The 110,108-nt window shown below is 64.2% G+C and carries 118 protein-coding genes, 3 tRNA genes and 3 pseudogenes (1 of these 124 cut by a window edge); 61 read left to right on the top strand and 63 right to left on the bottom strand.

All coding sequences use genetic code 11. The features are described from left to right. Positions 1-160 precede the first annotated feature (160 nt). The 5 genes from AAFG16_RS03775 to AAFG16_RS03795 form a co-directional block, all read right to left on the bottom strand. The gene (locus AAFG16_RS03775; RefSeq protein WP_342737426.1) at positions 161-967 is read right to left on the bottom strand and encodes a transglutaminase family protein; all 807 of its coding nucleotides are present in this window, start codon (positions 965-967) and stop codon (positions 161-163) included. Positions 968-1,251: 284 nt separating this feature from the next. Continuing rightward, positions 1,252-1,467, bottom strand: coding sequence for a hypothetical protein (locus AAFG16_RS03780; RefSeq protein ID WP_342737428.1), 216 nt, complete (start codon positions 1,465-1,467; stop codon positions 1,252-1,254). Positions 1,468-1,880: 413 nt separating this feature from the next. Next, complete coding sequence (locus AAFG16_RS03785; RefSeq protein WP_342737430.1) at positions 1,881-2,246, bottom strand: nuclear transport factor 2 family protein; 366 nt, start codon at positions 2,244-2,246, stop codon at positions 1,881-1,883. Positions 2,247-2,277: 31 nt separating this feature from the next. After that, the gene (locus tag AAFG16_RS03790) at positions 2,278-2,409 is read right to left on the bottom strand and encodes a hypothetical protein (protein ID WP_342737432.1); all 132 of its coding nucleotides are present in this window, start codon (positions 2,407-2,409) and stop codon (positions 2,278-2,280) included. Between the two features lie 27 nt (positions 2,410-2,436). Next, complete coding sequence (locus tag AAFG16_RS03795) at positions 2,437-3,174, bottom strand: SDR family oxidoreductase (RefSeq protein ID WP_342737434.1); 738 nt, start codon at positions 3,172-3,174, stop codon at positions 2,437-2,439. Between the two features lie 100 nt (positions 3,175-3,274). Here AAFG16_RS03795 and AAFG16_RS03800 point away from each other — a divergent pair, with 100 nt between their 5' ends. Beyond that, complete coding sequence (locus tag AAFG16_RS03800; protein ID WP_342737436.1) at positions 3,275-4,180, top strand: LysR substrate-binding domain-containing protein; 906 nt, start codon at positions 3,275-3,277, stop codon at positions 4,178-4,180. A 330-nt stretch (positions 4,181-4,510) separates the two neighbouring features. Beyond that, positions 4,511-4,702, top strand: coding sequence for a CsbD family protein (locus AAFG16_RS03805; RefSeq protein ID WP_342737437.1), 192 nt, complete (start codon positions 4,511-4,513; stop codon positions 4,700-4,702). A gap of 82 nt (positions 4,703-4,784) precedes the next feature. Here the strand turns inward: AAFG16_RS03805 and AAFG16_RS03810 are convergent, their stop codons facing one another. The 4 genes from AAFG16_RS03810 to AAFG16_RS03825 form a co-directional block, all read right to left on the bottom strand. Next, positions 4,785-5,387: an RNA ligase family protein gene (locus tag AAFG16_RS03810; RefSeq protein WP_342737439.1), complete on the bottom strand. Its 603-nt coding sequence runs from the start codon at positions 5,385-5,387 to the stop codon at positions 4,785-4,787. A 197-nt stretch (positions 5,388-5,584) separates the two neighbouring features. Next, complete coding sequence (locus AAFG16_RS03815; RefSeq protein WP_342737441.1) at positions 5,585-5,758, bottom strand: hypothetical protein; 174 nt, start codon at positions 5,756-5,758, stop codon at positions 5,585-5,587. Continuing rightward, positions 5,755-5,967, bottom strand: a complete 213-nt coding sequence (locus AAFG16_RS03820; RefSeq protein ID WP_342737443.1) for a hypothetical protein — start codon at positions 5,965-5,967, stop codon at positions 5,755-5,757. Before AAFG16_RS03820 ends, AAFG16_RS03815 begins: the two co-directional genes overlap by 4 nt. Before the next feature lie 701 nt (positions 5,968-6,668). Further along, positions 6,669-7,025 (bottom strand): hypothetical protein, encoded by a 357-nt coding sequence (locus tag AAFG16_RS03825; protein WP_342737445.1) that lies wholly within the window; start codon positions 7,023-7,025, stop codon positions 6,669-6,671. A 1,118-nt stretch (positions 7,026-8,143) separates the two neighbouring features. Here AAFG16_RS03825 and AAFG16_RS03830 point away from each other — a divergent pair. Then, complete coding sequence (locus AAFG16_RS03830; RefSeq protein WP_342737447.1) at positions 8,144-8,305, top strand: hypothetical protein; 162 nt, start codon at positions 8,144-8,146, stop codon at positions 8,303-8,305. 83 nt (positions 8,306-8,388) lie between these two features. Here AAFG16_RS03830 and AAFG16_RS03835 read toward each other — a convergent pair whose 3' ends face one another. The 8 genes and pseudogenes from AAFG16_RS03835 to AAFG16_RS03870 form a co-directional block, all read right to left on the bottom strand. Next, positions 8,389-8,661, bottom strand: a complete 273-nt coding sequence (locus AAFG16_RS03835; protein ID WP_342737449.1) for a hypothetical protein — start codon at positions 8,659-8,661, stop codon at positions 8,389-8,391. 202 nt (positions 8,662-8,863) lie between these two features. Then, positions 8,864-9,121, bottom strand: coding sequence for a hypothetical protein (locus AAFG16_RS03840; protein ID WP_342737451.1), 258 nt, complete (start codon positions 9,119-9,121; stop codon positions 8,864-8,866). A 417-nt stretch (positions 9,122-9,538) separates the two neighbouring features. Next, the gene (locus tag AAFG16_RS03845) at positions 9,539-10,714 is read right to left on the bottom strand and encodes a PHB depolymerase family esterase (protein ID WP_342737453.1); all 1,176 of its coding nucleotides are present in this window, start codon (positions 10,712-10,714) and stop codon (positions 9,539-9,541) included. 4 nt (positions 10,715-10,718) lie between these two features. Further along, a complete protein-coding gene (locus AAFG16_RS03850; protein WP_342737455.1) occupies positions 10,719-11,138 on the bottom strand; it encodes a CopG family transcriptional regulator in 420 nt (139 codons plus the stop codon). A gap of 188 nt (positions 11,139-11,326) precedes the next feature. Continuing rightward, positions 11,327-11,596, bottom strand: coding sequence for a hypothetical protein (locus AAFG16_RS03855; RefSeq protein ID WP_342737457.1), 270 nt, complete (start codon positions 11,594-11,596; stop codon positions 11,327-11,329). A 127-nt stretch (positions 11,597-11,723) separates the two neighbouring features. Next, positions 11,724-11,813, bottom strand: a pseudogene (locus tag AAFG16_RS03860) (SOS response-associated peptidase); the annotation flags it as partial. 96 nt (positions 11,814-11,909) lie between these two features. After that, positions 11,910-13,772 (bottom strand): acyltransferase family protein, encoded by a 1,863-nt coding sequence (locus tag AAFG16_RS03865; RefSeq protein ID WP_342740847.1) that lies wholly within the window; start codon positions 13,770-13,772, stop codon positions 11,910-11,912. 138 nt (positions 13,773-13,910) lie between these two features. Next, positions 13,911-14,900 (bottom strand): acyltransferase, encoded by a 990-nt coding sequence (locus AAFG16_RS03870; RefSeq protein ID WP_342737459.1) that lies wholly within the window; start codon positions 14,898-14,900, stop codon positions 13,911-13,913. 466 nt (positions 14,901-15,366) lie between these two features. On the opposite strand from AAFG16_RS03870, the gene AAFG16_RS03875 reads away from it, so the two are divergent. Beyond that, positions 15,367-15,936, top strand: a complete 570-nt coding sequence (locus tag AAFG16_RS03875; protein ID WP_342737461.1) for a hypothetical protein — start codon at positions 15,367-15,369, stop codon at positions 15,934-15,936. A gap of 46 nt (positions 15,937-15,982) precedes the next feature. Here AAFG16_RS03875 and AAFG16_RS03880 read toward each other — a convergent pair whose 3' ends face one another. The 6 genes from AAFG16_RS03880 to AAFG16_RS03905 all read right to left on the bottom strand — a co-directional run bounded on the left by AAFG16_RS03880 (position 15,983) and on the right by AAFG16_RS03905 (position 21,841). Continuing rightward, on the bottom strand, positions 15,983-16,891 hold the full coding sequence (locus AAFG16_RS03880) for an RES family NAD+ phosphorylase (RefSeq protein ID WP_342737463.1): 909 nt from the start codon (positions 16,889-16,891) through the stop codon (positions 15,983-15,985). A 121-nt stretch (positions 16,892-17,012) separates the two neighbouring features. Further along, positions 17,013-17,957: a sce7725 family protein gene (locus AAFG16_RS03885; RefSeq protein ID WP_342737465.1), complete on the bottom strand. Its 945-nt coding sequence runs from the start codon at positions 17,955-17,957 to the stop codon at positions 17,013-17,015. 6 nt (positions 17,958-17,963) lie between these two features. After that, positions 17,964-18,863 carry a sce7726 family protein gene (locus AAFG16_RS03890; RefSeq protein WP_342737467.1) on the bottom strand — a complete coding sequence of 300 codons (900 nt, stop codon included), beginning with the start codon at positions 18,861-18,863 and terminating at the stop codon, positions 17,964-17,966. Positions 18,864-19,169: 306 nt separating this feature from the next. Continuing rightward, positions 19,170-19,655, bottom strand: coding sequence for a hypothetical protein (locus AAFG16_RS03895; RefSeq protein WP_342737469.1), 486 nt, complete (start codon positions 19,653-19,655; stop codon positions 19,170-19,172). Between the two features lie 24 nt (positions 19,656-19,679). Further along, a complete protein-coding gene (locus tag AAFG16_RS03900) occupies positions 19,680-20,729 on the bottom strand; it encodes a hypothetical protein (protein ID WP_342737471.1) in 1,050 nt (349 codons plus the stop codon). A 2-nt stretch (positions 20,730-20,731) separates the two neighbouring features. After that, the gene (locus AAFG16_RS03905) at positions 20,732-21,841 is read right to left on the bottom strand and encodes a tail fiber protein (protein WP_342737473.1); all 1,110 of its coding nucleotides are present in this window, start codon (positions 21,839-21,841) and stop codon (positions 20,732-20,734) included. Between the two features lie 1,496 nt (positions 21,842-23,337). On the opposite strand from AAFG16_RS03905, the gene AAFG16_RS03910 reads away from it, so the two are divergent. Then, positions 23,338-23,640 (top strand): hypothetical protein, encoded by a 303-nt coding sequence (locus tag AAFG16_RS03910; RefSeq protein WP_342737475.1) that lies wholly within the window; start codon positions 23,338-23,340, stop codon positions 23,638-23,640. A gap of 111 nt (positions 23,641-23,751) precedes the next feature. On the opposite strand, the gene AAFG16_RS03915 is transcribed toward AAFG16_RS03910, so the two are convergent. Continuing rightward, positions 23,752-23,826, bottom strand: a tRNA-Thr gene (locus AAFG16_RS03915). A 315-nt stretch (positions 23,827-24,141) separates the two neighbouring features. On the opposite strand from AAFG16_RS03915, the gene AAFG16_RS03920 reads away from it, so the two are divergent. The 5 genes from AAFG16_RS03920 to AAFG16_RS03940 all read left to right on the top strand — a co-directional run bounded on the left by AAFG16_RS03920 (position 24,142) and on the right by AAFG16_RS03940 (position 28,348). Further along, a complete protein-coding gene (locus tag AAFG16_RS03920; protein ID WP_342737477.1) occupies positions 24,142-24,330 on the top strand; it encodes a hypothetical protein in 189 nt (62 codons plus the stop codon). Positions 24,331-24,354: 24 nt separating this feature from the next. Next, entirely contained in the window at positions 24,355-26,061 is a 1,707-nt protein-coding gene (locus AAFG16_RS03925; protein WP_342737479.1) for an FAD-dependent oxidoreductase, read from the top strand. A 327-nt stretch (positions 26,062-26,388) separates the two neighbouring features. Continuing rightward, entirely contained in the window at positions 26,389-26,697 is a 309-nt protein-coding gene (locus tag AAFG16_RS03930; protein WP_283083549.1) for an EthD family reductase, read from the top strand. Positions 26,698-26,886: 189 nt separating this feature from the next. Next, positions 26,887-27,396, top strand: a complete 510-nt coding sequence (locus AAFG16_RS03935) for a hypothetical protein (protein ID WP_283083550.1) — start codon at positions 26,887-26,889, stop codon at positions 27,394-27,396. A gap of 127 nt (positions 27,397-27,523) precedes the next feature. After that, the gene (locus tag AAFG16_RS03940) at positions 27,524-28,348 is read left to right on the top strand and encodes an alpha/beta hydrolase (RefSeq protein WP_283083551.1); all 825 of its coding nucleotides are present in this window, start codon (positions 27,524-27,526) and stop codon (positions 28,346-28,348) included. A 168-nt stretch (positions 28,349-28,516) separates the two neighbouring features. On the opposite strand, the gene AAFG16_RS03945 is transcribed toward AAFG16_RS03940, so the two are convergent. Then, the gene (locus AAFG16_RS03945) at positions 28,517-29,158 is read right to left on the bottom strand and encodes a helix-turn-helix domain-containing protein (protein WP_342737482.1); all 642 of its coding nucleotides are present in this window, start codon (positions 29,156-29,158) and stop codon (positions 28,517-28,519) included. Positions 29,159-29,243: 85 nt separating this feature from the next. On the opposite strand from AAFG16_RS03945, the pseudogene AAFG16_RS03950 reads away from it, so the two are divergent. The 9 genes and pseudogenes from AAFG16_RS03950 (at position 29,244) to AAFG16_RS03990 (ending at position 35,180) form a co-directional block, all read left to right on the top strand. After that, positions 29,244-30,181: pseudogene (locus AAFG16_RS03950) on the top strand (SDR family oxidoreductase). A gap of 26 nt (positions 30,182-30,207) precedes the next feature. Beyond that, positions 30,208-30,867 carry an epimerase gene (locus AAFG16_RS03955; protein WP_283086799.1) on the top strand — a complete coding sequence of 220 codons (660 nt, stop codon included), beginning with the start codon at positions 30,208-30,210 and terminating at the stop codon, positions 30,865-30,867. Between the two features lie 81 nt (positions 30,868-30,948). Next, positions 30,949-31,398 (top strand): DUF2948 family protein, encoded by a 450-nt coding sequence (locus AAFG16_RS03960; RefSeq protein WP_283083554.1) that lies wholly within the window; start codon positions 30,949-30,951, stop codon positions 31,396-31,398. Positions 31,399-31,543: 145 nt separating this feature from the next. Continuing rightward, positions 31,544-32,839: a histidinol dehydrogenase gene (gene hisD / locus AAFG16_RS03965; RefSeq protein WP_342737484.1), complete on the top strand. Its 1,296-nt coding sequence runs from the start codon at positions 31,544-31,546 to the stop codon at positions 32,837-32,839. Beyond that, the gene (locus AAFG16_RS03970; RefSeq protein ID WP_283083556.1) at positions 32,836-33,333 is read left to right on the top strand and encodes a UPF0262 family protein; all 498 of its coding nucleotides are present in this window, start codon (positions 32,836-32,838) and stop codon (positions 33,331-33,333) included. The genes hisD and AAFG16_RS03970 overlap by 4 nt, the downstream gene beginning before the upstream one ends. Positions 33,334-33,339: 6 nt before the next feature. Then, on the top strand, positions 33,340-33,807 hold the full coding sequence (locus AAFG16_RS03975) for a low molecular weight phosphatase family protein (RefSeq protein WP_342737486.1): 468 nt from the start codon (positions 33,340-33,342) through the stop codon (positions 33,805-33,807). Between the two features lie 153 nt (positions 33,808-33,960). Next, the gene (locus AAFG16_RS03980; RefSeq protein WP_283083558.1) at positions 33,961-34,590 is read left to right on the top strand and encodes a Maf-like protein; all 630 of its coding nucleotides are present in this window, start codon (positions 33,961-33,963) and stop codon (positions 34,588-34,590) included. 146 nt (positions 34,591-34,736) lie between these two features. Continuing rightward, entirely contained in the window at positions 34,737-34,919 is a 183-nt protein-coding gene (gene yacG, locus AAFG16_RS03985; protein WP_027561446.1) for a DNA gyrase inhibitor YacG, read from the top strand. A gap of 185 nt (positions 34,920-35,104) precedes the next feature. Then, positions 35,105-35,180: transfer RNA gene (locus tag AAFG16_RS03990), tRNA-Phe, on the top strand. A gap of 63 nt (positions 35,181-35,243) precedes the next feature. On the opposite strand, the pseudogene AAFG16_RS03995 reads toward AAFG16_RS03990, so the two are convergent. Continuing rightward, a pseudogene (locus tag AAFG16_RS03995) lies at positions 35,244-35,324 on the bottom strand (spermidine/putrescine ABC transporter ATP-binding protein); the annotation flags it as partial. Positions 35,325-35,368: 44 nt separating this feature from the next. Beyond that, positions 35,369-36,427: a tripartite tricarboxylate transporter substrate binding protein gene (locus AAFG16_RS04000; protein ID WP_342737489.1), complete on the bottom strand. Its 1,059-nt coding sequence runs from the start codon at positions 36,425-36,427 to the stop codon at positions 35,369-35,371. 124 nt (positions 36,428-36,551) lie between these two features. On the opposite strand from AAFG16_RS04000, the gene AAFG16_RS04005 reads away from it, so the two are divergent. The 8 genes from AAFG16_RS04005 (at position 36,552) to AAFG16_RS04040 (ending at position 43,739) form a co-directional block, all read left to right on the top strand. Continuing rightward, entirely contained in the window at positions 36,552-36,710 is a 159-nt protein-coding gene (locus AAFG16_RS04005; protein ID WP_283083560.1) for a hypothetical protein, read from the top strand. A 276-nt stretch (positions 36,711-36,986) separates the two neighbouring features. Continuing rightward, positions 36,987-38,222 (top strand): ABC transporter substrate-binding protein, encoded by a 1,236-nt coding sequence (locus AAFG16_RS04010; protein ID WP_283083561.1) that lies wholly within the window; start codon positions 36,987-36,989, stop codon positions 38,220-38,222. 284 nt (positions 38,223-38,506) lie between these two features. Next, complete coding sequence (locus AAFG16_RS04015) at positions 38,507-38,755, top strand: hypothetical protein (protein ID WP_283083562.1); 249 nt, start codon at positions 38,507-38,509, stop codon at positions 38,753-38,755. Positions 38,756-38,866: 111 nt separating this feature from the next. Beyond that, positions 38,867-40,186 (top strand): aminotransferase class V-fold PLP-dependent enzyme, encoded by a 1,320-nt coding sequence (locus tag AAFG16_RS04020; protein WP_283083563.1) that lies wholly within the window; start codon positions 38,867-38,869, stop codon positions 40,184-40,186. A gap of 147 nt (positions 40,187-40,333) precedes the next feature. Then, positions 40,334-40,837: a hypothetical protein gene (locus AAFG16_RS04025; RefSeq protein WP_283083564.1), complete on the top strand. Its 504-nt coding sequence runs from the start codon at positions 40,334-40,336 to the stop codon at positions 40,835-40,837. Between the two features lie 219 nt (positions 40,838-41,056). Beyond that, on the top strand, positions 41,057-41,716 hold the full coding sequence (locus tag AAFG16_RS04030) for a heme-binding beta-barrel domain-containing protein (protein WP_342737493.1): 660 nt from the start codon (positions 41,057-41,059) through the stop codon (positions 41,714-41,716). 16 nt (positions 41,717-41,732) lie between these two features. Next, a complete protein-coding gene (locus AAFG16_RS04035; RefSeq protein WP_342737495.1) occupies positions 41,733-42,458 on the top strand; it encodes a dihydrofolate reductase family protein in 726 nt (241 codons plus the stop codon). Between the two features lie 9 nt (positions 42,459-42,467). Beyond that, positions 42,468-43,739 carry an NAD(P)/FAD-dependent oxidoreductase gene (locus tag AAFG16_RS04040; RefSeq protein WP_342737497.1) on the top strand — a complete coding sequence of 424 codons (1,272 nt, stop codon included), beginning with the start codon at positions 42,468-42,470 and terminating at the stop codon, positions 43,737-43,739. Between the two features lie 140 nt (positions 43,740-43,879). Here AAFG16_RS04040 and AAFG16_RS04045 read toward each other — a convergent pair whose 3' ends face one another. The 10 genes from AAFG16_RS04045 to AAFG16_RS04090 form a co-directional block, all read right to left on the bottom strand. Beyond that, a complete protein-coding gene (locus AAFG16_RS04045; protein ID WP_342737499.1) occupies positions 43,880-44,197 on the bottom strand; it encodes a hypothetical protein in 318 nt (105 codons plus the stop codon). Between the two features lie 164 nt (positions 44,198-44,361). Beyond that, complete coding sequence (locus AAFG16_RS04050) at positions 44,362-44,931, bottom strand: cysteine hydrolase family protein (RefSeq protein WP_342737501.1); 570 nt, start codon at positions 44,929-44,931, stop codon at positions 44,362-44,364. A gap of 106 nt (positions 44,932-45,037) precedes the next feature. Further along, positions 45,038-45,385 (bottom strand): DUF3088 domain-containing protein, encoded by a 348-nt coding sequence (locus tag AAFG16_RS04055; protein ID WP_342737503.1) that lies wholly within the window; start codon positions 45,383-45,385, stop codon positions 45,038-45,040. A 124-nt stretch (positions 45,386-45,509) separates the two neighbouring features. Continuing rightward, positions 45,510-47,366, bottom strand: coding sequence for a sensor histidine kinase (locus AAFG16_RS04060; protein ID WP_342737505.1), 1,857 nt, complete (start codon positions 47,364-47,366; stop codon positions 45,510-45,512). A 121-nt stretch (positions 47,367-47,487) separates the two neighbouring features. Continuing rightward, the gene (locus tag AAFG16_RS04065; RefSeq protein ID WP_283083572.1) at positions 47,488-48,102 is read right to left on the bottom strand and encodes a hypothetical protein; all 615 of its coding nucleotides are present in this window, start codon (positions 48,100-48,102) and stop codon (positions 47,488-47,490) included. A 199-nt stretch (positions 48,103-48,301) separates the two neighbouring features. Continuing rightward, positions 48,302-49,045 (bottom strand): CoA transferase, encoded by a 744-nt coding sequence (locus AAFG16_RS04070; protein ID WP_283083573.1) that lies wholly within the window; start codon positions 49,043-49,045, stop codon positions 48,302-48,304. Further along, entirely contained in the window at positions 49,045-49,863 is an 819-nt protein-coding gene (locus AAFG16_RS04075) for a CoA transferase (RefSeq protein WP_342737507.1), read from the bottom strand. The genes AAFG16_RS04070 and AAFG16_RS04075 overlap by 1 nt, the downstream gene beginning before the upstream one ends. Positions 49,864-49,896: 33 nt before the next feature. Beyond that, complete coding sequence (locus tag AAFG16_RS04080; protein WP_342737509.1) at positions 49,897-51,210, bottom strand: tetratricopeptide repeat protein; 1,314 nt, start codon at positions 51,208-51,210, stop codon at positions 49,897-49,899. Positions 51,211-51,226: 16 nt separating this feature from the next. Beyond that, positions 51,227-52,249: an aldo/keto reductase gene (locus AAFG16_RS04085; RefSeq protein WP_342737511.1), complete on the bottom strand. Its 1,023-nt coding sequence runs from the start codon at positions 52,247-52,249 to the stop codon at positions 51,227-51,229. 355 nt (positions 52,250-52,604) lie between these two features. Further along, the gene (locus AAFG16_RS04090; RefSeq protein ID WP_283083577.1) at positions 52,605-53,030 is read right to left on the bottom strand and encodes a PaaI family thioesterase; all 426 of its coding nucleotides are present in this window, start codon (positions 53,028-53,030) and stop codon (positions 52,605-52,607) included. Positions 53,031-53,100: 70 nt separating this feature from the next. Here AAFG16_RS04090 and AAFG16_RS04095 point away from each other — a divergent pair, with 70 nt between their 5' ends. Then, positions 53,101-53,727: a CoA pyrophosphatase gene (locus tag AAFG16_RS04095; RefSeq protein WP_342737514.1), complete on the top strand. Its 627-nt coding sequence runs from the start codon at positions 53,101-53,103 to the stop codon at positions 53,725-53,727. Positions 53,728-53,782: 55 nt separating this feature from the next. Then, on the top strand, positions 53,783-54,997 hold the full coding sequence (locus AAFG16_RS04100; RefSeq protein ID WP_342737516.1) for a hypothetical protein: 1,215 nt from the start codon (positions 53,783-53,785) through the stop codon (positions 54,995-54,997). Between the two features lie 177 nt (positions 54,998-55,174). Here the strand turns inward: AAFG16_RS04100 and AAFG16_RS04105 are convergent, their stop codons facing one another. Beyond that, complete coding sequence (locus AAFG16_RS04105; RefSeq protein ID WP_283086800.1) at positions 55,175-55,477, bottom strand: hypothetical protein; 303 nt, start codon at positions 55,475-55,477, stop codon at positions 55,175-55,177. A gap of 193 nt (positions 55,478-55,670) precedes the next feature. Here AAFG16_RS04105 and AAFG16_RS04110 point away from each other — a divergent pair, with 193 nt between their 5' ends. The 5 genes from AAFG16_RS04110 (at position 55,671) to AAFG16_RS04130 (ending at position 60,921) form a co-directional block, all read left to right on the top strand. Next, entirely contained in the window at positions 55,671-56,150 is a 480-nt protein-coding gene (locus tag AAFG16_RS04110; protein WP_283083580.1) for a hypothetical protein, read from the top strand. 320 nt (positions 56,151-56,470) lie between these two features. Further along, positions 56,471-57,418 (top strand): TAXI family TRAP transporter solute-binding subunit, encoded by a 948-nt coding sequence (locus AAFG16_RS04115; protein WP_342737518.1) that lies wholly within the window; start codon positions 56,471-56,473, stop codon positions 57,416-57,418. 162 nt (positions 57,419-57,580) lie between these two features. After that, positions 57,581-59,695 carry a TRAP transporter permease gene (locus AAFG16_RS04120; protein ID WP_342737520.1) on the top strand — a complete coding sequence of 705 codons (2,115 nt, stop codon included), beginning with the start codon at positions 57,581-57,583 and terminating at the stop codon, positions 59,693-59,695. Further along, on the top strand, positions 59,692-60,069 hold the full coding sequence (locus AAFG16_RS04125) for a DUF1850 domain-containing protein (protein ID WP_342737522.1): 378 nt from the start codon (positions 59,692-59,694) through the stop codon (positions 60,067-60,069). Before AAFG16_RS04120 ends, AAFG16_RS04125 begins: the two co-directional genes overlap by 4 nt. A 45-nt stretch (positions 60,070-60,114) precedes the next feature. Beyond that, the gene (locus AAFG16_RS04130; protein WP_342737524.1) at positions 60,115-60,921 is read left to right on the top strand and encodes a glucose 1-dehydrogenase; all 807 of its coding nucleotides are present in this window, start codon (positions 60,115-60,117) and stop codon (positions 60,919-60,921) included. 190 nt (positions 60,922-61,111) lie between these two features. Here the strand turns inward: AAFG16_RS04130 and AAFG16_RS04135 are convergent, their stop codons facing one another. Together AAFG16_RS04135 and AAFG16_RS04140 are read right to left on the bottom strand one after the other, a co-directional pair. Beyond that, positions 61,112-61,882, bottom strand: coding sequence for a hypothetical protein (locus AAFG16_RS04135; protein WP_283083585.1), 771 nt, complete (start codon positions 61,880-61,882; stop codon positions 61,112-61,114). A 93-nt stretch (positions 61,883-61,975) separates the two neighbouring features. Further along, positions 61,976-63,553: a sodium:proton antiporter gene (locus AAFG16_RS04140; RefSeq protein WP_342737527.1), complete on the bottom strand. Its 1,578-nt coding sequence runs from the start codon at positions 63,551-63,553 to the stop codon at positions 61,976-61,978. Positions 63,554-63,633: 80 nt separating this feature from the next. On the opposite strand from AAFG16_RS04140, the gene AAFG16_RS04145 reads away from it, so the two are divergent. From AAFG16_RS04145 to AAFG16_RS04165, 5 genes are all read left to right on the top strand, one after another. Continuing rightward, complete coding sequence (locus AAFG16_RS04145; RefSeq protein ID WP_342737529.1) at positions 63,634-64,398, top strand: tetratricopeptide repeat protein; 765 nt, start codon at positions 63,634-63,636, stop codon at positions 64,396-64,398. A 182-nt stretch (positions 64,399-64,580) separates the two neighbouring features. Beyond that, entirely contained in the window at positions 64,581-65,966 is a 1,386-nt protein-coding gene (locus AAFG16_RS04150) for a tetratricopeptide repeat protein (protein WP_342737531.1), read from the top strand. Positions 65,967-66,298: 332 nt separating this feature from the next. Then, entirely contained in the window at positions 66,299-68,209 is a 1,911-nt protein-coding gene (locus tag AAFG16_RS04155) for a propionyl-CoA synthetase (RefSeq protein WP_342737533.1), read from the top strand. 116 nt (positions 68,210-68,325) lie between these two features. Further along, positions 68,326-68,595, top strand: a complete 270-nt coding sequence (locus AAFG16_RS04160) for a hypothetical protein (RefSeq protein WP_027561414.1) — start codon at positions 68,326-68,328, stop codon at positions 68,593-68,595. Between the two features lie 167 nt (positions 68,596-68,762). Next, positions 68,763-69,509 (top strand): OmpW family outer membrane protein, encoded by a 747-nt coding sequence (locus tag AAFG16_RS04165; protein WP_342737536.1) that lies wholly within the window; start codon positions 68,763-68,765, stop codon positions 69,507-69,509. A 292-nt stretch (positions 69,510-69,801) separates the two neighbouring features. On the opposite strand, the gene AAFG16_RS04170 is transcribed toward AAFG16_RS04165, so the two are convergent. Next, positions 69,802-70,497: a cell cycle transcriptional regulator TrcR gene (locus AAFG16_RS04170; RefSeq protein ID WP_342737538.1), complete on the bottom strand. Its 696-nt coding sequence runs from the start codon at positions 70,495-70,497 to the stop codon at positions 69,802-69,804. Positions 70,498-70,761: 264 nt separating this feature from the next. Between AAFG16_RS04170 and ispH the strand changes: the two genes are divergently transcribed. Genes ispH through rnhA form a run of 3 tightly spaced genes read left to right on the top strand, consistent with a single transcriptional unit; the run spans position 70,762 to position 73,181 of the window. Next, positions 70,762-71,730, top strand: coding sequence for a 4-hydroxy-3-methylbut-2-enyl diphosphate reductase (gene ispH, locus AAFG16_RS04175; RefSeq protein WP_283083592.1), 969 nt, complete (start codon positions 70,762-70,764; stop codon positions 71,728-71,730). Positions 71,731-71,736: 6 nt separating this feature from the next. Continuing rightward, a complete protein-coding gene (locus AAFG16_RS04180; RefSeq protein WP_342737541.1) occupies positions 71,737-72,720 on the top strand; it encodes a homoserine kinase in 984 nt (327 codons plus the stop codon). Continuing rightward, positions 72,717-73,181 (top strand): ribonuclease HI, encoded by a 465-nt coding sequence (gene rnhA, locus AAFG16_RS04185; RefSeq protein ID WP_342737543.1) that lies wholly within the window; start codon positions 72,717-72,719, stop codon positions 73,179-73,181. The genes AAFG16_RS04180 and rnhA overlap by 4 nt, the downstream gene beginning before the upstream one ends. A 213-nt stretch (positions 73,182-73,394) precedes the next feature. On the opposite strand, the gene AAFG16_RS04190 is transcribed toward rnhA, so the two are convergent. The 6 genes from AAFG16_RS04190 to AAFG16_RS04215 all read right to left on the bottom strand — a co-directional run bounded on the left by AAFG16_RS04190 (position 73,395) and on the right by AAFG16_RS04215 (position 81,041). Then, positions 73,395-73,880 carry a peroxiredoxin gene (locus AAFG16_RS04190; protein WP_212087554.1) on the bottom strand — a complete coding sequence of 162 codons (486 nt, stop codon included), beginning with the start codon at positions 73,878-73,880 and terminating at the stop codon, positions 73,395-73,397. A gap of 120 nt (positions 73,881-74,000) precedes the next feature. Continuing rightward, positions 74,001-74,555, bottom strand: coding sequence for a DUF924 family protein (locus tag AAFG16_RS04195; protein ID WP_342737547.1), 555 nt, complete (start codon positions 74,553-74,555; stop codon positions 74,001-74,003). A 16-nt stretch (positions 74,556-74,571) separates the two neighbouring features. Further along, a complete protein-coding gene (locus tag AAFG16_RS04200) occupies positions 74,572-76,257 on the bottom strand; it encodes a long-chain fatty acid--CoA ligase (RefSeq protein ID WP_342737549.1) in 1,686 nt (561 codons plus the stop codon). 192 nt (positions 76,258-76,449) lie between these two features. After that, positions 76,450-77,922: a D-alanyl-D-alanine carboxypeptidase family protein gene (locus AAFG16_RS04205; RefSeq protein ID WP_342737551.1), complete on the bottom strand. Its 1,473-nt coding sequence runs from the start codon at positions 77,920-77,922 to the stop codon at positions 76,450-76,452. Between the two features lie 176 nt (positions 77,923-78,098). Continuing rightward, on the bottom strand, positions 78,099-79,895 hold the full coding sequence (locus AAFG16_RS04210) for a glucan ABC transporter ATP-binding protein/ permease (protein ID WP_342737553.1): 1,797 nt from the start codon (positions 79,893-79,895) through the stop codon (positions 78,099-78,101). Between the two features lie 84 nt (positions 79,896-79,979). Beyond that, positions 79,980-81,041, bottom strand: a complete 1,062-nt coding sequence (locus tag AAFG16_RS04215) for an ABC transporter substrate-binding protein (RefSeq protein ID WP_342737555.1) — start codon at positions 81,039-81,041, stop codon at positions 79,980-79,982. Between the two features lie 227 nt (positions 81,042-81,268). Between AAFG16_RS04215 and AAFG16_RS04220 the strand changes: the two genes are divergently transcribed. The 7 genes from AAFG16_RS04220 (at position 81,269) to AAFG16_RS04250 (ending at position 86,976) form a co-directional block, all read left to right on the top strand. Beyond that, a complete protein-coding gene (locus tag AAFG16_RS04220) occupies positions 81,269-81,640 on the top strand; it encodes a hypothetical protein (RefSeq protein ID WP_342737557.1) in 372 nt (123 codons plus the stop codon). Positions 81,641-81,756: 116 nt separating this feature from the next. Then, entirely contained in the window at positions 81,757-82,161 is a 405-nt protein-coding gene (hisE, locus tag AAFG16_RS04225) for a phosphoribosyl-ATP diphosphatase (protein ID WP_283083601.1), read from the top strand. 45 nt (positions 82,162-82,206) lie between these two features. Beyond that, the gene (locus AAFG16_RS04230) at positions 82,207-82,809 is read left to right on the top strand and encodes a YqaA family protein (protein WP_283083602.1); all 603 of its coding nucleotides are present in this window, start codon (positions 82,207-82,209) and stop codon (positions 82,807-82,809) included. Between the two features lie 46 nt (positions 82,810-82,855). Next, entirely contained in the window at positions 82,856-83,386 is a 531-nt protein-coding gene (locus AAFG16_RS04235; RefSeq protein ID WP_283083603.1) for a hypothetical protein, read from the top strand. 33 nt (positions 83,387-83,419) lie between these two features. Next, the gene (locus tag AAFG16_RS04240; protein ID WP_283083604.1) at positions 83,420-84,820 is read left to right on the top strand and encodes an aspartate ammonia-lyase; all 1,401 of its coding nucleotides are present in this window, start codon (positions 83,420-83,422) and stop codon (positions 84,818-84,820) included. A gap of 264 nt (positions 84,821-85,084) precedes the next feature. Then, the gene (locus AAFG16_RS04245; protein ID WP_342737560.1) at positions 85,085-86,053 is read left to right on the top strand and encodes a nitronate monooxygenase family protein; all 969 of its coding nucleotides are present in this window, start codon (positions 85,085-85,087) and stop codon (positions 86,051-86,053) included. Positions 86,054-86,202: 149 nt separating this feature from the next. Continuing rightward, the gene (locus tag AAFG16_RS04250; protein ID WP_342737562.1) at positions 86,203-86,976 is read left to right on the top strand and encodes a thioesterase family protein; all 774 of its coding nucleotides are present in this window, start codon (positions 86,203-86,205) and stop codon (positions 86,974-86,976) included. Between the two features lie 541 nt (positions 86,977-87,517). On the opposite strand, the gene AAFG16_RS04255 is transcribed toward AAFG16_RS04250, so the two are convergent. Further along, on the bottom strand, positions 87,518-89,080 hold the full coding sequence (locus AAFG16_RS04255; protein WP_342737564.1) for an AMP-binding protein: 1,563 nt from the start codon (positions 89,078-89,080) through the stop codon (positions 87,518-87,520). Positions 89,081-89,246: 166 nt separating this feature from the next. Here AAFG16_RS04255 and AAFG16_RS04260 point away from each other — a divergent pair, with 166 nt between their 5' ends. From AAFG16_RS04260 to AAFG16_RS04275, 4 genes are all read left to right on the top strand, one after another. Then, positions 89,247-90,158, top strand: coding sequence for a nitronate monooxygenase (locus AAFG16_RS04260; RefSeq protein WP_342740848.1), 912 nt, complete (start codon positions 89,247-89,249; stop codon positions 90,156-90,158). Positions 90,159-90,297: 139 nt separating this feature from the next. Continuing rightward, positions 90,298-90,546, top strand: coding sequence for a hypothetical protein (locus AAFG16_RS04265; RefSeq protein ID WP_283083609.1), 249 nt, complete (start codon positions 90,298-90,300; stop codon positions 90,544-90,546). 135 nt (positions 90,547-90,681) lie between these two features. Then, positions 90,682-91,392, top strand: coding sequence for a hypothetical protein (locus tag AAFG16_RS04270; RefSeq protein ID WP_342737566.1), 711 nt, complete (start codon positions 90,682-90,684; stop codon positions 91,390-91,392). Positions 91,393-91,466: 74 nt separating this feature from the next. Next, the gene (locus AAFG16_RS04275) at positions 91,467-92,189 is read left to right on the top strand and encodes a hypothetical protein (RefSeq protein WP_342737568.1); all 723 of its coding nucleotides are present in this window, start codon (positions 91,467-91,469) and stop codon (positions 92,187-92,189) included. Positions 92,190-92,410: 221 nt separating this feature from the next. Here AAFG16_RS04275 and AAFG16_RS04280 read toward each other — a convergent pair whose 3' ends face one another. Then, a complete protein-coding gene (locus AAFG16_RS04280) occupies positions 92,411-93,823 on the bottom strand; it encodes a hypothetical protein (RefSeq protein ID WP_342737570.1) in 1,413 nt (470 codons plus the stop codon). Between the two features lie 439 nt (positions 93,824-94,262). Continuing rightward, on the bottom strand, positions 94,263-94,487 hold the full coding sequence (locus AAFG16_RS04285) for a cysteine rich repeat-containing protein (RefSeq protein ID WP_027561392.1): 225 nt from the start codon (positions 94,485-94,487) through the stop codon (positions 94,263-94,265). Positions 94,488-94,724: 237 nt separating this feature from the next. On the opposite strand from AAFG16_RS04285, the gene AAFG16_RS04290 reads away from it, so the two are divergent. Next, entirely contained in the window at positions 94,725-95,015 is a 291-nt protein-coding gene (locus AAFG16_RS04290; protein WP_342737573.1) for a hypothetical protein, read from the top strand. 137 nt (positions 95,016-95,152) lie between these two features. Here the strand turns inward: AAFG16_RS04290 and AAFG16_RS04295 are convergent, their stop codons facing one another. The 5 genes from AAFG16_RS04295 to AAFG16_RS04315 form a co-directional block, all read right to left on the bottom strand. Continuing rightward, on the bottom strand, positions 95,153-97,087 hold the full coding sequence (locus AAFG16_RS04295) for an ATP-binding protein (protein ID WP_342737575.1): 1,935 nt from the start codon (positions 97,085-97,087) through the stop codon (positions 95,153-95,155). Then, the gene (locus tag AAFG16_RS04300) at positions 97,084-97,767 is read right to left on the bottom strand and encodes a response regulator transcription factor (protein WP_342737577.1); all 684 of its coding nucleotides are present in this window, start codon (positions 97,765-97,767) and stop codon (positions 97,084-97,086) included. Before AAFG16_RS04300 ends, AAFG16_RS04295 begins: the two co-directional genes overlap by 4 nt. A gap of 105 nt (positions 97,768-97,872) precedes the next feature. Further along, entirely contained in the window at positions 97,873-100,728 is a 2,856-nt protein-coding gene (locus tag AAFG16_RS04305) for a DUF2235 domain-containing protein (RefSeq protein WP_342737579.1), read from the bottom strand. Positions 100,729-100,965: 237 nt separating this feature from the next. Next, entirely contained in the window at positions 100,966-101,211 is a 246-nt protein-coding gene (locus tag AAFG16_RS04310; RefSeq protein ID WP_342740849.1) for a hypothetical protein, read from the bottom strand. 29 nt (positions 101,212-101,240) lie between these two features. Further along, positions 101,241-101,483, bottom strand: coding sequence for a hypothetical protein (locus AAFG16_RS04315; RefSeq protein ID WP_027561386.1), 243 nt, complete (start codon positions 101,481-101,483; stop codon positions 101,241-101,243). 293 nt (positions 101,484-101,776) lie between these two features. Between AAFG16_RS04315 and AAFG16_RS04320 the strand changes: the two genes are divergently transcribed. Beyond that, on the top strand, positions 101,777-102,736 hold the full coding sequence (locus AAFG16_RS04320) for an AraC family transcriptional regulator (RefSeq protein ID WP_342737582.1): 960 nt from the start codon (positions 101,777-101,779) through the stop codon (positions 102,734-102,736). A gap of 20 nt (positions 102,737-102,756) precedes the next feature. Here AAFG16_RS04320 and AAFG16_RS04325 read toward each other — a convergent pair whose 3' ends face one another. Then, positions 102,757-102,990, bottom strand: a complete 234-nt coding sequence (locus AAFG16_RS04325) for a hypothetical protein (RefSeq protein WP_283083619.1) — start codon at positions 102,988-102,990, stop codon at positions 102,757-102,759. Positions 102,991-103,112: 122 nt separating this feature from the next. On the opposite strand from AAFG16_RS04325, the gene AAFG16_RS04330 reads away from it, so the two are divergent. After that, on the top strand, positions 103,113-103,586 hold the full coding sequence (locus AAFG16_RS04330; RefSeq protein ID WP_342737584.1) for an SRPBCC domain-containing protein: 474 nt from the start codon (positions 103,113-103,115) through the stop codon (positions 103,584-103,586). A 16-nt stretch (positions 103,587-103,602) separates the two neighbouring features. On the opposite strand, the gene AAFG16_RS04335 is transcribed toward AAFG16_RS04330, so the two are convergent. Further along, positions 103,603-103,905 (bottom strand): hypothetical protein, encoded by a 303-nt coding sequence (locus AAFG16_RS04335; RefSeq protein WP_342737586.1) that lies wholly within the window; start codon positions 103,903-103,905, stop codon positions 103,603-103,605. Positions 103,906-104,075: 170 nt separating this feature from the next. After that, positions 104,076-104,160: transfer RNA gene (locus AAFG16_RS04340), tRNA-Leu, on the bottom strand. A 158-nt stretch (positions 104,161-104,318) separates the two neighbouring features. Here AAFG16_RS04340 and AAFG16_RS04345 point away from each other — a divergent pair. After that, the gene (locus AAFG16_RS04345) at positions 104,319-104,861 is read left to right on the top strand and encodes a disulfide bond formation protein B (protein ID WP_283083664.1); all 543 of its coding nucleotides are present in this window, start codon (positions 104,319-104,321) and stop codon (positions 104,859-104,861) included. A gap of 145 nt (positions 104,862-105,006) precedes the next feature. Here the strand turns inward: AAFG16_RS04345 and AAFG16_RS04350 are convergent, their stop codons facing one another. Further along, positions 105,007-106,092, bottom strand: coding sequence for an AbrB family transcriptional regulator (locus AAFG16_RS04350; protein WP_342737589.1), 1,086 nt, complete (start codon positions 106,090-106,092; stop codon positions 105,007-105,009). A 101-nt stretch (positions 106,093-106,193) separates the two neighbouring features. Then, complete coding sequence (locus AAFG16_RS04355; RefSeq protein ID WP_342737591.1) at positions 106,194-106,463, bottom strand: PsiF family protein; 270 nt, start codon at positions 106,461-106,463, stop codon at positions 106,194-106,196. Positions 106,464-106,674: 211 nt separating this feature from the next. Between AAFG16_RS04355 and AAFG16_RS04360 the strand changes: the two genes are divergently transcribed. Next, complete coding sequence (locus AAFG16_RS04360) at positions 106,675-107,163, top strand: hypothetical protein (protein WP_283083667.1); 489 nt, start codon at positions 106,675-106,677, stop codon at positions 107,161-107,163. A 165-nt stretch (positions 107,164-107,328) separates the two neighbouring features. Here the strand turns inward: AAFG16_RS04360 and AAFG16_RS04365 are convergent, their stop codons facing one another. Then, positions 107,329-107,877, bottom strand: coding sequence for a TetR/AcrR family transcriptional regulator (locus AAFG16_RS04365; protein ID WP_283083668.1), 549 nt, complete (start codon positions 107,875-107,877; stop codon positions 107,329-107,331). 118 nt (positions 107,878-107,995) lie between these two features. On the opposite strand from AAFG16_RS04365, the gene AAFG16_RS04370 reads away from it, so the two are divergent. From AAFG16_RS04370 to AAFG16_RS04380, 3 genes are all read left to right on the top strand, one after another. Further along, positions 107,996-108,424, top strand: coding sequence for an acyl-CoA thioesterase (locus tag AAFG16_RS04370; RefSeq protein ID WP_342737593.1), 429 nt, complete (start codon positions 107,996-107,998; stop codon positions 108,422-108,424). A gap of 3 nt (positions 108,425-108,427) precedes the next feature. Continuing rightward, entirely contained in the window at positions 108,428-108,877 is a 450-nt protein-coding gene (locus tag AAFG16_RS04375) for a PaaI family thioesterase (RefSeq protein WP_342737595.1), read from the top strand. A 127-nt stretch (positions 108,878-109,004) separates the two neighbouring features. Further along, positions 109,005-109,664, top strand: a complete 660-nt coding sequence (locus AAFG16_RS04380; RefSeq protein WP_342737597.1) for a DsbA family protein — start codon at positions 109,005-109,007, stop codon at positions 109,662-109,664. An 81-nt stretch (positions 109,665-109,745) separates the two neighbouring features. Here AAFG16_RS04380 and AAFG16_RS04385 read toward each other — a convergent pair whose 3' ends face one another. Together AAFG16_RS04385 and AAFG16_RS04390 are read right to left on the bottom strand one after the other, a co-directional pair. Beyond that, positions 109,746-109,952, bottom strand: coding sequence for a hypothetical protein (locus tag AAFG16_RS04385; protein ID WP_283083672.1), 207 nt, complete (start codon positions 109,950-109,952; stop codon positions 109,746-109,748). 82 nt (positions 109,953-110,034) lie between these two features. Continuing rightward, positions 110,035-110,108: the final stretch of a phospholipase gene (locus tag AAFG16_RS04390; protein WP_342737599.1), read on the bottom strand. It continues 997 nt past the right edge of the window; the window shows 74 of its 1,071 coding nt (coding positions 998-1,071); its start codon lies beyond the right edge, outside the window; the stop codon is at positions 110,035-110,037.

The raw sequence follows: 110,108 nt of genomic DNA on the forward strand, positions 1-110,108 counted from the left end.
CATCTGACCGCCTTCTCTTGGGTTGAGGCGGGAGCACAAGGCTCTCAGTCACCGATAACAGCCACGTAGCGCGCGGTGATGCAAACTGTGTAGCAGTCTTCTAAGCCACTAGCGAGATCAATCTCAGCCGCCTCGTACCCTATCGCTCAGGGCGAGCGCTTTAGACAAGTTCATCAGTCCACACCTTGAAGCTGACGAGTGTGTTAGGTCCGAAAGTTTGGACGATCGGAACATCCGCCGCATCGCGGCCTTGCGCGATCAGAACGCGGCCGATTCGCGGAGTGTTGTTGCGTGCATCGAATGTGTACCAGCGGCCGCCAAGATAGGCTTCGAACCAGCCTGCAAAGTCTCCGGAAGCGTGGGGCGGCGGGATGCCGATGTCGCCGAGATAGCCGGTGCAATAGCGGGCTGGAATGTTCATGCAACGGCAGAATGCAATTGCAAGATGCGCATAGTCGCGGCAGACGCCCTTGCATTCGTTGAATACGTCCCAAGCTGTCATGGTGGACCGCGCGTACTCGTAGCCAAACGCGATGTGATTATGCACGAAATCGCAGATCGCCTGGACCCGTGGCGAACCCGGCGCCGTTCTCTCGAACAGCTTCCATGCGATGTCGGAAAGCCGGTCGGTTTCGCAGTAGCGGCTGCCAAGCAGATAAACGATGGTATCAGGCGGCAGATCCTGCACCGGGCACTGCGTGGAGGAAGGCATGATCACGTCAGGCAGCCCGCTATCGCGCACCGTGCCGTTGGCCGAAAGACGCATGCGGCCGGCGGGCGCAACGAACCGACTGCACCAGTTTCCAAAGCCGTCGCGGTATGGCGAGATCGGCACGGAAGGCTCAGCGATGAGGTAATCCGGCACAATGATGTCGGACGCCCGGGTGAAATGCACACCGACGACAGCAATCAATGGCGTGACTTGCTGGAATTCGTAGGTCATTTCAAAGCCAACTTGTATTTTCATGCTCAACGACTGCCCCGACTGGATAAGCTCGAACTGACTAGGCCACTGGGGTCGGAAACAGGCCAGCGCCGTCCGGTGAATGGGAGCAAACGGCGACCCCGGCACGGAATGAGAACGGTCAAAAGTCCCCTCAGGGTAAAATCGCTAAGACCTCAGGTTGAGCAAGTCTGGCCCGCTCTGGGCTTGATGAGAGGACCTCCGTCGGGCACGGCGAAAGTTCGCAGATGGGCCAGATGCGGAAGTCAGCGTGGGCTCAATGAAGGAGGCCGCCAACTGAGGTGGGCTTACTTTGCCAGTTCACCTAGCAGGCGCTTAACATCCAGCTCATGCAGTTCTTGCGTGCGCCTCAACGTAGCGAGCACGCTCATAGCGGCCGCGGTGTCGTGGCCATCCTGGTCCAATTCTGCGATCAGCTGTTCCTGCCGGGCAAGGTGATGCTCACCCATCGCGGCATGTCGTCGGGCTTGGTTTAGGTGCTCTACAAGGATGGCACGGTCCATGCCGCACTATACACCTTAATCATCCCAGATGGGCTCGCCGCACTGGCATTGGTAGAGCCGGACGGTCTTGCCCTTCCGGGTGTCGAGCAGGGATGGGGTCCAAACGGAGGAAGGCGGCGCAGGTTGGGCAGCGTGGGCCGTGGTCCTGCGTCTGTTGCTTGGCTAGTTCGGCCGTCGGGTCAACCTGCGAAGAACTCAGGTTAAGCAAATCTGGTCCGCTCGGGCGCAATTAGCGGACCTTCGGCCGACAAGGCGCAACTTCGCAGATGGGCCAGAAGCTGACCTGCGCGTTCTGAATCAGTGACGACGCCAACTGGAGCGGCTTCGCTGTTTGCAATGTTCCTATGGAAGGCGATGGCAGTTTGGAACACTGCGCCGGTGGCCGTTCGCATTTCGACAGAAATCGCGAGCACTCATTGTCGATCAAGAAGCACCCAAAGCCGGGCGATCCTGCCGCCGGTGAACTCTGCAGCGTCAGCCCCGGTGACCGCTACCGGACCGCCGTCCGGTCCAGCATGCCAACGCAACAAGCCAAAACCGTGATGACCGAGCGCGACGCCGTCGGGCTTAAAGGAAAAAGTCGGTCCAAACTGGTCGAGCAGCTTGCCCGCAACAGCGCTGATCGCCTCCCTGCCGACCACTACCCCTTCAGGCTCGAACATGACCGGATCATCGACGTAGAGTTCTGCTAGCGCGCGCGCTCGATGATCTGGATTTCTTTCGTTAAAGACGCGCTGGAGGTTGGATCGTAGCAGGAGATCATAATTGATATCTGACATGGCATTCCTTTGAGATGCTCTGACGTCCAATTTAGGCCGATAAGCCGCCATCGATGGCGAGCTTCGCGCCCGTGATGAAGCCTGCTTCGGGCCCGACCAGGAACGCAACGGCCGGGGAGCCGCCGGTCACCAACGCCTTCTTGTTTGCTAACGAACGTATCACGATGTGTTCCTGGGTCGCGGGCCAGCATCAGACGAGGCGCGAGCCGCCGTCGATGTTCAGAGTGGCTCCGTTCATGAAGCCGTTGGCCATCAGGAAGACGACCGCCGCGCCCGCTTCGTCCGGGGTGCCCAACCGATGGAGCGGCAGCGTCTGCCGCAGCTGGGCGACACATGAATCGCGTCCGTCGCCCAACGCTTTTCCGAGCAGCGGCGTGTCGATCGGACCGGGCGAGAGGGTATTTACCCGACGCGGAGCGAGTTCCAGCGCCAGGCCGCGCGCCAGCGACTCCATCGCCGACGAGGCTGCGGCGAGCACGGCCGTACCGTAGCCGTTGGGGCGATCGCCGAGTGCGCCTGAGATAAAGGTAATCGACGCGTCGGGGGCGAGACGTTCGCCCAAGGCCCGCAGGACGTGGACGGCGGCCCACACGCGCTCGTCAAATGCCCGATGCAGTCGAACGAGATCGGCTTCCAGCACCTTGCCAACCGCGAAGCTGCCGGCCAACAGCACCAGATGATCAACGTGTGCCACGTCCCTAAGGGCCGCCTCGATCGTATTGGGGCGGGTCACGTCCGCACTCAGCCAACCGGCCAAACCGTGTTCGGCAGCGACCTGGGCCGCGCGCACTGGGTCCGATCCGAGCACGGTCACCTCGGCGCCGGCCGCTTTGGCCTGGATCGCGGCCGAGAGGCCGATGCCGGACGTACCGCCCACGACCAGGACCTTTTGGCCCTCGATTTTGCTGGATGGGAATTGGTTTGTCATCTGTCGAACTCCTTTAGGCACACGCTTGGGTGCTCAGAGCTCCGATTTACGGGCACGGGACCGGATTGATAATTGTTCCCGATTTCGCTTTACTGATGCCATGGCGGCACAAATCGGTTTGGAGCGGCTGACGGGGCTGATCGCATTCGCGCGGGCCGCCTCGCTGGGCAGCTATACGGCGGCGGCGCGGGCGCTCGGTGTGTCGCCGTCGGCGGTGAGCAAGAGCGTTCAGCGGCTCGAGCAGCAGTTCGGCCTTTCGCTGTTCACCCGGACGACCCGGTCGCTTACGCTGACGCCGGAGGGGCGCGACCTCCACGAACGCGCAATGCGTCTGTTGCGTGAGGCGGAGGAGATCGAGCAGGCGGCGCTGGCGACACGCGCCGAGCCGAAGGGCACGATTAAGATCGCTGCACCCTTGCCGATTGGTGTCCACGTACTGGGACCTGCCCTACCGCGTCTTTGCGAGCAGTATCCGCAATTGCGGATCGACCTCAGGCTCGCCGATCGGTTCGTCGACGTCACCGAAGAGGGTATAGACGTGGCTATCCGCGTTGGTGATCTTGCAGATACCCGTCTTCTCTCGAAAAAACTTGGACCACATCGACTTTGCGCCTATGCTGCTCCATCCTATCTGGAGAAGTTCGGGACACCCCAACATCCGGACGAGCTCACTGGTCATAGATGCGTCAACTTTCGCTTCCAGAGCTCGGGTCAATCGCTGCGATGGCCCTTTCTTATCGGTAGGGACATCGTGGAGTTCGTTCCTGATGCTGCTATCACGGTGGACACCAGCGATGGCGTGTCGGCGGTACTGATCGCAGGCGGTGGCATCGGCATCTCGGCGACCTACATAGCCGCTCCGCATGTCGCGCGAGGTGAGCTGGTGCCCATACTAGAAGACTACGCGCTAGACCGGTCGTCGGTTACAGCCGTCTGGCCCGAAAGCCGGCGTCACAGCCCGAATGTGAAGGCAGTTCTCCATTTCCTTACTGAGCTTTGGCGATGATATCGGCGCCCCAAATCAGATCATCGCACCCGAACTTTCAGCCGCCAACTGCTCGCAAAAGGACTTGGGGCTTCCGAGAGCCTGTTAGCCATTAGCCTCCGAGCCTGTCGCTGACAGCAAATCACCCCGCGACGACCGCTCCGGGTCACTCGCGTCACTTTGATCGCTTGCTGTTACCTTCCGGTCTGCCCTTTTGAACGGACATCGTCAGACCGCCTCGGTATGTCGCAAACACGGGCCAATAGCGGGCATCATAGCACCACGGCCGCGTAGGAACCTCTCTGCTGCGCTTTCGTTGTGCCGTCTTAAGAATGGCAAAGGAACACGATGATGGACCGCGAACATGTGAAGGGCGCTGCCGACAAGGCAAAGGGCGCGATCAAAGAAGGTGCTGGCAAGCTTACCGGAGACAAGGACCTCGAAGCCGAAGGCAAGATGGATAAAGCTAAGGGATCGGCCCACAAGGTTGCAGGAGATGTGAAGGACGCAGCGCGGGATGCCGCTGACGCCCTCAAGAAATAAGTAGAAGAAGGAAGATCGATCTTGAACTAGCTGCCTCGGGGCGGCCTTTTCTTTTCCGGAATTTACAAGGACACGCCCTAGATCAGAACTGATTCTGCACGCGGCGATAGGCCGGATGCTCCGGGTTCTTGTTCTTGATCCAGTGATCGCAGCGGCCTTCGCGATAGGCGCGATCAACCTGCTTCGAGACCATGCCCTCCAGCCCCATGATGCAAGCGTGCCGGAATAGATCGGGGCCGATCTCGCCTTGCTCGAACGGAGCGGCTTGAATGCCCTCGCTGCGACCGCGCAACAGCCGCGCGAGGTTCGGCTTGCGGAGCGAGAGCGGCAGGCGGCGATAGTCGTCACCGTCGGCGCCCAGGATGTCGAAAGCGTAGAACTGGACCTCGTGGTCGTGCTTGCGGGAATGCAAGGCATCGAAATCGGACGTGCCATCGACGCCCAGCACCACGGCCTCACCATCGAGGATGAATTGCTTGTTTCGGATCTTCAGCGCGCTCTCGACGATCCACGGATAGCGGTTGGTCCAGTCGTGTCCGCCCTTCGTGATCAAGCGCACGCGCTTGCCCTCCCGCACCAGCTTCATGCGGTAGCCGTCGAGCTTGATCTCGTGGAGCCAATCGGGTCCGGTCGGAACCTTGGTGCCCTTGACCGGGATGGCAAAAAACTCAGAACGCGATGCCATGAGCGCGATCTATGTACCGGGGCGGGACACCGCAAGCCGCGCAAGCGGGCTACGGACGACCCCGGCCGTGGTCGCGGTTGAGGGTCGAGGGGCCGGGCCGCCGACTTGGCACACACATGCCGATGCAAAGTGTCCAAAAGCCTAGCGGCCCTCGCGCCCTGCCTCTGTTCGCTTGAGCACTTTGGCTGCGAAAATCATTAGCCGATCCGCGACCAGAGGCTCACGAGCAGCACGAACAAGGCGAGCCAGAGCAGGATGCCGACCATGCGGCGGGCTCGGCTCAGAAAGGCGTGCCGCTCCGCTGGCGATACGAGCGCTGCGGCGAATAGGATGCCGATAATGGCAACGACCAGCAGGCCAAACGAGGTCATCTTCGCTGGTCGGGAGGCGCCCTCGGGTACCCGATGTGGATGAAATGAACCAGCTCCGCGCGCTCGTCGAACTCAAGTCCGTCCAGTACGGACTTGGCTGCGAGCACGCCGTTGCGCGCCTCAACGACGCTGGTCACGTCCCTCGATGTGTCTTCGTGCCATGTCTTGCCGGGAGTGCAGAAGCAGATGCTGACCTCGAACAGCGGCATTCTTCTTTCCCTCCCATCTGGTACTCGCGTTCCGGTGCGAAGTCGGAAGATTTACAACATGAGCGAGCGGGAGTGAAGTTGCGGCAGAACGCCGCCCTACAGGAGCGTTAATTGAATATCCGCCTGGCGCCCGTAGGTTTGTAGAAATTCCTCAAGGGAGGGCGGAACGATCGGCGCAGCGCTGTTGGAGTTCCTCGGCGATGTCCTCAGAAGCGTCCCTCGACCATCCCTCGCCTGGTTGAAACAGACGATGCGGACGGAGTTGCTATATTGCCCCTCCATGAGGTGCCGCAGCAGCGTCTCGGTCAGTGTGCTCCTCGTCAGTCTCGGTTCATGCCTGACCAAGGCGGCCGCCGAAGTCATCGAGCACGAGATAGATGTCCCGGTCGGAGCCGGGCACGATCGACGGCGAGATACGCATGACGCGTGCTCCAACAGCCCCTTAATCCAAGCCGGTCGCGCCAAATGCGTCAAGGTCGGCTAATGTTTCGCTGGCTTGCGAAGAAATGGACGCATGATGTCGGTGGTCGTAAAGCTGGTCTCAAAGCCGTCAGGCAGCAATGGCATCTCGTCGTCGCGAACCTTGTTGCAGACGGGGCAGGGCGCACCCGCGCCGCCGCAGCCGCAGGCCCTTGGTCCCTCCCAGGGGCGCTCAGGATGGTTCTCGCAGACCCAATGAGTGCCGTCACAACGCGCGCAGGTCATGCGGCGTGTCCCATCCGCAGCGGAAGCGCCAACTGCACACCGATCGCGTGCCCAAGCTGGCTCTCGATGAAGTCCTTCAAGGCATCATCGATGCCGTGTCCTCCGGCCGCGATGCGCTGCTCAAGCTCAAGCGCAACATCCTCCGAGGCGTCCCGCGACCAGCCCTCAATCGGGTTGAAAGCGACGACACGCAGTACCTGACCATATTGACCGGCAAGCAGGTCTTCGATCAAGGTCCGATGGTCGATGCCTTCGTCGGTTTCGCGGAAGGCCGCGCCATCTCGAAACTCCTCGAGTACAAGATAGAAGTCCTTATCCAAGCGATCGTTCGGGACGATTGACGGGAAGGTCATACGCGAGAACTCCAGTGACCGCAGTTTAAAGTAGGGAGCCGAGCTACTGGTTGCGAATCATTCACAGGAACTAAGGCCGACGGCGGACATTTTGGAGAAGTCCAGCGGGAGGACTAGTGGTTCTCGTCAATCAACCCGCAAGGCCCGGTGGGTCAGGGGCCTTTGCGAATAGAAATTCTCCGCCTACGTTACAGATTTGCTAGAAGTTGCGTCGTTAAAATGTTGACTTATTGGTTGTCGACTTGGGAGCTCTCATGATTACTGCAGCCCAATGCAAAAGCATCGCGCAACATTACAAGACCCTCGCCAAATCTCCCAACATTTCTGAGGACCAAGCTTTTCTATTGAGGAACATCGCCAGGAGCTTTGCTGGCGTCGCTGGTCAACTCGACAGGTTAGAAGCGCTAGAAAGGGGTGAACGTCCACAAGCAACGTAGTGCTGCTCACGAGGAACTTGTGAGAATGAAGCCGGTTCGTCGGAGAACGGCCATGAACCGAGCTACGCAATGTCGTTCTCCGATTGCATCTTGCCGTACTGCCCGCAGTGTGGGGCTTGGCCGATGGCGGTCTCTGGTCCTGTGTCCGGCTTCTACCGGCTAGTCCAGTTTCAATGTCCGCGATGCTTGCGTTGCGAAGTATTCGATACCGGCGACTCAGAGGCCACTCGTGGTGCGCATTGGCCAGCAAAGGCCGGACGAAGTCGGGCGCGACCCCTTCGCAGCCAAGGATGTGCAGCAGGTTAGTTATTCCAGTTTGCCCTGGGGACAGAACCCGCACGCGAGTCCGGTCTCGTGCCGATCGAACCAGACTGGTCGACGTAAGGCCGAAGCAATTAAGTTCGTTGCGGCCGCGCAAGGTCAAGTGACCGGGTGAAAGCGATCTACGTGAACTATTCAAACAGCCCGGTTTGCCGAATCTTCCGACGTCTTTTAGTTCCCGCGACAACAAATGTGAATCCGCCATGGCAATAGTTAGGAAGCGGCGAACTTCGCGTTCGTGGTAGCGTATATCGTGTCGCGTCTTTCCCCCCATTGGCGTGGCACGCCGCGGGCCTGTTCCAGAGCAGAGCCTGCGGCTTTTTTGTGGGCACTTTTGGTCCGCCTACGCATTTTCCGCTCATGGAAGACATCGCTGCCAGATACCTCCGCGAAGCGAAGGCTTGCTTTGATGAGGCAGAGAAAGCCACTCGCACTGCCGACAAGCAGGCATGGCTAATGCTGGCTGAAGAGTGGATGGCGATGGCGGAGAAAGCACAAAGGCAGACCTCTCACGAGCAGTAAGCGGAGCGGCAGTGGGCGGCCTCTTCCAACGGCCAATGAACAAACCGTCGTGCGATTTGGAAATTGTCGGTCCAAACCGAGAACTAGGACGAGAGGAGGTCCTGCCCGGGCGGCATCAGCTTCAGATAGGTGCCGCTTTCATGCATCCAAAGCCAGCCACGCTCGATCGCGTAGCGGAGGCCGTCGCCGAACTCCGGATGCCCGCGGCTGCCTTTCAACAAGGACACGAACTGCGCGTTGATCCGTTCGATGTAGATCCGGCCGTCCTGCACAGCCGGCGTGGCGGCGGCGATCTCCACCAGCTTGCGTGCGGCGGTTTCCGGGTCGGCAAAGGCAAGTTGATCGGTCAGTTTCAATTCAGCCCCCCGGCCCCAGCCCGAGACAATTGATGGATGTCATGGCGGCGATTCTCGTGGTCCGCAAGGCTGGGCCACCTGGACCGCACGTTCATCAATCGACATGGACGATCAGGTGGGAGCCGTTTTTTTTTTGACCCGTAAGCTACCGTCACCGGCTATTTCGCATTGGTGGCAAGCTGCGGGTTGCTTCCAGCGGCTGCTACTGAAGGACTTTGGGTAGCACGACGACGACCTCAATCACCTGTTTCAAGATCTCCGTAGCCAAATCCGCAATCACCAAGGCGAAGTCCTCTTCGATCTCCGCGGCGATGCTTTCATCCTTCGCATAGACGTAGAGCAGCGGTCCGTCGACCTCAGCAAACCGGACACCAGCGAACACGCGATAGAATACAGTCGCGCCTACTACGCCAGCTAGCTTTGCTTGAATCGCGTAGTCCTGAGTGTCGCTGATATCCATGGCGCTGAGATAAAGTCACTTCGCGCGAAAACAAGTCATAAAAAATACTTCAGCAACCTATTGCAAGCGAGTTAGCGGAGACTCTTGTTGTCTGCGGGCGCGGTTCCCATCCGCTTGCTGTTGGAGCGGACGCCATCGCGGTTGGCGGTCCGAATGCGCAGTTATAGCGCAAGGACCATTTGCGCCTAGAGGAGGGAGCAATGTGCAACGCATATCGAACCGTAGAGCGCCGACTGCGGTCGAGCGTGAAGCTCCAAAGGTGTTTCGAGATTCAGGCGCCAGCGTACCGGCCTCGAAGTATGAGCGCGACCAACAGACATTCCATGCAAACCGGGAGCGCCTGAAGGCGGAGCGGCTGGCTCGCGAGGCGGCCGTCAAGCACAAGCCCAAGACCTGATCGTTGCGTCCTAGGCGACGCTAGTAATTTTGTCTCCGCTGCAGCGAATGTTCGAGAAAGAAACGCAGCATCTCCCTCGTCGCATCCGGTCCGTCTGGATCGGTGTAGGAGCCGGCGGGGCTGCCTCCCGACCATGCGTGTCCGGCTCCGTGGATTTCCCAGTGTTCGAGGATTGCGCGCCCGCGTGCGTCGGTGTGGACCATGCGGGTGTAGGCGTGCCCTCCAGGTACCCGCCCGCGATGCACCTTGGCCGTTGTGCGGAATCCGCCGATCGCCTGTCGGACGATCTGAGCGCCGTTTTTGGAATGCACCGTGGTGTCGCGATCGCCGTGGAAGACGATTGTCGGCACGGGCGGGCCGTCGCTCGGCATTGCCTCAGGTCCGCCGCCTTGCTTCATGGCCATCAGCGCGGAGGGAAGGTCGCTGGCTGCTCCGCAGGCCAGTCCGGAATGAATGCCGATCGCTGCATAGAGATCGCCGTACGTCGATCCCATGACAGCCGCAGCCGCGGCTCCAGCGGACAGCCCGGCGACGTAGACGCGTTCCGGATCGATCGAATGGTCGCGCATGATCTGCCGGGTGATGCCGGCGATGAGCGAGGGCTCGCCTCCGCCGCGCTGCTGATCGGCCGGCCGAAACCAATTCCAGCATTTCGCCTGGTTCGCTTCGGCCCGCTGCGCGGGATAGGCGACGAAGCAGGTCTGTTCTTCGGCACAGAAGTTCATCCGCGTGCCGGCGGCGAAATCCTCCGGCGACTGCGTGCAGCCGTGGAGCATGACTACCAGCGGAATGGCTTGGCCATGATAGCCGCTCGGGATGAAGAGCCGGTAGGCGCGGCTTCCAGCGGCATTTGCGTAGACTCCTTCGACGAACTTGGCGCCGTCCGGCACGATGTCCGCCATGGAAGGCGGCGCACGCCTCAGGGCCCCTCCCAGTCCGAACCCGTGGAGGTTTTTGGCGATTTCCACTGCCGGCTGGGCCGCCCGACGCGGACGCCTCGTCTCGGCGGCGTTCGCCTTGGCGTCGATGGTCGGCGGCTCTCCTCCTGCTGCAAGGGCGGGGTGGCCGGCCATCGGTGCGGTAGCGCCCCGTTCTTTCTCGCCCCGAAGCATGCGCTGAAGCAGCTCGGTGGCCTCGACGAGTTGGCCCGAGCGTGTGAGGCGTGTGGCTTCGCGGATGATGTCCCGGTTCAACATGACCTTACCTCGTCCTGTCAGCGAGAGCGGACTTGACCGCCGGACTGGCATGCAGGGCCCCCAGCACAGAGACCGATGCAATCGTCGCGCGGGCAAGCTCGGGCGTGACGTCCTGCGCGATGGTGGCGAGACCTAGAACATTGATGTGCAGCATCTCGCCCGCCCTCCGCGCCGCCTCGAGATCCTCGCGGCTGTAGTTTCGCAAGCCCAGGTCCAGGCTCTTTCGCGCCGTCGACTGCTTGACCACGTCGGCATGGCGTTCGAGCTGGTTGCGGATGGCGGTCCGGATGAAATCCGTGCGGTTCGAGTAGAAGCCTTCCTGCACCATCAAATCGACCTGACCGAGATCGACAAAACCAAGATTGATCGTGATTTTTTCCGTGTCGGAAGGCTTTGGTCGAATGTCGTGAACGTTGCTCGGCATAACGTCACCATCCAAATATCATCCACGTGGATGTTATATGGATGGATTGGCTTCGGCGTCAAGGGGGCGTGCCGGCTCGCGATCGCGGCTGACGGTGGCGAGATATCTTGGGATCCAGAGCGCTCTGGCGAGGCTCACGCGTCTGCGGGCGGCTGCCGCCATGAGGACGGTTGGAGCGGCGAAGCCGTCTAATCGGACTCTGTCGGGCACTCCGGGCAGGTATCGCCGATCGATTCCAGGACATCGCGGACCTCGGCTACGGCTTCGGCTTGAGAGATGCCCGGCGGCGGATCCCGACGTGCGATGTCGAAGGCGCGCTCGCGCGCGTGCGGGTCGGCGCGGTCCTGCATCCAGCCGTGCTCCTCGCACTCGCGGATGGCGCCGGCTTCCTGCAGCAGGGAGATCGCCCAGCCGCGCAGCGTTCTGATCGCCGTTCGTCTATCCCTCGTCATCAGCATCGAGATCGCTCCTGCTGGAATGAATCCTTCCGCCCACACGCTCGTTCCGGGCGGTTAGCATGGGTCAGGGATTCGCAATCGGCAGAGCTGGGGCTTGTCCACGTGTTCTGCAGGGCTGTGCAGAACGCTAGGTCGCCGGGGCCGCGTCTTCCTTCACGCCGCGGGCGACGATTTGTAGCGCCCCGTCCGGAAGCGGGCGCTGCAGCTTCAAGGCCTGCGCGTAACTAGCCTGAGACATCGGGGGATGAAATGTTCGGCAAGTTTGCAGTTACGTCATATAGCCGACTTTTAGAACGCACGGGATTCCGGGCTTCTAGCGCTCGAAGGCTGAAGTTCCGAGCACCTTGTCGATTAATCCCGCGATGAGAAGCAAGGATGCGCCCTCTGTCAGATGGACGGTATCGCTGGAGGTTAGATCGCTCGCCGTCGGTCCAAGGCGGGTCAGACAGCCACTCGCGTCGCAAAGCACGTCCCGTGCTGAGATGTACTCGGTCCCCAGGGGGGCGAGTTTCTGCCGCATGACGTCGTCCTGCCAGTTTCGCGAAAGCCCTTCGTTCGACCTTTCCGGGATCATCTTTTGGTGCTGCAAGTAATACAGAAGCACCTCTTGAGGCAGCCCGCGGCGCCAAATCGGAACTGAACCAAGAACAACAATCCGCGCATGTGTGCGTTTTTTCAGAGCGGCGATGAGATCTGCAACACCTTGGAAGTCGGCTCCCCAATAGGCGTGCAGCAAGACGATATCTGGATCAAGATTGACTGCGATCTCGAGCACCCTTGCGTTGTTCTCGCGACAAGTCTCAGGGCCATCTAGCGCAGGCAAGCAAGAATTGGCGGTGAATTGTGCGACACCGAACTCGCGGTCGTGTTGAGCGCGGCGCAGGCCTGGAAGGAGCGCGCCCGCTGTCGAGTCGCCCCACAAGAGGATCATCGGACGCTTGTTGCGATCAACACAAGTGTCGGCGAACGTGGTCTGGTGTCCGAGATCCAAGAGACATTCAGCGACGCGCCATCCAGACGCGTCCGTCTTAACCGAAGCGATTTCACGAACCTGCGCCGGCAGCCGAGACTCAAAGCCGTTCCACCGAACAACGACAATGCCCGCGGCGGCGATCATCACCATGCCAGCAGCCAACCCGCCGACCTTGGCCGCCGGCGCGCGGCCGAACCGGATCGGAAGTTCGATCAGCTGGTAGGTCGCCCAAGCCAAAATCAAGCTGAGACAGACGATCAGCCCGCGCTCGATATCCGTCAGCGCGGCGGTCTTGATCATCGCGGCGAAGACGAGAAGCGGCCAGTGCCAGAGGTAATGCGGATAGCTGATGAGACCGACCCACACCATAGGCCGGCTCGAAAGGATGAAGCGGCAGCCCCATGCGCCAGGCGCTGCGATCAGCAGAACGGCGCCGAATACAGGAAGCGCAGCCCTCCATCCGGGGAACGGAGCGGAGCTATCGAGTAGCAGCGCCGCCACGCCAATCAGCGATATGCCCGCGAGCGCGCGAATGTCGTGCCATTTCCCTCCGCCCGTCCACTGCCAGCCGACCGCCAGCGCTGCGCCTGCCAAGAGCTCGAAGGCTCGGGTGAACGGCAGATAGAAGGTTGCAACCGGCTGGCTCCCTACCATCGCGAGATTGAGCGCGAAGGAAGCAGCGCCGAGAAAAAAGGCGACACGGAAGATGCTTGCGCCAAGCCGCGACACGATCATGAGGACCAGCGGCCAGAGCAGATAGAACTGCTCCTCGATGCCGAGCGACCACAAATGCAGAAGCGGCTTCTTGGCCGACTCGATGTCGAAGTAGCCGGACTGGAGCATCAGGGCGATGTTCGCTGAGAACGCGGCGCTCGCCATAGTGTCGATGCCGAGTTGTCGATAGGCCTCGGGAAGAAGGTACCTGTAACCAAGGCCCAAAGTGACGACGAGCACGACTAGAAGTGCAGGAAAGATTCTCCGCACTCGCCGCACATAGAAGCCGAAAAGTGCGAAACCGCCGCGGCTGGTCTCTCGATCGATGATGCCAGTGATCAGGTAGCCGGAAATAACAAAGAAGATATCGACGCCGATGAACCCGCCAGGAAGCACGGCGGGGAACGCGTGATACAACACAACAAGCGAGACTGCGATGGCTCGAAGGCCATCTATGTGTGGCCTGTAGACGTTTTGTTGATTGCCCATGTCCAAGCGTCGGTGGACGCTCTCCCAGAAACATTGACCAATAAAGCGAACTGGACAGTGCTGTACCTTTAGGTGAACGATTTCCCGATGTTCCGTCCGCGTTCACGCCGCGGGCCATTTGCCATGCGCGAAACCACCCTAGGCGATCTGAGGCTGCTTTCTCGCTTGCGATCTCGCTGCAACGATATTCCCCAGCCGAATGGTCGGTTTTTCCAACCATCGGTAGGAAGCGAGCGCGAGCAGAATGATCGCACCTATCGAGACCGCGCGGAGCGGCTCGGCAAGCCACAAAGGTCTTGCCGCTAATTTGCTAGCCGCAGCCGACGCAACCAAGAACACGATCGGATGGATGAGGTAAATCGAGTAGGAAGCATCCCCTAGGGCTACAGCCCATTGTGGCACTGTGCGCAGGTTGGCAAAGGCTACAACGATGAAGAACATCGCAGGACCGATGTAGATGTAACCCGCAAACAGCATCAACGCCCAAAGCAGACAGACCCCAACGAAAAGCGGCGCAAGGACTCCAAATCGCTCTAGCCGCGGAGCCAGCAAGTAAGCGAGAACTCCTGCTAAAAATTCCGAGTGGTGCAATGCGAGCGAAGAGAGATACCAGGGCATATCGACGGTGTATGCTGCAAGGCTGGACGCTACGAGGAATGCCGCTAGTGCCTGTACGCCTCCGAGCGGGACGAGGACGGCAGCGAGAAGATAGAAGACCATCTCGTGCTGCAAGCTCCAACCAACATTATAGAACGGCAGGTCTTTGGTCGGCAGCAGAGTGGCGGAATACAGGAAGTACCCCCAAGTTTCGGTCACAGTAGGAGCGCGCCAAAGAAGCGCGAGAGCGGCAAAGGCCGTCAATGTGATCAACCAGATCGGGTAAAGGCGAAACACTCGCTTGATCAGGAAGGGCACCGGGCTGAATTGCGGCTTCGTCACGACGAGGCAGATAACATAGCCGCTGATAGCGAAAAACAGGTCGACCGCAAGACCGCCGTAGTCCGTCCAGATCGGAATCTGGAATGAACGCCCTTCCGGAAAGCGGACCAAAGCAACCCATGAGTGGAAATAAAGAATGCCGATCGCCGCGACCGCGCGCGCAGCTTGAATTCCCTCCTGCTTTCTCATGGTTGAGCAGACTAGACGGCAGACGCTCTTTCTACAAGATGCGCAGCTGGTGGATTGCATCGGGGCTGTGTGCTCAAAAGGGCAGATCAGTCGGCCGCGGCCGATGCCACATTGCGGCATCCCCACACACGGCTTGAGATCGTCCGCCCCCCCTCCGTTGGGGAGGCTGGTCCGCGACAAAGCGCGTGACGCGACGGCTAGACAAACCCGACAACCCAATTGCCGCTCTGAACGAAAAGAGCTCTTTCTGCCCGAATAGGCCGCAAGTCCCACAATTTGACAGACAGCAATTGACCGTGGCCGGGTGCTCCAAGAACGAGGAGCATCCGTGTCAGAACCGCCGCTTTACTACGAACACCAGGTGCTCAAGCGCTTGAGGATCCGCTCGTCGGAGCTCGAGGAACTCCTCAACATCGGCATCGTCGCGCCAGTCGCGCGCAGAGGTGGCGATCCGATGTATTGTGCGGTGACGATCGATGGCCTAGCGACCGACTATCACCAAGCTCGGATGGGCTGCGCGATCTGGTGGGACTTCGACCTCGATCGGCCAAGCTTTCTCCCGATGCATATCGCATGGACCGTGCCGGATGTCCCTTTCTATCCGTTCGATGACGAAGAGCAGCAGTCGTGGGCGCGCCGATACTACAGGCTCAAGAAGGCATGCGCGCCAGGTCCGTATCCCGACCCTGCGCGATTGACGCGCCGGCGGGCGAGGCTCGAAGCAGAAGCCACCAAGGTTTTCGAGCGGAAGCACGGCATCAAACGTCCGCGGAAATTTCGCGGCATCGATGTCCGAATACGCGGAACGCACGTTAGAATTACCAGGGCGAAGCTCTTCAATCTCGTTTGGAGCAAGACCATGATCCGCGCAGGCGCCGATCTCGGCATCACCGAGACCGCATTGCGTGGTCTTTGCAAGCGATATCAGATCCCGCTGCCGACCCGCGGTCACTTCAATTGGAAGGATCCGAAGAGGCGACCGCCGAAGCCGGCGCTATCAGCCCCTAAGAAAAAAGAAGTTCGACTGAGGTGTTGATTTCGCCGCAGTTTCACGGCGCCGCCTCCGGACAAGTGGGGCGTCGTCAGCCCGGCTCCACGTCCACATGGACCCGCGCAATATTGTAGAGCTTTACCGTTCCGCCTTTCGCTTTGCTCGGATCGAAAAGAGCGAGGTTTATGCCGTCGCTCACCGAGCTGCGATACACCACCCCGTCGAAGCCTCGCTTTTTGATGAACTCACACAGATATTGGCTTGCGATATAATCGATCGCCACACGCTGCGGAACAACCGGCCGGGTTAGCTCATCGCCCAACCGTTCAAGGAAGGGAAGGTCGGCCCGAAGCTGACCAATTTGACTCGCATCCGAGAGAATGAATGGCGAGACGAGTTTCCGCGGGTCGCGCAAATCGACTGCGGTGATCGCAGGAACAGTGAAGTCCGCCACACAAGCGACATCTCCGGTGTGTGGTCGAATCTCCGCGGACGCCGTTTCCGGCTTCGAGCCAAGATAGAGATAAGGAATGCCCGCTGGGTTGGCGCGTCCATGCGAAGCCAAATGCTTTGGCGGAGCATTCATTTCATCGATAGGATAACTCCTATCGCCAGTTCGTATGCGTGCTCGAAACCAATTCGGCGGCAAGTTTCTAATTATGAGCATGCCTAATAGGTCAGCCAACTGCTCCTTATCAATCTCCATATCAAGAAACCAGCGGTTCTTGTGCATCATTTCATCACGGAGCGTCTCCCACTTGGCAAGACCCTCGCTCTTATAGCTCGAGGACGGTGAGAATGTTTGGCGCACAATCTCTCCGTCATCGAGAATTTCGCCAAGCAATTCTTTAGCGTGAGCAACATCCATTCTCGGGTGAGAAAAGAGTTTCCAATCTTCCTTCATCCATTCGACGAGCGACTGTCCATCCGGATCACGCTCATAGACGTTAGACAGCATTTCGAAAACAGTGCCCAGCGCCTTGGGCTCAACAAGCTGCACATTCTTGCAGCCGCAAAAGTCACAAGTCCCATTGCTCGGTCCTAGCGATGGGAAAATACTAGTCCGCAACCCGTGATCATCGAAGCACTCTGGGCAGCACCGCCGCTTGGCCATGCGAGGATCAACCGAAATACTTGGCCAATGTCTCGACGTGGTGCTTCATCGAGAGCTTTTTCACATAGCCGAGGCCTGGAAAATGGCCTTTGGCATGAAGTTCTCGAAACTCTTTGATCGCATTCGTCTCGAATAACTTCGAATTTCCAGTGTTGAGCTTATCAATTAGCTTTTTGAGTGCTTGAGCGAACTTTCCTGCGGGATCGGTGGGAGTATCGTTCGTCGTCGAAACGAAGTGGTAGATGTACATGACATCGTCCTTTTCAGGATCGACGAACGTGAGATGAATGGCAACCGCATAGGCTGGGCCGCCGGTCTCAGAATAGCTGTCGCCGACGATAAGGAAATCGCCGAATCCCTGCATATTCAGATCGCTACTGTACGTGAGGTGCAGTTCAGAGAATTCTTCGAATTCTATCTTGGCATATTCAGCGTTCTTTCGCCGTTTGAAGCCATCGCGCACGAGGACCCGTGTGCTACCCTCGAAGTGCTTGCGATAGAGCGTATTCGCGTGATCTTCGATGAACACGTGCCTCGACGCCGCGAGCCCACTGCCGAGATAATCAGCAAGGGATTTCTGCGCCGTGAAACCGGCATGAACAAACGTTGGATTATGGTCCGCGTGCGCCTCATACTTCGCAGTTGCATCGGCAATAGCCATGTCGCTCCGCAGGAGAATCCCCGCCGAGATTGCGTCGTTGCCGATGTAGCCCCCTTGAAGCAGATTTGTGATGCTCGCGCCGTCCTCCTGATGATCGCCATGATACGGATTCACGATCACGATCGCCCGACCGCCCGCTTCGCAGATCGCCTTAAGGGCTTTTTCGAGGCCGCTCAAAGATTCGCGCACCGGCTCAATGATCGGCACGAACCCCATGGCGGCGAGCGTTGGCGCAGTCTCACGTACTGCAATCAGTTCGAATTGCTTGCCGCGGAAATATGGGTGGTACATCCGGCGCTATGCCCACGCCTTTGCGATATCGAGCGGCGTGCAGACAGCTTCCACGATCCGGCCATGATCGGCCCTGCGCACCGGAATTGACAGCGCGGCGGCCTGCAATGACCGCGGCAACTGATCAACAAGCTCGTTGAGCGGCGCGAGATTTCGGGTGCGCTTAAGCGTACGCACCATCTCGCCGTGCAACTCGGCTGGATCGAGGGACTGGAACAGTTTTCTCATCGCTGCATGACGCTGCGTGTTCGGCACGACGGGCACCGGCACGTTCAACGCCTTTAGGATCGTAGCGGCCTCGGCGCTCCGCAAGGACTCGAATACCGTCACCGGGCAAATTCGCTCTGGAGAATCGACCGCATCTCGCACGGTTGAAATCCGGTAGCGTTTCGAAAGGCACATCACGCCGACGTCTTCGGGCACCACAGCGAACACGCCTGCAACATGCCCTTCGCTGGCGATCACGTTCACCGAGGCGAATACGCGCTTGTAATGCTCAACCTGATTGGCCAGACGCGCGAGCGAGTCCCGCTCGGACTTGATCTCATAGACGGTCGCCGTGCCGTTGAGGATGACGATGTCCGCCTTGCACGCTCCGGCCCGAAATTCGTTGAGCATCGAGGCTGTGCGCAGCGAGTGCCTGCCCATAAGGATTTTGTGGGCGAGTGCCGCGCGATAGATGTACTCGTCCCGCTGGCCTGCCTGTTGTAATACCGCGAAGGCAGCGTCGAAAGCATCCGCTACGGTTGCTCGTCGGCCGCACTTGTCGGCAACCTCGGTCTGACCAAGCAACCGAGCCAACAAGGCTGACCGCCCCTTCTTCGCCATTTCCCGGAATACGGCAGCCGAGAAGAAGCGAGTCAGTGCAGATAGTTCAGTTGCGGTAGGTTTTACGGCGCGTTTCACGGAATTCCCCGACGCCCCCACGATGCAATTCGTGAAGGAATAGCCGATTCTAGCAGAAGTTCCGCTAGCGGGAAGTACAATCCGCGCCCAAGCGGGTAAACTGTGAACTCTCGAGACGGGTTATACCCGGCCATTGGCCTAGCCGCGTGCGCTACAAGCCTGACGGGAACCAGCGCGACTGGCGCCAGCGTCGAGGGGCCCCGCGATCTGGCGGTTGGAGAGCTGGCGCCGCATGGGTCTTCGAGGCCGTCCCTGCTACCGCCAATTTGTGCGGTTTTAACCCCATGGTTCATCTGTCCGATGCCTTTAGCTCAGAAACGCCGGCTCGGTTCTTTGCGGCGAAACGTCCGTCGCCCGCGATGCCAGCTCTCCCTCGATCTTGTCGATCTGAGCCTGGTTGGTCTCAATGAACGCGGCGAGTTCGTCGCGTGACATCTCCGACAGTGATTTGCGCTGCGGCGCGAGATCCTTCTTCGTGGGCGCAATGTGGCCAGCTCGATCGAGCACCTTCATCGATAGGTCCGCGCGAACCCGCGCGCTGACACGTTCGTCCTGGAGGAGAGACTTCGCCACTCGGTAGGCTAGCGGCGCCCCCACGGCGGCGAGATCGAGTTGGATGGATGCCGAGATGGCCTCCGCAACCGCCGGCAGGCGCAAGGCCCTGTAGACGGACTTCGGGTGATAGCCGGCCATCACGGCGGCCTCCTCTGGAGGGCGCCCCTCCACAACAATGCAGCGCACAAGCTCGCGCTGTTGGTCGGTCAGGTCGGATGAAGCGATCAAAGCGGTCACTTGTTCTCTCCCGTTTCCGTGGAGTTACTGGTCGCGCGAGGCGTTCGCCGCAGCGATGAGCCGGCGCAGGTCGAGGTTATATCGAGGCACGTTGTAGTTCTTCACCGGTCGCTCGAGCAGATACGCTGCCAAGTTCGGGTCGAACCACGCAGCATTGACAATCTCATCCACGTTTTGCCGTCCGGATGGGAGCATCTCGAGAAGCAGCTTCATGCGCTTGATGACGCCACCGCCTTTTAGATCTCCATAGATGTGCCGAAACGCGAGTTGCACGCCGGTGGGTATGCCGATCTTCTCCGCGGTGTCGCTGCCGACCGTTGCCCGCTTCTCGGCCTCCTTGAAGTAAGACAGGATCTTATGCGCCTGGCGGAGATTGTTCATCTCCTCAGGCGAGAAGGTCTTCGCGAGCAGCGTTTCGTTGTCTTTGAACTCCTTGGCCAGCCGCGCGAATTGGACCTCGAGTGTCTCGCCCACCCGCCGCGTGCCTTGAACCTTGTCGGCCAGAACTTCCGACATCGCTGCCTTCCATCCGCGCATCGCTTGCGCGTCATTCCGCACCAGCGCATTGATTTCATCCAGCTTCTTCGGCCCGCCGTACTTATCGGCAAGGATGCTTGACGCAGCGTCGCGCGGGTCTTCGCGGATCAAAGTGCCGACGACCGATCGGTCGACTTCGGCTTCAGTGGCCTTCCGCGCACTTCGGGCTCGATCGAGCATATTACCAGAGGGCAGTGGCGGCACGGCGGCCGGCTGGTCCAGCGTGTAGCCAGGAGGCAATGCTGGAATTGTCTGCCCAGGCGCACCGTAGTGCTTCTGAAGCGCCACGGTCATATCCTCGTTGGAAGTGCCCGCCGGAAATTCAACGATCGCTCCGTCGGGTCCCTGCACTTGAATTGGCTTCGGGTCTGACACCGTCCCGCTGCCGTTGGCCATCCGATATCGGCGTTCGGATGCTCCCACTTCAGGCAGCCGCGGCGCACTTGCCATCGAGCTCAACGCGCGCTGGATGTCTGCTTGTGTGAAGTCATCGGGAAACTCGTGACGACGCCCCTCGAATTCGATGAGTTGGGGCATCCTCAGTGCGCCTTGATGAGGTAGTTGAGGACAATGCCCGGCGGGAGCGTCTGAACCGGCGTGCTCGAGCCGCCCTGAGCGGCGCCGGTGAACGTCGATGCGCCTTGCGACGCGGTAATCGTTGCGCTCGTGTTGCTACCGGCCGGGAAACCGCCGCCGCCCGTAGTGGTGCTGCCGGTGATGGCGTTGGACGAGATGGAAATCGCACCGTTCGTGATCGTGCCGGCCGGCGTGTAAGGCGGCAGATTTGCCGTCAGCAACGTGTGGTTCTGCTGCCCCCCAGAAGCGCCGAGCGTTGCGCCATCGATGCCTCCGCCAGCGGTCGTGACGCGATTTGCTCCGCCGTCCACGCCGATCGGCACACGCCCCCGCAAATCAGGCACGTTGAAATGAGTGCCGTCGGTAGAACCGAAGATGGTGCCCAGCGCGGCAAACAGGCCCGGATAGTCCGCGCGCAGCAACGATTGACCCTGGCAGAGTAGCCAACCGGTCGGCGCGGCGCTGCCTGCGTATGGAAGTACCAGCCCCGGCGGGAAGATACTGTTCACCAGTGCCGCGCCGACGTCCGAGCTGAGTTTGATCGGAGTCACGTTGGCGTCGGCCAGCTTGTTGGTCGTCACCGCGCCTGTGGCGAGTTTCGAATTGGAGACTACGCCGTCACCCAGCTTGTCAGAACCTACAGCCCCCGGGGCCAGCTTCGCTGACGTAATCGAACCGTCCGGAATAGCGGCGGCCGCAGTGAAATCGGCGATCTCGTCCCACTTGGCCGGCTCGAAGCTCGGGCCAGAGGTGTGTGTCGTGTTCGCGATGTAGAAGATCGAGTTGTAGAAGACCGTGTTGACGTTCGCGGTGTAGAGGACCCCGCTCGCCCACTGCGTCGGAGCGGCGAAACCGAGGCTCACGCTGCTGTCGAACTGCGCCTGGCCGACCGAACCGCGCTTCAGGACACCGTCGTCGTCCTGGATCTTGGCCAGGTTCTGTTGGGTGTCGTCCATCGACAGCTTGATGGCATTGAACTCCGCGTCGAAGAGATTTCCAGGAATCTGATCTTTGGGATTCTCGGCGCTCTGAAGCGCGAAGGATGTTTGACGGTCGTATGGCGTTGATGACATTGCTCGCCGACGGGGTGAGAGGAAGTGCGCGGGATTGCGCGGTGGGTGCCGTCGGCGAAGCGGCGTTGCGTCCGTGAGATGAAGTGTAACTCAGACGCGGTTATTAAGAAGTGAAAAATCGGTATTGCGAGGAGTGGACGCTGGTGGGCGTTAAGCGGCTTAGTTCAATCGAGCGAGCCTTGCGCCTTGTTCGAATGCCCAGCGGGCGGCTTCTTTTCCAAGGTCGAATGGCCAGAGCGCCGCGTTCAATGCAACTTCCACTCCGCAAGAGCGGCGGCCCTCATATGGAAATACCGTGCAAGCGAAGCGCTTCGTGAAAAACTCAAAAGAGCCAACGACCCCGCCCGCGTAGGCGAGTGCGAACATGGAAATTGCAAACCAGCGGCTGAGAGAGACGCTCGTTTCCAGTAACGACAAACAGACGTGGGCGCCATGATGGTGGGCGCGGGAGATGTGTGCGTTGGTTCAAGTTGATCTGAGTTGTTTCGGTGATCCCAAGCCCGGTCCTGCTTAGCGACTCGCGCCGCTACAGCGAACGCATTCCGCTGCGGATCAACACGCGCCTGATACCATGCCCAGAACGTGACAAGTGTGAACGTCACGGCCGCGAAAATTGCTGCCTGCCACCACATTCTGTGATGCTCCCTACTAAAACGAAATGTTGAAACGCCCTGAACTTCTCAAGAATCTGAAATTTAGTCGAGCGGCTTTGCGGCCTTTGGACGCCGAGCGAGGGCCTCCCCCCTAGGGGGCGGGAGCGGGGCCGGGGTGGGTACCGGCCGGGCCCTCCGCTTCCGCATGCCGGTCCGCGTCAACAGCGCTAGGCCCTCGTCGATCGTATCGGCCAAGCGCTGCATCATAATGCGACCTTCTGCCGTCAAGCGATCGCCTTGCTCTAACGCCGCCTGGCGCGATCGCTCGAGGTTGCGCTTCGCGCGTACGCCTTGAGCTGTCAGCGCGGGGCAAGTCTCAAGCTCCGCTATCGCTGCGTCGTACTCTGCATCATTGCGAGCAGACATGACGCGATTAAGCGCGATCACTGCCGGGTCTTTTGCGGGCGCGGCTTTCTTTTTCATCGAAACGCACTCCTCATGACAGACCGATTCTAGCTAAGTTGCTGGCGCTGCTCAAATGTTCGAGTCGCAAAAGCCTCTGCGGCACAGCGATCTCTTGTATGGTCTTGCGCGATGTTAATTCGACAAACGAACGGTCGATTGAAACGAAAGGCCAGCGTGTTCAATCGGTAGCTTGTCGGGTTTACGTATTAGACTTTTCCAGACAAAAAATTCGTTGCCGAATTTTCAACTGAGCGCATCCTGATCGCGGGTCGAAAGCCCGAAACGTTAGCCGATAGCCAATCCGGTCAGCGGCGATCACAAATCTTGTCCAGGGGCCGCGCGCGTATGTCCAAGGCGCACGCCCAAAGGTGCGCGGGGCCGTCTAACGTCGGTCATTTCGCCCCTGGGCTTTAGCTCTTGCTCGAAAGGCAAAACGTTATGCGCTCATCTCTCGCTCTCCGCTCCGACAATCTGGCCTGCGAAACCGACATCGGCCGCGAACTCGCTCGCCGGAACGTGGCTCTCCTCCTCACAATCGATGGACCGTACGCCCTGGTTCAGTGTCAGGTGAGTTCAGCAGTCGCCGCTGCGATGCTAGCCCCGCTCAAGGGCAAGGCAGCCGGCCAATTTCGAGCCCTTGCCGGCAACGTGGTGGAGGTCGACGCCGCGGTGACGTTGCCAATGGCAATGCGAATGCTCAAGGCGAGGGGTGAGATGGAAGCTTGCCTGCGGCTGCACTGAAGTACGCTTGGATGCATCGGTGAGCGGGGCTGATCCGCTCACCGTGCTTCCGTGGTGCTTCCGGCTCTCTCGCAGAGATGAGCACGATTGCTGCTAAGTGCTTGAATTAGATGGTGCTGCCAGACAGGATTGAACTGTCGACCTCTCCATTACCAATGGAGTGCTCTACCACTGAGCTACGGCAGCATGTGCTGGGATCAGAATCGGCCGCCAAGGGGCCTACCAAGCGGGCCGATATCTGCCACAACCCCCCCTCCTGTGCAAGCTTGCTAGCTCCGTCAAAACGAGAAAATCGGGCCGATATTGGGGCCAAAATGCCCGTTTTGGCGCGAAACGACCGACTTTCTGCCGATTCGGGTTCCGATATCCCCACCCAACTGGCCAGTTGGCCGGCTCGCCGGATTCGACTCATTTGGAGTTTCGCACGATCGAATTGCGCGCGCCTCTTGAGCTGCCACGTTGATGGGGCATGTTATCGCCGATCCCGTGAATGGAGCCGTGATGGCCGACGAGAACGACAAGCGCGCGCGGCAGGCGAAGACGTCCCGGGACGACCGGCTGAAATCGGCGCTGCGCGAAAACCTGAAGCGACGGAAGGTGCAGGCGCGTGAACGCGCCGCAGGTACCGAGCCCAAGCAGAACGATAACGGTTCCCTCGACGAGGAAGCCGCCGGGAAGGCCGGCGGCTAGATTCTAGAATGAGCGAGAATGACGATGGCGAAGGACGACGTGCAACGAACCGACAGGAGCGCGCTGATGGCGCAGTTCACGCGTCCCGAGCAGACTTTTCCGGCGCTGGCGCCGGCCGAGATCGAGCGCCTGCGCCATTTCGGTGAGTTGAGGCGCTATAAAGACGGCGAGCTGCTGTTCGAGACCGGCAAGCAGGGTCCCGGCATGTTCGTGGTGCTGGCGGGCCACGTCGCCATCACCCAGCGCGACGGGCTCGGCCATGTCACGCCGGTGATCGATCAGGGGCCGGGGCAGTTCCTGGCCGAGCTCGGCCAGCTCTCGGGCAGGCCGGCGCTGGTCGACGGACGCGCCGAGGGCGAGGTCGAGGTGCTCCTCGTTCCGCCGAACCGGCTGCGTGCGCTGCTGGTGGCCGAAGCCGAGCTGGGCGAGCGCATCATGCGCGCGCTGATCCTGCGCCGGGTCAATTTGATCCAGGGCGGCATCGGCGGGCCCGTGCTGATCGGGCCGTCGAACTCCGTCGGCGTGGTGCGCCTGCAAGGCTTTCTCACCCGCAACGGCCAGCCGCATCATCTGCTCGACCCCGACAGCGAGCATGACGCGGCCGAGATCATCACGCGCTATTCGCCGAAGCCGGAGGATTGGCCGCTCGTCGTCACCGCCGACGGCACCGTCCTGCGCAATCCCAGCGAGACCGAGCTCGGCCGTGCCATCGGCATGATCGGCGGCGCCAAGGACGATCGCATCTTCGACGTTGCGATCGTCGGCTGCGGACCGGCGGGACTTGCAACCGCGGTCTATGCGGCGTCCGAAGGCCTCTCGGTCGCGGTCGTCGACACCCGCGCTTTCGGCGGCCAGGCCGGCGCCAGCGCGCGCATCGAAAACTATCTGGGCTTTCCGACCGGCATCTCGGGCCAGGCGCTGGCGGGGCGCGCCTTCACCCAGGCGCAGAAATTCGGCGCCGAGATCATGATTCCGATGTCGGTGAGCTCGTTGGATTGCTCGCGTACCAACGGCGCCTTCGCGTTGGCGCTGGATTGCGGCGACACCTTGCGCTCGCGCGCGGTGGTGGTCGCGAGCGGCGCGCGCTATCGCCGTCCCGACATCGCGAACCTCGACACGTTCGAAGGACGCGGCGTCTGGTACTGGGCCTCGCCGGTCGAGGCGCGGCTCTGCGCCGGCGAGGAGGTCGCTTTGGTCGGCGCCGGCAATTCGGCGGGGCAGGCGGCCGTGTTCCTGTCGGGCCACGCCAAGCGCGTGCTGATGATCATCCGCGGCGGCGGCCTAGGGGCCAGCATGTCGCGCTATCTCATCGAGCGCATCGAAGCGACGCCGAACATCGAATTGATGTTCAACACCGAGATCACCGCGCTCGAGGGCGACGAGACCTCGCTCTTGCGGCGCATCCGCTGGAAGAGCCGGCTCTCGGACGACGAGGACGAAGCCGAGATCCGCAACCTCTTCCTGTTCGTCGGCGCCGATCCCGCCACCAGCTGGCTCGACGGCTGCGGCGTGACGCTCGATCGCGGCGGCTTCGTCGTCACCGGCGCGCAGTCCGAGCTGAATCAGGGCAAGCTGGTGGCGCCGCTCGAGACCTCGGTGCCCGGCGTCTACGCCGTCGGCGACGTCCGCTCCGGCTCGGTCAAGCGCGTCGGCGGCGCCATCGGCGAGGGCGCGCAGGTCGTCGCCTCCCTGCACGGCTATCTCGGCGACGCCGCAAAACCGGCGCTTTAGAGCACGATCCGGACCCGAAGGGCCGCGTCAGCGAAAAGTGTGAAGCGGTTTTCCGAAAAGATCGTGCTCAAACAATAAGTCAAGGACAAGACAAGCAAATGGCAAGTCGAATGAGGCTTGCCATCGTGCCTTGTCCCACAGACTATCGCCTCATCCTGAGGAGCCGCGACAGCGGCGTCTCGAAGGATCGAGGCCCGGAATGGCGACCCGGGCCTTCATGGTTCGCGCGGCGATGCGAAAGCATCGTCCGCAGAGGCGCTAACGCGCCTCCTCACCATGAGGATCGAAAGCTGAACGAGCGAACAAAAGATTCAACGGGAGGACTAAATGGCTGAAATCGTCGTGCTCTACAAAACGCCCAAGGATGCCGCGGCCTTCGACAAATACTATGCCGAGACCCACATTCCACTCGCCAAGAAACTTCCCGGCCTGAAGAAATACGCCGTCAGCAAGGGGCCGGTCGGCTCCCCCGCCGGCCCGACCGGAATCCATCTCGTCGCCATTCTCACCTTCGGCAGCGTTGCCGACATCCAGGCGGCATTCGCCAGCCCGGAAGGCCAGGCGACCGGCGCTGACGTGCCGAAATTCGCCAGCGGCGGCGCTGACATCTTGATCTTCGACACCAAGGACGTGTGAACGATCGCTTCAACTTTCGTCGAAAAGCTGCTGTCGTTTGCGACAGCCTTGCAAAAAAATCAGCCATGCGTTTGTCGATTCGCACGATGGCGCATGGCCGTGCACATGCATGTGACGACAACGCATGTGGTAATCCCATGAGGAGCGTAATACTACTCTCATCTCAATGCAGAGCGTAGGAGAGATGCCATGGTCCTTGGGTTGAGCCTGCCCGCCTTCACACTGGTCCATGTCATCATCAGCCTGATCGCCATCGCCGCGGGCCTTGTCGTGATGTTCGGCCTGCTCGGTTCGAACTCGATGCCGGGCCTCACCGCGATCTTCCTGCTGTTCACCATCCTCACCAGCGCCACCGGCTTCCTATTTCCGTTCAAGGAGCTGCTGCCCTCGCACATCATCGGCATCATCTCGCTGGTGCTGCTCGCGATCGCCTGCTTCGCGCTCTACGGCAGGAAGCTCTCCGGGGTCTGGCGTCCGGTCTACATCGTCACCGCGATGATCTCGCTCTATTTCAACGTCTTCGTGCTGGTGATCCAGTCGTTCCTGAAGGTGCCGGCGCTGGCCGCGCTCGCGCCCGCCGTGCCGCCGGCGCCGCCTTCGGGGCCGGTGTTCGCGGTGGTGCAGGGCATCGTGCTGGTGTTCTTCGTGGTGCTGACGATCGGCGCCTGGCGCCGCTTCAAGCCGATGACGTTTGCCTGATCGCCAACAGCCCGTCATTCCGGGGTATCGCGTAGCGATGAACCGGAATCTCGATCTAGCAATCTCCAGATTCCGGGTTCGCGCTTCGCGCGCCCCGGAATGACGTCTTTCACTAAAGGAGCCCCCCATGCCCACCATCACCACCAAAGACGGCGTCGAGATTTTCTTCAAGGACTGGGGCGCGGGCCAGCCGATCGTGTTCAGCCATGGCTGGCCGCTGTCGTCAGACGATTGGGACGCGCAGATGATGTTTTTCGTCACGCGCGGCTACCGCGTCATCGCCCATGACCGTCGCGGCCACGGCCGCTCGTCGCAGGTTGCCGACGGCCACGACATGGATCATTACGCCGACGATCTCGCCGCGGTCACCGCGCATCTCGATCTCAAGAACGCGATCCATGTCGGGCATTCCACCGGCGGCGGTGAGGTGGTGCACTACATCGCGCGCCACGGCGAGAGCCGGGTGGCGAAGGCCGCGATCCTCTCCGCGGTGCCGCCGCTGATGGTGCAGACGGCAGCCAATCCCGGCGGTCTGCCGAAGAGCGTGTTCGACGACCTGCAGAAGCAGCTCGCCGCCAGCCGCACGCAATTCTATCGCGACCTCCCGGCAGGCCCGTTCTACGGCTACAACCGTCCCGGCGCAAAACCGTCCGAAGCGGTGATCCAGAACTGGTGGCGCCAGGGCATGATGGGCGGTGCGAAAGCGCATTACGACGGCATCGTTGCGTTCTCGCAGACCGACTTCACCGAGGACCTCAAGAAGATCAACGTCCCCGTGCTGGTGATGCACGGCGACGACGACCAGATCGTGCCTTACGCTGATTCCGCCCCGCTCTCGGCCAAGCTGCTCAAGAAGGGCACGCTGAAGACCTACAAGGGTTTCCCGCACGGCATGCCGACCACGCACGCCGAGACGATCAACGCCGACCTGCTGGCGTTTTTCAAGGAGTAAGGTGTCTTCCTTCTCCCCTTGTGGGAGAAGGTGGCGCGAAGCGCCGGATGAGGGGTTCTATCCGCGAATGCATTTGAGAGTGAGTATGCGGAGACAACCCCTCACCCGTCTCAATCGCGCAGAGCGCGATTGATCCACCCTCTCCCGCAAGGGGAGAGGGGAAGAATGTCACTTCAAGATCCCCCGGATCGCATCGAAGGTCCGCTTCACGAAAACTTCCGGCTTTTCCCGCGCGCCTTCGCCCATCCAGCTGTCGCCGCCGACGCGCATTGCGCCGGTGGCGATCATGGCGACGAGCCGGGCCTTCGCCATGTCCGACTTGCTTTTCGCGCGCTGGGCGAGCCCATCGGCCAGCGCGCGCTCGAGCTTCTCGTATTTGAGCTGGTCGCGCGCATGAAGCGCGGGGTTGTCCCGCTTGAGCCGCGACATCGCCGTCGCCTCGGCTGGATCGACGCGCTTGACCGCTGCGGCGATGGCATTCTCCGCCGCGGTGAGCATGGATTCGTCCGCGGGCCTTGCGAGGATCTCGGCGACCAGCGCGGCCGCGGCATCTTCCTGCCAGGCGGCGACCACGTCCTCCTTGGACGCGAAGTAATGGAAGAAGCTGCGGCGCGACATCTCCGCTTTGGCCGCAATGTCGTCGATCGTGGTGGCTTCGAAGCCGCGCTCGCGGAACAGCGCCATCGCCGCGCGGGTCAGGCGCTCGCGCGTCGCCTGCTGCTTGCGCTGGCGCAGGCCCGCAGTCGGCGGCGATTTTCCTTCCACGGCCAATGGCTTGGCACGCTTCCCGATGGCCTTCGAAACCTTCAAATCATTTCACCTCTTGCAAATTTGCACTCAGTGCACATTTAGACCGGTCGCGGGCCTCATTCCAGCCCCCGAACGGAGACATGGCATGACGGACTGGACGACGGCAGACATCCCCTCCCTCGCCGGCAAGACCGCCGTCGTGACCGGGGCGACGGGCGGCCTCGGCTATGAGACGGCGATGGCGCTGGCGGGCGCCGGGGCCATTGTCATAATCACCGGGCGTAGCGACGCAAAGGGCCTGCGCGCGATCGAGGGAATTTGCGCACGCTTTCCCAATGCGTTGATTGCGTACGAGCATCTCGACCTCGCCAGCCTTGCCTCCGTCGCCGATTTCGCCAGGCGCTTCGCCGCCGGCAACGAGCAGCTCGATCTCCTCGTCAACAATGCCGGCGTGATGGCGCTGCCGACGCGGCAGCAGACCGAGGATGGTTCGAGATGCAGCTCGGCACCAATTATCTCGGCCACTACGCGCTGACGGCACGCCTGTTGCCGCAGCTTCGCCGCGCCAAGGCCGCGCGTGTCGTCAATCTCTCCAGCCTTGCGCACCGCTCCGGCGCGATCAATTTCGACGATCTCCATAGCCAGCGCTCCTATCGTCCGTGGCGGGCCTACTGCCAGTCCAAGCTGGCGATGCTGATGTTTGCCCTGGAATTGCAGCGTCGCAGCCTCGCCGCCGGCTGGGGCGTGACGAGCCTTGCCGCGCACCCCGGCTATGCGCGGACCGATCTCATTGCGAACGGGCCGGGCGCAAACACGTTCCAATGGCGGGTCGGCCGGTTGCTCCAGCCGTTGATGAGCCAGTCCGCGGCCGAAGGTGCGCTGCCCACATTGTTCGCCGCGACGTCGCCGGCCGCCGAGCCCGGCGGCTATTACGGGCCGAACTGGTTCTATGAATTGAAGGGCCCGCCGGTACCTGCGCGGATCATGCCGCAGGCGAAGGACTTTGCCGCGGCGGCCATGCTGTGGGATGTCTCGGCAACGCTGACCGGTGTATCCTTCGACGAGATCGCGGTCGCCGCATGAGCCGCGACATCGGTGGGGACATCGCGATGCGAGTGATCATCTTCGGCGCGACCGGCATGGTCGGGCAGGGCGTCCTGCGCGAGTGCCTGATCGATCCCGGCATCGAGCGCGTGCTCGTGATCGGCCGCAGCCCGACGGGCGTACACGACGCCAAGCTCGCCGAGATCATCCACGATGACTTCCTGAATTATTCGCCGATCGAAGCCCAGCTCACAGGCTTCGACGCCTGCTTTTTCTGCCTCGGCGTCTCCTCGATCGGCATGAGCGAGGAGCGTTACCGCCATCTCACCTACGACCTCACGCTCGCGGCGGCGACGACGCTGGCGCGGCTCAATCCGCAGATGACCTTCACCTATGTCACCGGCGCCGGCACCGATTCCACCGAGCAGGGCTCGCGGATGTGGGCGCGTGTCAAAGGCAAGACCGAGAACGATCTGCTCAAGCTGCCGTTCAAGGGCGCCTACATGTTCCGGCCGGGGGCGATCCAGCCGCTGCACGGTGCCCGTTCCAAGACCGCCTGGGTGCAGGCCGTGTATACCGCAACCTGGCCGCTCTGGTCGGTGCTGCGCCGGATCTCGCCTTCGCTCGTCACCTCGACCGAGCAGATGGGCCGCGCCATGATCCATGTTGCCCGGGAGGGGTATCCGCGGAAGGTGCTGGAGATGGAGGATATCAATAGCGTCTAGCCGGCCGGCCCGTTAGTTGTGGGGAAATTTCGGCGCCTGCGCGCGTTGAGCACTGTCCGTCCTGAAGGAGAAGCGCCAGCGATGTCTCCCCAGCTCAAGATGATCGCGCTCGATGCCGACGATCTCGCCGTGATCTCGACCCATGTCCAGGATGCCCGCGTGCAGGCCTCCGACATCATCTGGCGGCAGAGCGAGAAGCGGCTGGTGGTCGGCATGAGCCGGCTCGACTGGGAGCAGACGCTCGCGGGTGAGGCAGAGCCGCGCCGGCTGGTCGCCGCGCTTCGCTTCGACCGCGTGCTCGCCTGCAAGTCGCGCAACATCGATCTGGCCGCGCCGGACAAGGTGTTGGACCTCGTCGGCATCGAGTTTCACCCCCAGGACGGCCGCGCCGAGGAGCCGAGCGGCAGCGCCCTGCTGCTGTTTGCCGAGGGCGGCGCCATCCGCCTCGACGTCGAATGCCTGGAATGCGAGCTGACCGATCTTGGGGCGGACGAACTGGGAACGGGACTGGAGATCGAGGGGGAGGGGTGAGGTCCCCTGTATACCAGCCGAGCCGGCTCAGGCGTTCGCCGGAGCGGCACCGAGCAAGGGTTGACGCCGCTTTCCCGCCGCGCCATTGAGCAGGGGGCCGGGTGAGCCAATCCGCCCCAAAAGACCAGCCGGAAGCCAAGCCAAAATGCCCGTTCGTCTCGACCGCAGCAGCGCCGATTTTGACCAGCGATTCGCGGCCTTTCTCGCCGCCAAGCGCGAGGTATCGGCCGACGTCGAGGCCGCCGCGCGCGCGATCGTCGACGATGTCGCCAAACGTGGCGACGCGGCCCTGCTCGAGGCCACCGCCAAGTTCGATCGCTTGACGCTGGATGCATCCGGCCTGCGCGTCACCGCCGCCGAGATCGAGGCCGCGGTGAAGGCCTGCGATGCCGCGACGCTGGATGCGCTCAAGCTGGCGCGTGACCGCATCGAGACCTATCACAGCCGTCAGCTGCCGAAGGACGAGCGCTTCACCGATCCGCTCGGTGTCGAGCTCGGCTGGCGCTACACCGCAATCGAATCCGCCGGCCTCTATGTGCCCGGCGGCACCGCGGCCTATCCATCCTCGGTGCTGATGAACGCGGTGCCGGCAAAAGTCGCCGGCGTGTCGCGCCTCGTGATGGTGGTGCCCTCGCCCGACGGCAAGCTCAATCCGCTGGTGCTGGCGGCAGCCCATCTCGGCGGCGTCACCGAGATCTACCGCGTCGGCGGCGCGCAGGCTGTCGCTGCGCTCGCTTACGGCACTGCGACGATCGCGCCGGTCGCCAAGATCGTTGGCCCCGGCAATGCCTATGTCGCCGCCGCAAAGCGGCTGGTGTTCGGCAAGGTCGGCATCGACATGATCGCCGGCCCTTCCGAAGTGCTGGTCATCGCCGACGATACCGGCAATGCCGACTGGATCGCCGCGGATCTCCTCGCGCAGGCCGAGCACGATGCCAGCGCGCAATCGATCCTGATCACGGACTCGGCGCGGCTCGCCGCCGACGTCGAAAAGGCCGTCGAAGCGCAGCTGAAGACGCTGCCGCGCACCGCGATTGCCAGCGCCTCCTGGGCCGATTTCGGCGCCATCATCATGGTGAAGACTCTCGCCGACGCGATCCCGCTCGCGGACGCGATCGCGGCCGAGCATCTCGAGATCATGACCACCGATCCCGACGCGCTCGCCGCAAGGATCCGCAATGCCGGCGCCGTGTTCCTCGGCGCGCACACGCCCGAGGCGATCGGCGACTATGTCGGAGGCTCCAACCATGTGCTGCCGACGGCGCGCTCGGCGCGGTTTTCCTCAGGCCTCTCGGTGCACGATTTCATGAAGCGCACCTCGATCCTGAAATGCGGGCCGGACCAGTTGCGTGCGCTGGGACCTGCCGCGATGACGCTCGGACAAGCGGAAGGACTGGACGCCCATTCGCGCTCGATTGGATTGCGCCTCAATCTGTCATGACAAAGCCGCCCGAACAGGACGACTCGCAGAACCGTATCGTCGGCGTCACGCTCGACGAGGACTCGATCGGCCGTTCCGGGCCCGACATCGAGCATGAGCGCGCGATCGCGATCTACGATCTGATCGAGCAGAATCTGTTCGCGCCCGATGGCGCGGACGGGCAGGGCCCGTTCACGCTGCATATCGGCATCACCGGCAACCGCCTGATGTTCGACATCCGCCGCGAGGACGGCGCGCCCGTGGTCGCGCATCTGCTGTCGCTGACGCCGTTCCGGCGGATCGTGAAAGACTACTTCATGATCTGCGACAGCTACTACCAGGCGATCCGCACCGCGACGCCGGACAAGATCGAGGCCATCGACATGGGCCGCCGCGGCATCCATGACGAGGGATCGCGCACGCTTCAAGAGCGGCTGAAGGGCAAGGTGCGGGTCGATTTCGAGACCTCGCGCCGGCTGTTCACGCTCATTACTGTTCTCCATTGGAAAGGCTGATCGCGGATGGCTGCGCCCTCACGCGCACGCGATCCGCAATCGGTGCTGTTCGCCTGCGCGATGAACAGCGTGCGCTCGCCGATGGCCGAGAGCCTGCTGCGGCACATGTTTCCGCAAGGCCTCTACGTGAAGTCGGCCGGGGCCAGGAAGGGCGAGCTCGATCCGTTCGCGGTATCGGTGATGGCCGAGCTCGGCCAGGACATCTCCATCCACAAGCCGCAGACCTTCGAGGAGCTGGAGGATTGGGAGGGGCTCAATTTCGATCTCATCATCACGCTCTCGCCCGAAGCGCACCACAAGGCGCTGGAGCTGACCCGCACGCTCGCCGCCGACGTCGAATATTGGCCGACGCACGACCCCACCACCATCGAGGGCAGCCGCGACCAGAAGCTCGCCGCCTACCGCGACGTCTGCGACCAGCTCCTGATGCGCATCCGCCGGCGTTTCGCCAAGGCGGGCGCGGCGAGCGGGTAGCATCGAGGGTCCGTAACACCCGCGTCACAGAGCGCAGGCACACGCTTATCGGAAGCCTCGAATCACCTAAGCTCGGGTTCCCGGTTGTGAAATCAGCCCCCTTCCGATAGGTTCCGCGCGCAATTCACCCCGCTTCATCCCCCAAATCACCTGATGCTCGGCCGCCCCAAATTCGTACTTGCCTCCGGTTCGCCGCGGCGCCTGTCGCTGCTCAACCAGGCCGGCATCGAGCCGGATGCGCTCCGGCCGGCCGACGTCGACGAGACGCCGAGGCGGGGCGAGCTGCCGCGCGCCTGCGCCAACCGCCTTGCCCGGGCCAAGGCCGACGCGGCGCTCAAATCGGTGCAGCTCGACGACGAGCTGCGCGGCTCCTTCATCCTCTCCGCCGACACGGTCGTGGCGGTCGGCCGCCGCATCCTGCCCAAGGCCAATCTGGTGGACGAGGCCGCGCAGTGCCTGCGGCTGCTGTCGGGCCGCAACCACCGCGTCTACACCGCGATCTGCCTGGTCACGCCGCGCGAGGCGTTCCGCCAGCGCCTGGTCGAGACCCGCGTCCGTTTCAAGCGCCTCTCCGAGGACGACATCCAGGCCTATATCGGTTCCGGCGAATGGCGCGGCAAAGCCGGTGGTTACGCCGTGCAGGGCATCGCCGGCTCGTTCGTGGTGAAGATGGTCGGGTCCTACAGCAACGTCGTCGGCCTGCCGCTCTACGAGACCACGACCCTGCTCGGCGGCGAGGGCTTTCCGATCCGCTTCGGCTGGCTCAACGCCACCGCGGTGTGAGCGCGCCGATAAAAATCTCGAAAACAACCCCATGCACAGTAGAATGGCCCGGCCGGACCCCGGCGGGGACGCCTGCGCCGCTGCTCCCGGAACCTGAGCGCCGACCGGCGCTTAAAGTCCTCCACCCCGTGTAAGCTGCGCCCGTCATGGACGACCTGGTCAAAAAGCCCACCGGCCCGCTCAAAACCTGCCCGATCTGCGGCAAGCCCACCGAGCATGCCACCCGCCCGTTCTGCTCCTCGCGCTGCCGCGACGTCGATTTGAACCGCTGGCTGAAAGGCTCCTACGTCATCCCCGGCCGCGACGACGAGGTCGATGACGTCGAATAGACAAGTAATATCAATATCTTGGCCGTGCGACGGCCGCGCCGCGCGCCAGCCGCGGCAAGCCAGCCCCAGCTTGTACACAGCCGGGCCGCGCCCGGCGAAGCCTCTTGGCGAAGCCGGGTGGACAGGCCGCTCTCAGCCCACTATAAACCGCCCGCTCGATGGGCCTTGGGTCCTTCGCTCAGCACGCCCAGGTAGCTCAGTTGGTAGAGCATGCGACTGAAAATCGCAGTGTCGGTGGTTCGATTCCGCCCCTGGGCACCATGACTTCTACCCACCAAATGTCGGTGGTTCGATTTCCGATCTCGCGCTCGGCTTGGGCGTTTTGCGTATCTCTAGCCCGAGCATGACGTTGTCGAGCACGCTGCGCCACGGCAGCAGCAGATCCTTTTGCAGCATGTAGCCGACGGCCACTCCTTCGCGTGCGCGATCTACCCAATCGTGCGCCTGCGCTAATGCGCGGCGATGCCCGCGCTCTCGATCACCCGCTTGTAGCGTGCGGTCTCCTCGACGATGAACGGGCCCATCTCGGCTGGCCCCTTGTCAGCGATCGACACTTGGCCGTTGGTGGCGAGGTCCGCGACGATGCCGGGGTCGGCGAGCACGGCGGTCAGCGCCTCGGAGAGCCTGCCCACGATTCTCGGGTCGGTCCCGGCCGGGACCGAGACCCAGGTCGAGCCGACACTGACGGCGTCCGGGTAACCGGCCTCGAGCACCGTCGGCGCGTCGGGCAGCGCGGCCAGCCGCGCCGTGCCGGTGGTGCCGAGCACCTTGACCTTGCCGGTGTCGATCAGCGGCCTGAGCACGGCGAGGTAATCGAAGGAGACGTCCAGGATGCCCGACATCATGTCGGTCATCTGGCTCGAGCCCGACTTGTAGGGCACGTGGGTCAGCTTGATGCCGGCGGCCGCCTGGAACATCTCGCCGGCAAGGTGCTGGGCGGTGCCGGGGCCGGGGGAGCCGAAATTGACCTTGCCCGGGTTAGCCTTCGCGTAGGCGACGAACTCAGCAAGCGTGCTGTAGGGCGCTGCTGCGGTCGCGACGAGGATCTGGTTCGCCGAGCTCACTCCGCGGACATGGACGTAGCTCTTGAGCGGGTCGTAGTTGAGCTTCGCCATCCCCAGGTTCGGCTGGATCGTCATCGGTCCGCCGGAGGCGTAGAGCACGGTGTAGCCGTCGGGCTGGGCCCGGGCAACGAACTCCGTCCCGATGGTCCCGCCAGCGCCGGGTCGGTTCTCCACCACCACGGGCTGCCCAAGCCGCGTCCGCAGCAGCTCCGCGATCTTGCGCGAGACGAGGTCGGTGACGCCGCCGGCCCCGAACGGGACCACCCAGGTGATCGCGCGGTTCGGCCAGGATTCCGCGGCGGTCTGGGCCCCCGCGGCGCCCGTCTGGAGCGCCAGCGTCGTCGCGGCGACGAGAAACAGGAGCGCGACCGTGTTCTTGTTCACCTGCCGCGAGGACTGATGATAGCCGCGCCGCTGCGACAGGACGAAGAGCCCGAATTCCATGGATGCAGTCCTCCCCGTTGCAGCGCGGCCGTTTATGGCCATGTTGACCGAAGGCTACAGACTTGAGTCTTTTCCAACCATTGGCGGAGTCTGAGCATCTCTTTTGCAAAATATGAAAAGATCGATGGATCGCCTTCAGGCCATGGAGCTGTTTGTCAGCACCATCCGCAAGAGCTTCTCTGCGGCCGGCCACAGCGCCGGGCTCGGTGTCGCGACATCGGCGAGCTCGAGGCGCAACTCGGCGTGCGGCGGTTCAACCGCAGCACTCGGCATCGCGGCCTGACCGAGGCTGGCAAGATATTCTTCCAGCGTACCGAGCAGGTGCTGCGCCCCAACGCTGCTGGCTGTTGCCGATCGTAGGCTTGCCGAACATCGGGAAGATTTCCTAGCGCACTGCGGGCAGGGCTCGTTGGACAGCGCTGGCCTGCTCTGATCCCATCCGGCTGAACAGCTTTCTCGCGGGCGGCGCGATGAGTTCGCTCTTCAGCCAGCGAGGAAGCATGCATGTCGTGAACGGCGCCCGGATCCGCGAGCTCCGCTCCAGCGATGGGTTGCAGCGATGAGCAAGAGCTTGCGCACGAATGCTGCCAGAGCGGCAATCCTTGTGGCCGGACTTTTCATCACGCCCCCTTTGCTTGCTGGTGATCGTCAATTTGGCGGCCATCAATATGGTCCTGGCGCAAGTGATACCGAGATCAAGATCGGCCAGACGATGCCCTATAGCGGTCCGCTTTCGGCATCCTCGGTGATCGGCAAGGTGCAGGCGGCCTATTTCCGCATGATCAATGATCATGGCGGCGTCAATGGGCGCAAGATCACGTTGATTTCCTACGATGATGCGGCGACGCCGTCCAAGACAGTCGAGCAGGTCCGCAAGCTCATAGAGAGCGACGAGGTGCTGTTCACATTCGAGACGCTCGGCAACGCCTCGAACATCGCGGTTCAGAAATATCTCAATGACCGCAAGATCCCTCAGCTTTTCGTGGCCGGGCGGTCGACGCGTTTCGAGGATCCGGTCAACTTCCCCTGGACGATGGGATTTGCTCCCAATCTGCGCACGGAGGTTCGCGTTTACGCGCGCTTCATCCTGGATAACTATCCGAATGCCAGAATCGGCCTGCTTTACCAGAATGATGAGAGTGGCAGGGATTATCTGACCGGCTTGAAGGAAGCACTCGGCGCAAGGGCAGCCGAACTCATCATCAGTGACGTTTCATACGATGTGACGGACCCGACCGTCGACTCGCAGGTCGTGCGCCTCAAGGCGGCCGGCGTCAACGTTCTCGTCAATATGGCTGCCTCGAAGTTCGCCGCCCAGGTCATCAGAAAGATGGCAGAGCTGGATTGGAAGCCGGTTCATCTCCTCGGCGTCGGTTCGTCCTCGATCGACGCGGTCCTGAGCCCCGCCGGTATCGAGAACGCAAAGGGCATCATCTCGGCGAGCTCGTTCAAGGAGGCCGATGACCCGACCTGGCGTGATGACGAAGGCATGAAGCGCTGGAGCGCCTTCATGGACGGCTACTATCCGGGAGGCGACCGGAAAAGCATCTTCACGGTCTATGGCTATAGCGCCGCCGAGCTGCTGGTCCAGGTCTTGAAGCAATGCGGTGACGACCTCTCGCGCGAGAATGTCATGGCGCAAGCGACGAACCTGAAAAGCGTGAAACTTGATCTGCTGCTCCCGGGGCTCTCCGTCAACACGGGCGTGGCCGACTATCGTGTGGTCAAGGAGTTCCGAATGATGCGCTTCACTGGTGCCCGATGGGAGGCGTTTGGGCCGATTGTCGCCGATTGATCCTGTGCGTGGCCGCACAAGGGGGACCTCTCCCGTGTGAAATCGCGATCCCATTCGGCCAAAAGCCCGGCCTGGTCTCGCGAATTCGACCGCTCCAATGGGAAAACGGGCTTCTCCGACCGCGATTTAGCCGGACCACCATGCCGAGCGCTCACGCCGCCATATTAAGCATAACAGCAGCTCGCTGTACCCGATCCCATCCGCCCATTCCTGGCACTCCGCTTGCTCAGTCAGGACCAAAGCCCGGTCCCGGCATGGAGACCGTTTCAGGTTGAGGCAAAGCGATGCAGGAAGTGTCCCGTTCTGGTGCTGCCGATGAACTTCGGCTCGATGGATTGATCGCCGATCTGTGGTGGCGTGTGCGGCTGCTCAACACCGACATTCTCGAAGAAGAGGCGAAAGCCGGGGTGTTCGACGTGCAGCAGCCGGCCTATCCGCTGCTCGCGCTGACCCTTCGCGGGCGACGCGACAATCTGGTCGCGACGATCGGCGTGCTCGAGCAGCGTGCGAGATCGATGTCGAAGGCGGCCTGAGAGCGGTCTCCGGTCGACGGGCACGCCCGGCGTCGTCAGACTGTCGTCGCCCTGTCATCGGCGTTCCATGGATTGCTGCTCTCCCTTCGCCGCGCATCGCGGAGGGCGGACATGCATCTGATCAAGGCAATTTCTTCCGACCGCCGGTCGATCCTGAAGGGCCTCGCGGCCGCAGCCGTCGCGCCGCTGGCGGCGCCGGTCATGGCGACCGAGGGCCTGCCGGTGCAGCCGACCGGGTCGGCGGCCGTGGTCGCCACCGACAAGGCCTATTGGACGGCCGTGAAGGGGCTCTACGCCGTGACGCCCGACGTCGTCAATCTGGAGAACGGCTATTGGGGCATCATGGCCGAGCCTGTGCGGCGCGAGTTCATCCGCCTGTCCGACATGATCAACTATCAGAACACCTATTACGCGCGGCAGCGGGCGGGCGCGGATTTCGAGGCCGTGCGGGCCAAGGTGGCGGCGGCGGTCGGAGCTGCGCCGGAGGAAATCGCGCTCACCCGGGGCGCGACCGAAGCGCTGCAGCTGCTGATCAGCGGCTACAACAGACTGAGGCCCGGCGACAGCGTGCTCTACGCCGACCTCGATTACGATTCGATGCAATATGCCATGAACGCGCTGAAGGCGCGCCGCGGCGTCGACGTGGTCAAGTTCGAGGTGCCGGAGCCGGCCACCCGTCAGGCCGTGCTCGACGCCTATGCCCGCGCCCTCGAGGCAAATCCGAAGACCAGGCTTCTCCTCCTCACGCATGTCAGCCATCGCACCGGCCTCATCATGCCGGTCACCGAGATCGCCCGCATGGCGAGGGCGAAGGGCGTCGACGTCATCGTCGACGCCGCGCATTCCTGGGGCCAGCTGGACTTTAGGGTGAGCGAGCTCGAGGTCGATTTTGCCGGCTTCAACCTGCACAAATGGATCGGTGCGCCGCTCGGCGTGGGTTTCCTCTACATCAAGAAGGGCCGCCTCGCCGACATTGATCGCGACCTCGGTGACGAGGATTTCCCGGAAACCGACATCCGCTCGCGGGTGCACACCGGCACGGTCAATTTCGCGACGGTGCTGACGGTACCCGCGGCGGTCGAGCTCCATCAGCAGATCGGTGCTGCGGCGAAACAGGCCCGCCTGCGCTATTTGCGCGACTACTGGGTCAGTCGTAGCAGGGGCTTCAAGGACATCGAGATCCTGACACCGGACGAGGCTGGCCTGTATGGTGCGATCACGTCCTTCCGCCTGGCCGGCAAGACGAGCAAGGCCGACAATGACGCCACCGTGGCGAAGCTCAGGGACACCCACAAGGTCCTGACGGTTCGCCGCGCGGGCGTCGCCAGGGGTCAATGCATCCGCGTGACGCCGTCGCTCTACACCGAGGAGGCCGATCTCGACCGGCTCGTCGAGGCGCTTGCTGCCGTCACCGGTTCGAAGGCAGGCTGAACCCGCGCCAGGCGGGTGCATCGTTGATCGCGCGCAGCCTGGCCCGTAGCTAGTTGCATGATTCAGCGATGCAACTGCATTTCGCACGTGATAACTTTCCATTCGGGGGATGGAATTGACTGTCCCCACATTTGGAAGGACAGGTCCATGCGAATCTCGTCTCGCTTCCTTGCGCGTCCCGCTGTCGCCATCTCGTCCATTGCACTGCTGTGCGCCTTCGGCGGCCCGGCAATGTCGCAACCGACACCCGCAGACACCCAGCTTCCCGGCGTCATGGTCGAGGCGCCGAAGCATGTGGTGAGGCCGCACAGGGCGGCGCATCACCCGACGATCCGGAGCACGAGGTCTATCGCCGCGCCCCGAGCCGTTGCAGTGACCCCCGCAGCGCCGATGTCGGATGTCGCGAAGCTCGCCAAGCTCGAGCGCGAAACGGGCAGCTGCGCCGGCGGCTGCCAATCGAGCTTCAAAACAGGCGACAAGCCCTGGGTCGGCTGCAACGCCTCGGGCGGCGTGTACTCGGCCACGTGCCGAAACGTCGGCAATTACAAGAGCTACGACGAGTGCAAGGAGGCGGGACGGGTCACCGGCTGGCGCACCGGTGAGACTTCGGCGTATTGCAGCAGCATCGCGTTGGCGGCGGGCTGGCGTTGAAGTAGCGCGGCTGCAGTTGGCGGGATCGGCTTCGGGTTGTGTCGGCGGCCGTGGAAGTCCCTGGCCGTCGGTCGTCGTATTTCCCTTGGCGAACTCCCTTGAAGCCCGACGATCACCTGCGCGGGGCGCCGACGTCCATTCGCGATTGTGAGGCTCGAGCACGCGCCAGGTACCCGTCTCCGTGCTATTGCTGCCTCAGCAACTTCCCGCGAGGCCCCCATGCTTCCCATTCCCGCTGATATCTTCACCGAGCCCGAGGACGTCTCGCCTGACGCCCTTGCCAATCTTGGTCCGCTCCGCCGGCTCGCCGGCACCTGGCAGGCGGACAAGGGCATCGACATCAATCCGAAGGCGGAAGGGCCGGAGCGTCGGACCTTCATCGAGCACATCCGGATGGACCCGATCGATCCGCAGGCCAACGGCCCGCAGCTGTTCTATGGCCTGCGCTATCACATCCACATCAACACGCCAGAGGAAGACATCACCTTCCATGACCAGGTCGGCTACTGGCTGTGGGAGCCCGCGACTGGGTTGATCATGCAGACGCTGGCGATCCCGCGCGGGCAGGTGCTGCTCGCCTCTGGCAAGGCCAAGCCGGATGACAAGACAATCTCCGTCACGGCGAAACGTGGCGACACCGCCTACGGGATCTGCTCGACCGATTTCCTGGAACAGGCCTTCCGCACCGATTCCTACCGTTGCGACATCACCTTCAACGAGGACGGAAGCTGGAGCTATCTGATCCAGACCGAGTTGTTCGTGCGCGGCGCGCCGTTCAACCATCACGACAGCAACACGCTCAAGCTGGTCGCGCCGCCCAAGCTCAATCCGCTCGCGGTGATCGTCACCGATCGTGCCAAGGGCGGCGAGACGGCCTGACAAGCGGAGAACTGCAATGAAGCCCTACGTCATCTGTCTGATGCACTCGAGCCTCGATGGCCGCACGCATCCGAGCCGCTGGCGTCCGAAGGGCGCGGGCACGGACTGGTTCGAGAAGATTCACGACGAGCTCGGCGGCGATGCCTGGGTGATCGGCCGCGTCACCGGCTCGGAGTTTGCCAAGGGCAAACCCTATCCCACGGCGTCCACCGAGACCTTTCCACGCAAGAGCTGGTTCGCCTGGGGCGACGGCAAAAAGCCGGATGTGAAGAGCTACGGCGTCGTGCTCGATGCGCAGGGCAAGATCGGTTGGGGCCGTTCGGATATCGGCGGCGATCCGATCGTGGTGGTGCTGACCGAGGGCGTGCCGGATTCGCATCTGGCCGGGCTCCGCGGCGAGGGTGTGTCCTACATCTTCGCCGGCGCGTCCGAGATCGACCTGGTGCTGGCGCTCGACATCCTCAATCGCGAGCTAGGGGTGAAGCGTCTCCTGGTGGAAGGCGGCGGTGTCGCCAATGGTGCGTTCCTGCGCGCCGGTCTCATCGACGAATTCAACCTGATCCTCAGCCCCGCGATCGATGGCGCGAAAGGCGCCCCGTTCGTGTTCGATTCGACCGACGCGGATGGCGACAAGCGCGCGCCGATCACGGCGATGACGCTGGAGAGCACCCGGGAGCTCGGCGGCGGTGTGCTGCTGCTGCGCTATCTGATCAAGAACGATCCGCAAGCCGTAGCGAAATAAAGCGCCGGCATGTCGGACAGATCGGAGCACATCATCGTCGTCGGCGCCGGGGCGGCCGGGTTGATGGCGGCGCGCGAGCTCTCGCGTGCGGGCCGGACGGTGACGATCCTGGAGGCGCGCGAGCGCTGCGGCGGCCGAATCCATCCGCTGCCCGCGTCGGAATTCGGCTATCCCGCCGACGGCGGCGCCGAATTCGTCCATGGCGAGGCGCCGGTCACACGCGCTCTGCTGCGCGAGGCCGGACTGTCATTGCAAGAGATCGAAGGCACGCAGCGGAGTTTTGACGGCACAAAATTGTCGCGCGAGGATCGCCGCGATCCGCATGAGGCGGAGCTTCATGCGGTGCTCAGGGAGCTGAAGGACGACCTCACCGTCGCCGAATTCCTGCGCCGTCACTTCGCCGGGGAGGAATATGCGCAGCTGCGCCATTCGATCGAGCGGATGGTCGAAGGCTACGACGCCGCAGATCCCGAATGCGCCTCCATTCTGGCGCTGCGCGAGGAATGGATGGACGGCGGCCACCGCGTGCAGGCGCGCATCGATGGCGGCTATGGCGCGCTGATCGAGTTTCTGGCGGCCGAGTGCCGCCGGCACGGCCCCACGATCCGTCTCGGCTGCATGGTATCGGCCATCGCGGAGGAGGGCGACGTATTGGCCGTTCGCTGCGCCAGCGGCGAGGTGCATGGCTGCGATCGCGTGATCCTCACCGTGCCGCTGCCGCTGCTCCGCGACATCGCGCTGCCGGCGCGTGCACGCGTAAAGGCGGCGGCCAGCGACGACATCGGCTTCGGCAACGTCATCAAGATCGTGCTGCGTTTCGCGCGGCCCTGGTGGCGCGAGCGCAAGCAGGATCTTGCCGACATGACCTTCCTGCTGTCGGGCGAAACGATCCCGGTGTGGTGGACGCGATATCCGGGTCAGCGTCCCGTGCTCACAGGCTGGTTCGGCGGTCCGCGCACGGCGGAACTGCAAGGCCTCGATCCACAGGGACTCGTCGATGCCGGCATCGAATCGCTCGCCGCTATCTTCGGCTTGTCGCGCGAGGAGGTCGCGCGCGACCTCGTCGCGGCCGCGGCGATCAATTGGGCGCACGATCCCTTGGCCCGCGGCGCCTATTCCTGGGCAACACCGCGCACGCGCGCGGCGCAGACGATGCTCGCGCGCGCCGATGGTCCCGTGCTGTTCTCCGGCGAAGCGCTCTATCGCGGCCGCGACATGGGCACGGTCGAGGCGGCGTTGGCGAGCGGGCTGGAGACGGCTAGGCTGATCCTGCGGGCATAGTTATTTCGTCATGCCCGGGCTTGACCCGGGCATCCACGTCTTGGTCGCCGGAAAGAACGTGGATGGCCGGAACAGGCCCGGCCATGACGATCAGCCCATCATTGAGAAAGAGAGGCCCGCATCGCTGCGGGCCTTTTACGTTACCAGCGGCTGCCGCCGAAGCTGAACGTCACGCCGGGACCGCCACCTCCGTAATATCCGTAGGGTCCGCCACCGTAATAGCCGTGGTGGCGCGGATAGTAGCCGTAGCTCCTGTAGTGCGGACGATAATGGCCGTGGTGAGGGCGCCAATGATGATGGCGATGGCCGTGATAATGGTGCCGGTGCTGTGCGCTGATGTCGGTCGCCTGGCTTCCTCGCGCGCTTTGCTTCGCGCTTGTGTTGTTGGCCGCGTGCGCCGCAGATCCGCCGGCAAGCGCCGCAGCTCCGACCGCTAGCGCGACAAAGAGATACTTCATGTCATCACTCCAGTTGAATGTCGTGTGACAACAGATGGAGGTCGGCTGCGTTCCGTCCAGTGCGGGCGTCGAAACGACGCAGCGCGCGCAGTCTCATTCTGCAGGAATCACCGAGTCTCGTGAGATGTATTGTCGCATCGGCGATGTCGATCGCGCCGCCGCCATCACTCCGCCGCGAATGACGCGATCACGTCGCCTGTGGCGACGATGCGCGCGAATTCGCCGTTCAGATTCGATAGCGTCATCGCATGGATCGCCTCGGCGGAATGCGCGTCACCGTCAGGCCCGATGCGGTCGAAGGTCCAGGTCGCATCGCGGACGAGACGCGCATCGAAGCCGAGATTGCCGGCCATCCGCGTCGTGGTCTCGACGCAATGATTGGTGGTGGCGCCGCAAATCACGAGCGTGGTGATGTGACGCGCGCGCAGGCGCTGCTCGAGATCGGTGCCGATGAAGGCGCTGTTGACGCGCTTGACGATGACGGGCTCGCCCGCTTGCTCGCGCGCCTCGTCCTTGACGGCGTAGCCGGTGCGCGACGGCAGGAATGTCGAGTTCGGCTTGGTGCCCTCGTGGCGGATGTGGAAGATCGGTGCGCCGTTGGCCCTGAATGCCTTCAGCAGATCGGCGATACGTTTAACCGCGTCCGGATTGTTGCGCCGCTTGCCCGCCGCTTCCCATTGGTCGAACGCACGCTGGACGTCGACGACGATGAGGGCGGGGAGGGGGCTGGTCATGAGGCGGATCTTTCGAACTGCGTGCTGAACGGAATATGCGAGACGAGGAGGAATGCGCGCAATGCCGATCTTCCCTCATTTCGGGACGCCATCCGGGCTACAAGACCTACGGATGGGGATCGGGAAATCCATGGCGCTCGGAGAGCGCCGCCAGGATCGCGTCCTTGTCGGCGATGAAGGCGCGGCCCTGATGGCTGCCGGTCTGGTGCCGCGATGTCGCGCCCTCCGCCAGCACGAGCAGCGGCAACGACTGGTTCTCTTCGCCGACCAGCGCGATCACCGCCTGCCGCGGCCGCGGCCAGGCGATGCGGTCGACGTCGAGCTTTTCGGCAAGCGCCGGGAACGAGGCCAGCACGCCCTCAATCAGCGCGCAGTGCCAGCAATAGAAGCGCTGGTTCGGAAACGCCGGGTCCTCGAAACCAGGGCGCAGCAGAAACAGACGGTCGCGCGTCATGGGTCGCTCCATAAGATGGCTGCCTAAAGCGCGATGAGATTGAGATGAATCGTCATCGCGCTTTAGGTTGTTGTTTGAGCATGATCTTTTCGGAAAACCGCTTCGCACTATTCCGGATCATGCTTTAGCTCGGCGCTGCCAGCGGCAGGCTGATGTGAAAGACGGCGCCGCCCGTCGGCGCGTTCTCGGCCCAGATCCGGCCGCCATGCGCTTCGACGATGGTGCGCGCGATCGACAGGCCGATGCCCATGCCTTGCACCTTGGTCGTGAAGAACGGCTTGAAGATCTCGGTCAGCTTGTCCGCGAGGATGCCGTCGCCGGCATCGGCGATGGAGACGACGGCCTGGTTGCCGTCGACGAGACTGGTTCGGCCGACCACGCGGCGCCGCTCATCGGGAAGATGGGCGACCGCATCCATGGCGTTCACCACCAGATTCAGGATGGCTTGCTGCAGCTGGACCTTGTCGGCCTTGACGCGAATGTCGGCGGGCGAGGGCTCCGTCGCAAGCCCGACATCGTGGGTCAGGGCCTGCACGGACAGGAATCGAAACACCTCCCCGACCGTCGCGTTGAGGTCGAGCTCGCGCCGCTCGGTCGGATCCCGCTTCAGGAACATCCGCAGCCGGCCGATGACCTCGCTTGCGCGTTGATCGTCGTGGCGGATGTTGTCCAGGATGTTTCGGACTTCGGCAAGGTCCGGCGTGGGATGCCGCAACACCTCCTTTGCGGCCTCGGCATTGATCATGATGGCGGCCAGTGGCTGGCTCAGCTCATGCGCGATCGAGGCGGACATCTCTCCTGCGGTCGCGCGGCGATTCAGATGGGCGAGCTCCGACATGCGCTGGCGTGCCTCGATCTCCGCCAGGAATCGCAAGCGGCGCTGGTGCAGCAGGCCGGTGATCAGCAGCGCCTGCACCAGCACCACGCCCGCGACGATGGTCGAGTGCCAGTAATATCGCTCCCAGAAGGTCGCTTCCCGGAAGCGCACCTCGCTGCCTGGCGGAAGGTTGGCTTCATCCACGTTCCAGTGTTGCAGCTGCCGCCAGTCGAAGATCGGCTTCACGTTGTTCCCTGCAACGGGCGGGATGCTCGACGGCGCTTCTCCGTTGAGAATCCGCATCGCCACTTCGCCGGTTTCCCGTCCGATGATTTCGGGCAGCAGCAGGAAGCCGCCGACTCCCGACCGGCCGAGGAACGTATCGGACGTAATGACGATCGGGCGGTTCGCGGTCTCGGCGACGCGTGCGAGGGCCGAGGCCGGCGAATAATAGGTGCCTTCGCCGTCGGAATACATCGCCGAGGTCAGGATCGCGGAACGGGCGGGCAGGGAGGCGACTCGCTCGCGCACCTCGCGGAGCACCAGGCCGGACAAATCGGTGACCTCGAGATCGGGCATCGCCGTCGCGAAGTCCTGCTTCCAGTACCCGTAGACCAGCGGATTCTTCCAGGCGTCGCCGACGAGGACGACACGTGTCAGGTCGGGAACGATGGCGCGCGCCGCAGTCAGGAGATGTGCGGGTCTGACCGTTGTAAAGATCGCCGTCGAATCGGGCAGGAACAGCGCGCGCGTCTCGGGCAGATCGGGCACGAAGCCGTACACGACGGGGGTGCCGGGCCAGATCTCACGCTTCCGTTGCTGAAGGAATTTCGCCGATGCGACGCCGATCGAAACGATCACGTCGATCGGTCGGCGCGCATATTTGGTCTTGAGGTGACCGACCAGGCTCTCCTCATAGTCGGGTCCCGGGAAACGGGCGAGATCGAGGCTCTCGCCGTAGATCACCGTGTGCGCATTGCCGCTCTGCTTCGCGGCGGCGCGGATGCCGGAAAATATCTCCAAATAGAACGGCGAGCGAAAATCGGCTTCCTCCAGAACCAGGACCGAACGCTGCCGCGGACCGTCAGCCGCGATGCATTGGTGCGACAGACTTGCAAACAGGCAGAGGATCAGGACGCGCGCGAGCCCGGTGATCTGACGCATTGCTGGGGTCTCGGTCCTGCCTCCGGTTGCAATCCGGCCTCCTCCACGAGGACGCGCGCCGGAAGCATACCCGCAAGACCCAGAGTTTCAACGGAAGGATAGGGGGCGAGGTCAAGGATCGCTACTTGAACGGATCCTGGATTGACGGCGCCGATTGCCGGATGCGGCGCACGCTCACCGGTTTACCGTCGGAGACGAACAGCAGCTCGTAGGTCCGGCCTTCGCTGTCGGTCGCCGAGCAGGTGACGTCGTTAACCTTCCTGGCGGCGAAATTGCCGGTCTGGCGGCAGACACCTCTGGAGATCTGCTCGGCCGGTACCGGCAGGCCGTCGACCTTGGGCCGGTCCTTGGAGTTGAGCAGCATGCGGTCGACCGGCAGCTCGTAGGAATTGTCGTCGGCGCGCTTGCCGTTCTCCCCGGAGAACGACACCACATGATTCGCATCAGTGGGATCGTCGACCGCGACCGCGAAATTGACCCGACCCTTGTCGCCATGGGCGTAGGCCACCGTCTTGCAGGCGAGGGTGCGCCCGGCGACCTTCAGCGTCTTGCAGTGGCCGGAGATCAGCGCCAGGAGGTCGATATAGGCGTTCTGCAGGGGCTGCGGATTGTTGACCGGGATCGGCGCGGAAGACTCGGCGAAACAAGGACTTGCCCAAGGACTTGCCAAAGAACCTGCCAAAGAACCTGCCAAGGCGAGGAGGGTTGCGGCCAGAATTGGTTTGCTGGGGCGCATCGTCAGGCTCGTATGCCGTAGGCCACGGAAGAATCCCGTCCAACAACTATCGAACCAAAAATTGGTTGCGATCCCGTTTGCGCCGTCAAACCCGACTGGAATACCACCGCACCACCCATCGGCGATTCGCCCCATCACCCAAACCCGTCCCGGCGGACACTTGCCGTCAGGCCGGTGTTTTTTTCGTGGCAAAGATGGGTCAAGCCGCCTGTCTCATGGCCCGTGCAAAGGCCGGATAAGTCTCGGCGAGCTCGTCGAAAATGCGTCCGCGCAGCAGCGAAAGCGTCGCCGCATCGGGCCGTGGCGTTTCGCGCACGACCTCCGGCTCGTCATAGTCGAAACCGGTATTCTCCCTGATGTCGGCCGGAGTGAAGGGCGGGTGGACCGAGCGCAGCGCGAAGCGGCCCGCTTCGCGGTCGAAGTCGAACAGCGCCATGTTGGTCAGCAGCGCATGCGGGCCGCCGCGGCGAGGCACTTCCGGCGTGATTGCCCGGGCGCTGACGAAATCGACCTTGGGCACGAACACGCGCGGCGAATGCTCCTCGCGAAACAGGATCACGCGCGGAATGAGGTGATAGAGATAGGCCGAGCCGAACGAGCCGGGCCAGCGCACGCTGCTCGCCGGATAATCGCCGGCGCCGACCAGGTTGATGTTGCCCTGGCCGTCGATCTGGCCGCCGCCGAGGAAGAAGGCATCGACCCGGCCCTGCGCGGCGCAGTCGAACAACTCGATGCCGCCATTGGTGAAGAAATTATGCGCCTGCGATCCCAGGATCGAGATGCGCACCGGCGGCTTGCCACAGAGTTTGTTGCGGGCGCGCAGCAGCATGGCGCCGGCCGCGGGGATCGGCGACGAGGCGCCGACCGCGACGTGGCGGATGCCGTCGAGCAGATCGGCGATGGTGGCGATCAGGATCTCGCGCCGTTCGCGCTCGGCCGACATCAGGCCACCTGCTTGCGATGCGACAGGAAACCCGAGAGATAGGCGCGAAAGCCCTCCTCGCTGCGCGCCATCGCCGCGTAGCGCGCGATCTCGGCTTCGTCGGCGGGATATTCGTCCCACAGCGCGAGCGGCCAGGCGCCGCGCGCGGCAATTGCAATGGCGTCGACGTAGAGCGAGGGCAGCACGCCGGCGGCCGAATCCTCCGTCTCAAGCAAGTTGCGGTCGACGATGCGCTCGACCGTGACCAGCGTGCGCTTCGCGGCATAAGCAAGGTCGGCGAGCTCGCGATGCCGGCCGATGCGGATATTGCCGGCGCGGTCAGCTTCGGGCGCATGAAACAGGGCGATGTTAGGCGAGATCGCGGGCACCACGACGACCTTGCGCGCCTCGCCCACAGGACTGTCGATCACCTGCCAGTCGGGCCGCACGTTGAGGAGATCGCTACCGATGATGCCGGCGATCGGCATGAACGGCACGCCCTTCTGCGCGGCGAGCAGGCCGGCGAAAATCGCGGGGCAGGTCGAATCCCGCAATGCAAACGTGCCGCTCTTGACGCCGGCCGTGAAGCGTGGGGCGCCGCCGGCCTCGCCCAGCGACACCGCGCTGGTCTCGAGCGAGGCGATCGCGCCGGCGCCGATCAAGAGGTCGGCCTGCATGCCGGAGATCGGCACACAGATCAGCCTGACATCGCGGATACCCGTTTCGAGCAGCGCGGCGGTCGCCGCCATCGCGACGCCGGAACTATCGACGGGGATCGCCAGCGACTGTCCCGGCGTAATGCGCGCGACCAGCGCCTCCAGCGCGACGATCTCGGTCATGGCGTCCTCCGGCCTGTTTTTCCTTATCCTGCCTCAAGCCATCGCCGCCTGCCAGCGCGTATCGCGCAGCGACGGCCGGCGATGCAGGCGGGCATCGAGCAGCGCGCGGGCGCGAGGCACTTCGCCACTGCGCATGAGGGCGACGATGAAAGTGTCCTCGATCAGCTCGCGCTGGGCGTGGCTGCCACCGATGCGCACGACCTCGCCGAGCACGGGCGCCAGCGTCTGCACGCAGGCTCGGTAATCCTCATCCGCGAAGGCCGCGAGTGCGCGGCAGATCGCCGGCACCACGGAGCCGGCCGGCAGCTTGCCCTCGGCGAGCCGCTGCTCGATCACGGCAAGGCGCGCGGCAAGCGCGTCGCGATTTTGTGTCGCGGCCGCAAACAGTGCCATGTGGACGTCGGCAAAGGGCAGGCTCGACTTCGGAAACAGTTTTTGCGCGGTGGCGTCGGCCTCGACCCAGAGCGCCTTCGGGACGTCGTGGCCGTAGGCCGACAGACGCCAGAGCAGTGAGGCGCTGTCGGTGACGACGTTCAGCGGCGGCGCCTGCGTGGCGGAAGGCTGCAGCACGTCGGCATAGATTGCAAGCGCCCGCGCCGCATCGCCATGCTCGAGCGCGCCGAGCGCCTGGTGCCAGCGGATATGGCCATGCAGGATGCCGGCCCGGTCGTAAGAGGGAAGCCACTCGTCGACGAGACGGTCGGCCTCTTCGATTGAGCCGTCCTCGAACATCGCGTGCAGCACGGCATGGGCTGCGTGGGCATTCGCGCGGCGCAGATCGAAACCACGTTCCGTGACACCGCGGCCGTGCGCGACATCACCGTTTTCCGTCATGGCCCAGCCATACAGGGTGAGAAACCACCAGTCCTCGCCATAGTGATGCGCGACCCGCTCGCACAGCTCAAACCGCGCGCGGTCGTGGTCGGCCATGCCGGAGAAGGCGAACAGGCCGAAGGCGCCGAGCGGCAGCGACAGCACCACGGCATCGCGCGGCCAGCTCTCGACGTGCTTCAGCGTCGATGCGATCGCCTCGGGCAGCCGGCCCTCGATCGCGAGCGCCAGCGTCTCGACATGCGAGCGCTCGCGCTCCGTGCCGCGCCTGTCGACGAGTTCGCGCGCGAGCGCGGCCTTCTGCCGTGCGAGATCGCCTTGCTGATAGAAGGCATGCACGCGGGCGCGGGCGATGTGGGCAAGCGCGAAATCCGGATCCGCCGCGAGGGCGCGCTCCAGCGTCTCCGCCGTGCCGGTCCATCCCGCCAGCATGAGATCGACGCCTTCGCGATAGGCGGACGCCGCCTCGTCGGAGGTGGTAGAGATCGGAAGGCCGTAACGGTCTTGATGCGCCATTATCGCCTCCGAAAGTTCAAGCCGTCCGCGCGCGGCGTCCTTCGATCGGATAGGCCGGGTCGTTGTAGCCCGGCGTCGAGGGATGGCCCGGAACGACCAGGCGGTCGATCAGCGCCTCGTCATCGGCGGTGAAGCGGTAGTCGAGCGCGCTGATGTAGCCGTCCCATTGCTCCTCGGTGCGGGGACCTGCGACGATCGAGGAGACGAAAGCGGAGTTCAGCACCCAGGCGACCGCGAACTGGCCGGCAGTGATGCCTTTCTTCTCGGCGTGGCTCTTGATCTCCTGCGCGAGCTGGAGCGATTCCGGCCGCCATTCGGTCTGCATCATGCGGGTGTCGTTGCGCCCCGCGCGCGTCTCCTTGTCGGGAGCCGCATCCGGCTTGTACTTGCCGGTGAGCACGCCGCGCGCCAGCGGGCTGTAGGGTACGATGCCGAGGCCGTAATAGGCGCAGGCCGGAAAGTGCTCGACCTCGGGCATGCGGTTCATCGCGTTGTAATAGGGCTGGCTCACGGCGGGCCGGTCGATGCCGAGCCGGTCGCAGATGTTGCAGATCTCGGCGACGCGCCAGGCGCGATAGTTCGATACGCCGAAATAACGCACCTTGCCGGCGCGGATCAAATCGCCCATCGCGCGCACGGTCTCTTCCAGCGGCGTTGAATGGTCTTCCTTGTGCAGATAGTAGATGTCGATGTGATCGGTGCCGAGCCGCTTCAGGCTTTCGTCGGCGGCCTGCAACACCCAGCGCCGCGACAGGCCGACACGATTGGGATCATCGCCCGTACCAGTGTTCATGGGATTCGCGAGCTTCGTCGCGAGCACCCAGGCGTGACGATTGCTCCCGATGGCGCGGCCGACGACCTCCTCGGAGGCACCTTTCGAGTAGGCGTCCGCGGTGTCGATGAAATTGATGCCGGCGCCGCGCGCCTTGTCGATGATCCGTTTCGAGGCGGCTTCATCGGTCGGGCCGCCGAACATCATGGTGCCCAAGCAGATCGGCGACACTTTCAGGCCGCTGCGGCCGAGCTGGCGGTATTGCATGGGCGGGTCCTCGATATTTTGATGGAGGCAGCATAGCGAGCTACAGCCGTCATTGCGAGCGCAGCGAAGCAATCCAGAGCTGCGTCCGCGGAGAGATCCTGGATTGCTTCGCTGCGCTCGCAATGACGGGATGGGGCGTCCTCATGCCCCACACGCGATGTCATCGCCCGCCTTGTGCGCTCTTGCGCACTGGGGCGGGCGATCCAGTATTCCGAGACGGCTGTGATTGATCGAGACGCTGGGGCGTACCGGATTCCCCGCCGGGGCCTGTCATCGGGCTCGCCGAAGGCGAGACCCGGTGGGGGGGAATGACAGCGTAAGTGTGGTGACCTGTAGTGGCAGCCTGACCACGCTCCTACCCTGGCCCCTTCAAGATCTTGAACACGCCATTCGCCATCACGATGCAGCGATCATCGACCGTCACTTCGGTGCTCATGAAGATCAGGCTGCGGGTCGAGCGGACCACGCGGGGGCGGGAGATCAGGATGTCGCCGATCTGGCCGGCTTCGACGAAATGGGTGTCGAGCTGCACCGTTGCCATGTACTCCTTGCCGGAGACGTAGCGGGCGGTCATGCCGCAGGTGCGGTCGGCGAAGGTCATCATCACGCCGCCCTGGACCATGCCACGGCGATTGTGATGCTTGTCTTCGGTCGCGAGCGCGAACTCATATTGGCCGTCGACCTTGCGCTCCCACAACGGGCCGATCAAATGCAAGAAACCGGTGGTCTCCAGGATGGTCCAGCCGTCTGATTTCAGCCTAGCGGCTGCCTTGCTCGTCATCGCTCCGTCCATCCCTGCACGCGTCCGCCTCCTCGTTTCATCAGATGCGGTCCTGGTGTAGTCAAGCATCATGAGAGCTTTCGACGATGCCACCAGACGGAATATCGCAGAGGCCTGCGCGTCGTTCGCGCGGCTGCCTGATGAGGCCGAGCCGTCGGCGCTGAAGCGCGCCGCGGTGGTGCTCGCGCTGACAGAATCCAGTGACGGCGACGACACGGCTTTCCTGCTCACCAGGCGTGCATCGAGCTTGCGTTCGCATCGCGGCCAATGGGCGCTGCCGGGCGGACGCTGCGATGCCGGCGAGACGCCGGTCGAGGCGGCGCTGCGCGAGCTCGACGAAGAGCTTGCGCTCAGGCTTCCCGCCGACGCGGTGCTTGGCCTGCTCGATGACTATCCGACCCGCTCGGGCTATCTGATCACGCCGGTCGTGGTGTGGGCCGCCGACAGCGCGGCGATCCGGCCGAACCCGGACGAGGTCGCCTCCGTCCATCGCATCGCGCTCGACACGATTGAGCGTGATGACGCCTTCGATTTCACTGCGATCCCCGAAAGCACGCGCCGGGTGATCCGCTTCCATCACCAGATGAGCCTGATCCACGCGCCGACGGCGGCGCTGATCTACCAGTTCCGCGAGGTGCTGGCCGGGCGTCACACCCGCGTCACCGACCTGGAACAGCCGGTGTTTGCCTGGAAATGAGATGGTAAACGGCGTGTTAACGTGACGGTTACCGGATGCCTGCTAAGAGGACAGCATGCATCACTCGATTCGAAAACCGCTGGCTCTGGTTCCGTTCATGTTTCTGCTGCTCGCGCCCGTCGCGCGTGGCGGCGAGGCGGATGCGCTGCCGCCGGCCGTCCGCAATGCCAATGCACAGCTGTTGTCGCAGTTCTTCGCGCAAGGCGGGGCGTCTCCCGCGGTGCTCGAATATCGTCGCAAGCTTGGGGAATATCAGGCGGCGCGCGCCGCTTTCGACGAGGAGGCCGGCGCCTATTGGAGCCAGATCTCGGAGAAGAAGAAAGGTCGCAATGCCAAGCGGCGCAACGGCCAGCAGATCACGCTCGACGATTACGTGCTGGAGCATCCGCCGCTCTATAACGGGCCGAAGCGGCCGGTGAACCCGGAGCCGGAGGAGGCGCCGGAGCGTCCCGCGAGGAAGCCGATTCCCGTCGTCGCCGATCTCCTGCGCGCGGCGCAGGAGCTCTATCAGTTCACGCCGCAGCGCCCATCCGGCGAGCTCGAGTTCAAGCGTGCCTATGCGCGCTACGCGCTCGCCTCGGGCCTGACGCGCGAGCAGGCGGTGCGGGTCTATTCGTTCGAGACCGGCGGCACCGGCAGCTACGATGTGCAGGCGGGCATCGAGCATGGCGGCAAGCGCGCGATCTCGACCGCGATCGGCTACAACCAGCTCTTGACCACCAATAGCGTCGAGCTGCTGGCCGAGCAGGGCCATGAATTCATCCGCGCGCTCTCCGACAAGGTGGCGCGGACCTCGGGGCCGGCGCGCCAGTCGCTGGAGCACAAGCTCGCCGTGCTGAAGAAGATGGTGGCGCATGCGAAGTCGGTGCCGGACACCTGGTCGGAGCACGAGAAGATCGGCAACACCGCGCAGGGCTGGGCCATGCATGCCATGGTGCTCGACGTCGATGTCGGGCCGATGCTGCAGACCCACAAGCTCTTGACGTCGGTGCTGTTCGCGCGCGCCAAGGGCTTCACCCGTCCTCTCACCGGCGCTGAGCTCGAGATGATGAACCTCACCGGCGACGGCACCGGCCTCGACATGGTGACGATGCCGCAGGCGATGCGCGAGCAGGTGCCGACCTCGAACTTCTTCCAGCGCGGCGGCTACGAGCGCAACCCGGTCGCGATCCGCCACAACACGGTGGCGAAGCTGCTGGCGGTGACGGATACGCGGATGGACTCGAACAGCGGCAATGCCGGTGCGAGGGAATTGGCGGGGGCGTTTTAGGACGCTGTCTTTTGCACCTCTCCCCGCTTGCGGGGAGAGGTCGAATTCGATCGCAGATCGAATTCGGGTGAGGGGGTACAGGTCCCTCGACAAATCTCATGCGCGGAGAGAAGCCCCTCACCCCAACCCTCTCCCCGTAAGAACGGGGCGAGGGAGCGCACCGTCATCGCCGTTGCCCTACTGATCCGGCCCAAACTTGAACTTGCCGTCGCCTTCCAGATACGGGCCGCTGCGCATGTAGAGCTGGCCGTTGTGGCCGATGAAGAACAGCGTGCCCCTCGGCACCTTCTTGGCGCCCTTCAAGAGCTCACCGGCGTTGCTGGTGCCCATCCTGTAGGAAAAGGTCTTGCCGTCCTTGTCATAGGCATAGCCCGTGTCGGGCTTGAGCTCCCACGGCGTTGCCGGGGCTTGCGCGCACGCAGGCGCGGCAAATGCGCCGAGCATGGCTACAACTGCAAACGTCTTCGCTGAAAATGCCATCATCCATCCTCCCCATCGTCGGGGCGCTAGCTTGAACAAATCACGAACGGCGTGTCCGGGTCAATTTGCGATAGCGCCGCAGCGCATCACGTCCGGCCCAGCAGTTTGTGATTTTCCCTTCGTCCCCGCGCGACTATGTTCCGCTTTCAGTCTAGAACGCAATTCGACAAAAATATTGGTGGGGGTGATTCGGATGAAGCATGTGATGAGAGTTTGCCCGGCTGCCGCGCTGCTGCTGACGATGCTGGCGCCGGCCGCCAGGGCCGATGACTACCAGCTCAGCCACAACCAGCGCATTTCCTGCAGCCGCGGCCTTGCCCCGGGCAAGCTGAACACCGCGACCTGCAAGTCCTACACCTATCTCTTCAACACCAAGACCTCGGAATATTTCCGCTGCCAGGTCTCGCTGGCGCTGACCCGCGACAACAAGGAGGTCATCAACGTCCAGACCGACGGCGGCTGCACCAAGAAGCCGCGCATCTTCGAGACCGACGGGAAGTATGATTTCGACGCCACCGAGACCGAGCCGCCGAACACCAACTCGTTCTTCGGCCCCGGCGGCTATTCGATCTGGGCCGCCGACGTCACCACGCAGAAGGTGCGCGGCTGCATCACCATCTCCTCCGGCCTCGGCTCCGACATCTCGAAGTGCCTGGACATGACGTTCCAGTGACGATGTGCTCTCTCCCCGCTTGCGGGCGAGGGTTGGGGAGAGGGTGGCTCAACGACGGGACAATCCCCCAGAGGAAAGAACCCTCACCCGGCGCTGCGCGCCGACCTCTCCCGCAAGCGGGCGAGGTGACCCAGCCCGCGGCTACACCGGTTCAAAACAGAAGCATTCGGCTCTAGCTGCGCCACCTCGCCGCACCGTCCGGTTCCCAAAAAGTCGAGCCGGAACGGCCGTTTACCGCAGTGCTGTTTTGCCTTTTGGACGGGTTGACCCGCTCCCCTCATCCGGCCAATTTCGCCGCCGGTTTGGGGAGTACAACAACCATGAAACGGACGATTTTCGGCGCGGCCACGGCTCTTGCTCTGGCGGCGTCGGCACCTTGCGCGCATGCGCAGTCTTTCATCAACGTGCTGACCGGCGGCACCTCCGGCGTCTACTATCCGCTCGGCGTCGCGATCGGGAAGATCTACGGCGACAAGATTCCGAACGTGAAGACCCAGGTGCAGGCCACCAAGGCGTCGGTCGAGAATTTGATCCTGCTGCAGCAGGGCCGCGGCGAGCTGGCGTTCACGCTGGGTGACTCGCTGAAAGCCGCCTGGGACGGCGACGAGGAAGCCGGCTTCAAGAACAAGCTCGACAAGCTGCGCACCATCGGCGCGATCTATCCGAACTACATCCAGATCGTCGCGACCGCCGAGAGCGGCATCAAGACGCTGGCCGACCTCAAGGGCAAGAGCCTGTCGGTCGGCGCGCCCAAATCGGGCACCGAGCTGAATTCCCGCGCGATCCTGGCGGCCGCCGGCATGAGCTACAAGGACCTCGGCAAGGTCGAATATCTGCCGTTCGCCGAATCCGTCGACCTCATGAAGAACCGCCAGTTAGGCGCAACGCTGCAATCGGCCGGCCTTGGCGTGGCCTCGCTGAAGGACCTCTCGACCTCGGCCTCGATCACCGTGGCGTCGGTGCCGAAGGAGACCGTGGACAAGATCGGTCCGCCCTTCATCTCCGCGACCATTCCGGCCAACACCTATACCGGCCAGGACAAGGACGTGCCGACTGCGGCGGTGGTGAACTATCTCGTCACCAGTTCCGCCGTCTCCGACGATCTCGCCTATCAGATGACAAAGTTGGTCTACGAGTCGCTGCCCGAGCTCGCGAACGCGCACGCCGCCGGCAAGGAGATCAAGCTCGAGACTGCCGCCACCGGCAGCCCGGTTCCGCTGCATCCCGGCGCGATCCGCTATTACAAGGAAAAAGGGCTGATCAAGTAGGATCGGCTCTCGCAGTAGGGCGTCATGGCCGGGCTTGTCCCGGCCATCCACGTTCTATGGGCAGGCGAGAAAGATCGTGGATGCCCGGGACAAGCCCGGGCATGACGGCGCGGGTGGACCGTGCCAAGCTATAAGCGCTGGACGGCTGGGGACGATTTGAAAATGCTGGAAAAGGCAGAGGGCACCGAGGCGGCGCCCATCAAGGTCGAGTTCGACAATTTCGAGCACGGTTTTCCGGAAGGTTTCGGCCCGGGCTGGTGGGGCACGCTCGCCTACTGGGTCGGCATCGCGTTCGCGACCTTCCAGCTCTATGTCGCCGCCTTCAACTATCTGCCGAGCCAGGTGGTGCGCGGCGTCCATGTCGGCTTTCTCATCCTGCTCACCTTCGGCCTCATCGCCAACTTCACCGCGAAGAGCAATTTTGGCCGCGCGCTCGGCTGGCTGGTCGGCGCCGCCGGCTTCTTCTGCGGGCTCTATCAGTGGATATTCTATGCCGATCTGATCGCGCGCGACGGCGATCCGACCAAACTCGATCTCGCGGTCGGCACGCTGCTCGCGGTGCTGATCTTCGAGGGAACGCGGCGCCTGATGGGCGCGGCGCTGCCGCTGATGTGCGGCGCCTGTCTGCTCTACTGGTTCTTCGGGCAATATCTGCCGTCGCCGCTCAATCATCGCGGTTATGATTTCGACCAGATCGTCACGCATCTGTCGTTCGGCACCGAAGGCTTTTACGGCGTCCCGATCTACGTCTCGGCGACCTACATCTTCCTGTTCATCCTGTTCGGCTCGTTCCTCGAGCGCGCCGGCATGATCCAGCTCTTCACCGACGTCTCACTCGGCCTGTTCGGCCGCACCCGCGGCGGCCCGGCCAAGGTCGCGGTGTTCGCTTCGGGCATGATGGGCACCATCTCCGGCTCGGGCGTCGCCAACGTCGTCACCGTCGGCCAGTTCACGATTCCCTCGATGATCAAGTTCGGCTATCGCCGCGCCTTCGCGGCTGGCGTCGAGGCCACCGCCTCGATGGGCGGCCAGATCATGCCGCCGGTGATGGGCGCGGTCGCCTTCATCATGGCGGAGACGCTCGGCGTCCAGTACTCGGAAATCGTCAAGGCCGCCGCGATCCCCGCGATCCTCTATTTCGCCTCGGCGTTCTGGATGGTGCATCTGGAAGCCGGCAAGTACGGCCTCGTCGGCATGAAGCGCTCGGAGATCCCGAGCGCGTGGAAGGCGCTGGTGACGCGCTGGTACCTCGTGCTGCCGCTCGCCGCCCTCGTCTACATGTTGTTCGAGGGCTTTACGCCGCTCTATGCCGGCAGCATGGGCCTCGCGCTCACCGTGACGCTGATTCTCGGCACCGCCATCACGACGGGCGCCTCCTCGATGGTGATCCGCACCATCTTCTGGGTCGGGCTCGCGCTGGTCGTCGCCGCGCTGTCGCGTGACGGCCTCCAGATCGTGCCGGTCGCGAGCGTCGTGGTCGGGCTGATCGTGATCACCGCCTTCATCCGCGGCGGGCTGAAGGCTTTGCGCGAGTGCCGCGATGCGCTGGCGGAGAGCGCGAAGTCGGCGATCACCGTCGGCATGGCCTGCGCCATCGTCGGCGTCATCATTGGCATGATGTCGCAGACCGGCGTCGGCACCATCTTCGGCAGCTGGGTGATCGGGCTCGGCGAGAAGAGCCTGTTCCTGGCGCTGATCATGACCATGCTGCTGTCGATCCTGCTCGGCACCGGCATTCCGACCATCCCGACCTACATCATCACCGCCGCGCTTGCCGCGCCGGCGCTGGCCAAACTCGGCGTGCCCTTGATCGCGAGCCACATGTTCGCGTTCTATTACGGCATCATGGCCGACCTCTCGCCGCCGGTCGCACTCGCCGCGCTCGCGGCGGCGCCGATCGCGAAGGAGAATCCGGACAAGATCGGCTGGGAGGCGATGCGCATCGCGCTCGCCGGCTACGTCATTCCGTTCATCTTCGTCTATTCGCCGGCCTTGATGCTGCAAGCCGGTGATCCCATGGCAGCAAAACTCGGCTTCTACGGCGCGGTGGCGCTCGCGACCTTCAAGGCGCTGGTAGCGATCGGCCTGTTCGGCATGGTCGCGATCGGCTTCCTGTTCACGCGGCTGTCGCTGCTCGAACGCGTCGTCGCGCTCGGGGCCGCGCTGTGTCTACTCGGCGATTTCGCCTTCAGCGACACTGCGGGCTTCGTGCTCTCGGCTGCGCTGGTGCTGTGGCAGTGGCGGCAGCGCCCGCCGGCGGCGGTCGAGGCGGTGTGAGCCTCTGCTTCGCAACAGCGGGAGGCGTCAAGGCGCTGGCGCTGTCCGCCTTCACGCTGGTATGGACGCATTCAATCGCGAAGGTCGACTGGCAGGAGGACTGGCGCGTGACGCCTGCCGGCCTCGAGCTGGTAGAGGCCCGCGTCAAGGGCACCGGTCCCGGCATGGAGCCGCCGCCCGAGGCGCGGCTCGTCGACGGCTGGTTTCAATGGCAGCCGAACCGCGCGCCGATGCCGGAGGTCGTGCTCGGCAATTCCGGCGCAGCGGGGGAGTGGCGGCTGTGCCATGACGGTACGTGCCAGACGCTTTCGGAGATTGTCGGCCATCCCATCGGTGCTAACGTCACCACGATGAAGATTTGCAGCGATCCGTAGTCCGCCACGCCCGGGCTACAAGAACAACAACAGGGGAGACACGCGATGGATCGGCTCAAGGGCAAGGTTGCGATGGTGGTGGGGGCCGGGTCGATCGGACCGGGCTGGGGCAACGGCAAGGCGACCGCGGTGACTTTCGCGCGCGAGGGCGCGCGGGTGTTTTGCGTCGACCGCAACGGCGCGGCGGCCGAGGAGACGGCGAAGATCATCACCGGCGAAGGCGGCAAGGCGACGGCGTTTACCGCCGATGTCTCGCGTCCAGCCGAGATCGAGGCGATGGTCGCTTCGTGCCTCAAAGCCTATGGCCGCATCGACGTGCTCGACAACAATGTCGGCATCGCCGAGATGGGCAGCGTGGTCGAGGTTACCGAGGAGAGCTGGGACCGCGTCTTCAGCGTCAACCTCAAGAGCGCCTATTTCGCCATGAAGCACGTCATTCCCGTGATGGTGAAGCAGGGCGGCGGCTCGATCATCAACATCTCCTCGATCGCCTCGATCCGCCATATGGGGATCTCCTACGTCACCTATGGCAGCTCGAAGGCGGCGATGAACCAGATGACGCGCACCACCGCGATCGAGTTCGCGCGCCATCATGTGCGTGTGAACGCGATCCTGCCCGGCCTGATGAAGACGCCGATGGTGGAGCATTCGGCAGGCCTCGCCAACAGCTACGCCAAGGGCGATGTCGAAGCGATGTGGCGCGCCCGCGACGCGCAGGTGCCGATGGGGCATATGGGCGATGGCTGGGACGTCGCGAATGCCGCGCTGTTCCTGGCGTCGGACGAGTCAAAATATGTGACGGGGATCGAGCTCGTGGTGGATGGCGGGATCACGTGCAAGGCGGGGGCGTAAGCCGCCTCATATTCGGCTGTCGTCCCGGGGCGCGCAAAGCGCGAACCCGGGACCCATAATCACAGGGAGAAATCGTAGCGCGAACTGGCAACTCCGTGTCTTCGCCAAACCACTCCCTGTGGTTATGGGTCCCGGATCGGCGCTCCGCTTCGCTTCGCTTGTCCGGGACGACAGTGGAGTGCTGGGCGACCTACTGCGCCAGCGCCAGAATCCCGCCGGCGAATGCATGCCACGCTGCGGTTTCGCTGATCGGCCAGTTCAAGAACTTCACCGCCAGCATCGCGAGCGTGCCGTAGATGTAGACCGGGTGCACGCGGCCCTCAGTGCGCCAGTCGCGCACCATGGCGACGACGAGCAGAAGCGAAGCGACCACGGCCGGGGCGATCGTGACCGGCACCGGCGGCGGGCCGGGCGGTCCGGGAGGGGCGAGGAAGGTCAGGAACCAGCGCGCGATCGCGGCATCGAGGATCGAGACCGCGGCGAGCAGCATCAGGCGTTTGTGAATCTCGGGCCGGCGCGTATTCATGACCGCGAGCACGAACACCACCGCGAAGAACGCGATGCCGCTCATCGGCACGATCGAGAAGACGATGCCGGCGTCGGTTTGCCCGAGCGCGGCTGCGTGCTTCATCGACGTGACCGAGGCAAGGAAGCCGAAGATCGTCATCGCAGTCGCAAGCGACACGCCGGCGATGCCGAGCGAGCGATGGTTGACCACGCGGCCCGAGGCTGCGAGCCAAGTCTGGAGCACGAAATAAAGCGTCCAGGTGAAGAACAACAATCCGTGAAAATGAATCACCGGGCTTGCGGAAAAAGTCCGGTGGGCGAGCGGCACAAAATAGGTCGGTGCGAAACCGAGGAATGCAGTGGCCGCGCAGGCCAGGGCCATGTGGAGATAAAAATATCGTGCAGGCGACGCATCACGCGCGCGTACACGACGGTCGTCGATCAAGGTCGTCATCTGGAATGTGTCTGGGGAGGCTGCGTTTGGTTCAACCTCCGCTGTCGTCCCGGGGCGCGCACAGCGCGAGCCCGGGACGACCGCGAACTTAGTTCATCCGCCCGCGCTCAATTCTGCGCGATCGAGCTCTGCCTCGATGCGGTGAAACGCGTCGTCGCCGATCACCTTGGTGCTGCGGAGGTCGAAGATCGACTTGCGCGCGGCCGCGATGGCGCGACGGCGCAGGGGATCGGCGGGCAGTTCGCCATTGGCAATGCCGCCGTGCGGATCATCGTCGGCCTGCATCAGGATAGCGCGGTATTCGAGCCGCAGGATTTCCGCTTCCTCCGACGGATCGTCCTCGATCGCGTCGAGCGCCGCGCGATAGGCGACGGCGCGGGCGCGCGCGACCTCGATGCCGACGGGATCGTCGTCCTTGAGGTTGAAGGCCAGGATCAGCGGCCGCAGCGTCAGGCCCTGGATCACCAGCGATCCCAGCACGACCGCAAAGGCGATGAAGACGATGAAATCGCGATAGGGGAAGTGTTCCGGCAGGGCAAAGGCGGTGGCAAGCGTGACGAGGCCGCGCATGCCGCACCAGGAGATGATGAGGCCGCCCTTGGGCGAGGCCACCTGCTTCGGATCTTTGGGATGATAGAGGTCGTGCGCGATCAGCACGCGCAGCGTCGTGCGGTAGAACGTCACCCAGAACAGGCGCACCAGGACGACGGTGAGCAGGATCCAGGCCGCAGCCACGCAATATTCCCAGCGTACGTCGCTATCCAGCCGCGTCCAGATCGGCCGCATCTGCATGCCGATCAGCATGAAGGCGAGCACGTTGAGCACGAACACCATCGTCTCCCACACCGCATATGACGGCACCCGCAGCCGCGCCGGCATGCGCGCCGGGGCGGTGCGCGCGAGGGTGATGGCGTAGATCACGATGGTGAGGATGCCGGAGAGGCCGAGATGCTCGGCGGCGATCCAGATCATGAAGGTGGTGGCGAACTGCACGATGATCGCGCTCGGGGCCTCTGTCACGCGCTCCATGATCGGCGCGATGATGCGGGCTGCGAGGAGACCGGCGAGAACGCTGCCGACCAGGCCCAGCGCCATGGTCGGCGCGACCTGGCTCCAGGTCAGATGCTCGGTGGCGACCGCGCCGACCGCGATGCGATAGATCAGCAGCGCGCTGGCATCGTTGAGCAGGCTTTCGCCCTCCAGCACCTTCACCATGCGGTGGGGCAGCTTGACCTGGCTCAGGATCGCGACCGCGGCGGCGGCATCCGGCGGCGCCACGATGGCGCCGAGCGCGACCGCGGCGGCCCAGGGCATGTCGGGCATCAGCCGGTGCGCGACATAGGCGACGCCGGCCGTGGTCAGGCCGACCGCGGCGACCACCAGGGTCGAGACCGGAACCCAGTTGTTGCGCAAGTCGCGCAGCGAGGTGTCGAAGGCGGCATCGAGCAGGACCGGTGCGACAAAAAGCGCCAAGGCGAGGTCCGGCTCCAGCGCCCAGGACGGGCTGTTCGGCACGAAGGCGATCAGCGCGCCGCCGATGGCGAGAAAGGTCGGGTAGGGGACCTTGATCCGCCGCGCCAGCGCCGATAATGCAACGGCGCCGAGCAGCAGCGCGATGATCCATTCGAATGTCGACACGTCGATCTCCGAGACCAATTTGAGCGGCGCCACAAGCTAGCACCAATCCGGCCGTATGATGGATAGTACGGCCTCAAGGCAAGGCTGAAGACGACCTTCCGACTGCAACGAGCATGCGTTTTCAAAAACTCATTCAACTGTCAGGTGTCGTTCTGCTCTCCGCGCTCTCGCTCGCCGCGGCCCAGGCCGCAACCGGCGGCGAGCCGGCCGCAGTGCCGCAGGTCGATGTCGCGCCATGCCTCGCGGCGGCCGCGGCCGACGACATGGACAAGGCGGCAACGGCCTGCGCGGCCGTCATCGACAATGAGAAGTCGGCGAAGGCGGACCTGGTCAAGGCGCTGGTCGCGCGCGGCGCGCTCTATGCGCGGCATGACCAGATCGACCGCGCGATCGCCGACGACAGCCGCGCATTGCAGCTCGACCCCACGCTCGCCGATATCTTCAACGCGCGCGGCGAGCTCTGGCTGAAGAAAGGCGACAAGCCCAAGGCGGTGCAGGATTTCGGCGCCGCGCTGAAGATCGATCCGAACCACGAGAAGGCCAAGGCCAATCACAAGGCGATGGCGCGCGAGCTCGAGCGGATCGGCGCGCAGATGGCGGTCGCCGGCAAGCCCAGCTTCAACTGCGCCCGCGCATCCCGCGCCGTCGAGAAGGCGATCTGTGCCAGCCGCGAACTCGCCGATCTCGACCGCGAAATTTTCGCATCGAATGCCCGGGCGGTCCGGGAGGCGCGCAGTCCGGCCGAGTCGAAGGATCTTCAGCGTGAGCAGGATGAATTCATCGCCCGCCGCAATGCCGGATACGGCCGGCCCGGATACGATCTGAAGAAGGCGATGCAGGAGCGGCTGCAACGGATCAACGGGGTGGACGGATATTGAGCCGCTAAGGTTTCCACAGCGTCATGGCCGGGCTTGACCCGGCCATCCACGCCTTGCCCACGGCACAAAGAACGTGGATGCCCGGGACAAGCCTGGGCATGACGCAGAGGGCGGGCCCAGATTGAACCCATCCCTTTCCCGCCGCGACAATGGTGGAAACCTGATGTCACGGAGCCTTCCTGATGTGCGGCACGCCTTCTTCCGCGCAAACGTTCGCGTTTACCAAGATCTCGCTTCGCGCCTTTCTCCTCGGCGCGGCGATGAGCCTTGTCCTCGCAGCCCCGGCCTCGGCCGGCACCGATTGCGTGACGGGTAGCAAGGCCGGTCCTGCCGAACTGATCACGGCCTGCAGCGCCATCATCGACCAGGCCTCGAATTCGACGACCGACCGTGCCGCGGCGCTGCTGGTGCGCGCCGATGCCAATGCGCGGACCTCGGGGGGCCTCACCCAGGCGCTGCGGGACATCGACCGCGCCATCGCGCTCGACGGCAAGAACGCAAAGGCCTGGCGCCTGCGTGGCGATCTGCTGCGTGAGGCGGGCGGCGACCTCAACCGCGCCGGTTCCGATCTCAGCAAGGCGATCGAGCTCGATCCACAGGATGCGGAGGCCTACGAGCTGCGCGGCGTCGTCTACACCAGCCAGCGCCGGCTCGACCGTGCGCTTGCCGATTACGACCAGGCGATCAAGCTGAAGCCGGACTATGCGCAAGCCTGGTCCGACCGCGGCGTGACTTATTATCTCGGCGGCGACAACGAGAAGGCGATCCGCGATCTCAGCGAGGCGCTGCGGCTCGATCCGAACCGGCCGCGCAGCTACACCAATCGCGGCGCGGCCTACAAGAAGCTCGGCCAGCTCGACAAATCGGTCGCCGATGATGGCGAGGCGATCAGGCTCGATCCGAAAGTGGCGGAATATTACGACAATCGGGGCCTCTCGCTGGCCGCGATGGGCGAGTACGACAAGGCGATCGCTGATTACGACCAGGCGCTGCGGCTGGCGCCGCGGCCGAATTTCTTCACCAACCGCGGCGATGCCTATCAGCACAAGGGCGAGTTTGGCGCCGCGCTCAGTGACTACGAGGCGGCGCTGAAGCTCGATCCGAATTTCGCGCTGACCTACAACAACCGCGCCGTGCTCTACAAGAAGATGGGCGAGCGCAAGAAGGCGCTGGCCGATTACGAGACCGCGCTGAAGCTCGATCCCGGCAACGAGAACGCCGCAAATGGCCGCCGCACCACGATGGCGGAGATCGCGAAGTTCGGTGCCGAGGCGCCGCGTCCGCTCGCGGCGAATTCCGGCAACGGCCCGTCGTTCGATTGCGCGAGCGCCAAGCGCGAGGTCGAGAAGGTGATCTGCGCCGATCCGCAGCTCGGCATGCTCGACCGCCGGATCGCGGAGACCTATGAGCGCGTGCTGAAGTCCCTGAACCGGCGCTCGGCGGATGATCTCCGCAAGTCCCAGCGCGATTTCCTCGTCTCGCGCGACGCGAGCTTCCGCCGCCCCGGCTACGATCTGAAGAAGGTCATGCAGGATCGGTTGCAGCGGTTGAGCGCGATGGAGAGCTGAGAGGCCTCTACGCGCACACTGCGTTCCCTCCCCCCTTGCGGGGGAGGGTTAGGGAGAGGGGTAGCCACAAACTCTAGACCGAGTTCGTGGCCACCCCTCTCTCCCGCTCTTCCCCGCAAGGGGGGAGAGGGCCCACCTTCGCTGTGGCTCCAGCTTGCCTCGATGGCCTTTCTTCCCTCCGACCAAAAGGCCCATCCTTTTCAGCTTGAACCGCGGCCCGTTCCCGGGAAAATACCCCTCAAACAAGGCCGGCACTTGATCCGGGTCATGGCGGGACGTCCGTCGTGCCGCAAGGTCAGGGGCCAGGCGAATATAGGGAACGGGAGCGCGGAATGAACGCCCAGGGTGGAAGCAAGTATCACGAGGTCCATGCGCGCTCGCTGGCCGATCCGGAAGGATTTTGGGCCGAGGCGGCCAAGGAGATCGACTGGATCGAGCCGCCGAACAAGATCTTCGATGTCTCGCAAGGCGTCTACGGCCGCTGGTTCACCGGCGGCGTCGTCAATACCTGCTACAATGCGCTCGACCGCCATGTCGAACGCGGCCGTGCCGACCAGGTCGCGCTGATCCACGACTCGCCGCTGACGAACAACATCACCAAGTTCACTTACGCCGAGCTGCTTGGCGAGGTGCAGGCGCTCGCCGCCGTGATGCAGGATTTCGGCGTCGCCAAGGGCGACCGCGTCATCCTCTATATGCCGATGGTGCCCGAGGCCGTGGTCGCGATGCTCGCCTGCGCGCGCATCGGCGCGGTGCACTCGGTGGTGTTCGGCGGCTTTGCGGCAAAGGAGCTCGCCACCCGCATCGACGATGCGCAGCCAAAGCTCATCCTCTCCGCGAGTTGCGGCATCGAGCCCGGGCGTATCGTGCAGTACAAGCCGCTGCTCGACGAGGCGATCAAGCTCGCGTCTGCGAAGCCGAAGGCCTGCATCGTGCTGCAACGTCCGCAGCTAACTTGCGACCTCACGCCGGGGCGCGACTATGATTGGGCGAGCCTGCGCCGCAAGGCGTTGAACGAGGGCAAGAAAGCACCTTGCGTGCCCGTCGCCGCCACCGATCCGCTCTACATCCTCTACACCTCGGGCACCACGGGCATCCCCAAGGGCGTCGTGCGCGACAATGGCGGTCATCTCGTCGCGGTGAAATGGTCGATGTTCAATCTCTACGGCGTCAAGCCGGGCGAGGTCTGGTGGTGCGGCTCCGACATCGGCTGGGTGGTCGGCCACAGCTATATCATCTACGGCCCACTGCTGCATGGCGCGACCTCGATCATGTATGAGGGCAAGCCGGTCGGCACGCCCGATGCCGGCGCGTTCTGGCGCGTGATCTCCGAGCACAAGGCGGTCGCTCTCTTCACCGCGCCGACGGCGTTCCGCGCGATCCGGAAAGAGGATCCGGAAGGCAAGTTCATCCGGCAATATGATCTCTCGAAATTCCGCACGCTATTCCTCGCCGGCGAGCGCGCCGATCCGCCGACGGTGGAGTGGGCGGAGCAGCAGCTGAAGGTCCCCGTGATCGATCACTGGTGGCAGACCGAAACCGGCTGGTGCATTGCCGGCAATCCGGTCGGCCTCGGCATGCTACCGGTGAAGCACGGCTCGCCGACGGTGCCGATGCCGGGCTATCAGGTCGACGTCGTGGATGAAGCGGCAAAGCCGGTTGGTGCCAACACCATGGGCTCGATCGTCATCAAGCTGCCGATGCCGCCGGGCTGCCTGCCGACGCTGTGGAATCAGGACGACCGCTTTAGGGAAGCTTACCTCAGCGAATTCCCCGGCTACTACAAGACATCGGACGCCGGCTACAAGGACGAGGACGGCTATGTCTTCGTCATGGGCCGTACCGACGACATCATCAACGTCGCCGGCCACAGGCTCTCCACCGGCGGCATGGAGGAGATCCTGGCCTCGCATCCCGATGTCGCCGAATGCGCCGTGCTCGGCGTCAAGGATGCGATCAAGGGCGAGGTGCCCTGCGGCTTCCTGGTGCTGAAGGCCGGCGTGAAGCGCGCTCCGAGCGAGATCGAGAAGGAGATCATCGCGCTGGTGCGCGAGCGGCTCGGCCCCGTCGCCGCCTTCAAGCTCGCCATCACCGTCGGCCGCCTGCCCAAGACGCGCTCCGGCAAGATCCTGCGCGGCACCATCAAGAAGATCGCCGACGGCGAAGCCTGGACCATGCCGGCGACGATCGAGGACCCCAAGGTGCTCGACGAGATCGGCGAGGCGCTGAAGGGGCGGGTGTGAGGTTCTGGCCTGTCATTCCGGGTTCGGTCCTGCGGACCGCCCCGGAATGACTGCGGCGGCCGACTTACAATCTCCTCATTCCGCGCTAAACAGGGCCGGCCAACAGGGGACCTCGTATGCCACTCGCCACCGCGCCGCGCCTGCTTGCAGCCGTAGCTCTCGCCATCGCCCTCTCCGCCTGCTCGGCGCGCTACCAGACGCCGGTGGCGATGGGCGGCGACGATGACGACGCGGTGTGCCAGAGCCGCGGCTACGCCCAGGGCTCGCCCGAATATGTGGCCTGCCGCAAGGACCGCGACGTTCAGCGCAATGCCGCGACCGCCCGCGCCGACCGCCGTCAGCGCGATCTCGGCGAATACATGCTGAACCATCCCGAGCGGCCCTGAATTATCCTGCGCAATTCATCCCGTTTCTCGTGACACATCTGCAACGCCGCGGCCAAATCGTGTCGCGCCTGTTCTGATTTGACCGGCGTCAAATCCTTCATCGCCCCCTTTCTGCTCTGACGCAGATGTCCCGCAACGAAGCGCGGACATGGCTGAAGGGGAATGCAATGAACGGAACGACAAGAAACGTGGCGCGGCTGGCTGTGCTTGGCGCGATGCTCGCGGGGACTTTTTCCTCGGTGCAGGCAGCCGATTTGCCGGTTTACACGAAGGCGCCGCCGCAGGTGGAGGCGTTCAATCCGTGGATGGTGCGTCTGCGCGTGCTCGGCGTGTTGCCGGACGCGGGCGGTTCGACTGTCAATGTCGCGGGCGTGCCGTCTCTGTCGGCACCGAATTCCGGGCTCTCGATCAGCGACCAGGTCGTGCCCGAGCTCGACATCAGCTATTTCTTCACGAAGAACATCGCGGCCGAGCTGATCCTGGGCGTGACCAGGCATTCGATCAGCGGCACCGGGTCGCTGACGAACCTGCCGATCGGCAAGACCACGCTGCTGCCGCCGACGCTGACATTGCAATATCACTTCGACAATTTCGGCGCGTTCAAGCCGTATGTTGGCGCGGGCGTGAACTACACCGTGTTCTTCAACAATTCGGCTGCGAATGCATCGGCCGCCATCGCCGGTCCGCCCGCGATCGTCGCCACCACCACGAGCCTCCATGTCAGCAACGCCTGGGGCGGCGCCGTGCAGTTCGGCTTCGACTACATGCTCGACCGGCACTGGGGTCTCAACGTCGACGTCAAGAAGCTCTGGCTGCGGCCGGACTACAGCGCGACCGTCTCGGGTCTGCCCGTCACCGGCACCGCCCATATCGATCCGTGGCTCGTCGGCGGCGGCGTGACGTACAAGTTCTGATACGTCGTTTGAGGGCAGACTGTGACTGCGGCTGACCCTGCGCTCCCTCCCCCCTTGCGGGGGAGGGCGGGGGAGAGGGGTGGCCCAGGAAACGGTGTGAGTGAGTCTGCTTCGAACTGATGGAGAGAGTCCCCGTGGGGTACCCCTCTCCCTAAACCCTCCCACGCAAGGGGGGAGGGGACGCGTCGTTCGCGTGGCAAAATGCGTGGCCAAAATCGCTGTCTACGCACAAAACAAAAACGCGGCGGGTTGGCCCGCCGCGTTTGCATCTGGTGACGAACGAGAGAGGGAACTACTCCTCGTCGTCCTCGTGCTTCTTGCCGCCAAGCGTCTTGAGCTTGGCGAACACGGCGTCGACGTTGAGGTCGTCGCTCGACCGCTCGGTCGGCTCGAACTCGTCCTTCTTGGTGGTCTCGGAGGCCGGCAGCAGGGTGGCACCGCCATAGGCTGCGTCGATCGGCTTTTCCTTGGCCGCGCGCGCCACCTCGAAATCGAGCTCGATCTGCGAGCAGAGGCCGAGCGTGACGGGGTCGATCGGGGTCAGCTGCGAGGTGTTCCAGTGCGTGCGGTCGCGCACGCTGGCGATGGTGCTCTTGGTGGTGCCGACCAGACGCATGATCTGGGCGTCCTTGAGCTCCGGATGGCTGCGCAGCAGCCAGAGGATGGCGCTCGGGCGCTCGTGGCGGCGCGACACCGGGGTGTAGCGCGGGCCCTTGCGCTTGGGCTGGGGCGGCAGCACCACCTTGCTCTCCTGGAGGCGGAGCCGGTAGTCCGGGTTCTTCTCACCCTTCTCGATCTCTTCGCGGGTCAGCTGGCCGTTGGAGAGGGGATCCATGCCCTTGATGCCCTGGGCGGCGTCGCCGTCTGCGATCGCTCGCACCTCGAGGGGGTGCATCTTGGTGAAATCGGCGACCTGGTCGAAGGTCAGCGCGGTGTTGTCCAGCAGCCAGACGGCGGTCGCCTTGGGCATCAGAGGTGCGTTGCTCATGGCAAATCTCCTTTGTGCTTCGCCCACCCCTCTGGAGGCGAAACCGGTGGTCATCAGCGATGACAGGGAATTCGCGCTATATAAGCCGGGAGGGGCTAGCCACGCAATGGTTCTGCTATAGATAGTGCCTTGACAGCGCCCGAAAGGGGGCCCAATTCCCTTTGCAGACCCGGTAAAGTCCAAGCAAACCGTTTTTAGCCCTTTCCAGCCATCGACCGCCCCCGCCAGAAGGCGAAACGGGTGATTCGGTCCCGAGATCGCTCAATGTCAGCCAAACCAGACCTCAAGATCGTGCTTTGTTCTCCCCGCGGCTTCTGCGCCGGGGTGGTCCGGGCGATCGACACCGTGGAACGGGCGCTCGATAAATACGGCGCCCCCGTCTATGTTCGCCATGAGATTGTGCACAACAAGTACGTCGTCGATGGGTTGAAGAAGAAGGGCGCCATCTTCGTCGAGGAGCTCGCCGAAATCCCCGAAAGCACCACCGCCCCGGTCGTGTTCTCGGCCCATGGCGTCCCCAAGTCGGTTCCGGCCGACGCGCAGTCCCGCAATCTGTTCTCGCTGGATGCGACCTGCCCGCTGGTGACCAAGGTGCACCGCGAGGCCGCGATCCACTTCAAGCGCGGCCGCGAGATCTTCCTGATCGGCCACTCCCACCACCCCGAGGTGGTCGGCACGCTCGGCCAGCTTCCCGCCGGCGCCGTCACGCTGATCGAGACCGCCGAGGACGCCAAGACCATCAGTCCAAAGGATCCCGATAACCTCGCCTTCGTGACCCAGACCACGCTGTCGATCGACGATACCGCGGAGATCGTGGCGCTGCTCAAGGAGCGCTTCCCGAACATCAACGGGCCGCACAAGGAAGACATCTGCTACGCCACCACCAACCGCCAGTTGGCGGTGAAGAAGGTGGCGCCGGTTGTCGACGCACTGATCGTTGTCGGTGCCCCCAATTCGTCGAACTCGCAGCGGCTGCGCGAGGTTGCCGAGCGTGAGGGCTGCAAGGTCGCCGTGCTGGCGCAGCGCGCCACCGACATCGACTGGGACAAGTTCGGCAACATCGCGAGCCTTGGCATCACCGCGGGCGCGTCCGCGCCGGAAGTGATCGTCGAGGAGATCATGGACGCGTTCGCCGAGCGCTACACGCTGCATGTGGAGACGGTCTCGGCCGCGGAAGAGAACGAGTTCTTCCCGCTGCCGCGTCAGGTGCGCCCCGAAGCCGCCGCCGAGTAGACCTTTATGGCGGTCTACACCGACGTTGCCGCCGACGAGCTTGCGGATTTCCTGAGTCAATACGATCTCGGCGAATTGCTCTCCTACAAGGGCATCGCCGAGGGCGTCGAGAATTCCAACTTCCTGCTGCACACCAGCAAAGGCTCGTTCATCCTCACGCTCTATGAGAAGCGCGTGGCGAAGAACGATCTGCCGTTCTTCCTCGCGCTGATGACGCATCTGGCCGAGCACGGCGTGACCTGTCCGCTGCCGGTGAAGGCGAAAGACGGAGAGGCGTTGCGCGAGCTGTCGGGGCGCCCCGCCGCGATCATCACCTTTCTCGAAGGCGTCTGGCCGCGCAAGCCGAACGCGACGCATTGCGCCGGTGTCGGCGAGGGGCTGGCCAGGATGCATCTGGCCGGCGCCAATTTTGCGATCAAGCGCGCCAATGCGCTCTCGGTTGCGGGCTGGCGGCCGCTGTTCGATGCAGCGGCAAGCCGCGCCGACGAGGTGCAGCCGGGCCTGCGAGCATACCTTGCGACCGAACTCGACTATCTCTCGAGTGGCGTCTGGCCGACCGATCTGCCTGAGGGCGTGATCCACGCCGACCTCTTCAACGACAACGCCTTCTTCCTCGGCGACAAGCTCTCGGGGATCATCGACTTCACCTTCGCCTGCAACGACATGTTGGCCTATGACGTCGCGATCTGCCTCAACGCCTGGTGCTTCGAGCCGGATCATTCCTTCAACGTCACCAAGGCGCGCGCTTTCCTCAATGCCTATGGCCGGGTGCGAAAGCTTTCCGAAGCCGAGGAGGCCGCGCTGCCGCTGCTGGCGCGCGGCGCCGCGATCCGCTTCCTGCTGACGCGGCTGGTGGACTGGCTCAACGTGCCGCCCGGTGCGCTGGTGAAGCCGAAGGATCCGCTGGAATATTTTCGCAAGCTGCGCTTCCACCAGAGCGTTTCCAGCGCGCGCGATTACGGGCTGATGCCGTCAGGACTGGTCGCGTGAGCGAAAAGCCCGTTGTCACGATCTATACCGACGGCGCCTGCTCGGGAAATCCGGGGCCCGGCGGCTGGGGCGCGATCCTGAAGTTCGGCGACAAGGAGAAAGAGCTGAACGGCGGCCAGCCGCACACCACCAACAACCAGATGGAATTGATGGCGGCGATCTCCGCGCTGGAAGCGCTCAAGAAGCCGTGCACCGTCGATCTCTACACCGACAGCCAGTATGTCCGGCAGGGCATCACGGGGTGGATCCACGGCTGGAAGCGCAACGGCTGGCGCACCGCCGACAAGAAGCCGGTCAAGAATGTCGAGCTATGGCAGCGCCTCGATGCGGCACTCAAGCAGCACGAAGTCCGCTGGCACTGGGTCAAGGGCCATGCCGGCCATCCGGAGAACGAGCGGGCGGATCAGCTCGCGCGGGACGGGATCGTGAAGGCGCGGTTGCAGCAGCGGGTGGGGGAGTAACGAGGGCGTTCGCGCTCTCCGCCCGTCATGGCCGGGCTCGACCCGGCCATCCACGCCTTCGTCGCCTCATTCTCAACTGTCATCGCCCGCGAAGGCGGGCGATCCAGTATTCCAGAGGCGGTTGTGATTGAGCCGAGAAGCCTCGGCGTACTGAATGCCCCGCCTTCGCGGGGCATGACAGTGTCATTTGTGGCTAAGAACGGCGCCTAGAGCTTACAGCTGCCCCAGCAGCGTATCGCCGCCGGAGACCTCGACCTTGCCGGGCATCGCTTCCAGGTTCAGCTTCTTGACTACGCCGTCCTCGACCAGCATCGAATAGCGCTTGGAGCGGATGCCGAGGCCGTTCGCAGAAGCATCGAGCTCCATGCCGATCGCCTTGGCGAACTCGGCATTGCCGTCGGCGAGGAAGACGGCCTCGTCGCGCTGGTCGGTGTCGCGCTTCCAGGCGTTCATGACGAAGGCATCGTTGACCGAGACGATGGCGATGGTGTCGACGCCCTTGTCCTTCATGGCGTAGGCGTTGAGGAAGATGCTCGGCAGATGCATCTTGTGGCAGGTGCCGGTATAGGCGCCGGGCACGGCGAACAGCGCCACCTTCTTGCCCTTGAAGATGTCGTCGGTGGTCTTCACCTGCGGGCCTTCCGCCGTCATCACGCGGAATTTCGCCTCGGGCAGCTTGTCGCCAGTCTGGATCGCCATCGTCAGTCTCCCTGAAAATCGGTCCCGCTTTTTAGACCGTGGCGCGGGCCTGCACAATATTGCCGGCAAGGGAAGTGATACGCAAAGCAGCGGGGGCGGTCGCCCTTCACCGCGATGTCATCAGCCGGCAAAACCGCCGCTGTCGAGGAAGGCCTGCTCCTCCGCGGTGGTGTCGCGGCCGAGGAGAGGGTTGCGGTGGGGAAAGCGGCCGAACCGCTGGATGATGTCGGCGTGCAGGCGGGCGTATTTCAGGTTTTCGGCATTGTCGGTGTTTTCGAACAGCGCGACGCAATGCAGCTGATCGGGCAGGTGCTCGGAATGCATGAAGGGCAGATAGAGGAATTCGAGCAGGATCGGATCGACCCTGCCATCGACGCCCCGGTCGATGGCGCGGCGGGCAACCTCGCGCGCCAGCGCATCGCTGGCAAAGGCTTCGCGTGTGCCGCGAAACATGTTGCGGGGAAACTGGTCGAGCACGATGACCAGCGCGAGCGCGCCGTCATCGCTGTCCTCCCATGATGCCAGCTCGCCGGCGACGGCCTTCTGCCACAGGGCGAGAAACCGGCGCCGGACCTCCGCGTCGAACGCATCGCAGCGCTCGTACCAGCGCTCTCGGCCGGCTTCGCGCCAGAAGGCGAGAATGCCGGCCGGCATGTTGTCGCTCACGTCAGTCATGAATCAGCGATGCGGCTCACGCCGCCTCGGCCTTCTTCTCGTCGCGCAGCTGCCGGCGCAGGATCTTGCCGACATTGGTCTTCGGCAGGTCGGTGCGGAATTCGATGTGCTTGGGCACCTTGTAGCCGGTGAGCTGCTCCTGGCAGAACCTGATGACGCCCTCCGCCGTGAGGTTCGGGTCCTTCTTGACCACGAACGCCTTCACCGCCTCGCCCGACTTGGAATCGGGAATGCCGATCACGGCGCATTCCAGCACGCCGGGATGGCTCGCGATGACTTCCTCGATCTCGTTCGGATAGACGTTGAAGCCGGAGATCAGGATCATGTCCTTCTTGCGATCGACGATCTTGGTGTAGCCCCGTTCGTCCATCACGCCGATGTCGCCGGTGCGGAAATAGCCGTCGGCTGTCATCACCTTGGCGGTCTCTTCCGGCCTGTTCCAGTAGCCCGACATCACCTGCGGGCCCTTGGCGCAAATCTCGCCGGCCTGGCCGAGCGGCAGCTCATTGCCGTCGTCGTCGCGGATCGAGAGCCAGGTCGAGGGCACGGGGATGCCGATCGATCCCGAGAACTCGGTCGTGGTCGCGGGGTTACAGGTCAGCGTCGGCGAGGTCTCCGACAGGCCGTAACCTTCGGCGATGAAGCAGCCGGTCACCGCCTTCCACTGCTCGGCCACCGGGCGTTGCACCGCCATGCCGCCACCGTTCGAGATCTTCAGCTTGGAGAAGTCGAGCTTCTTGAAGTCGGGATGGTGCATCAGCCCGTTGTAGAGCGTGTTCACCGCTGGGAAGCTGTTGACCTGGTATTTTGCGAGCTCCTTGACGAAGCCGGCGATGTCGCGCGGGTTCGGGATCAGCAGGTTACAACCGCCGGCGCGTACCGCGAGCAGGTAGCACGCCGTCAGCGCGAAGATGTGATAGAGCGGCAGCGCGCAGACGATCAGGAGCTGGTCGATCTGCGGCGGCTGCGCCAGCGCCGGCTGGAGCCAGGCGTCGTTCTGCAAGACGTTGGCGACGATGTTGCGGTGGAGCAGCGTGGCGCCCTTGGAGACGCCGGTGGTGCCGCCGGTATATTGCAGGAAGGCGACGTCGCCGGGCGAGAGCTTCGGCTTGTTGAAGGTCTGGCCGCGGCCGGCCGCGAGCGCATCGTTGAAGGAGGCCGCGCCCGGCAGCGAGAAGGCCGGCACCATCTTCTTGACGCGGCGGACGACGAGATTGACGATCATGCCCTTGAAGCCGAGCAGATCGCCCATGCTGCCGACGATGACGTGCTTCACCGGCGTCCTCGCGATCACCTGCTCGACGGTGTGGGCAAAATTCTCCAGCACGATGATGGCTTCGGCGCCGGAATCCTTGAGCTGATGCTCGAGCTCGCGCGGGGTGTAGAGCGGGTTGACGTTGACCACCGCGTATCCGGCGCGCAGCACGGCTGCGGTCGCGACCGGATATTGCAGCACGTTCGGCATCATGATCGCGACGCGGGCGCCGCGTTGCAGGCCGCGGCCCTGCAGGTAAGCGGCGAGCGCCAGCGACATCTGGTCGAGGTCGCGATAGCTGATCGACTTGTCCATGCAGATGAACGCCTTGCGGTCGGCGAACTTGGTGAAGCTCTCCTCCAGGAGGTCGACCAGCGATGCGTATTGCGTCGGCTCGATATCGGCAGGCACGCCGGGCGGATATTGCTTGAGCCAGATGCGCTCCATGGAAACTCCCCTCTCTTGCACCAGAGCCCGTTGTGTCTCGGGCTTGCCTCGTTGCCGGCAGTATCGAGCCTGCCGGAACGGGTGGCAAGCGTCGTGGCTTAGGGCAAAGGCCGGGGAGTGGCTACTGGAATCGTCGCAAATCGCTTTGCCGCAACTGCGAAGCGCAGGCTGTGATTTAATTCCGAGGCGACGTTAACTGTTGTTCGCGGGCTTGGCAGCAGCCGGCTTGGTCGCGGCCTTGGGCTTGGCGGGTTTTGCCGCCGCATCGCCGCTCGCGGGCTTCTCGGCAGGTTTCGCCGCGGCATCCGGCTTGGCCGCGGCATGTTTGGCGGCGGCCGGCTTGGCTGCGATCTTGCCGTCGCCCTTCGCATTGTTCTTCGCATCGGGCTTGGCAGCATCCGGCTTCGCCGCCGCCGTCTTCGGCTTGTCCGCGGGCTTGTCGGCCGCGTCGGGCTTCTTGGCGACGCGCGACTTCTTGCCATGCGGCTTGGGCGTCGCCTGCTGGTCGGCATCGGCTGCCACCGCCGCGATCAGGGCTGTGCCGGTGCGGGTCGGGCCGGTATAGACCAGCACGGGCTCGGCCGCCGCTGGAGCGGTGGCCATCAGCTCGGAGGCCTTCATCAGCGGCGGCTGGAGGCCGGCCGTGAAGAAGGTGAACTGGGCTTCGCCGCCGGTGGCCGAGGCCGATCCGGCCGAGCCGCCATTGGTTGCGATCAGCGCATCGTCGTCGTCGCTCGCCGGGCGCTTGCGATGGCCGCCGCACATCTCCTCGCGCAAGTTCGGCGGCGAGGCATCGACCGGCACCAGCTTGTCGACGGCGCCGAGCGAGGGGCGAAGCCAGGTGAGATTGTCCTGGCCGAAGCCGCGCTCGAGCAGCTGCGCCGCCTTCACCGCGCGCGCGGTGCCGGAGTTGGCGCCGAGCACCACCGCAATCAGTCGGCGGCCGTTGCGCGTGGCGGATGCGACGAGATTGTAGCCGGAGGCGCAGATGAAGCCGGTCTTGAAACCGTCAGCGCCGGGGTAGCGGCCGATCAGCTTGTTGAAATTGCCGGTGACGCGCTTGCCGAAGCGGATCGCCGGGATGTGCACGAAGTACTCGTATTCCGGCAGGTCGCGCAGGAACGAGCGCGCGAGAATGCCGAGGTCGCGCGCGGAGGTGATCTGGCCGTCGGCGGGCAGACCGTTCGGATTGACGTAGCTCGTCTGCGTCATGCCGAGCCGCTGCGCGGTGTCATTCATCATCGCCGAGAAGCCGTCGATCGAGCCGCCGACGCCTTCGGCGAGCACCACGGCCATGTCGTTCGCCGACTTGACCATCATCATCTTGAGCGCGTTGTCGACGGTGAGCTGCGTTCCCGGACGGAACCCCATCTTCGACGGCGACTGCGAGGCGGCCGTCGGCGACACCGTGAGCAGCGTGTCGAGCGTGAGCCTGCCGTCCTTCACCGCCTTCAGCGTCACATAGGCGGTCATGATCTTGGTGACGGAGGCCGGATACCAGGGAATGGTCGCGTTCTCCGCCTGCAGCACCTTGCCGCTATCGGCTTCGATCAGCAGCAGCGCTTCGGCACTCGCCGCCCGCGGCGCGAGCAGTGCGGCGCATGCGAGCGTCGCCGCAAAGAGGTTGAACAGGGATTTGCGAAGCAGCGGGCGAATGGCGTGCACTATCCGATTCCGGTCCTTGGAGACCCGCCGGTTCCGGAGGGCTCTCGTGATCTGATGTTCGGTTCTGAAATCCGGCGCCGCCGCTTGCGGCGTCGCAAACCTATACCGGCTGGTGCGGCGAGAATAGGGGGATCGGTGCGGTATTCCGCAATGAAATAGGCCGAATTTCGACGGTCCTATGGGGACTTGACCGCGGTCGCGGCAGTCTCGGCCGCCGTCACGCTGGCCCGTGCGTTTTCGTGAACCATGAACTGGGCCCTCGCGAGCTCGGCGAAATGGCCGCCTTTGGCCACGAGTTCATCGAAAGTTCCGCTTTCGATCACGCGGCCATTTTCGAACACCAGGATCCGCGTGGCATTGCGGATGGTCGACAGACGATGGGCGATCACGAAGGTGGTGCGGCCCTTCATCACTTCGTCGAGAGCGGCGTTCACCTTGGCCTCGGTGACCGCGTCGAGCGCGGAGGTCGCCTCGTCCAGGATCAGGATCGGCGGGTCCTTCAGCAGCGCGCGGGCAATCGACAGGCGCTGCCGCTCGCCGCCGGAGAGCATGCGGCCGCGCTCGCCGGCATTGGTCTCGAAGCCGCCGCTGCGCTCGATGAACTCGATGGCCTGTGCGCGCTCGGCGGCCTTGCGCATCTCGGCTTCGGTCGCATCCGGCTTGCCGACGCGAAGATTCTCCGCGATCGAGCGGTTGAACAGCAGCGCCTCCTGGAACACGACGCCGATGTTCCGCCGCAGCGAGGTCAGCGTCACGCCGCGCACGTCCATGCCGTCGATCCTGATGAAGCCGGATTGCGGGTCGAAGGCGCGATGCAGCAGCGCGATCGCGGTGGACTTGCCGGCGCCGGTCGGGCCGACCAGCGCGATGGTCTGGCCGGGCAGCGCGGTGAAGGAGAGGTCCTCGATCGCCGGCCGCTTGCCGTCATAGGAGAAGGTGACGTCGTTGAACTCGACGAGCCCGGAGAGCCGCCCCGCGTCGATCGCGTCGGGCCGGTCGTGCACCGCGGGCACGGCGTCGAGCACGTTGAAGAACTCGCGCAGGCGCGGCGCTTCCATGAAGACGTTGTTGATGAAGCTCACGACCTGTTCGAGCTTCTGGATCAGCAGCGTCGCAAAGCTCACGAACATCACGATCTCGCCGACCGAGGTCAGCCCCTGGTCGTGCAGCGCGATGCCGAGCGTGAAGATCGCTAGCACCGTGATGGTGGTGGAGGCGCGCGTGATGACGGTGACGAGCGCCCACCACGACAGCACCGGCATCTGCGCCGCCAGCAGCTCGTCGGCGACCGAGCGCAGCCCCTTCACCTCGGATTCGACGCGGACGAAGCTCTGCACCAGCGCGACATTGCCGAGCGCGTCGGAGGCGCGCGCGGAGAGCTCGCTGTAGTGCTCCTCGACCGCCATCTGCATGCCGAAGGTCTTGCGCACCACGAAGGTCGTCAGCGCGGTGAAGACGACGCAGAGCACGAACAGCAGGATCGCCAGCCGCCAGTTCAGATAAAGTGACAGCGGCAGCAGCACGATGACTGACAGGATCGCGGCAAAGTGCTCGCGAAAGAAGCCGAGCCAGAGCCGCCACAGCGCATCGGTGCCGTTGAGCATCACCTTCATCAGCCGGCCCGAATGGGTGCCGGAGTGGAAGGTGAGCGGCAGTTGCAGGATGTGCTCGAAATAGCTGGTCAGCACCGCCTGGCGCTGGCGGTGGGAGAGCCGGTCGGCCTGCAACGCAACGAGCGCGTTGCAGGCGATGGTGAACAGCCCGAACGCCACCCAGGCGCCCAGAAACGGCCAGGCCGAGTTGGAGCCGGCGACCTCCTTGCCGGAGAGCACGTCGACGATACGGCCGAACAGCACCGGCTCGGCGAATTGCGAGGCCGCGAGCAGGAGATTGGCGACCGCCAGCAGCCAGCCGAGCCGCGCTTCCTTGCCGAGCAGTTCCAGAACACGGGTATAGAGACGGAGCATGGACATGCGGGCAAGCAACTCGGGCGGCTGATGGAGCCGCATTTTAAGCAGGGATCGCCCGCGAGATACAGCGGAAGCTTGCGGTTTTGCTCAGTTGACGAGCCGGCTTGCGACCGGCGGAAGGAACCGGTCGTCGAAGATGTCGGCGGCCGCCGGGCGTTTGCGGAATTTGAAATCCTGCGCGATCTGGTCGATCGAGCGCTCCAGGCGCGCCGGGTCGATGCCGCCGAGACCGTTGCGCCTGACCTCGTCGGTCAGGATGTTGTCGGCGAGCACCGTGCGCAGGCGCTCGAGCTCGAGGCCGCGGTCGCCATCGTCGATACGGCTCGCGGCCTCATCCGCCGCACGCGCCGGCTCCCTGACGGTGGCGTGGATGCCCGCGATCAATGCGCGAACGAATCCCTTCACCGCGTCGGGCTTCGCCGCGGCGAAAGCGGGATTGGCCACCACGGCAAAACCGTAGGCCTCGCAGCCATAGTCGGCAAAGCGCAGCACGACGAGATCGCTGCCGGGCACGCCGCGGTCGCGCAGGTTCACCGCGGAGAGATGATTGAAGCCGGCGACGGCATCGACCTGCCCTGCGGAGAGGATCGGCTCGCGCACCGCGGCGCTGATCTTGTGGAATTTCACGTGCGAGGTGTTGATTCCGTTCTGCTGCGCCAGCGCCGGCCACAGCCGCATCGACAGATCGCTGTCGGCAACGCCGACGGTCTTGCCGTCGAGATCGGACAGCACATGGATGCCGCGGCTCCGGCGCGCGACGATGGCGTAAGGCGCGCGGTTGAACAGCACGAACACCGCCTTGACCGGTACCGCATCGTCCTTGTCGCGAAAGCGGATCAGCTCGTTGATGTCGACGAGCGCGAGTTCGCTGTCGCCTTTGGCGACACGCGCGAGCGCCTCCGGCGATCCGGCGGCACTGTTGAAGGAGACGTTGAGATGTTCGGTGCCGAAACCGCCGTCCTTTGCGGCCAGGAAGAACGGCGCCATGCTCGCATCGATCGGGCGATCGAACGTGAAGTGGATCGCGGTGGACGGCGCGGCGGTCTCGCCCGCCGTGACCTCGCGTGCAGGCAACGCGGCGAGCGAGATTGCGAGGGCGAGCACAAGGGCCGGCAGGCCGCGAAGGGCGATCGTCTTGAATCCTGACATCAGTGACGCCGGTCCCGCATTGTTATGATTTCGTGACGCTTGCAGCGCCGGCTGGCGGTCAGTCTGTCAACGCCAACATGAACGGCGGATGAGCGGCGGTTGCGTCACGATTACGCAACCCCGTTCAGCTTGTGTTGGGGTTGGGGAACCCAACATGGGATGCGGGTGTTTGAGAGACATGAGCCTGTCTCAAGGCACCATTGGAGGTCCCAAGGAGGGTCCAGGACATGTTTGACAGATTTTCCAAGTTCGGCGGCCGCAAGGCCGTTCTTGCCACAGCCGCGGTGCTGGCGCTGACCGCTGCCGCCCCGACCGCCTCTTATGCAGGCGGCCGCCATTGGCATGGTGGCGGCGGCGCGGCCTTCGCTGGCGCGGCAATTGCGGGCGCCATCGGCACCGGCCTTGCGATCGCGGCGACCCGCGGTGCCTACGCCTATGACTACGGTCCGGGCTACGGCTATTACGGCGGTCCGGCCTATTACAGTGGCCCTGCCTACGGCCCCTATTACGGTCCGGGCCCCGATTACCAGTATCAGCGCTATGGCGGCTCGGCGCCGTCGGAGCTCTGCGGCCAGGGCTATGTCCAGAACTGCTACTGACCTTGGCTACCAAAGGTTGACCACAACTGGCCGTCGCGGCCCCGCGGCGGCCGGTTTTTTGCTTTTGCTGTCGTGCGTTAACGCGCTCGCCACCGGTTTAGAGTATTTTCGCGTACATGAGTGATTCGCTTGAGCGGCTATATCTGGCTGTGCTCGCGGCCAGGGATCTTGATCCGGCAACATCGCGTACGGCCCGGCTGTTTCAGCGCGGCCCCTCCAAAATGGCAAAGAAGCTGGCCGAAGAGGCTATCGAAGTCGTGATCGACGCGGTCAACGGCGATAGCGAGGCCGTGGTCCGCGAGAGCGCGGACCTGCTCTACAACCTGACCGTGCTCTGGGCCTCGGCCGGTGTGCGCCCCGATGACGTCTGGCGCGAGATGGCGCGGCGGGAAGACATGCTCGGCATCGCCGAGAAACTGCCGAAGTCGCCGATGAAACTGCCCAAGGTCGCGTCACCGCGCATCTCGACACGGCGGCCAATTGTCGCGCTGGAAGGGCGGGCGGCGCGCAAGCGCCACTAGAGCGTCACAAATCGCTCAAAAACTCGCGATGGACAAATCCGTCCCATGGTGCTTCATCGCGGCGCCATGCTGAAACGTATCTACGACTGGTGCATCGACGCCGCCCACAAGCCCTACGCGCTCTGGATCATGGGAGCGGTGGCTTTCGCAGAAAGCTCCTTCTTTCCGGTCCCGCCGGACGTCATGCTGATTCCGATGTCGCTGGCACGCCCGCAGCGCGCCTGGGTCTATGCCACGGTCTGTACCGTCACCTCCGTGCTCGGCGGCCTGCTCGGCTATGCCATCGGCGCGCTGCTGTTCGACTCGGTCGGCCACTGGCTGATCCAGGTCTATGGCCTCGGCGACAAGGTTGAAGCCTTCCGCGCCTCCTATGCGGAATGGGGCGCAGTGATCATCCTGCTCAAGGGGCTGACGCCGATTCCCTACAAGCTCGTCACGATCACCTCGGGCTTTGCCGGCTATAGTCTCATTCTCTTCATCCTGTGCTCGATCGTCGCGCGCGGCGGCCGCTTCTTCATCGTGGCGATCCTGCTCAACCGCTACGGCGACTTGATCCGGCACAAGCTCGAGGAGCATCTCGGATTGTGGGTGGCGATCGGCGCCGCGGTGCTAGTGCTCGGCTTCGTGGTGGCGGTCAAGCTGATCTAGACCTCCGCGCTTTGCCGCTGCGCCGGCTTCGGCTACGGTTGCCCTCATGATGGTTCGATCCGGCAATCCGGCTGTGAGGTTCGGGACGACGACTTCAGCAGTGCTGCTGATCCTGCTCGGCTGCAGCGCGACGGGATGGCCGCAATCCGCCCCTCCCTCGCTTGGTCTCCAGGAGCAGGGGCCGCAGGCCGCGCCGCCGCCTTCGACGCCTGCCCCGCCGGCACGCGAGGAAAATCCCGGGCTCATCAACGAAATGGGCAAGCTGTTCGACAAGCTGCCCTCGATCCTGCCGCCGATCAAAAGTCCGAGCGAGACCATGAACGATTTGTCGCGGCTGGCGACGCCGTCGACCATGGTCTCGGGGCGCGTGGCCTGCCCGGTCTCGTCCAACGGCGCGCCCGACTGCAAGCTTGCCGCCGACCAGCTCTGCCGGACCAAGGGCTACAAGGAAGGCAAGAGCCTCAACGCGGACTCTGCCGAAAAATGCTCGGCCAAGGTTCTGATTCCGGGCCGGCAACGCAAACCTGACGATTGCCGCACCGACACTTTCGTGACCAGCGCGCTATGCCAGAACTGATGCCGTGACGCGCGCGAGCAGCAAGGAGCGCCCATGAGCCGGACCGAGCAGGACTTCCTCGGACAGCGTGAGATCGCCGACGACATCTATTACGGCGTCCAGACCATCCGCGGTAAGGAGAACTTCCACATCACCGGCATTCCGATGAACCAGGAGCCTTACTTCGTGAAGGCGCTTGGTTACGTCAAGAAAGCCGCGGCGATGGCCAATCGCGATCTCGGCGCGATCGACGCCAAAGTGGCCGATGCGATCATCCTCGGCTGCGACCGCGTCATCGCCGGCGACATGATGGATCAGTTCGTCACCGACTTCATCCAGGGCGGTGCCGGCACCTCCACCAACATGAACGCCAACGAGGTGATCGCCAACCTCGCGCTGGAATCGCTCGGCTTCAAGAAGGGCGACTATCAGCAAGTCAGCCCCAACGACCATGTCAATTACGGCCAGTCCACCAACGACACCTATCCGACCGCGTTTCGGCTGGCGCTGATCCTGCGGCTCGAGAGCTACATGACGGCGCTGCGCCAGCTCCAGGAGGCCTTCTTCACCAAGGGCCGCGAGTTCGACCGCGTGCTGAAGATGGGGCGCACGCATCTCCAGGACGCGGTGCCGATGTCGCTCGGGGCCGAATTCCGGGGATGGGGCACCACCATCGGCGAGGAAGTCGACCGCATCTCGGAAGCACGCGCGCTGCTGCGCGAGATCAATCTCGGCGCCACCGCGATCGGCACCTCGGTCACTGCGGCGGTCGGCTATCCCAAGCTCGCGGTCCGGCATCTGAGCGCGCTGACCGGCGTCGATTTCATCCTCGCCGGTGATCTCGTGGAAGCGACCTCCGACACCGGTGCGTATGTGCAATTGTCCGGCGTGCTGAAGCGCACCGCGAGCAAGCTGACGAAGATCTGCAACGACATCCGTCTGCTGGCTTCCGGCCCGCGTGCGGGCTTCAACGAGATCAACCTGCCACAGCTTCAGCCGGGCTCCTCGATCATGCCCGGCAAGGTCAATCCCGTGATCCCCGAGGTCGTCAACCAGACCAGCTTCCTCGTCATCGGCCTCGACACCACGGTGACGCTGGCGGCCTCCGCAGGCCAGCTCCAGCTCAACGTGATGGAGCCGGTGATCTCGTTCGCGCTGTTCTTCTCGATCCGCACCATGGAGCGCGCGGTCAACAGCCTGCGCGAGAACTGCGTCGTCGGCATCACCGCGAATGAAGAGCACACCCGCAACATGGTGCTGAACTCGCTCGGCATCGTCACGGTGCTGAAGCCGCTGCTCGGCTACAAGCAATGCGCCGAGATCGCGCGCGAGGGCTACAAAAGCGGCAAGTCGCTGCACCAGATCGTGGTGACCGAACGCAAGCTGCTGACGCAGGAGAAGTGGGACGAGATGTTCTCGTTCGAGCGCCTGATCAATCCGGATTTGATCGGGTGATCTATCGTCACGCGTAGCTCTCGCCTCGTCATTGCGAGGAGCTCTTGCGACGAAGCAATCCAGTGTCCCTCCGCGGAGGCAGTCTGGATTGCTTCGCTGCGCTCGCAATGACGGAGGAGAATGACGGAGAAAGAATTCCGCGCGTTGGAATTGCGGTAACGGCATCCGCCGCGGCGGCAAAACGCAATACTTGACAGTGGAAAGATTGCCTTGTTGGTATGGCTCCCAACTTCCATTTGACCGCCAGAAGAGGACCGTTCCGCAATGTCCATGCCTGCCCTGTTCAAGGGGCGCCTGTCGATCCCCGTGATCGGCTCGCCGCTCTTCATCATCTCGGTGCCCGATCTCGTGATCGCGCAGTGCAAGGCGGGTGTGGTTGGCTCGTTCCCGGCGCTGAACGCGCGGCCGCCGGAGCTGCTCGACGAATGGCTGGCGCGGATCACCGAAGAGCTCGCGGCCTATGACCGCGCTCACCCTGACAAGCCGTCGGCGCCGTTCGCGGTCAACCAGATCGTGCACAAGTCGAACAACCGGCTCGACCACGACATGCAGCTCTGCGCCAAGTACAAGGTGCCGATGATCATCTCCTCGCTCGGTGCGCGCGAGGAGCTCAATCAGGCGGTTCACGGCTGGGGCGGCATCGTCTTCCACGACGTGATCAACCAGAAATTCGCGCACAAGGCGATCGAGAAGGGCGCCGACGGCCTGATCCTGGTTGCGGCCGGCGCCGGCGGCCATGCCGGCACCATCTCGCCGCTGGCTTTCGTTGCCGAGACGCGCAAGTGGTTCGACGGTCCGATCGCGCTGTCTGGCGCCATCGGCAACGGCAAGGCGATCCGCGCCGCGCGCATCTTAGGGGCCGACTTCGCCTATATCGGCTCGGCCTTCATCGCCACCAAGGAAGCCAACGCAGTCGAGAAGTACAAGGAGATGATCGCGGGTTCGACCGCCGACGACATCGTCTATTCCAATCTCTTCACCGGCGTGCACGGCAACTATCTGAAGCCGTCGATCCTCGCGGCCGGCATGGATCCGGAGAACCTGCCGACCTCCGATCCATCCAAGATGAATTTCGGGACCGACGCCTCCGGCGAGCGCGCCAAGCCGAAGGCCTGGAAGGAGATCTGGGGTTCGGGCCAGGGCATCGGCAGCATCGAGGGCGTTCTGCCCGCCGCCGAGCTGATCGCGCGCTTCAAGAAGGAATACGACGAGGCGATCGATCCGCCGCTCTAACCGCTCTCGTGTCCCGGACGCGCTGCAGCGTGTAACGCTGCTGCGCAGAGCCGGGACCCATCGCTGCAGCAAATGGGCCCCGGCTCTGCAGCGCACCGCTTACGCGCTGCGCTGCGTCCGGGGAACGCCAGCCGAGATATCGAGCAAACATGACCGCCATCTACCGCGTTGACGGCAACAGCGTCGTCACCAGCCCCAATGCCGCCGGTCCCTGGGACCGGCGCATGCAGCACGGCTCTGCGCCGGCCTCGCTGGTGACGTGGGCGGCCGAACGAATCCCGACGCCGGTGCCCATGAACATCGCGCGCGTCACCATCGATCTGATGCGTCCCGTGCCGGTGGCGCCGCTCACCATCGCAACCGAGGTTTTGCGCGAGGGCCGCAAGATCCAGCTCTGCGAAGTGAAGCTCCTGGCTGACGGCGTGCAGGTCGTGGGCGCCACCGTGCTCAAGATCAAGGCCCAGGCGCAGGCGCTGCCCGATGACGTCAAGGAGCTGCCGGTCACGCTGCCCTCGCCCGAGGACTCGCTGGTCGAGGATGGTCACGCCGCCGCCAGCCCGTTCGTGCGATCGGTCTCGATGCGCGCCGCGCGCGGCCGCTTCGGCCAGGCCGGCGCCGGCGCGATCTGGTTTCGCGTCGACCATCCTCTGATCGAGGGCGAAGCGATCTCGCAGGCCATGCGCGCCGTGGTCGCCGCCGACTTCTCCAACGGCGCCGCCTCGACGCTCGACTTCCGCGCCTGGACCTACATCAACGCGGATCTCACGGTGAGCTTTGCGCGCCAGCCGGTCGGGGAGTGGATCCTGCTCGACGGCGAATCCTGGATCGGCCCTGACGGTGCCGGCCTCGCGATGTCGCGCCTGGCTGATCGGCAAGGCTATTTCGGCCGCGCGGTTCAGAGCCTGGTGATCGAGAAGCGGTAAGGGCCGCGAAGTCCGCGCGTCATTCTCGCTGTCATGCTCCGCGAAAGCGGGGCATCCAGTACGCCGCGGCCCATCGATGCAATCAAAGCTGTCTCGGAGTACTGGATCGCCCGGTCAAGCCGGGCGATGACACCTGTTGTGTGGTCGCTGCGTCGCACCTCGCGGAGGCTCGCGGCCGCGCCGTGCAAAGCCTGGTGATCGAGAAGCGCTGAAGTGACGGCAAGCGCGCCATGGTTGCACCTGGCGCCGATTGAACGGCAGGCTTCCGCCGCCGCGGAAGGGATGCTCGGCATCCTGCCAGTTCACATTCCGTAGAAGATCTTGATCTCCCACAGCACCACGACGATAGCCGTGATCAACGTGACCGCGGCGACTGCACTTTCCAGGGAAGCGACTCTCATGCGTTACTCCGCTTCCCAGCCCCGTCAGCTGGTCTAGGTGATTCCCTGATTCGCGGGCAATCGGGTCGGCGTTGCCGGCGCGCACTCCGTTGCGCGCTGTGGTGTCGGGGCCACAATGACCACCGTAAAATCCCGGGGATTTACCCCACCATCCGGTCCCGCCCACTCCAAAACCCCGCACGCAGCACCTTCTTGTCGACCTTGCCGACGCCGGTCATCGGTAGCTGCTTGACGAACTGGATCTGTTTCGGCGCGTGCGCCGAGCCTTTTCGCGCCCGCACCATGTTGATCAGCTCGTCCGGATCGGGCTTGACGCCCTCGCGCGGCACGATGATTGCGGTGACGGCCTCGCCCCATTTCTCGTCGGGGACGCCGACCACCGCGACCATCGCGACATCGGCGTGTTGAGAGAGCACGTCCTCGACCTCGCGCGGAAAGATGTTGAAGCCGCCGGTGACGATCATGTCCTTCTTGCGGTCGAGGATGAACATGTAGCCGCGCTCGTCCTTGCGCGCGATGTCGCCAGTGTGGACCCAGCCGTTCTTCAGCGTCTCGGCGGTGATGTCAGGCCGCTTCCAGTATTCCGCCATCGCATGCGGCGCCCGCACGCAGATCTCGCCGGCCTCGCCCGTCGTCACCTCCTGGTCGTTGTCGTCGAGAATCCTGACCTCGCAGGCCGCGATCGGGAAGCCGCAGGACAAAAACAGCTCCGGCGTCCTGGGATCGTGATCGGTCTTGCGCAGCACCGAGACCGGGTAGCATTCGGTCTGGCCGTAGAGCTGCGAGAACACCGGGCCGATGCGCTCGATGCCCTCGACCAGCCGGCTCGGCGACATCGCGGAGGCGCCGTAGAGCACGAGTTCGAGCGAGGAGAGGTCGGTCCTGCTCAGCGCGGGATGATCGAGCAGCACGTAGATCATGGTCGGCACGAACAGGGTAAAATTGATGCGCTCGCGCGCGATCGTCGCCAGCACGGCCTCGGGATCAAAGCCCTTCAGCATGTGCACGGTGCCGCCGCGCATCAGCGTCGGCAGCACCTTCGTGCCAGCAACGTGGCTGATCGGCGCGACGGTGAGATAGCGCGCGGCATCGGGAATCTCGAAGTCGGCGAGGATCGCGGCGGCCGCTCCGGCGTTCTCGCGGTGGTAGCGCAGCGCGCCCTTGGATTTGCCCGTGGTGCCGCCGGTGTAGTTCAGCGTGGAGAGATCATCGAGACCTGCGAGGCACTGTGCGCTGACATGTCCAGCGCTCTCGATCGCCGCCAGCAGATCGACACCGTAATCGGCCGGCCCCATGGTGAAGACGGCCTTGAGCCGGGCAGCTTGCGCGGCGAGTTCGCCGCCGCGATCGCGGAAAGCGGCGACATCGACCACCAGGACTTCGGCCTCGGAATCCTCGAGCTGGAACAGCTGGTCGCTCTGCGATCCCAGCGGATGCAGCCAGGTGGTGCAGCACCGCGACAATTGCGCGGCGACACCGGCGCACCACGTATCGGCGCGGTTCGCGGTGAGGAAGGCAACGCGCGCACCTCGCTGCAAGCCGAGCCGCATGAACACGCCCTGGATGCGCCCGATCAGGTCGATGGTGCCCTGATAGCTCAGCGATCCGCCGGGCCAGGCGAATGCAGTGCGGCCGGGATAGCGCGACAGTGCCCGTAGCGTCTGCGCGCAAGTCGGGGACGAGGCGTGGAGCGGATCGGACATATGTTTCCTCGTTGTCTTGTCATTGGCTTCTCGCGTGCCAATGTTTGCGCAACGCTAGCACAGAGAAGACGGGATGGAACGACAAAGCCCGTGCAAGGAGGCGTGAGTGACCGATCGACTGCAACGTTTCCGTGATCGTCTCGCACTGCCGCTGATCGCAGCGCCGATGTTTCTGGTGTCGGGCGTTGAGCTCATGGTCGCGGCCTGTCGCAATGGCGTGATCGGCAGCTTTCCCACCGTGAATTGCCGCAGCACGGAACAGCTTGATACGTGGTTCACCGAGATCGCAACGCGACTGCGTCAACACGACGATCAAACCGGGCGCAAGGCCGCGCCGCTGTGCCCGAACCTGATCGTGCATCGGTCCAATGCACGGCTGGAACAGGATCTCGCCGTGCTGCTGAAGCACAAGCCCGAGATCGTCATCACATCGGTCGGCTCGCCGGCGCCGGTGTTGAAGCCGTTGCACGATGCGGGCGCGCTGGTGCTGGCGGATGTTGCCTCGATCCGTCACGCCGAACGCGCGGCGGAAGCTGGGGCCGACGGTCTGGTGCTGCTCACCGCGGGCGCAGGGGGGCAGACTGGCTGGCTCAATCCGTTCGCCTTCGTCCGCGCGGTGCGTGCGTTCTACGATGGCATCATCGTGCTCGCTGGCGGCATCAGCGACGGCCAAGCGCTGCATGCGGCCGAAGTGCTCGGCTGCGATCTCGGCTACATGGGCACGAAGTTCATCGCGACGCGCGAGAGCATGGCGGACGACCGCCACAAGCAGATGCTGGTCGAGAGCAGCGCCGACGACATCCTGCTGACCACCGCGTTCACCGGCTTGCAGACCAGCATGCTGAAGCCGTCGATCGCCGCCGCCGGTCTTGATCCCAATGATCTGCCGGCGCGCGGCGCGATCGACATCGGCAAGGACATCGACGTCGGTGCGCGCGAGAACCGGCCCAAACGCTGGCGTGATATCTGGAGCGGCGGGCATTCGACGTCGGGCGTGACTGACGTGATGGCGGCCGGCGATCTCGTTACGCGAACGGTTGCCGAATATCGCGCGGCGGGTGGACGCTCGCCCCCGTAAAAACCCCGGGGAAGGAGAGGGCGCCGGTCGATCACAGTTAATCGAGCGCTCCTCCAAACCTCCTCACTTAACGGCAGATTAACCAAGCCCCGCCAAGAATTGCCTCACGGCCGCCAATCAGGACCGAGAGGGACAGGCGATGGACTTCGATTTTCTCAACAGCAAGACAGCCGCGACGCTGGATGAAATCCGTGTCCGCGTGGCCCACGCGCTGGCCCGTCATCCGCTGTGCCGCAACGTCCGCTTCGACATCGTGAGCGTCCCCCGCACCCGCCGGGGCGGCAACTGGACGGTCGCGCTGCAGTCCGTCGAGCCGCGGGCGGTGTGGGAGGCCTCGGAGATCGTCGCCGACATCCAGGACGCCTACGATCTGGCTGTAGCCGCCTGAATTTCCTGGCTTTTTCGGGATGCGTCGCTGCAGGCACATTGATTGTCGCAACGACGGCCCACTCAAGCCTTATTTCGCGCCCTTTTTCCGGGCAACCCTAACAAACTCGTGAAGCGGTCGTTCCCGGAGAGACGTTTGTCCAGAGCCATCACCATCGTCGTGCTGACCTGTTTCCTCGTCCTCGGCGCCGCCACCACCGCCATTCTCGGCCGTGACAGCGTGCCCAGCGTCAGTACCGAGATGATCACGCAGACACCTCCGCCCAAGCCGCTCGCGACCAACCGCGCCGCCAAGGCCGACCGCTTGGTTCCGACGCTGGCGCTGGCCTCGGCTGCAATCGACCCGGTTCAGGTGCCGGCGGACAAGCTTTCGCAGGCGCCCGTGCTGACCGAGCCGCTGCGTCAGGCCTTTGCCGCCGCCACGCCGTCGGATTTTCCGATGCCCAAGGCAAGCGCGCACCAGGCGCCCGCCGCCGAGGTTCCCGCCGTCGAGGTCCCGGCCAAGCCGAAGGTCGTCGCCAAGCCGCAGCCGCAGAAATCCTATTCGCTGCTGTCCGACGTTCAGATCTCGGGCATCAAGGACCGCCTGAAGCTGTCGTCGTCGCAGGAATATTACTGGCCCTCGGTCGAGACCGCACTGCGCAACGTCGCCCGCAAGATCCAGGCGAACAAGCTGTCAAATCCGAACGCACCGCCCGGTGCGCAGATCGATCCGAATTGCGATGAGGTCCAGCAGTTGAAGTCCGCCGCGATGCCGCTGCTGTTCCAACTGCGTGACGACCAGAAGGAAGAAGTGCGCAAGCTCGCCCGCCTCATCGGGCTCGAGAAGGTCGCGCAGCAGATCTGAGGCACGGTTCCCGCCGATATCAGGAACATCCGGCAATCCTCACGCGTTGCCCGCTCCGAACAGGGAGTGGGCCAATGCGCGCCTCGACAGCTTATTTCATCGGTGCTGGAACGATCGTCGCCGCCATTGCCATTGGCCTCGGCGGCGGCATCGTCGCCGGCAACATCATGAATCCGATCGCACCGAAGCAGGGGCCGGACACCAGCAAGATGGCGCAGCGCGCGGCCGCCGCGCCAGACAATACGCCCGCAACGACGAACGCGCCGTCCGAGCGCGTCCAATACCTCACCGGCTCGCAAGCCTTCGGAGCGATGATCGCCGCGCCCGCGCAGGCGCAGGACGGAGCCAAGCCTGAGGCCAAGTTCGAGATAAAGCCCGAGACGCAGACCACTCGGGCGAACGCCGAGCCGGCGGCACCGCGGCCTTCGCAAGCCGCCGCCGCCGAGCCGCCCAAGGACCAGGTCAAGCCGGAGCCCGCATCGTCTCCGCAAGGAGCAAAACCCGTCGAGCAGCAGGCGTCGACAGAGCCGTCCTCCTCACCTGACAATGCCTATGCCAAGGCCAGGGATTTTGACGTGAAGCGCGCCGCCTCCGAGCGGCGCCGGGCCGAGCGCCGCGAGCGTTGGGCCGAGCGCCGTCACTACGAATCCCGTGAGCCGCGCGGCATGCGCGACCGCACCGATTGGGACGATGTCGCGCGCAACATCCGCGAAGATTCCGACGCGCGCGATTATGCGAACCGTCCGCGCAGCAGCTTCCCGCAGATCAGGCTGTTCGGGCCCAGCGATGACGATTAGCGCCTGACACGTCCGGCTCGTCGCCGCGCTCCTTGGTCCAAGACCGTCCGCGCGGCGGCCAGCGCGACAGAGCGCCTCGTTTCTTCGCAACTACTTTCGGTTGTTGTGCGCTCCGGCCGTTTCAGGCTCGAGGCCATTTATTATGTTGGCGCGATTTTTCCTGCTGCCCGTGGTCGTTGCCAGTGCGCCGAGGGGCAGCCAGACCGCGAGTCCGCCGCCCCCTATTTCGGCGGCTGCGATAAAGGGACGTTGCCCTGCGCCCATTTCTCGACCTTGCCGAGAATGCCCCACAGCGTCATGGCGATGAAGATCGGCACACCGATCTGCGGCACCAGGGCCAGGCCTCCAGCCGCGGCCGGGAGGGCCGCACCGGCCGCCATGCCCGCGCCACCGAACAAGCTCGAGGAGCCGATGATCGGTGCCAGCCACGACGCAAGGGTGCCGAGGAGGCCGATCGCGGTCTTCTTGCCATTGAGGAGCTCACCGATCGTCTGCCCCAGCGCGCCGTTGACCTGGCCGAGTTGCGGAATCTGCTTGGTGACCTGCGGCAGGATGAGCTTGAGGATCTCGTCGATGAGCTGCGCGGCCGGATCGGCAGGATTGGGAGCCGGCGCGGGCGCTGGGGTCACCACTGGGCCGGGTGCTGCATTCTGGCCCTGCGCCAACTTGAGCAGCAGCTGGATAATCGAACTGATATCGTTGGCTGGAAGCGGCATCTTGATGGCTCCGTCCTTCACGAATTTCTGCAGCAAGGCGAGAATTGGCAGCATGGCCTGGGCATTCGGTTGGGGGCCCTGCGCGGCTCCCACGAATTCCCAATCGACCATGCCCTTGCCGGGGATGTTGATCGCGCGCGCGGCTCCCGGCGTGAGGTCGATGCCGGCAGCGTTGGTCCGCCGTCCCCTCATGTCGGTCCCGGATTCGGCCTGCGGTCTTGCGCCTTTCTCCCAATAGGGGTCGTTGATATTCCACGGCCCGACATCGACGATGTTGCAGACGACGGATTTCCCGTTCACCCTGTTGGTGACCCGCACCTGAGGGCGCGGTCCCGAGAAGCGGAATGGCAGCGCGACGCCAAGCTCCACATCGTCGATGCGGTGGCCGTCATAGGCGCTCTTCTCGTCCTGATCGGCGCTGCCGCCGAACACCGTCGCGGTGATGTTCGCGCAACGGGTGCCGCCAAGCGTCACGGTCTCGGGAATGATCTTGGCACGCCGCATCAGGTTGGCGTCGATCTGCCACGGCGACGTGTCGTCGTAGAGGGTCGGCGTGTCCATGACCGACACATGCACATGATGCGTGTGGGCGTTGGCGCCGTCGTAGCGACGCCATTGCCAGGGCGAAACGAGGCTCGAGGCGATCCGGCGGTTGGAGATGATGTACTTGATGCGCTTGTCCTGCGACTGGCGCAGCGCTTCGGCGATATCGCCCGCATCGACGCCGTGGGCCGGATCATGGCTGATGTCCAACGCGGTCACCACGCCGTTAGCGTCAGGGTTGTGATCGGACTTGCGCGCCTGATGGGACGTGTCGCCGAGCATCCCGTCGCTCGATTTGTCGCGTCCGGGCGCCATATCGTTGACCTGCTTGAGCAGGACTTCAAGGCTCTTGGCGGGCCGCCAATTGATACTCATTGGAGCGCTCCAAATTTCAAAGCACAAATGGTCCGCGATCAGGGCCTTCAATTTGGCTTGACCAGGTCGATAAAAATTCCCGATTGCCGCGAAAGACGCGGCTGGGGTGACAATGCATGCGTGTAACCCGCCTAAACTGCCTTGCAATCTTTCGTTGTGCAAGATGCGAGGACGCGAAATCTCGGGATCTGAGGCGAGCTGCGACAGTGCGGCGCGGCGGCCGTGGCGGTTCGGCGCCGTCCCAAAAATAGACACTTGCGGGAGCTGCCGGCGATTGTGTCAGGGGGCGGAAATCCGCCGGATGCGGCCGCCCCGTCGCTCCGCGGGGAGCGGCGGCGTCGACTGCGGTGTGTGGCTATTGAAGAGCGCTCATGTCGGGGACTGCTTGCGCGCTGCCTTCTCCCCGCGCGGAAGACGGCAGCGCAGCCCGCGTCAACGGTTATCCGCCGTGTGATTCCACCACCTTGCGGCAGCTGTCGGAGAGCTTCGACTTGTTCTCGCGCAGGCACGCATTCATCTGCGGCGGCTTGCCGATATGCTCGGCGCAGAATTTGCTGGCGTCGCTGCGGCAGGCCATCTGCTCCTGCGGTGTCGGACCGGACTGCGCTGCGGCGGGTAGCGCGGTGGCGGCGAGCAGCAGCGCGGCAAGAACCGAAATCTTCATAAAGCACCTCTTTTGGGATTGTCGTTGGTCCCGCCTGGGATCAAGCGGGCCGGACCATCTCGCGAAGCCGTGCGCGCGGTCCATGCCATGTTCATGGCATCGGCTCGCCCTGATCGCCGCCGCACCCCCATCTTCATGGCATGTATCCGCGCGCCGTCTTTTGCCATTCACAGCTGCACGTCGGCTGCGAAACCCGGTGATCGCATCGGGACGCCGAACGGGAAGCAGGAGAGCAAGATGTCGAGAAAAGCGGGAGCGCTGAGCGCCGGGCTGACGGTGATGATGCTGGCAGGTGCGGCAACGGTGTCGCTGGGCACGAGCCCGGCGCAGGCGGTGGTGTATTGCAAGACGGTCGGCATACCCAAGGGCTGCGTGGTGCGGCCGACCGCGGCGGTGGTGGTCGCGCCCGGGGCCCCGGTTGCCGCGGCAGCGGTGGCAACGCCCGGCGTCGGCGCGCCCGGCGTCGGCGTTCGCGCAGGCACGCCGATGAACCGCGGCGGTCCGGTTAATCGCGTCGGCGTGCGCTGACGAGTTCGTTCGATTGAGTTGATTGCATCGTTTCGGGCAACGGAGTCCTGCGGACGAACACCCCCCGTCCTCCGCAAGGCAGACAATCCGGCCCGTTCCCTCTCTCCGCGCGTCCCACACGTTCGGGGAGGGGGTTTTCAGCCGGCGGCGGCGTCGCTGTCGGGAAAGGTTCGCGGCAATTGCAGCCGCACGCGCGTGCCCGAGCCCTCCGAGCTCAGATCGAGCACGGCGCCGCAGCGCGCGGCGCGGCTTCTCATGTTGCGCAGGCCCCGTGCGGTCTGGCTCGCGCCTGCGGCCTCGCCATTGCCGGCGAGGGCAAAACCGCAGCCGTCGTCCGTCACGCTGATCACGCCATACGGCCCTTGATCATTTCTTTCCCCCTCCAGCGTCTCGATGGTCACCGCGATGTGGCGGGCCTTGGCGTGCTTGACGGCATTGGTCACCGCCTCGTCGAGGATGCGCACGATCTGGATGACATGCCAGGGCCGCAGCTCGGGGTGCAGCGGCAGGCCTTGCGGCGTCGTCACGCGCCAGTCGAGCGCGATGTCGTGCGGCCGCAATTGCGCCGTCGCGCGCTCGCGCCAGGAGCCGAGCGCCAGCATCAGGTCGCCACCGATGTCGTCCATGGAGTCGATGACGAGGCGCAGATCCTTCAGCGCTGCGCGGGCTGCGTCGGTGATGGTCGCGCCCTCATGGCCGCGCTCGGACAGTGCCACGATGCTGACGAGCTGGCCGCCGAGGCCGTCATGCAAGTCGCGCATCAGGCGCGTGCGCTCGTTGGCGAGCGCGGAGGCGCGGGCGCGCTCTTCCTCGCGGGCAAAGCTCGCCTTCAGCCGCTCCTCGGCCTCGCGCACGCGGGTCACGAGCTGACCGGCGAAGCTGTCGACCTGGTTCAGCGCGCGGGCAAAGCGCCAGGTCAGGCCGGCGCCGATCGCCACCAGCATCGCCGAATAGGACAGGCGCGAGACGAAGATGCGCTCGTTGGTCACGATCTCGAACACCGACAGCATGTCGTGGATCCAGCAGGTCAGTACGATCGTCACGGCGCAGCCGATCGTGAAGCTCGCCGCGTCCTGCCGCCGGATCACCGCGGCCGCGGTGACGCCGGCCATCAGGAACAGGCTGAGCCCGACCGTGGGGATGCCGAGCACCAGGAACAGGATGCGCGGCAGCGGCGGTCCCGCGATCAATCCGACCACGAATATGATCAGCCCCGGCGCGAACAGCAGGATGCCGTAGCGCGGCCAGCGCCAGCCGAAGAACAGCACGCCGAAGGCGACGATCAGCGCGCTCTCGATCGGCGCGGACGCGAGCAGCACCGCGGGCAGCCGCGACACGGTGAACGGCGGCACCGGCGGCGGCATGAAGGCCTGGATGACGCCGAGCACCATCGCAACCGCCAGCACGCCATAGACCGGCTCGCGCCGCCGCATCAGCCACATGATCGCGAGGATGACGGCGAGGATCGATTGCCAGGCGGAGAACACAACCTGCAATGTGACGAACAGCAGGGTGCGCGCCTCATACGCCGGACGCAAGGCTGCATCCGGTCCGACATAGACGGTGTCGAGAAACCCCTTCAGCGGTCCCCATACGAACAGCCGTACGGTGATCTCGTTGCTGCCGTCGCGCAGCAGCGAAGCCGGGATGAGCGCGATCTGCGGCGTGTTGCGGTCCGGCCGGTTGGCGTTGGCGTCGCGGCGGGAATCGAGCACGGCGACGCCGTTGACGGCGACCTCCGCCGCGTTGCTGAAGCGCGGCAGGTAGACCGACCATCCTGACGCCGCATCGCCGCTTCTGAAGGTGAAGGTGCCGGTATAGAGCGGCGGGTCCGCCAGCGAATAGCGCGAGGCGGTGAAATGCGGCAGCGTCACAGGGCGCGTCACGCCGTCCTCCTGCAACGAGAAGGCCGTCACGGCATGATCGTCGGGATCGCTGGGCTGGAGCAGCCGCAGTCCGAGGATGGTGGCGATCACGATCAGCGCCTGGAGCAGCAGATAAGGCACGAGGCGCGAGGCCAGCAGCCGGCGCCGCGCGGGTTTGACCGGTGCCTTCGCCGCGATATCGCTCACAGCTTGATCAGGCCCTGCTGCACCGCCTCGAACACCGCCTCGCTGCGCGTGTGCACCTCGAGCTTGCGATAGATGTTCTTGATGTGGCCCGGCACGGTCTGCCTGGACAGGCCGAGATGGCTGGCGATCTCGGCGTAGCTGAAGCCCTTGGCGATGCCCCAGAGGATGTCGATCTCCCGCGGGGTCAGCCTCGCCGTGTTGAGCACGGGCCCGGGGGGCGGCTCCGCCGAATTCTGCGCGGCGCCTTGCGTCCTGCGGACGATGAAACGGGCGATCGAGGCCGAGATCGGCGAATGGCCGGCGACCAGATCGCGCACGGTGGTGGCGATGTCGGTGGGGAAGGCGTCCTTCAGGAGATAGCCGGTAGCGCCGACCGTGATCGCGGAGATCACGCTCTCCTCGTCCCCGAGGGCCGAGATCACCATGATCTCGGTGTCGGGAAAGCGCTGCCGGGTTTCGCGGATCAGCTCGACGCCGTGGCCATCGGGCAGCCTGAGATCGGTCAGCAGCACGCGCGGCGCGCCGTCGCCGAGCGCGGAGCGGGCCTCACCGAGCGTACCGGCGCTGCGCACCTCGTAGCCGGCCTTGACCAGCGCATCCTGGAGCCGCCAGCAGGTCGGCGCGTCGTCCTCTACGAGGAGGATGGTGATGGCCTCACCCGTCTCGCCCTGTTCGCTCATGTTCATCGTCCCGCACCGCGTGTCCCCCGCGGCGCGAGCCAGTTTATCCGCAGCGCAGATGCCGTGACACCCATAATCATGGGGCATCGACAGCCCGGGCTGCGCCTATCGGGCGGACACGGTCTGGGCCGGCTTTTCAGGCGGCTTCGCCGGCACCGGAAGCCGCTGCACCTTGATCCGCGCCGTGCCGCTGTTGTTGTCGTAGAATTTTTCGGTCCGCCCCTGGAAGGGAGCGAGCCACCTCGGCGTGAAGCAGCAGGGCAGCACGGTCGGAAAGATCTGGACGGCATCGTTGACGTAGAAGAACAGCTCGCCGGAATCGGGCGCGACGAACTCGGCGACGAGACGTCCGGTCAGATTCTGTCCTTTCCACACCTCGCGGGCCGCCGGCAGGTCGTCGGCCGGAATCGGCTGAAAATCGCCCAGCGCCTTGAGGTTCGCGCTGCGTGGATCCTTGTCGCCGAGCTCTTCCTCGACGCGGACCCAATATCTGTGCTTGGGGCTCTTTTCCAGATCGTCCTCCGCCGGAAGCGTCGGGTCCTTCCGGCGTGGCAGCACCTCCGCCGGCTCGACATTGATGGCCGTGAGCGGAATGTCGTTGATGCCTTTCGAGCCGATGCGCACCACCGGCTGGAACCAGTCGGCGCCGTAGAGCCGGCGCATCGGCAGGAAGATGTAACGCGCGAGGTCTGTCCCGAAGCCGTTCACGCCGGTCATGATGGTGCGGTCGAACCAGGGCTCGTCGATGTCGAGCCAGACGCGATATTTGCGGCCTTTCTCGACGGCCAGTCCGCTCCACCAGCAGAAGTCCCTGGTCTCGAATACGCTCCCCGCAGACAAGGGCTCGTCGAGCACCGGCTTGCCGCGTTCGACGCGCGTGCCGCTCGCAGTCTTGACCTCCGGCGCTGCGCAGACCTTGCCGAGCGCGACGCGGCCGGTGAAGTAGCTGGTGGATAGCATCAGCAAGGCCGAGCTGAAGATGATGAACAGAAAGCCGATAGGCATGAGACGCCTGGCAAACAGGGTGCGCGCCCACCCCATATTGTGCCGCATCCAGTTGCCCAATCTGAGCGAACGACTGGACGTTGCGATGTGCTCCCGGCTTGCCTTGCGTCGCGGCGTGTTCCAGGCGAGCCGCGCACGCTCCTGGATGTTGTCGCGCAGCACGGAGTTCTTGTTCCAAACCCAGAGCGTGACCAGCAGCACGGCCGAGGTCAGAACCGGATAATAGGTCGCGATGTCGAGCCACGGCGTCGCATAGGCCGGCAGCACGTGTCTCAGGATATTGGTGAGCGGCGCCACGACCGCGCTGAGCAGCCAGTCGGCGTCGGTGACGCGCTTCAAGAACCAGGTGTCCCTCAGGCCGCCGTCCTCGGATGAGCCGACCAGGCCGCGCGCGATCCACGGAAAGACGGCAATGAAGGCGACCATGAACAACAGTGAAAAATAGGCGACGCGCCGCCACCACACGGTGTCGCGCGTCAGGCTCGACATGCCAGGGTCCGGCGTGCTCATCGTGGTGAAGGCTTCGGCCTCCATTTCGCGTCGCGGACCGGTGGCCTTTGCCAGATAGGCGATCTTCATGATTGCGCGGACGACTTGCTCCTCGAGCTCCTTTTCTCTCTCGTCCCTTTTCTTCGATTGTAGCGGCAGCGTCGTTCCGCCCGGTACGATCGATCCGTCGGGAGGCCTCGTTCCGTCCGGCAGCACCGTTCCGTCCGGGAATTTCGTGTCGTTCGGCAGCAGCACGCGGCAATCCGCCGGAAGCATGATCGGCGCGTAGTCGTCACAGCCGAACAGCATGCGCTCGATGACGGCGAAGTGCACGACCGGCTCCCCGCCGTTCTGGCGGCCGGCCAAGATCGGGCGCGGTCCGTAGCGGTACAGCACCGCCGCGCCGCTGCGCGAATCGTGCCGCGGTCCGATCGCCGACTGGTAATCCCTGAAATGCTTGATCTCGCCGTCCTGGAAGCGCAGCCTGCCGCCGAGTTGCTCGACCATCCAGACCAGAGGCACGAAGGACAGCGTGGATTCCGGATAGCCGCCGCCGATGTCGGAATGAACGCCCGCGAACCACACTTCCTTGACGATCTGTCCCTGTCCCAGATGGCTCTGATCGATCCGCAGCGGATGGAAAGTGGTGCGCTCGTCGTCCAGCGCGAGCGCGTGACAGGCCTGCTTGACCTTGTGCGACAGGCGGTGATTGCGGAACGAGATCGGCCAGATCGCCCAGTCGATGGCGAGGCGAAGCTCCTCGATCGGCACGCCGAACGCCTCGACGGTGTCGAACAGTCCGAGGAATTCGATCTCGACGTCCCTGCGCACGCCCATCTTGCTGCGCACCTCGGCGTAGGAGCGTTGTCCGCAGAGCCCGTGATAGATGAACAGCAGGAAGTCGCGGATCCAGCGCGTGACCCAGATCGTCGGCAGGCTCTTGGTCCAGGGCACGGTGTCGCGGCGATATTCGCGCCAGGCGGCCTTGGCGTTGCGTTCCATCTCCGCATGCGACACCGGCGTGTTGTCGATCACGGCAGGCATGAGGCCCTGGCTGGAGATCATGGCCGCCAGCGTGCGGGCGGTGAAGGCGCCGCGGCTGAAGCCGAAGATGTAGATCTCGTCGCCCTCGCGCCAGTTCCAGCACAGGAAGCGGTAGAGCTTGCGGACGTTGCCGGGCACGCCGATGCCGGTGGCGCCGTCGAGCGCGGCGAGCGGCGCCCAGCCCGCGGTGCCGACACCCTTGATGTAATGCGCGATCTGATCCGGCTGGGTGTGGTCGAGGGCCTCATAGAGTCGCCAGACGCTGGATTCCTGGGTGGTGAATGCGTTGCCTGTGCCGTCGGCGAACAGCACCAGCTTGCGCGGCGCCAGTGGGTCGGGCGCATTCGCCGCGGCCCTTGGATCATCGTGCGTAGGGTCCGGCCTTGCAGGACCGCCATGCAGCGCCTCGTCCTCGTGCGTCATGGACTCCTCCGAAAATTCAGGTGGATGCTTTAGGGCCCGCTCGGGCGGCATCCTTCAAATTCATCCGTGATTTCATCGTGAAGTAATGGATTTCACCCGCAATCGCGCCGAGGTAGCAAAAAGGATGGCGGCGTCTTGCCCCGGCCGTCTATGAACTCAGCCACAGTCGGCAAAAGAAAAAGCCCGGGCAGGCCCGGGCTTTGAGTGCTATTTGCGAGGCGGCGGTCTGGCCGGCTGTTACCTGCCATTGCCGCGGCACGCGCCGCCGGGACCGATATGGTAGCCGCGCGGGCAGGCATGCGCGGCGGGGTTGGCATAGTTTCTGAGGCAACCGCCATAGGGGCCGCGGTGCCAGCCCTGGCCGCAGCCGCCGGCGACCGCGACCACGTCGTCATTCGCGCTCGCAAGCGGGGCGAGCGGCACGGCCTGGGCAGAAGCTGTGATCGCGCCGAGCGCGAGGCTTGCGGCAAACACGATGCGCATCATGTGGTGTGCTCCCGAACGCCGTTGCGTCAATGGCTTGCGGCGAAGGCGATGCCCGCGCGCACTTCGGTGATCGCCTGGTCGATCAAGCCCATCGCCTTCTCACGATGGCCGCCCTTGTTCGGCTCGGCCTTGCCGAGCTCGGCGCGGGCCGATTGCAGGATCGCGATGGCTTCGTCCATGTGGGGTTGCGCGCCCAGGGCATAACCGATGCAGAGGCTGGTCGCGATGGCGCCGCCGAGCACGAGGCTGCGGGGTAGAGAGGTTCGCATGTCGTCGTCTCCTCCAGCGGGCGCGAGGCCAGGGCCGCCCGTTTGCCCGGATGCCGTCCTCATGTGGGGAATGCCGCATCCGCCGCCTGAATAGGGCCCATCCGTGCGGGCCGTCTTGGACTGTCCGGCGCCCGAGGCTTGGGCCTTGGACTGACCGGCGCCGCTTGATTCACGTTGGCGTGCTGATAGCGTGCGCCCGCCGGTTTTCAGCGGGCATTCATTCCGGTCCTGACAGGCTGGCGCCGGTTTCGTGCACGACCTTTTCCCAAAAGTCTTTTTCGAAAGTTCTTTCGATGCCCGTCATCAGGAAGGCGCTCTCGACCGAAATGCTGCCTCAGGACCTGTCCGACCGGCAGCGCTTCATCCGCTTCGCGGAGCTGTTCGAGCATTTTTCCAACACCGGCGAGCTCGATCCTGCGCCCGACGTGCCGTTTCGCGCCGCGATGAACTCGATCCACATCGGCACCACCATGCTCGGCCGCTGCGACGGCAGCTTCGTCACGGTACGGCGCGACAAGCGCCAGGTGATCGAGACGGGCGACGACCGTTTCTGCCTCGCGCGCAACAGCGGAGACCGCCCGTCGCAGATGATCCATCGCGGCCGCGAATTCACCATGCGGCCGGGATCGATGGTGCTGCTCAAGCTCGACGAGCCGTTCTTCGCCGCCGACGGCGCGAGCCACAAGCGCTTCACCAACGTGCATCTGCCGGTCGACACGCTGCGCGCGATGGTCTGCGATGTCGACGATCTCGTCGGCCGCGAGCTCGAGCCCGGCGGCGCGCTGTCGCTGGCGATGGACTACAGCGATCTCCTGCTCCGTCATCCCGCCGCCGCCGACGAGGCCGGGATGGCGATCGCCGGCCATTTGCTCGATCTCGCCGTGATCGGCCTCGGTGCTCGCAGCGATGTCGCCATCGCCGCGCGCCGCCGGGGCCTGCGCGCCGTGCGGCTCAAGGCCGTGCTGTCGATCCTGAACATGCGCTTCCACGAACCGGATTTTTCCGCGCAGAAGCTCGCCGCCGCGGCCGGCCTCTCCGAGCGTTACGTCAACGAGCTCTTGTTCGAGGCCGGCGCGGGCTTCACCACCCGCCTCACCGAACTGCGCCTGCGCAAGGCCGCCGACCTGCTCGCCCATCGCGAGGGCCGCATCAGCGACATCGCCTTTGCCTGCGGCTTCAACGATCTCTCTTATTTCAACCGCTGCTTCCGCAGGCGGTTCGGGCTGACGCCGACCGCGGCTCGGGGGAAGTGAGGGGCGTCTTTCCTGCGAACCTACAGAATATCCACCCGCGGCGGCGGATAGCGCCGAGCCAGCACCGACAGCGACAGATGCCGTTCGCCCTCGGGCAGCTCTCGATAGGCCAGCACCAGCGGCCGCTTCCAGTCGCCGACGCCGAAATCCATCGCCATCCATTTCTGCGGCTCGGGCCCTTCGAGGCCCCGGACCCAGACGAAATAGCGGGGGAGGTCGTCGGCTTCCGCTTCCGTTGCGCGTCTCCTGGCCATCAAAGCTGCTCACTGCATCGCTACGCGTTGCGGTAGGATATAGGTATCTGCGCGGCGAAGTCGAACGGCTGACTGCGGATGGACTCATCGCGGCCTGCCGGTGCAAGCCGGAAAGCCCGGAAATGACCTCCAAGATGGTGACTGAATCAATTCGGATCGCGGCGAAGCCGGGACGTGTGTGGGACGCGCTCACCGATCCCCGGGCGGGCGACAGATGGCGCAACGCTCATTTCAGGACAGACTGGCGCATCGGCGCGCCGTTCGAGATCGAGGCCGTGATCGGGACCAAGCGCTACCGCGACAAGGGCCGCATCATCGAGGTCGAGCCGCCGATGCTGCTTCGCTACGCTTATTGGTCGCGCGTCTCCGGTCTGCCCGATCATCATCCTCAATCATGGTCGACCATCACCATGGCGCTCCAAGCCGACGGCGCGGAGACGCTCCTGACGGTCGACCAAATGGTGCCGCCTTCACCCCCGCGTTCAGGACCCGGTTGGGAGATTGGCGAGGACTCGGGTTGGAAGCATGCAGCCTTCTACTGGCGCAGCGCGCTCGCGATGCTGAAGCGCGCCGTCGAGGAAGAGCGCGGGAGCTGACGCGGAAGAGCTCCCTTCACTGCCAGAGCCGGCTCTCCGCCACGCGGTTGATGTCGGCAAGCCGGCGGTCGGCGTCGGCGTTCAGGTCGATGCTCGCAACAAGCGTCATCAGACGCTGATAGGCGCCATCGGCGACCTCGACCGGCAGCGGAGCCTCGTCAAACGCCTCGACATAGCTGCCGACGAGGCTGCTCAACAGGCGGCACAGGCCGCGCTGCTCGGGGTCGTCGCGACCGAGCGTCTCGAGCTTCTGCTGGAATGTCCGGAAGGTGCGCAGGCCGTGGTGCTGCTCTGAAAGCCACGCGTGCAGGTCGTTCATATGAGCTCCTTCGAGTTACGGAAGAAGCTACCGGCTTATACAGTGGGGATGTGACAATTGGAAGGGAGGGGATGTTCAGGCAGTCCGTCTTCGCCAAGAGGCTTCGCCGGACACGCTTCGCCCTTCGCTCTCGCATGGCTGCGCCACGCGAAGCCCCGAAGGGCGAAGCGTGGTGCCCCTGGCCGGAATCGAACCAGCACTCCTTGCGGAACTCGATTTTGAGTCGAGCGCGTCTACCAGTTCCGCCACAGGGGCCCTCGGTCGGCCCCTCCAGGGAGGGCGTCGCGAAGCCGGCGGACTATAGCCATGGACAAAGCGAGGTCAACCCGCGCCAAAGTGATCCCGGCCGTTCTCGACAGCCGCATGGGGCGGGGTTACAGCCTTGAGACGCGACCCGTCGAGAAGAGGCTGCCGTGACGACCCAGAGTGCCGCAATAGCTGCGTTCAGGCAGGACAGCGCCGGTCCCGCGCTGACCGCCTCGGTGCTGGTCACCTTGATCGCGACGGTGACCATCGCAGGCGCCTGGTTCTTCCAGCTCGTGCTGGAGATCCTGCCCTGTCCGCTGTGCCTGGAGCAGCGCTACGCCTACTACCTCGCGATCCCGCTCGGCGCGCTGACGGCGCTTGCGGCGCGGAGCGGTGCGCCGCGGCCGCTGCTGCTCGCAGGGCTCGCCATCCTCGCGCTGGCGACGCTCGCCAATGCCGGGCTCGGCACCTATCACTCCGGCGTCGAATGGGGCTTTTGGCAGGGACCGACCGACTGCTCCGGTCCGGTGGTCAATCTCGGCAGCGCCGCCGATCTGCTGTCGAAGCTCGACACCGTGAAGGTGGTGCGCTGCGACGAGGTGCAGTGGCGCTTCCTCGGCCTTTCGCTCGCCGGCTACAACGTGCTGATCTCGCTCTTGATGGCTGCCATCGCCGCGTGGGGATTTGTGCGGACGGCGAAGCGCGCGTAGCTGCCGTCGTAATGGCTGCCGTAGGGTGGGCAAAGCGAAGCGTGCCCACGATCTCCCAGCGATACGGCGTAGAATGGTGGGCACGGCGCTAACGCGCCTTTGCCCACCCTACGGCAGCGGAGTTCGTTACGGGAGCTGCGCTCCGTCAATCATCCACGTCGTCCTGCGTGCGGCCGAACAGGTGCACGATGCCCGGGGTTGCGATCGTGACGAACACGAAGCGCGAGAGGTGATGGGCGCCGACGAAGATCGGGTCGATGTGCAGGGTGAGCGCCAGCGCCAGCATCGCGTCCATCGCGCCCGGCGCGAAGGCGACGACGACGTCCGAGAACTTCACCTGCGTGGTGAGCGCGACGATGCCGACGAAGATCGCGGAGACGGCGATCGCCACGGTAAATGAGCCGAGCGCCGCGTTGATGTGGCCGGCCAGCGTCTTGATCCGCATCCGCGCGAAGCGGCTGCCGATCAGCGCGCCGATGCCGATCAGCGCCACGCCGCGCACCCAGTTCGGCAGGCCGCCCTCGACCCAGCCCGCGCCGTGCAGCACGCTGGAGGCGATCATCGCGCCGAACATCCAGCTCGCCGGAAACTTGATCAGCCGCAGCAGCAGCGCGGCGGCCAGCGAGGCCGCAACCAGCTCGACGAGGTCGAGCGGCGAGGCGATCGTCGTCGTCAGCGTCGGCGCCGCGGAGGGCGCGACGCCCGCGATCGCCAGCACCATCGGCAGCGCCGCCGTGAGGATGATGACGCGCATGGTCTGCACCACGGCGATGCCCGGCAGGTCGGCGCCGCGCTCGACCGCCAAAATCGTGATCTGCGATAGCGCGCCGGGGCTGCCGGCGAGGAAGGCCGAGGTGCGGTCCCAGCCATGGATGCGCTGGAGGTAGTAACTCGAGCCGAAGGTGGAGCAGAAGGTGGCGAGCGCGAGCAGCCCGATGGTGAAGGGATAGGCACTGACCTGCTGGATCAGATGGCGCGAGACCACCGAGCCCAGCGAGATGCCGAGCAGCACCAAGACCGTCTGGGTCAGGATGGGCGGCAGGGACAGCTGGCGGCCGGCGATCGCGGCGATGCCGACCGCGATCATCGAGCCTGAGATCAGCCCGCCGGGAAGGCCGGCGAGCAGAAACGCGAGGCCGCCGGCGGTGCCGATGACGAGCGTCTCCGCCGTGCTCAAGAGCTTGGCACGGCTCGGCCATTCGAACGGCAGGGAGGTGGTGATTTGCTTCACGCCACCTTATCGCAAATCAGCGGTAGGCGCACAATTGCAGGCTCGTCATGCCGCAATGCGCGCGCCTCCCACGGATGCGCGCGAGCCGTATTGTGACGGATTTACTTCTTTTCGGCGGCGGGGGCGGCGGTGCCGGCCTTCGCGGTCTTGATGCATTCGGAGCGGAATTTCTTGCGCTCCTTGCCGTGCAGGCCCTTGGCATCGGCTTGCTTGGAGCATTCCAGCGACTCGGCCGAGCGCTCCTTCGGCGCCTTCTTGTCGGTGGTGGCGGCTTCAGTCTTGGCAGCCGGCGCGGCGGTCTGTGCGAACGCGGTGCCGGAAGCGAGCAGGGAGGCGAGAGCGACGACGGCGAGGCGGGTCGTGAAGGTCATGGTGTTGCACTCTTCTTGCGAGAATGGCGAAGGGCTGCGAACGTCGGCTCGTGTTGCTGAACGCGACATGAATAATTTGAACGGCGGCATCACTATATTTTGGCGGCCGGCGCCATCGCTTCCTTGTCGCAAGCGGGCGGCACGCTAGGATAGCAATGTTCGTTTCACTTCCCCAGGGCATGACCGAGGGAAGACCAAGGAGGATCCAGGGATGACCATTCAATCGAAATTGCTGTGTGCGATCGCGGTGTCGGGCTTTGCCGTACTGGCGGCGAGCGCGCCGGCGCAGGCGCTGACCTCGCAGGAGTGCAGCGCGAAATATCAGGCCGCCAAGAAGGACGGCTCGCTCGGCACCATGAAGTGGAATGACTTCCGCAAGGCCCAGTGCGGCGCGGACGCGACGCCCGCCGCGGCGCCGACCGCGGCCGCTCCGGCTGCGCCCGCCGCTCCCGCCGAGCCGAAGCAGGCGAAGAAGGAAGCGGCTCCCGCGGCGCCGACCCTGCCGGCGGGACCTGCGATCTATCCGAATGCGGTTGATCCGAAATACTCCAAGGAGACCGCCGGCAAGGCGCGCCTGCACACCTGTGTCGACCAGTACAATGCCAACAAGGCCACCAACGGCAATGGCGGCATGAAGTGGATCGAGAAGGGCGGCGGCTATTACAGCGAATGCAACAAGAAGCTGAAGGGCGCCGCCTGAGCTTCGAATTGATGCGATGGCCGGAGCAACGCTCCGGCCATTTTGCTCGGGCCCTCTGCCGCGCCTAAAGCGTGATGAGATTGGGATGAATCGTCACCGCGCTTTAGGTTGTTGTTTGAGCATGATCTTTTCGGAAAACCGCTGCGCACTTTTCCGGATCATGCCCTAATCCAGCAGCTTCTCCGCCGATTTCGCCACCAGCTGCGACCGCTTGCGCGGGCCGCGCTCGACGAACAAGAGGCTCTGGCCGAAGATGAAGCAGTAGAACAGGAAGGCTTGCGCCTCGGCCTCCTCGGCCGCAAGGCCGGTCGCGCGATAGAGCTCGGCGACGTGCTTCAGCCGCACCGCATCGACGCTCGCCACCGCCGCCGCCGCATTCTCGTCCGAGCGGGCCCATTGCCGGATCGCAAGCTCGATCGCCATGCCCTCCGGATTGAGACGCTCGGAATAGAGCTGGATCACCGCCCTCAGCCGCTCGCGCGGCGCCTCGCCGTCGAGGCTGGTCTGCTGCGCGATCGAGGCCTCGCGTCCCTCGCGCCAGCGTTCCAGCATGAGATCGAGCAGCGCGGCGCGGTCGGCGAAGCGGCGGTAGAAGCCGCCCTTGGTGACGCCGAGATTCTTGGCGAGCACCTCGACCCTGACACCCTCGACCCCCGAGCGGGCGAGCTCGGCAAACCCTGCCTCGACCCAGACGTCGCCCTTGCCGTCGCTCATGAAATCAGCCTCACCGGTTCTTGATACGGTGCCGTATTGCTAACGCGACGGAGCCCTGATACGCTACCGTATCAATCAGCCAAAAAGGCGGAAAGAAAAAGGGCAGGGAGCAATTGCGATGGAGCAGGAGGCGACCTATCGCGGCACGGTGTATCCGTGGCAATGCGATCACGTCGGCCACATGAACATCATGTGGTATGTCGGCAAGTTCGACGAGGCCAACTGGAATCTGTTCGCCCGCCTCGGGCTGACGCCGAGCTACCTGCGCTCCTCCGGCCGCGGCATGGCGGCCGTGCAGCAGAACATCACCTACAGGCGCGAGCTGCTTGCCGGCGACATCGTCGAGATCCGCAGCCACTTGCTCGAAGTCCGCGACAAGTCGATCCGCTTCCGGCACGACATGACGAATGCCGAGACCGGCGAGATCGCCGCAACTTGCGAGATCACGGGTGTGCACATGGACCGTGGGCTGCGCAAGTCAACGCCGTTCGCAGACGCGATCCGGGCGGTCGCTTTGAAGCATCTCGCCGAACCGGTCGGGGTCTGAGTCATGGCCGCATTCGAGCCGAAAAACCCGGGCTATCGCGCGGCGACCATTGCCATGTTCGAGGGCCAGCCGGCGATGCACACGCTCGGCATCGCGATCGTACGTCTCGCGCCGGGCGAGGTCGAGCTGGCAATGCTGCATTCGCCTGCATTCACGCAGCAGAACGGCTTTATCCATGCCGGCATCATCACCGCAGGCCTCGACAACGCCTGTGGCGTTGCCGCCTTCACCCTGATGCCGGGCGAGGCGGATATCCTGACCGTCGAGTTCAAGACCACGCTGCTCGCGCCCGCCCGCGGCACGCGCTTCGTCTTCAAGGCCGAGGTGGTCAAGTCCGGCCGCACGCTCACCTTCTGCGAGGCCAAAGCCTTTGCCGAGCACGAGGGCAAGACCACGCTGATCGCCACCATGACCGGGACGTTGATGGCGATGCTGTCGCGCGTGGCGGCCTAGCGCCCGCCGGACACGATTTGCGCATGGCGCGGCGATGACATCGCGCCCGCGGCGTTCTATATGGACCCGTAACAATTCCCGGTCCCGGGCCGTATTCTTGCGGGATGGGACCGAAACGGGACGAGATATGACTGGATTTGGGAAGAAGGGCCTCGTGGCGACACGGCGCACCGCGTTGACGCTGATCGGGGCGGGCGCCCTTGCAGCGGGCGGGATCACCTCGGCGCTGGCGGCCACCGATGATGACGAGGTCCTGACCGAAACCAAGGTGCTGCGCGATCCCGACACGCCGGTCGCCGGCAATCCCGACGGCAACATCACCATCGTCGAATGGTCCGACTACAATTGTCCCTATTGCCGCAAGCTCGAGCCCGAACTGCGCCAGGTGGTCCAGGACGACGGCAAGGTGCGGCTGGTGATGAAGGACTGGCCGATCCTCGGGCCGGTCTCGGTCACCGCGGCGCGGATCGCGCTCGCGGCGAAATTCCAGGACAAGTACCACCAGTCGCATGACGCCATGATGGGGGTCAGCTCCCGCCTGACCGAGCCGCGCATCAACGAGCTGTTGGCCGCCGCCGGCGTCGACATGGACCGCCTCAAGCGCGATCTCACCGATCACGCCAAGGACATCGACGCCATCCTCAAGCGCAACAACGAGCAGGCGGAAGCTTTCGGTTTCCGCGGCACGCCGTCGTTCATCGTCGGCAAGTACCGCGTGCCCGGCGTGCTCAGCATGAACGAGTTCGAGCAGGTCATTGCCGACGCCCGCAAGGCCAAGATGAACTGAGCCGACTTATCGATCACAGCCAACGCAAAGGCGCCGCCGCGGAGCCGCGACGGCGCCTTGTTTGCATTTGGGCGGTCGAAATTACTTCGACGAGATCCGGACCCAGTCCTTGTGCGCGCGGTCGCGCAGCGCGTCCCAATCGGCCTTCGCGACGTCCCAGTTCACGATGGTGCGGTTGGTGGTCGCGACCTCGCCATTGGCGACGGATGAGGTCTGCATGGAGTCATAGATATAGACGCCGCACACGAGCAGCAGCGCGCCCAAGATCATTCCGAAAAAAGTCTGCATCTGCGAACCTCCGGTGACGGGCAATAACGTCGGCCCGGAGTGATGGTTCCGCGGCGATGCGGCGCATGTAAGGAGAGGTTATTCATCCTCCATTCAGCCATTCCACCAGCTCGGCATTGATCTCGCGCGGATAGGTGTGGCTGAGATCGTCGATCT

The organism is Bradyrhizobium sp. B117 (assembly GCF_038969555.1).
In the GTDB taxonomy this organism is placed as follows: Bacteria; Pseudomonadota; Alphaproteobacteria; order Rhizobiales; family Xanthobacteraceae; genus Bradyrhizobium.

Bases quoted from the DNA above. Each gene is read 5' to 3' on its own strand.
- AAFG16_RS03775 (WP_342737426.1), bottom strand. From the start codon at position 967: ATGAAAATACAAGTTGGCTTTGAAATGACCTACGAATTCCAGCAAGTC.
- AAFG16_RS03780 (WP_342737428.1), bottom strand. From the start codon at position 1,467: ATGGACCGTGCCATCCTTGTAGAGCACCTAAACCAAGCCCGACGACAT.
- AAFG16_RS03785 (WP_342737430.1), bottom strand. From the start codon at position 2,246: ATGTCAGATATCAATTATGATCTCCTGCTACGATCCAACCTCCAGCGC.
- AAFG16_RS03795 (WP_342737434.1), bottom strand. From the start codon at position 3,174: ATGACAAACCAATTCCCATCCAGCAAAATCGAGGGCCAAAAGGTCCTG.
- AAFG16_RS03800 (WP_342737436.1), top strand. From the start codon at position 3,275: ATGGCGGCACAAATCGGTTTGGAGCGGCTGACGGGGCTGATCGCATTC.
- AAFG16_RS03805 (WP_342737437.1), top strand. From the start codon at position 4,511: ATGGACCGCGAACATGTGAAGGGCGCTGCCGACAAGGCAAAGGGCGCG.
- AAFG16_RS03810 (WP_342737439.1), bottom strand. From the start codon at position 5,387: ATGGCATCGCGTTCTGAGTTTTTTGCCATCCCGGTCAAGGGCACCAAG.
- AAFG16_RS03815 (WP_342737441.1), bottom strand. From the start codon at position 5,758: ATGACCTCGTTTGGCCTGCTGGTCGTTGCCATTATCGGCATCCTATTC.
- AAFG16_RS03820 (WP_342737443.1), bottom strand. From the start codon at position 5,967: ATGCCGCTGTTCGAGGTCAGCATCTGCTTCTGCACTCCCGGCAAGACA.
- AAFG16_RS03825 (WP_342737445.1), bottom strand. From the start codon at position 7,025: ATGACCTTCCCGTCAATCGTCCCGAACGATCGCTTGGATAAGGACTTC.
- AAFG16_RS03830 (WP_342737447.1), top strand. From the start codon at position 8,144: ATGGAAGACATCGCTGCCAGATACCTCCGCGAAGCGAAGGCTTGCTTT.
- AAFG16_RS03840 (WP_342737451.1), bottom strand. From the start codon at position 9,121: ATGGATATCAGCGACACTCAGGACTACGCGATTCAAGCAAAGCTAGCT.
- AAFG16_RS03845 (WP_342737453.1), bottom strand. From the start codon at position 10,714: ATGTTGAACCGGGACATCATCCGCGAAGCCACACGCCTCACACGCTCG.
- AAFG16_RS03850 (WP_342737455.1), bottom strand. From the start codon at position 11,138: ATGCCGAGCAACGTTCACGACATTCGACCAAAGCCTTCCGACACGGAA.
- AAFG16_RS03855 (WP_342737457.1), bottom strand. From the start codon at position 11,596: ATGCTGATGACGAGGGATAGACGAACGGCGATCAGAACGCTGCGCGGC.
- AAFG16_RS03865 (WP_342740847.1), bottom strand. From the start codon at position 13,772: ATGGGCAATCAACAAAACGTCTACAGGCCACACATAGATGGCCTTCGA.
- AAFG16_RS03870 (WP_342737459.1), bottom strand. From the start codon at position 14,900: ATGAGAAAGCAGGAGGGAATTCAAGCTGCGCGCGCGGTCGCGGCGATC.
- AAFG16_RS03885 (WP_342737465.1), bottom strand. From the start codon at position 17,957: ATGTACCACCCATATTTCCGCGGCAAGCAATTCGAACTGATTGCAGTA.
- AAFG16_RS03900 (WP_342737471.1), bottom strand. From the start codon at position 20,729: ATGCCCCAACTCATCGAATTCGAGGGGCGTCGTCACGAGTTTCCCGAT.
- AAFG16_RS03905 (WP_342737473.1), bottom strand. From the start codon at position 21,841: ATGTCATCAACGCCATACGACCGTCAAACATCCTTCGCGCTTCAGAGC.
- AAFG16_RS03910 (WP_342737475.1), top strand. From the start codon at position 23,338: ATGCGCTCATCTCTCGCTCTCCGCTCCGACAATCTGGCCTGCGAAACC.
- AAFG16_RS03920 (WP_342737477.1), top strand. From the start codon at position 24,142: ATGGCCGACGAGAACGACAAGCGCGCGCGGCAGGCGAAGACGTCCCGG.
- AAFG16_RS03925 (WP_342737479.1), top strand. From the start codon at position 24,355: ATGGCGAAGGACGACGTGCAACGAACCGACAGGAGCGCGCTGATGGCG.
- AAFG16_RS03930 (WP_283083549.1), top strand. From the start codon at position 26,389: ATGGCTGAAATCGTCGTGCTCTACAAAACGCCCAAGGATGCCGCGGCC.
- AAFG16_RS03935 (WP_283083550.1), top strand. From the start codon at position 26,887: ATGGTCCTTGGGTTGAGCCTGCCCGCCTTCACACTGGTCCATGTCATC.
- AAFG16_RS03940 (WP_283083551.1), top strand. From the start codon at position 27,524: ATGCCCACCATCACCACCAAAGACGGCGTCGAGATTTTCTTCAAGGAC.
- AAFG16_RS03955 (WP_283086799.1), top strand. From the start codon at position 30,208: ATGCGAGTGATCATCTTCGGCGCGACCGGCATGGTCGGGCAGGGCGTC.
- AAFG16_RS03960 (WP_283083554.1), top strand. From the start codon at position 30,949: ATGTCTCCCCAGCTCAAGATGATCGCGCTCGATGCCGACGATCTCGCC.
- hisD (WP_342737484.1), top strand. From the start codon at position 31,544: ATGCCCGTTCGTCTCGACCGCAGCAGCGCCGATTTTGACCAGCGATTC.
- AAFG16_RS03970 (WP_283083556.1), top strand. From the start codon at position 32,836: ATGACAAAGCCGCCCGAACAGGACGACTCGCAGAACCGTATCGTCGGC.
- AAFG16_RS03975 (WP_342737486.1), top strand. From the start codon at position 33,340: ATGGCTGCGCCCTCACGCGCACGCGATCCGCAATCGGTGCTGTTCGCC.
- AAFG16_RS03980 (WP_283083558.1), top strand. From the start codon at position 33,961: ATGCTCGGCCGCCCCAAATTCGTACTTGCCTCCGGTTCGCCGCGGCGC.
- yacG (WP_027561446.1), top strand. From the start codon at position 34,737: ATGGACGACCTGGTCAAAAAGCCCACCGGCCCGCTCAAAACCTGCCCG.
- AAFG16_RS04000 (WP_342737489.1), bottom strand. From the start codon at position 36,427: ATGGAATTCGGGCTCTTCGTCCTGTCGCAGCGGCGCGGCTATCATCAG.
- AAFG16_RS04005 (WP_283083560.1), top strand. From the start codon at position 36,552: ATGGATCGCCTTCAGGCCATGGAGCTGTTTGTCAGCACCATCCGCAAG.
- AAFG16_RS04010 (WP_283083561.1), top strand. From the start codon at position 36,987: ATGAGCAAGAGCTTGCGCACGAATGCTGCCAGAGCGGCAATCCTTGTG.
- AAFG16_RS04015 (WP_283083562.1), top strand. From the start codon at position 38,507: ATGCAGGAAGTGTCCCGTTCTGGTGCTGCCGATGAACTTCGGCTCGAT.
- AAFG16_RS04020 (WP_283083563.1), top strand. From the start codon at position 38,867: ATGCATCTGATCAAGGCAATTTCTTCCGACCGCCGGTCGATCCTGAAG.
- AAFG16_RS04025 (WP_283083564.1), top strand. From the start codon at position 40,334: ATGCGAATCTCGTCTCGCTTCCTTGCGCGTCCCGCTGTCGCCATCTCG.
- AAFG16_RS04030 (WP_342737493.1), top strand. From the start codon at position 41,057: ATGCTTCCCATTCCCGCTGATATCTTCACCGAGCCCGAGGACGTCTCG.
- AAFG16_RS04035 (WP_342737495.1), top strand. From the start codon at position 41,733: ATGAAGCCCTACGTCATCTGTCTGATGCACTCGAGCCTCGATGGCCGC.
- AAFG16_RS04040 (WP_342737497.1), top strand. From the start codon at position 42,468: ATGTCGGACAGATCGGAGCACATCATCGTCGTCGGCGCCGGGGCGGCC.
- AAFG16_RS04045 (WP_342737499.1), bottom strand. From the start codon at position 44,197: ATGAAGTATCTCTTTGTCGCGCTAGCGGTCGGAGCTGCGGCGCTTGCC.
- AAFG16_RS04050 (WP_342737501.1), bottom strand. From the start codon at position 44,931: ATGACCAGCCCCCTCCCCGCCCTCATCGTCGTCGACGTCCAGCGTGCG.
- AAFG16_RS04055 (WP_342737503.1), bottom strand. From the start codon at position 45,385: ATGACGCGCGACCGTCTGTTTCTGCTGCGCCCTGGTTTCGAGGACCCG.
- AAFG16_RS04060 (WP_342737505.1), bottom strand. From the start codon at position 47,366: ATGCGTCAGATCACCGGGCTCGCGCGCGTCCTGATCCTCTGCCTGTTT.
- AAFG16_RS04065 (WP_283083572.1), bottom strand. From the start codon at position 48,102: ATGCGCCCCAGCAAACCAATTCTGGCCGCAACCCTCCTCGCCTTGGCA.
- AAFG16_RS04070 (WP_283083573.1), bottom strand. From the start codon at position 49,045: ATGTCGGCCGAGCGCGAACGGCGCGAGATCCTGATCGCCACCATCGCC.
- AAFG16_RS04075 (WP_342737507.1), bottom strand. From the start codon at position 49,863: ATGACCGAGATCGTCGCGCTGGAGGCGCTGGTCGCGCGCATTACGCCG.
- AAFG16_RS04080 (WP_342737509.1), bottom strand. From the start codon at position 51,210: ATGGCGCATCAAGACCGTTACGGCCTTCCGATCTCTACCACCTCCGAC.
- AAFG16_RS04085 (WP_342737511.1), bottom strand. From the start codon at position 52,249: ATGCAATACCGCCAGCTCGGCCGCAGCGGCCTGAAAGTGTCGCCGATC.
- AAFG16_RS04090 (WP_283083577.1), bottom strand. From the start codon at position 53,030: ATGACGAGCAAGGCAGCCGCTAGGCTGAAATCAGACGGCTGGACCATC.
- AAFG16_RS04095 (WP_342737514.1), top strand. From the start codon at position 53,101: ATGAGAGCTTTCGACGATGCCACCAGACGGAATATCGCAGAGGCCTGC.
- AAFG16_RS04100 (WP_342737516.1), top strand. From the start codon at position 53,783: ATGCATCACTCGATTCGAAAACCGCTGGCTCTGGTTCCGTTCATGTTT.
- AAFG16_RS04105 (WP_283086800.1), bottom strand. From the start codon at position 55,477: ATGGCATTTTCAGCGAAGACGTTTGCAGTTGTAGCCATGCTCGGCGCA.
- AAFG16_RS04110 (WP_283083580.1), top strand. From the start codon at position 55,671: ATGAAGCATGTGATGAGAGTTTGCCCGGCTGCCGCGCTGCTGCTGACG.
- AAFG16_RS04115 (WP_342737518.1), top strand. From the start codon at position 56,471: ATGAAACGGACGATTTTCGGCGCGGCCACGGCTCTTGCTCTGGCGGCG.
- AAFG16_RS04120 (WP_342737520.1), top strand. From the start codon at position 57,581: ATGCTGGAAAAGGCAGAGGGCACCGAGGCGGCGCCCATCAAGGTCGAG.
- AAFG16_RS04130 (WP_342737524.1), top strand. From the start codon at position 60,115: ATGGATCGGCTCAAGGGCAAGGTTGCGATGGTGGTGGGGGCCGGGTCG.
- AAFG16_RS04135 (WP_283083585.1), bottom strand. From the start codon at position 61,882: ATGACGACCTTGATCGACGACCGTCGTGTACGCGCGCGTGATGCGTCG.
- AAFG16_RS04145 (WP_342737529.1), top strand. From the start codon at position 63,634: ATGCGTTTTCAAAAACTCATTCAACTGTCAGGTGTCGTTCTGCTCTCC.
- AAFG16_RS04150 (WP_342737531.1), top strand. From the start codon at position 64,581: ATGTGCGGCACGCCTTCTTCCGCGCAAACGTTCGCGTTTACCAAGATC.
- AAFG16_RS04155 (WP_342737533.1), top strand. From the start codon at position 66,299: ATGAACGCCCAGGGTGGAAGCAAGTATCACGAGGTCCATGCGCGCTCG.
- AAFG16_RS04160 (WP_027561414.1), top strand. From the start codon at position 68,326: ATGCCACTCGCCACCGCGCCGCGCCTGCTTGCAGCCGTAGCTCTCGCC.
- AAFG16_RS04165 (WP_342737536.1), top strand. From the start codon at position 68,763: ATGAACGGAACGACAAGAAACGTGGCGCGGCTGGCTGTGCTTGGCGCG.
- AAFG16_RS04170 (WP_342737538.1), bottom strand. From the start codon at position 70,497: ATGAGCAACGCACCTCTGATGCCCAAGGCGACCGCCGTCTGGCTGCTG.
- ispH (WP_283083592.1), top strand. From the start codon at position 70,762: ATGTCAGCCAAACCAGACCTCAAGATCGTGCTTTGTTCTCCCCGCGGC.
- AAFG16_RS04180 (WP_342737541.1), top strand. From the start codon at position 71,737: ATGGCGGTCTACACCGACGTTGCCGCCGACGAGCTTGCGGATTTCCTG.
- AAFG16_RS04190 (WP_212087554.1), bottom strand. From the start codon at position 73,880: ATGGCGATCCAGACTGGCGACAAGCTGCCCGAGGCGAAATTCCGCGTG.
- AAFG16_RS04195 (WP_342737547.1), bottom strand. From the start codon at position 74,555: ATGACTGACGTGAGCGACAACATGCCGGCCGGCATTCTCGCCTTCTGG.
- AAFG16_RS04200 (WP_342737549.1), bottom strand. From the start codon at position 76,257: ATGGAGCGCATCTGGCTCAAGCAATATCCGCCCGGCGTGCCTGCCGAT.
- AAFG16_RS04210 (WP_342737553.1), bottom strand. From the start codon at position 79,895: ATGTCCATGCTCCGTCTCTATACCCGTGTTCTGGAACTGCTCGGCAAG.
- AAFG16_RS04215 (WP_342737555.1), bottom strand. From the start codon at position 81,041: ATGTCAGGATTCAAGACGATCGCCCTTCGCGGCCTGCCGGCCCTTGTG.
- AAFG16_RS04220 (WP_342737557.1), top strand. From the start codon at position 81,269: ATGTTTGACAGATTTTCCAAGTTCGGCGGCCGCAAGGCCGTTCTTGCC.
- hisE (WP_283083601.1), top strand. From the start codon at position 81,757: ATGAGTGATTCGCTTGAGCGGCTATATCTGGCTGTGCTCGCGGCCAGG.
- AAFG16_RS04230 (WP_283083602.1), top strand. From the start codon at position 82,207: ATGGTGCTTCATCGCGGCGCCATGCTGAAACGTATCTACGACTGGTGC.
- AAFG16_RS04235 (WP_283083603.1), top strand. From the start codon at position 82,856: ATGATGGTTCGATCCGGCAATCCGGCTGTGAGGTTCGGGACGACGACT.
- AAFG16_RS04240 (WP_283083604.1), top strand. From the start codon at position 83,420: ATGAGCCGGACCGAGCAGGACTTCCTCGGACAGCGTGAGATCGCCGAC.
- AAFG16_RS04245 (WP_342737560.1), top strand. From the start codon at position 85,085: ATGTCCATGCCTGCCCTGTTCAAGGGGCGCCTGTCGATCCCCGTGATC.
- AAFG16_RS04250 (WP_342737562.1), top strand. From the start codon at position 86,203: ATGACCGCCATCTACCGCGTTGACGGCAACAGCGTCGTCACCAGCCCC.
- AAFG16_RS04255 (WP_342737564.1), bottom strand. From the start codon at position 89,080: ATGTCCGATCCGCTCCACGCCTCGTCCCCGACTTGCGCGCAGACGCTA.
- AAFG16_RS04260 (WP_342740848.1), top strand. From the start codon at position 89,247: ATGTTTCTGGTGTCGGGCGTTGAGCTCATGGTCGCGGCCTGTCGCAAT.
- AAFG16_RS04265 (WP_283083609.1), top strand. From the start codon at position 90,298: ATGGACTTCGATTTTCTCAACAGCAAGACAGCCGCGACGCTGGATGAA.
- AAFG16_RS04275 (WP_342737568.1), top strand. From the start codon at position 91,467: ATGCGCGCCTCGACAGCTTATTTCATCGGTGCTGGAACGATCGTCGCC.
- AAFG16_RS04280 (WP_342737570.1), bottom strand. From the start codon at position 93,823: ATGAGTATCAATTGGCGGCCCGCCAAGAGCCTTGAAGTCCTGCTCAAG.
- AAFG16_RS04285 (WP_027561392.1), bottom strand. From the start codon at position 94,487: ATGAAGATTTCGGTTCTTGCCGCGCTGCTGCTCGCCGCCACCGCGCTA.
- AAFG16_RS04290 (WP_342737573.1), top strand. From the start codon at position 94,725: ATGTCGAGAAAAGCGGGAGCGCTGAGCGCCGGGCTGACGGTGATGATG.
- AAFG16_RS04300 (WP_342737577.1), bottom strand. From the start codon at position 97,767: ATGAGCGAACAGGGCGAGACGGGTGAGGCCATCACCATCCTCCTCGTA.
- AAFG16_RS04305 (WP_342737579.1), bottom strand. From the start codon at position 100,728: ATGACGCACGAGGACGAGGCGCTGCATGGCGGTCCTGCAAGGCCGGAC.
- AAFG16_RS04310 (WP_342740849.1), bottom strand. From the start codon at position 101,211: ATGCGCATCGTGTTTGCCGCAAGCCTCGCGCTCGGCGCGATCACAGCT.
- AAFG16_RS04315 (WP_027561386.1), bottom strand. From the start codon at position 101,483: ATGCGAACCTCTCTACCCCGCAGCCTCGTGCTCGGCGGCGCCATCGCG.
- AAFG16_RS04320 (WP_342737582.1), top strand. From the start codon at position 101,777: ATGCCCGTCATCAGGAAGGCGCTCTCGACCGAAATGCTGCCTCAGGAC.
- AAFG16_RS04325 (WP_283083619.1), bottom strand. From the start codon at position 102,990: ATGGCCAGGAGACGCGCAACGGAAGCGGAAGCCGACGACCTCCCCCGC.
- AAFG16_RS04330 (WP_342737584.1), top strand. From the start codon at position 103,113: ATGACCTCCAAGATGGTGACTGAATCAATTCGGATCGCGGCGAAGCCG.
- AAFG16_RS04335 (WP_342737586.1), bottom strand. From the start codon at position 103,905: ATGAACGACCTGCACGCGTGGCTTTCAGAGCAGCACCACGGCCTGCGC.
- AAFG16_RS04355 (WP_342737591.1), bottom strand. From the start codon at position 106,463: ATGACCTTCACGACCCGCCTCGCCGTCGTCGCTCTCGCCTCCCTGCTC.
- AAFG16_RS04360 (WP_283083667.1), top strand. From the start codon at position 106,675: ATGACCATTCAATCGAAATTGCTGTGTGCGATCGCGGTGTCGGGCTTT.
- AAFG16_RS04365 (WP_283083668.1), bottom strand. From the start codon at position 107,877: ATGAGCGACGGCAAGGGCGACGTCTGGGTCGAGGCAGGGTTTGCCGAG.
- AAFG16_RS04370 (WP_342737593.1), top strand. From the start codon at position 107,996: ATGGAGCAGGAGGCGACCTATCGCGGCACGGTGTATCCGTGGCAATGC.
- AAFG16_RS04375 (WP_342737595.1), top strand. From the start codon at position 108,428: ATGGCCGCATTCGAGCCGAAAAACCCGGGCTATCGCGCGGCGACCATT.
- AAFG16_RS04380 (WP_342737597.1), top strand. From the start codon at position 109,005: ATGACTGGATTTGGGAAGAAGGGCCTCGTGGCGACACGGCGCACCGCG.
- AAFG16_RS04385 (WP_283083672.1), bottom strand. From the start codon at position 109,952: ATGCAGACTTTTTTCGGAATGATCTTGGGCGCGCTGCTGCTCGTGTGC.